The organism is Pseudomonas sp. P105 (assembly GCF_032614175.1).
Taxonomy (GTDB): Bacteria; Pseudomonadota; Gammaproteobacteria; order Pseudomonadales; family Pseudomonadaceae; genus Aquipseudomonas; species Aquipseudomonas rhizophila.
The window spans coordinates 3170081-3285423 of the sequence record NZ_CP126693.1; the positions used below are offsets into that span (position 1 = coordinate 3170081).

The 115343-nt window shown below is 61.7% G+C and carries 100 protein-coding genes and 1 pseudogene (2 of these 101 running past the window's edge); 50 read left to right on the forward strand and 51 right to left on the reverse strand.

Features of this window, described 5'->3' with window-relative positions; genetic code table 11:
• Together QOM08_RS14265 and QOM08_RS14270 are read left to right on the forward strand one after the other, a co-directional pair.
• Positions 1–43, forward strand: partial view of an NAD(P)/FAD-dependent oxidoreductase gene (locus QOM08_RS14265; protein ID WP_316911775.1) — the 3' portion only. The gene continues 1160 nt to the left of window position 1, outside the view; the window shows 43 of its 1203 coding nt (coding positions 1161–1203); its start codon lies off the left edge, out of view; it ends in the stop codon at positions 41–43.
• A gap of 210 nt (positions 44–253) precedes the next feature.
• Positions 254–1165: a LysR substrate-binding domain-containing protein gene (locus tag QOM08_RS14270; protein WP_107322443.1), complete on the forward strand. Its 912-nt coding sequence runs from the start codon at positions 254–256 to the stop codon at positions 1163–1165.
• Between the two features lie 27 nt (positions 1166–1192).
• Here QOM08_RS14270 and QOM08_RS14275 read toward each other — a convergent pair whose 3' ends face one another.
• The 8 genes from QOM08_RS14275 to QOM08_RS14310 form a co-directional block, all read right to left on the reverse strand.
• A complete protein-coding gene (locus QOM08_RS14275; RefSeq protein ID WP_188250830.1) occupies positions 1193–2233 on the reverse strand; it encodes an ABC transporter substrate-binding protein in 1041 nt (346 codons plus the stop codon).
• A 50-nt stretch (positions 2234–2283) separates the two neighbouring features.
• Positions 2284–3666 carry an aspartate aminotransferase family protein gene (locus tag QOM08_RS14280; protein ID WP_188250829.1) on the reverse strand — a complete coding sequence of 461 codons (1383 nt, stop codon included), beginning with the start codon at positions 3664–3666 and terminating at the stop codon, positions 2284–2286.
• Entirely contained in the window at positions 3663–5111 is a 1449-nt protein-coding gene (locus QOM08_RS14285) for an APC family permease (protein WP_188250828.1), read from the reverse strand. The genes QOM08_RS14280 and QOM08_RS14285 overlap by 4 nt, the downstream gene beginning before the upstream one ends.
• A 66-nt stretch (positions 5112–5177) precedes the next feature.
• Positions 5178–6671: an aldehyde dehydrogenase gene (locus QOM08_RS14290; RefSeq protein ID WP_188250827.1), complete on the reverse strand. Its 1494-nt coding sequence runs from the start codon at positions 6669–6671 to the stop codon at positions 5178–5180.
• A 15-nt stretch (positions 6672–6686) separates the two neighbouring features.
• Positions 6687–7856 (reverse strand): acetylornithine deacetylase, encoded by a 1170-nt coding sequence (argE, locus tag QOM08_RS14295; protein WP_188250826.1) that lies wholly within the window; start codon positions 7854–7856, stop codon positions 6687–6689.
• Positions 7849–8523, reverse strand: a complete 675-nt coding sequence (locus QOM08_RS14300; protein WP_188250825.1) for a DUF1028 domain-containing protein — start codon at positions 8521–8523, stop codon at positions 7849–7851. The genes argE and QOM08_RS14300 overlap by 8 nt, the downstream gene beginning before the upstream one ends.
• Positions 8524–8535: 12 nt before the next feature.
• Positions 8536–8946, reverse strand: a complete 411-nt coding sequence (locus QOM08_RS14305; protein WP_003201555.1) for a RidA family protein — start codon at positions 8944–8946, stop codon at positions 8536–8538.
• Positions 8946–10286 carry a flavin-containing monooxygenase gene (locus QOM08_RS14310; protein ID WP_188250824.1) on the reverse strand — a complete coding sequence of 447 codons (1341 nt, stop codon included), beginning with the start codon at positions 10284–10286 and terminating at the stop codon, positions 8946–8948. Before QOM08_RS14310 ends, QOM08_RS14305 begins: the two co-directional genes overlap by 1 nt.
• Positions 10287–10715: 429 nt before the next feature.
• Between QOM08_RS14310 and QOM08_RS14315 the strand changes: the two genes are divergently transcribed.
• The 6 genes from QOM08_RS14315 to QOM08_RS14340 are packed head-to-tail and all read left to right on the forward strand — an operon-like array spanning position 10716 to position 15681.
• The gene (locus tag QOM08_RS14315; protein ID WP_047229149.1) at positions 10716–11138 is read left to right on the forward strand and encodes a nuclear transport factor 2 family protein; all 423 of its coding nucleotides are present in this window, start codon (positions 10716–10718) and stop codon (positions 11136–11138) included.
• A complete protein-coding gene (locus QOM08_RS14320; protein WP_188250823.1) occupies positions 11135–11890 on the forward strand; it encodes an SDR family NAD(P)-dependent oxidoreductase in 756 nt (251 codons plus the stop codon). Before QOM08_RS14315 ends, QOM08_RS14320 begins: the two co-directional genes overlap by 4 nt.
• Positions 11891–11893: 3 nt before the next feature.
• Positions 11894–13141 (forward strand): NAD(P)/FAD-dependent oxidoreductase, encoded by a 1248-nt coding sequence (locus QOM08_RS14325; protein ID WP_188250822.1) that lies wholly within the window; start codon positions 11894–11896, stop codon positions 13139–13141.
• The gene (locus QOM08_RS14330) at positions 13138–13953 is read left to right on the forward strand and encodes a DUF1365 domain-containing protein (RefSeq protein WP_047229186.1); all 816 of its coding nucleotides are present in this window, start codon (positions 13138–13140) and stop codon (positions 13951–13953) included. Before QOM08_RS14325 ends, QOM08_RS14330 begins: the two co-directional genes overlap by 4 nt.
• On the forward strand, positions 13925–15193 hold the full coding sequence (locus QOM08_RS14335) for an SAM-dependent methyltransferase (RefSeq protein WP_047229152.1): 1269 nt from the start codon (positions 13925–13927) through the stop codon (positions 15191–15193). Before QOM08_RS14330 ends, QOM08_RS14335 begins: the two co-directional genes overlap by 29 nt.
• Complete coding sequence (locus QOM08_RS14340; protein WP_047229153.1) at positions 15193–15681, forward strand: DUF2878 domain-containing protein; 489 nt, start codon at positions 15193–15195, stop codon at positions 15679–15681. Before QOM08_RS14335 ends, QOM08_RS14340 begins: the two co-directional genes overlap by 1 nt.
• 28 nt (positions 15682–15709) lie before the next feature.
• Here the strand turns inward: QOM08_RS14340 and QOM08_RS14345 are convergent, their stop codons facing one another.
• The 3 genes from QOM08_RS14345 to QOM08_RS14355 are packed head-to-tail and all read right to left on the reverse strand — an operon-like array spanning position 15710 to position 17114.
• Positions 15710–16015, reverse strand: a complete 306-nt coding sequence (locus tag QOM08_RS14345) for a DUF6482 family protein (protein ID WP_047229154.1) — start codon at positions 16013–16015, stop codon at positions 15710–15712.
• Entirely contained in the window at positions 16012–16551 is a 540-nt protein-coding gene (locus tag QOM08_RS14350) for a DUF3833 domain-containing protein (RefSeq protein WP_316911776.1), read from the reverse strand. The genes QOM08_RS14345 and QOM08_RS14350 overlap by 4 nt, the downstream gene beginning before the upstream one ends.
• Complete coding sequence (locus tag QOM08_RS14355; RefSeq protein WP_047229156.1) at positions 16548–17114, reverse strand: chalcone isomerase family protein; 567 nt, start codon at positions 17112–17114, stop codon at positions 16548–16550. The genes QOM08_RS14350 and QOM08_RS14355 overlap by 4 nt, the downstream gene beginning before the upstream one ends.
• Before the next feature lie 221 nt (positions 17115–17335).
• Here QOM08_RS14355 and QOM08_RS14360 point away from each other — a divergent pair, with 221 nt between their 5' ends.
• The 3 genes from QOM08_RS14360 to QOM08_RS14370 all read left to right on the forward strand — a co-directional run bounded on the left by QOM08_RS14360 (position 17336) and on the right by QOM08_RS14370 (position 22987).
• A complete protein-coding gene (locus QOM08_RS14360; RefSeq protein WP_139050017.1) occupies positions 17336–18904 on the forward strand; it encodes a sensor domain-containing diguanylate cyclase in 1569 nt (522 codons plus the stop codon).
• Between the two features lie 117 nt (positions 18905–19021).
• On the forward strand, positions 19022–21022 hold the full coding sequence (locus QOM08_RS14365; protein ID WP_316911777.1) for a U32 family peptidase: 2001 nt from the start codon (positions 19022–19024) through the stop codon (positions 21020–21022).
• Between the two features lie 228 nt (positions 21023–21250).
• Entirely contained in the window at positions 21251–22987 is a 1737-nt protein-coding gene (locus QOM08_RS14370) for a dipeptidase (RefSeq protein WP_316911778.1), read from the forward strand.
• A gap of 128 nt (positions 22988–23115) precedes the next feature.
• On the opposite strand, the gene QOM08_RS14375 is transcribed toward QOM08_RS14370, so the two are convergent.
• Positions 23116–23343, reverse strand: coding sequence for a DUF3079 domain-containing protein (locus QOM08_RS14375; protein ID WP_076384533.1), 228 nt, complete (start codon positions 23341–23343; stop codon positions 23116–23118).
• Positions 23344–23544: 201 nt separating this feature from the next.
• On the opposite strand from QOM08_RS14375, the gene QOM08_RS14380 reads away from it, so the two are divergent.
• Genes QOM08_RS14380 through QOM08_RS14395 form a run of 4 tightly spaced genes read left to right on the forward strand, consistent with a single transcriptional unit; the run spans position 23545 to position 26648 of the window.
• A complete protein-coding gene (locus QOM08_RS14380; RefSeq protein WP_047229160.1) occupies positions 23545–24075 on the forward strand; it encodes an iron transporter in 531 nt (176 codons plus the stop codon).
• A 2-nt stretch (positions 24076–24077) separates the two neighbouring features.
• A complete protein-coding gene (locus QOM08_RS14385) occupies positions 24078–24428 on the forward strand; it encodes a cupredoxin domain-containing protein (RefSeq protein WP_047229161.1) in 351 nt (116 codons plus the stop codon).
• 22 nt (positions 24429–24450) lie between these two features.
• On the forward strand, positions 24451–25305 hold the full coding sequence (locus tag QOM08_RS14390) for an FTR1 family protein (protein ID WP_188250820.1): 855 nt from the start codon (positions 24451–24453) through the stop codon (positions 25303–25305).
• On the forward strand, positions 25293–26648 hold the full coding sequence (locus QOM08_RS14395; protein WP_274090103.1) for a 4Fe-4S binding protein: 1356 nt from the start codon (positions 25293–25295) through the stop codon (positions 26646–26648). Before QOM08_RS14390 ends, QOM08_RS14395 begins: the two co-directional genes overlap by 13 nt.
• A gap of 67 nt (positions 26649–26715) precedes the next feature.
• On the opposite strand, the gene QOM08_RS14400 is transcribed toward QOM08_RS14395, so the two are convergent.
• From QOM08_RS14400 to QOM08_RS14455, 12 genes and pseudogenes are all read right to left on the reverse strand, one after another.
• Positions 26716–28338: a methyl-accepting chemotaxis protein gene (locus QOM08_RS14400; protein WP_076384523.1), complete on the reverse strand. Its 1623-nt coding sequence runs from the start codon at positions 28336–28338 to the stop codon at positions 26716–26718.
• A gap of 123 nt (positions 28339–28461) precedes the next feature.
• Positions 28462–29157 carry an anaerobic ribonucleoside-triphosphate reductase activating protein gene (locus QOM08_RS14405; RefSeq protein ID WP_047229165.1) on the reverse strand — a complete coding sequence of 232 codons (696 nt, stop codon included), beginning with the start codon at positions 29155–29157 and terminating at the stop codon, positions 28462–28464.
• Positions 29154–29315, reverse strand: coding sequence for an anaerobic ribonucleoside-triphosphate reductase (nrdD, locus tag QOM08_RS14410; RefSeq protein ID WP_003182303.1), 162 nt, complete (start codon positions 29313–29315; stop codon positions 29154–29156). Before nrdD ends, QOM08_RS14405 begins: the two co-directional genes overlap by 4 nt.
• 31 nt (positions 29316–29346) lie before the next feature.
• Positions 29347–31361: pseudogene (locus tag QOM08_RS14415) on the reverse strand (ribonucleoside triphosphate reductase).
• A 270-nt stretch (positions 31362–31631) separates the two neighbouring features.
• Entirely contained in the window at positions 31632–32624 is a 993-nt protein-coding gene (gene moaA / locus QOM08_RS14420) for a GTP 3',8-cyclase MoaA (protein ID WP_047229167.1), read from the reverse strand.
• A 25-nt stretch (positions 32625–32649) separates the two neighbouring features.
• Positions 32650–33621: a peptidylprolyl isomerase gene (locus tag QOM08_RS14425; protein ID WP_047229168.1), complete on the reverse strand. Its 972-nt coding sequence runs from the start codon at positions 33619–33621 to the stop codon at positions 32650–32652.
• 10 nt (positions 33622–33631) lie between these two features.
• Positions 33632–34312, reverse strand: coding sequence for a respiratory nitrate reductase subunit gamma (gene narI / locus QOM08_RS14430; protein ID WP_047229169.1), 681 nt, complete (start codon positions 34310–34312; stop codon positions 33632–33634).
• Entirely contained in the window at positions 34305–35060 is a 756-nt protein-coding gene (gene narJ / locus QOM08_RS14435; RefSeq protein WP_047229170.1) for a nitrate reductase molybdenum cofactor assembly chaperone, read from the reverse strand. The genes narI and narJ overlap by 8 nt, the downstream gene beginning before the upstream one ends.
• Positions 35061–35062: 2 nt before the next feature.
• On the reverse strand, positions 35063–36601 hold the full coding sequence (gene narH, locus QOM08_RS14440) for a nitrate reductase subunit beta (protein WP_047229171.1): 1539 nt from the start codon (positions 36599–36601) through the stop codon (positions 35063–35065).
• Between the two features lies 1 nt (position 36602).
• Positions 36603–40376 carry a nitrate reductase subunit alpha gene (locus QOM08_RS14445; protein ID WP_076384513.1) on the reverse strand — a complete coding sequence of 1258 codons (3774 nt, stop codon included), beginning with the start codon at positions 40374–40376 and terminating at the stop codon, positions 36603–36605.
• A 64-nt stretch (positions 40377–40440) separates the two neighbouring features.
• Complete coding sequence (locus QOM08_RS14450; RefSeq protein ID WP_047229173.1) at positions 40441–41838, reverse strand: NarK family nitrate/nitrite MFS transporter; 1398 nt, start codon at positions 41836–41838, stop codon at positions 40441–40443.
• Positions 41816–43117, reverse strand: a complete 1302-nt coding sequence (locus tag QOM08_RS14455) for an MFS transporter (RefSeq protein WP_047229174.1) — start codon at positions 43115–43117, stop codon at positions 41816–41818. The genes QOM08_RS14450 and QOM08_RS14455 overlap by 23 nt, the downstream gene beginning before the upstream one ends.
• 311 nt (positions 43118–43428) lie before the next feature.
• Here QOM08_RS14455 and QOM08_RS14460 point away from each other — a divergent pair, with 311 nt between their 5' ends.
• From QOM08_RS14460 to QOM08_RS14470, 3 genes are all read left to right on the forward strand, one after another.
• A complete protein-coding gene (locus QOM08_RS14460; protein WP_047229175.1) occupies positions 43429–45228 on the forward strand; it encodes a HAMP domain-containing protein in 1800 nt (599 codons plus the stop codon).
• Positions 45225–45872 carry a two-component system response regulator NarL gene (gene narL, locus QOM08_RS14465; RefSeq protein ID WP_047229176.1) on the forward strand — a complete coding sequence of 216 codons (648 nt, stop codon included), beginning with the start codon at positions 45225–45227 and terminating at the stop codon, positions 45870–45872. The genes QOM08_RS14460 and narL overlap by 4 nt, the downstream gene beginning before the upstream one ends.
• Before the next feature lie 217 nt (positions 45873–46089).
• On the forward strand, positions 46090–46767 hold the full coding sequence (locus QOM08_RS14470) for a Crp/Fnr family transcriptional regulator (RefSeq protein ID WP_047225852.1): 678 nt from the start codon (positions 46090–46092) through the stop codon (positions 46765–46767).
• Positions 46768–46904: 137 nt separating this feature from the next.
• Here QOM08_RS14470 and QOM08_RS14475 read toward each other — a convergent pair whose 3' ends face one another.
• From QOM08_RS14475 to norR, 8 genes are all read right to left on the reverse strand, one after another.
• On the reverse strand, positions 46905–47294 hold the full coding sequence (locus tag QOM08_RS14475) for a putative zinc-binding protein (protein ID WP_076384509.1): 390 nt from the start codon (positions 47292–47294) through the stop codon (positions 46905–46907).
• Positions 47294–47764, reverse strand: coding sequence for an SCP2 domain-containing protein (locus tag QOM08_RS14480; RefSeq protein ID WP_047225850.1), 471 nt, complete (start codon positions 47762–47764; stop codon positions 47294–47296). The genes QOM08_RS14475 and QOM08_RS14480 overlap by 1 nt, the downstream gene beginning before the upstream one ends.
• The gene (locus QOM08_RS14485; protein WP_047225849.1) at positions 47758–48648 is read right to left on the reverse strand and encodes a U32 family peptidase; all 891 of its coding nucleotides are present in this window, start codon (positions 48646–48648) and stop codon (positions 47758–47760) included. Before QOM08_RS14485 ends, QOM08_RS14480 begins: the two co-directional genes overlap by 7 nt.
• A 10-nt stretch (positions 48649–48658) precedes the next feature.
• Positions 48659–49654, reverse strand: a complete 996-nt coding sequence (locus tag QOM08_RS14490; protein WP_047225848.1) for a peptidase U32 family protein — start codon at positions 49652–49654, stop codon at positions 48659–48661.
• Between the two features lie 81 nt (positions 49655–49735).
• A complete protein-coding gene (glp, locus tag QOM08_RS14495) occupies positions 49736–50983 on the reverse strand; it encodes a gephyrin-like molybdotransferase Glp (protein WP_047225847.1) in 1248 nt (415 codons plus the stop codon).
• A complete protein-coding gene (gene moaB / locus QOM08_RS14500) occupies positions 50980–51534 on the reverse strand; it encodes a molybdenum cofactor biosynthesis protein B (RefSeq protein WP_047225846.1) in 555 nt (184 codons plus the stop codon). Before moaB ends, glp begins: the two co-directional genes overlap by 4 nt.
• 89 nt (positions 51535–51623) lie before the next feature.
• The gene (gene pdxH / locus QOM08_RS14505) at positions 51624–52271 is read right to left on the reverse strand and encodes a pyridoxamine 5'-phosphate oxidase (protein ID WP_047225881.1); all 648 of its coding nucleotides are present in this window, start codon (positions 52269–52271) and stop codon (positions 51624–51626) included.
• A gap of 198 nt (positions 52272–52469) precedes the next feature.
• Positions 52470–54002 (reverse strand): nitric oxide reductase transcriptional regulator NorR, encoded by a 1533-nt coding sequence (gene norR / locus QOM08_RS14510; RefSeq protein WP_047225845.1) that lies wholly within the window; start codon positions 54000–54002, stop codon positions 52470–52472.
• Positions 54003–54161: 159 nt separating this feature from the next.
• Between norR and ytfE the strand changes: the two genes are divergently transcribed.
• On the forward strand, positions 54162–54836 hold the full coding sequence (ytfE, locus tag QOM08_RS14515) for an iron-sulfur cluster repair protein YtfE (RefSeq protein WP_047225844.1): 675 nt from the start codon (positions 54162–54164) through the stop codon (positions 54834–54836).
• A 140-nt stretch (positions 54837–54976) separates the two neighbouring features.
• On the opposite strand, the gene QOM08_RS14520 is transcribed toward ytfE, so the two are convergent.
• Together QOM08_RS14520 and QOM08_RS14525 are read right to left on the reverse strand one after the other, a co-directional pair.
• The gene (locus tag QOM08_RS14520; protein WP_047225843.1) at positions 54977–55417 is read right to left on the reverse strand and encodes a membrane protein; all 441 of its coding nucleotides are present in this window, start codon (positions 55415–55417) and stop codon (positions 54977–54979) included.
• Between the two features lie 13 nt (positions 55418–55430).
• Positions 55431–56621 carry an NnrS family protein gene (locus QOM08_RS14525; protein WP_047225842.1) on the reverse strand — a complete coding sequence of 397 codons (1191 nt, stop codon included), beginning with the start codon at positions 56619–56621 and terminating at the stop codon, positions 55431–55433.
• Positions 56622–57018: 397 nt separating this feature from the next.
• Between QOM08_RS14525 and QOM08_RS14530 the strand changes: the two genes are divergently transcribed.
• Genes QOM08_RS14530 through QOM08_RS14540 form a run of 3 tightly spaced genes read left to right on the forward strand, consistent with a single transcriptional unit; the run spans position 57019 to position 58080 of the window.
• A complete protein-coding gene (locus tag QOM08_RS14530; RefSeq protein ID WP_172833795.1) occupies positions 57019–57162 on the forward strand; it encodes a hypothetical protein in 144 nt (47 codons plus the stop codon).
• Positions 57163–57199: 37 nt separating this feature from the next.
• A complete protein-coding gene (locus QOM08_RS14535; protein WP_047225841.1) occupies positions 57200–57883 on the forward strand; it encodes a Crp/Fnr family transcriptional regulator in 684 nt (227 codons plus the stop codon).
• Entirely contained in the window at positions 57880–58080 is a 201-nt protein-coding gene (locus tag QOM08_RS14540; protein WP_047225840.1) for a hypothetical protein, read from the forward strand. Before QOM08_RS14535 ends, QOM08_RS14540 begins: the two co-directional genes overlap by 4 nt.
• Before the next feature lie 4 nt (positions 58081–58084).
• Here the strand turns inward: QOM08_RS14540 and QOM08_RS14545 are convergent, their stop codons facing one another.
• The 6 genes from QOM08_RS14545 to QOM08_RS14570 all read right to left on the reverse strand — a co-directional run bounded on the left by QOM08_RS14545 (position 58085) and on the right by QOM08_RS14570 (position 63866).
• The gene (locus QOM08_RS14545; protein ID WP_047225839.1) at positions 58085–59923 is read right to left on the reverse strand and encodes a nitric oxide reductase activation protein NorD; all 1839 of its coding nucleotides are present in this window, start codon (positions 59921–59923) and stop codon (positions 58085–58087) included.
• A 161-nt stretch (positions 59924–60084) separates the two neighbouring features.
• Positions 60085–61512, reverse strand: a complete 1428-nt coding sequence (locus QOM08_RS14550) for a cbb3-type cytochrome c oxidase subunit I (RefSeq protein WP_047225838.1) — start codon at positions 61510–61512, stop codon at positions 60085–60087.
• Between the two features lie 3 nt (positions 61513–61515).
• On the reverse strand, positions 61516–61956 hold the full coding sequence (locus QOM08_RS14555) for a c-type cytochrome (protein ID WP_047225837.1): 441 nt from the start codon (positions 61954–61956) through the stop codon (positions 61516–61518).
• 277 nt (positions 61957–62233) lie between these two features.
• Positions 62234–62479, reverse strand: a complete 246-nt coding sequence (locus QOM08_RS14560) for a cytochrome C oxidase subunit IV family protein (protein WP_188250818.1) — start codon at positions 62477–62479, stop codon at positions 62234–62236.
• 12 nt (positions 62480–62491) lie between these two features.
• Positions 62492–63079, reverse strand: coding sequence for a cytochrome c oxidase subunit 3 family protein (locus QOM08_RS14565; protein ID WP_076384506.1), 588 nt, complete (start codon positions 63077–63079; stop codon positions 62492–62494).
• Complete coding sequence (locus QOM08_RS14570; RefSeq protein ID WP_076384504.1) at positions 63063–63866, reverse strand: CbbQ/NirQ/NorQ/GpvN family protein; 804 nt, start codon at positions 63864–63866, stop codon at positions 63063–63065. Before QOM08_RS14570 ends, QOM08_RS14565 begins: the two co-directional genes overlap by 17 nt.
• A 309-nt stretch (positions 63867–64175) precedes the next feature.
• Here QOM08_RS14570 and nirS point away from each other — a divergent pair, with 309 nt between their 5' ends.
• From nirS to QOM08_RS14625, 11 genes are all read left to right on the forward strand, one after another.
• Positions 64176–65744, forward strand: coding sequence for a nitrite reductase (nirS, locus tag QOM08_RS14575; protein ID WP_223194336.1), 1569 nt, complete (start codon positions 64176–64178; stop codon positions 65742–65744).
• Between the two features lie 24 nt (positions 65745–65768).
• On the forward strand, positions 65769–66080 hold the full coding sequence (locus QOM08_RS14580) for a c-type cytochrome (RefSeq protein WP_047225832.1): 312 nt from the start codon (positions 65769–65771) through the stop codon (positions 66078–66080).
• 119 nt (positions 66081–66199) lie between these two features.
• Positions 66200–66529, forward strand: a complete 330-nt coding sequence (locus QOM08_RS14585; protein WP_188250817.1) for a c-type cytochrome — start codon at positions 66200–66202, stop codon at positions 66527–66529.
• Complete coding sequence (locus QOM08_RS14590) at positions 66526–67704, forward strand: cytochrome D1 domain-containing protein (RefSeq protein ID WP_188250816.1); 1179 nt, start codon at positions 66526–66528, stop codon at positions 67702–67704. Before QOM08_RS14585 ends, QOM08_RS14590 begins: the two co-directional genes overlap by 4 nt.
• A 2-nt stretch (positions 67705–67706) precedes the next feature.
• On the forward strand, positions 67707–68165 hold the full coding sequence (locus QOM08_RS14595; protein ID WP_160892319.1) for an Lrp/AsnC family transcriptional regulator: 459 nt from the start codon (positions 67707–67709) through the stop codon (positions 68163–68165).
• The gene (locus QOM08_RS14600) at positions 68162–68674 is read left to right on the forward strand and encodes an Lrp/AsnC family transcriptional regulator (protein ID WP_160892317.1); all 513 of its coding nucleotides are present in this window, start codon (positions 68162–68164) and stop codon (positions 68672–68674) included. The genes QOM08_RS14595 and QOM08_RS14600 overlap by 4 nt, the downstream gene beginning before the upstream one ends.
• Positions 68667–69110 carry an Lrp/AsnC family transcriptional regulator gene (locus QOM08_RS14605; protein ID WP_047225827.1) on the forward strand — a complete coding sequence of 148 codons (444 nt, stop codon included), beginning with the start codon at positions 68667–68669 and terminating at the stop codon, positions 69108–69110. The genes QOM08_RS14600 and QOM08_RS14605 overlap by 8 nt, the downstream gene beginning before the upstream one ends.
• Entirely contained in the window at positions 69085–69687 is a 603-nt protein-coding gene (locus QOM08_RS14610; protein WP_076384493.1) for an Lrp/AsnC family transcriptional regulator, read from the forward strand. Before QOM08_RS14605 ends, QOM08_RS14610 begins: the two co-directional genes overlap by 26 nt.
• A gap of 23 nt (positions 69688–69710) precedes the next feature.
• Positions 69711–70907 (forward strand): heme d1 biosynthesis radical SAM protein NirJ, encoded by a 1197-nt coding sequence (gene nirJ / locus QOM08_RS14615; RefSeq protein ID WP_076384491.1) that lies wholly within the window; start codon positions 69711–69713, stop codon positions 70905–70907.
• Between the two features lie 37 nt (positions 70908–70944).
• A complete protein-coding gene (gene cobA / locus QOM08_RS14620; protein ID WP_076384489.1) occupies positions 70945–71775 on the forward strand; it encodes a uroporphyrinogen-III C-methyltransferase in 831 nt (276 codons plus the stop codon).
• Positions 71772–73265 carry a nitrite reductase gene (locus tag QOM08_RS14625; protein ID WP_083714405.1) on the forward strand — a complete coding sequence of 498 codons (1494 nt, stop codon included), beginning with the start codon at positions 71772–71774 and terminating at the stop codon, positions 73263–73265. The genes cobA and QOM08_RS14625 overlap by 4 nt, the downstream gene beginning before the upstream one ends.
• Positions 73266–73315: 50 nt before the next feature.
• On the opposite strand, the gene QOM08_RS14630 is transcribed toward QOM08_RS14625, so the two are convergent.
• The 6 genes from QOM08_RS14630 to nosR are packed head-to-tail and all read right to left on the reverse strand — an operon-like array spanning position 73316 to position 81103.
• Complete coding sequence (locus QOM08_RS14630) at positions 73316–73843, reverse strand: nitrous oxide reductase accessory protein NosL (protein ID WP_047225823.1); 528 nt, start codon at positions 73841–73843, stop codon at positions 73316–73318.
• A 31-nt stretch (positions 73844–73874) separates the two neighbouring features.
• Positions 73875–74705 carry an ABC transporter permease gene (locus tag QOM08_RS14635; protein ID WP_076384487.1) on the reverse strand — a complete coding sequence of 277 codons (831 nt, stop codon included), beginning with the start codon at positions 74703–74705 and terminating at the stop codon, positions 73875–73877.
• Entirely contained in the window at positions 74702–75619 is a 918-nt protein-coding gene (locus QOM08_RS14640) for an ABC transporter ATP-binding protein (protein WP_047225821.1), read from the reverse strand. The genes QOM08_RS14635 and QOM08_RS14640 overlap by 4 nt, the downstream gene beginning before the upstream one ends.
• Positions 75616–76935 (reverse strand): nitrous oxide reductase family maturation protein NosD, encoded by a 1320-nt coding sequence (locus QOM08_RS14645; protein WP_188250814.1) that lies wholly within the window; start codon positions 76933–76935, stop codon positions 75616–75618. The genes QOM08_RS14640 and QOM08_RS14645 overlap by 4 nt, the downstream gene beginning before the upstream one ends.
• A gap of 26 nt (positions 76936–76961) precedes the next feature.
• Positions 76962–78881 carry a TAT-dependent nitrous-oxide reductase gene (gene nosZ / locus QOM08_RS14650; protein ID WP_316911779.1) on the reverse strand — a complete coding sequence of 640 codons (1920 nt, stop codon included), beginning with the start codon at positions 78879–78881 and terminating at the stop codon, positions 76962–76964.
• Between the two features lie 53 nt (positions 78882–78934).
• Positions 78935–81103, reverse strand: a complete 2169-nt coding sequence (gene nosR, locus QOM08_RS14655) for a transcriptional regulator NosR (protein ID WP_223194326.1) — start codon at positions 81101–81103, stop codon at positions 78935–78937.
• Between the two features lie 292 nt (positions 81104–81395).
• On the opposite strand from nosR, the gene QOM08_RS14660 reads away from it, so the two are divergent.
• The 5 genes from QOM08_RS14660 (at position 81396) to QOM08_RS14680 (ending at position 88733) form a co-directional block, all read left to right on the forward strand.
• A complete protein-coding gene (locus tag QOM08_RS14660) occupies positions 81396–82157 on the forward strand; it encodes an alpha/beta hydrolase (protein WP_316911780.1) in 762 nt (253 codons plus the stop codon).
• Positions 82158–82526: 369 nt separating this feature from the next.
• The gene (locus tag QOM08_RS14665; RefSeq protein WP_223194325.1) at positions 82527–84086 is read left to right on the forward strand and encodes a GMC family oxidoreductase; all 1560 of its coding nucleotides are present in this window, start codon (positions 82527–82529) and stop codon (positions 84084–84086) included.
• Between the two features lie 150 nt (positions 84087–84236).
• Positions 84237–84686, forward strand: coding sequence for a DoxX family protein (locus QOM08_RS14670; protein WP_173406915.1), 450 nt, complete (start codon positions 84237–84239; stop codon positions 84684–84686).
• A gap of 107 nt (positions 84687–84793) precedes the next feature.
• Positions 84794–85780 (forward strand): phosphoribosyltransferase, encoded by a 987-nt coding sequence (locus QOM08_RS14675; RefSeq protein WP_281459179.1) that lies wholly within the window; start codon positions 84794–84796, stop codon positions 85778–85780.
• Between the two features lie 295 nt (positions 85781–86075).
• Complete coding sequence (locus QOM08_RS14680; protein WP_188250812.1) at positions 86076–88733, forward strand: excinuclease ABC subunit UvrA; 2658 nt, start codon at positions 86076–86078, stop codon at positions 88731–88733.
• 75 nt (positions 88734–88808) lie between these two features.
• Here QOM08_RS14680 and hemN read toward each other — a convergent pair whose 3' ends face one another.
• From hemN to QOM08_RS14695, 3 genes are all read right to left on the reverse strand, one after another.
• A complete protein-coding gene (hemN, locus tag QOM08_RS14685; RefSeq protein WP_188250811.1) occupies positions 88809–90197 on the reverse strand; it encodes an oxygen-independent coproporphyrinogen III oxidase in 1389 nt (462 codons plus the stop codon).
• Positions 90194–91573, reverse strand: a complete 1380-nt coding sequence (locus QOM08_RS14690) for a coproporphyrinogen III oxidase (RefSeq protein ID WP_047225814.1) — start codon at positions 91571–91573, stop codon at positions 90194–90196. The genes hemN and QOM08_RS14690 overlap by 4 nt, the downstream gene beginning before the upstream one ends.
• Positions 91574–91669: 96 nt before the next feature.
• The gene (locus QOM08_RS14695) at positions 91670–92113 is read right to left on the reverse strand and encodes a CopD family copper resistance protein (RefSeq protein ID WP_047225813.1); all 444 of its coding nucleotides are present in this window, start codon (positions 92111–92113) and stop codon (positions 91670–91672) included.
• A 393-nt stretch (positions 92114–92506) separates the two neighbouring features.
• Here QOM08_RS14695 and QOM08_RS14700 point away from each other — a divergent pair, with 393 nt between their 5' ends.
• On the forward strand, positions 92507–98119 hold the full coding sequence (locus QOM08_RS14700) for a putative Ig domain-containing protein (protein WP_316911781.1): 5613 nt from the start codon (positions 92507–92509) through the stop codon (positions 98117–98119).
• A gap of 25 nt (positions 98120–98144) precedes the next feature.
• On the opposite strand, the gene QOM08_RS14705 is transcribed toward QOM08_RS14700, so the two are convergent.
• Positions 98145–98585, reverse strand: coding sequence for a carboxymuconolactone decarboxylase family protein (locus tag QOM08_RS14705; protein ID WP_076384471.1), 441 nt, complete (start codon positions 98583–98585; stop codon positions 98145–98147).
• A gap of 205 nt (positions 98586–98790) precedes the next feature.
• Between QOM08_RS14705 and QOM08_RS14710 the strand changes: the two genes are divergently transcribed.
• The 3 genes from QOM08_RS14710 to QOM08_RS14720 all read left to right on the forward strand — a co-directional run bounded on the left by QOM08_RS14710 (position 98791) and on the right by QOM08_RS14720 (position 101173).
• Complete coding sequence (locus tag QOM08_RS14710; protein ID WP_188250809.1) at positions 98791–100224, forward strand: PLP-dependent aminotransferase family protein; 1434 nt, start codon at positions 98791–98793, stop codon at positions 100222–100224.
• A gap of 123 nt (positions 100225–100347) precedes the next feature.
• Positions 100348–100629, forward strand: coding sequence for an antibiotic biosynthesis monooxygenase family protein (locus tag QOM08_RS14715; RefSeq protein ID WP_047225809.1), 282 nt, complete (start codon positions 100348–100350; stop codon positions 100627–100629).
• A 139-nt stretch (positions 100630–100768) separates the two neighbouring features.
• On the forward strand, positions 100769–101173 hold the full coding sequence (locus tag QOM08_RS14720; protein WP_047225808.1) for a cupin domain-containing protein: 405 nt from the start codon (positions 100769–100771) through the stop codon (positions 101171–101173).
• A gap of 191 nt (positions 101174–101364) precedes the next feature.
• Here the strand turns inward: QOM08_RS14720 and QOM08_RS14725 are convergent, their stop codons facing one another.
• Positions 101365–106233: an NAD-glutamate dehydrogenase gene (locus QOM08_RS14725; RefSeq protein WP_047225807.1), complete on the reverse strand. Its 4869-nt coding sequence runs from the start codon at positions 106231–106233 to the stop codon at positions 101365–101367.
• Between the two features lie 467 nt (positions 106234–106700).
• Between QOM08_RS14725 and QOM08_RS14730 the strand changes: the two genes are divergently transcribed.
• From QOM08_RS14730 to QOM08_RS14765, 8 genes are all read left to right on the forward strand, one after another.
• On the forward strand, positions 106701–107054 hold the full coding sequence (locus QOM08_RS14730; RefSeq protein WP_047225806.1) for a hypothetical protein: 354 nt from the start codon (positions 106701–106703) through the stop codon (positions 107052–107054).
• Between the two features lie 272 nt (positions 107055–107326).
• Positions 107327–108352 carry a LacI family DNA-binding transcriptional regulator gene (locus QOM08_RS14735; protein ID WP_047225805.1) on the forward strand — a complete coding sequence of 342 codons (1026 nt, stop codon included), beginning with the start codon at positions 107327–107329 and terminating at the stop codon, positions 108350–108352.
• A gap of 149 nt (positions 108353–108501) precedes the next feature.
• Positions 108502–109284: a TIM barrel protein gene (locus QOM08_RS14740; RefSeq protein ID WP_047225804.1), complete on the forward strand. Its 783-nt coding sequence runs from the start codon at positions 108502–108504 to the stop codon at positions 109282–109284.
• Entirely contained in the window at positions 109277–110287 is a 1011-nt protein-coding gene (locus QOM08_RS14745; protein ID WP_173406912.1) for a sugar kinase, read from the forward strand. Before QOM08_RS14740 ends, QOM08_RS14745 begins: the two co-directional genes overlap by 8 nt.
• 56 nt (positions 110288–110343) lie before the next feature.
• Positions 110344–111642 carry an MFS transporter gene (locus QOM08_RS14750; RefSeq protein WP_047225802.1) on the forward strand — a complete coding sequence of 433 codons (1299 nt, stop codon included), beginning with the start codon at positions 110344–110346 and terminating at the stop codon, positions 111640–111642.
• A gap of 12 nt (positions 111643–111654) precedes the next feature.
• A complete protein-coding gene (locus QOM08_RS14755; RefSeq protein WP_047225801.1) occupies positions 111655–112632 on the forward strand; it encodes a 2-hydroxyacid dehydrogenase in 978 nt (325 codons plus the stop codon).
• Between the two features lie 574 nt (positions 112633–113206).
• Positions 113207–114382 carry a YcaO-like family protein gene (locus QOM08_RS14760; RefSeq protein WP_223194324.1) on the forward strand — a complete coding sequence of 392 codons (1176 nt, stop codon included), beginning with the start codon at positions 113207–113209 and terminating at the stop codon, positions 114380–114382.
• 35 nt (positions 114383–114417) lie between these two features.
• Positions 114418–115343, forward strand: the 5' portion of a protein-coding gene (locus QOM08_RS14765; RefSeq protein ID WP_188250808.1) for an ATP-binding cassette domain-containing protein. Its footprint extends 808 nt past the window's final position; 926 of the gene's 1734 nt are visible here — the first part of the coding sequence; its start codon is at positions 114418–114420; its stop codon lies off the right edge, out of view.

Here is a 115343-nt window from a genome sequence, read left to right on the forward strand (position 1 = left end):
GACCGCCCTGGCCGCCGCCGACCCGTTGATCCCGGTGGCCTGAGTCCGTTTCCGACCCCGGCCAGTCCCTCCTTTCTGCGCCGGTCTTTCCCAGACGCCTGCCGATGATGCTTGGGCAGGCGTTTTTTTCAGGCGCTCATCCCCAAGCCAGCCTGAATATCGTCACTGCCCAGTAAAATCCGTCGCAATGCCCGCCCACTGCCCTCTGTGCACAAGGTAAGGTAGGCAAAAATCATCCGGATCGAGGTGTGCCGTGGCGTCCTATTCCTTGCGTCAGCTGAAGTACTTCGTCACCACCGTCGAATGTGGCAGCGTCGCCGAAGCCTCCCGCAAGCTGTACATCGCCCAGCCCTCGATTGCGACCGCCGTCAAAGGGCTGGAAGACAGTTTCGGCGTGCAGTTGCTCATCCGTCACCACGCCCAGGGTGTGTCGCTAACCCCCAGCGGCGCTCGCTTCTACCGCAAAGCCCAGGAGTTGCTGCGCATGGCGCGAGAGTTCGAGCAGAACGCACTGGCCGACAACGACGTGGTCAGCGGTCAGATCGACATTGGCTGTTTCGAGACTGTCGCGCCCCTGTACTTGCCACGATTGATCGCCGGTTTTCGCCAGCGTTACCCCGGCGTGGAGATCCGTCTACAGGACGGCGAGCAACAGGAACTGGTGCAAGGTTTGACGGGGGGCCGTTTTGATCTGGCGATTTTTTATGAGCACGACCTCGACGGCACCATCGAGACCGAGGCGCTGATGGCGCCGCAACGACCCTACGCGCTGCTGCCGGCGGAGCACCGCTTTGCCAGCCAGGCTCAGGTGTCCCTGCGCGATCTGGCGCTGGAGCCGATGATTCTGTTGGACGTGCAACCCAGCCGGACCTATTTCGTGAGCATATTCGAGGAGTTGGGCCTGACACCGAACATTGTTTTCAGCTCACCCTCGATCGAAATGGTGCGCGGCATGGTCGGGCAATCGTTCGGTTTTGCGCTGCTGGTAACCCGGCCACATTCCACCTGCACCTACGATGGGCAGCAAGTGGTGTGCGTCAACATCGCCGAGGACGTCACCGGTTCGGCCCTGGTGGCAGGATGGCTCAAGCGCGCGCACCTGACCAAACCTGCGCAGTTGTTCGTGGATTACTGCAAAGAACAGTTCAAACAATGGCTGGCCTGAGCCAGCCATTGATATGGAACGTTGTGACTAGCGAGCGGCCCAGGCGTTGAAGCGCTGCTCCAGTTCCTCACCATGGTCAACCCAGAACTCGGCATCCACGGCCCGGGCTTCGGCCAGGTTGGCCTCGGCGGTAGGCAACTGCTCCTGGACTGTTCCAGGCAACAACGCCAGCGCCTTGCGATGCACCGGCCCATAAGGGATGTTTTCCGAGAACACCTTCTGCGCCTGCGGCTGGCTGGCAAAGGCAATGAATTGCTCGGCCAGGACCTTGTTCGGCGTGCCCTTGACCACCGCCCAGTACTCCGGGTCATACAGACTTTGCGGCCAGACGATGCTCAGCTTCATGCCTTCCTTTTGCGCCGAAGCGATACGACCGTTGTAGGCAGCGCTCATCGCCACGTCCCCCGCCACCAGCCACTGCGCCGGTTGCGCACCGGCCTCCCACCACTGGATGTTCGACTTGATCTGGTCCAGCTTGGCGAACGCCCGCGACACGCCTTCGGGGGTGTTGAGCACCTTGTACAACTCCTGCGCCTCGACCCCGTCGGCCAGCAAGGCAATTTCCAGGGTGTACTTGGCCCCCTTGCGCAACCCGCGCTTGCCCGGGTATTCGGTGACGTTCCAGAAATCCGCCCAGGACTTGGGGGCCTTGGCCAACTTGCTCTGGTCATAGGCCAGGACCATCGACCAGACATACGTGGCCACGCCACATTCGGTGAGTGTTCCCGGCACAAAATTCGCCGGATCACCCAAGGCGCTCAGATCGAGTCTTTCGAACAGGCCCTCCTCACAACCGCGCAACAGCTCGGGGCTTTCGACTTCGACCACATCCCAACTGGTGTGGCCGGCCGCGACCATGGCCTTGATCTTCGATAACTCGCCATTGTATTCGCCGGCGACAATGCTTCCTGCACCGCTGGCGTTGAAGGGTTGGAAGTAGGCCTTGTCCTGGGCCTGCTTGGTGGCGCCACCAAAGGAGATCACGGTGAGGCTCTGTGGCGCGGCCAGGACGCTACTACTCAGCAGCACCAGGGCACACGCGATATTGCAACGCAAGGATCTGGACATGAAGCGGTTCCTCGAAAGGCCGGCTCGCCCGCACGAGCCGGCGACGGGACTCAGAGGCGACCGTAAGCGCGGGCGGTGCGATCTACAGCAATACGGGTCTTGTCGACCAGTTCGTTGATGTCGGCATGGCTGGCCACCAGCGCCGGGGCCATGATCATCCGGCCCAGGGTGGAGCGGATGATCAAACCTTCCTCAAAACCAAAAGTGCGGCATTGCCAGGCCATCTCGTTCTCATTGGCAAAGCGCTTGCGACTGTCCTTGTCCTCGGCCAGTTGCAGCGCCGCCACCATCCCGGCGCCCTGGATCTGGCCAATCAGCGGGTGACCCTCGAAGGCTTCCCGCAGGCAACGCTGCAAGTACGGCCCGGTGTCCTCCTTGACCTGAGTGACAATGCCTTCGTCGCGCAGCGCCTTGAGATTGGCAATCGCCACGGCTGCTGCCACCGGGTGCCCGGAGTAGGTCAGGCCATGGGCGAACACCCCGCCCTGCTCCACCAGCACCTCAGCCATGCGCTTGGAGAGAATCAGGCCGCCCATGGGGATGTAGCCGCTGGTCAGGCCCTTGGCGATGGACAGGGTGTCGGGTTCGAAACCGAAATATTCATGGGCGAACCACTCACCGGTACGGCCGAAACCGCCGATCACTTCGTCAGCGCACAACAGCACGTCGTACTGGCGGCAAATACGCTGGATTTCAGGCCAGTAACTCTCGGGCGGGAAGATCATGCCGCCGGCACCCTGGAAAGGTTCGGCCACGAACGCGGCGACATTGTCGGCGCCCAGTTCGAGAATCTTCTCCTCCAGTTGGCGCGCGGCGCGCAGGCCGAATTCTGCCGGCGTCAGGTCGCCTTCATGAGCAAACCAGTACGGTTCATCGATGTGCGCCACATCCGGGATCACCCCGCCCATTTCGTGCATGAACTTCATGCCTCCCAGGGCCGAGGCGCCCAGAGTCGAACCGTGGTAGCCATTCCAGCGGCCAATCATGATTTTCTTCTGTGGCTTGCCGAGGATCTGCCAGTAGCGACGCACCGTGCGAATCAGCACCTCGTTGGCCTCGGAGCCGGAGTTGGTGTAGATCGCGTGGCTGTAGTGCCCCGGCAGCAGGCTGAACAGCAGTTCCGACAGTTCCACCACCGCGGGATGGGTGGTGTGGAAGAACATGTTGTAGTACGGCAACTGCTCCAGCTGACGGCTCGCCGCGGCGGCCAGGTCCTGGCGCCCATAACCCAGGTTGGTGCACCACAGGCCCGACATACCATCCAGATAGCGCTTGCCGTCGTTGTCCCACAACGCCAGGCCTTCGCCGCGCACGATCACCCGGGGCCCTTCGGCATTGAGGGCCTTCTGATCGAGGAACGCATGGATATGGTGCGCCGCGTCCAGCGCCTGATACTCGCGGGTGCTGCGGGGTGGGTTCGATGGTGCGTTCATTGCAGGTCTCCTTGCTTGTTGATCTTGTCGGTATCGATGCCTTGGGCGGGTGCCAGCGGCTCAGGCTTGAACAGCGGTTTACCCATCACGCACTTGACCCACACCACCGCAATCAGCGAGACGATGCCCAGCACCGCACCGGCGCTGGTGAAGATCGGAACGGTCATTTCGGGGCTGGGGGAAACATGCCAGATGGCAAAGAGCATGCCGGCGATGCCGAACAACTGCGGCAAGGGGTAGAACGGGGTGCGGAATGGCCGGTGCACGTGCGGGTAACGCCGGCGCAAAGCGATCACGTTGATGTGGGTAATGATGTAAGCCAGCAACCAGGCCAACGCGGCAGCCAGCAGCAGAAGGTTGATCGCGTCGGAGTTGTCGTGCATCAGCAACAGCGGCAGGCCGGTGACCAGTGCCACGAACAGCACCGCCACCCATGGCGCCCCGCTGCGCTTGCCCTGCAACTTGAATACCCCGAACGCCTGGCCACTGCGGGCCATGCCCAGCAACATCCGCGGAATAGCTGCAAGGGAACTGTTGAGTGTGCTGCACGTAGCGGTAATGGCGGCAGTCACCAGGAACACCTGCCCCGCCTCGCCGAACACGGTGGTGGCGAACAGATAATGCGGCAGACCGTTACTGGCCAGCTCGGCCTGCGGAACGGTGAGCAAGGCCCCCAGGCAGTACAGGCAAATGATGACGAAGATCACGGTCAGACCGATCATCATCGATGCCGGGATATTACGCTCGGGGCGCCGCGTCTCCTCCACCAGCGGGCAGACGAACTCAGCCCCGACAAACCCCCACACGGCCAGTGCCGTCAGGGCAATCACCCCCAGCCCCATCGGGTTCCAGCCAGCAGTCGCCACCAGCGTCGATACGTTGCTGACGCCTTCGCTTGTCAGCGCGCCGAGGCCCATGACCAGCAGCATGACCGTCATCACCAGCGCCAACACGGTCTGCAGCCGCGAAAAAATATCGATGTTGAACAGATTGAGCACGGTGAACAGGCACAGCACGCCAAGGGCGACGCTCAGCGGTGGCATCGAATGCGGGTAGACCTTTTCGATGATGAACTCCATCAGCAACAACTCTGCCGACAGGGCAAACATCGCCACCACCACGTAGCCGGAGAAAGTCGCCAGAATCGCCGGGAACTGGCCGATGGCGACTTCGGTGTAACTGCTCAAGCTACCGGCGCGAGGAATCATCAGCGCCAATTCGGAAAACGAACAGGCGTAACTCAAGGCCAGCAGCCAGGCCAAGGCCAGCGGTATGATAAAACCCATGCCGGCGATCCCGGCGCCTTGCAGCATCAGCACCATGACGCCCTGGGAAACGACCAGGCCCACGGCCACCGCCAACAGGGCACTCAGGCCCAGGCGTCGACGCGGGCCACTGCGCGATGGGAGAGCGGTTTGTAACTGCACGCTTGAGGAACTGTCCATCGGTTGCTCCGTTTTCTTGTTTTAGGGAGAACAAATCGATTAAGGGGGAAGCCTGTGGAGCGGCCGTCAGCTACGCAGCTCAATCCACGTCGTCTTGAGTTGCGTGTACTTGTCGAACGAATGCAGTGACAGGTCGCGACCGAACCCCGACTGCTTGCCACCCCCAAAGGGCACCGTGACGTCCAGCGCATCCACGGTGTTCACCGAAACGGTGCCGGCGCTCAGTCGGCGCGCCACGCGATGGGCGCGGTTCAGGTCATCGGTCCATAGCGATGCCGCCAACCCATAGATATGTTCATTGGCCATGGCGATCGCTTGCTCCTCATCCTCGAATGCGCTGATCGCCAGCACTGGCCCGAACACCTCTTCGCGCGCCAGCTGCATCGCGGGGGTCACCTGGGTAAAAATCGTTGGCTCGATGAAGTTGCTGGAACCCTCGAAGTTCAGTTGGCGACCGCCGCAGACCAGCCGCGCGCCTTCGGCTTGAGCCTGTTCGATGTACCGCATGATTCGCGCGGTCTGGCGGGTGTCGACGATGGCTCCGGCGCGGCTTGATGGGTCAAGTGGATTGCCTGGCTGCCAGCGCTGTGCCTGGTCGATCAAGCGCTCGACGAATTCATCGTGGATCGAACGTTGCACAAGCAACCGTGAGTTGGCTGAGCACACCTCACCCTGGTTGAAGAAAATCCCGAATGCGGCCTTTTGCGCCGCCAGATCCAGGTCCTGGCAATCGGCGAACACCAGGTTCGGGCTCTTGCCACCGCACTCCAGCCAAACCTGCTTGAGGTTCGATTGCGCCGAGTACTGCATGAAGTACTTGCCTACCTCGGTAGAGCCGGTGAACACCAGTGCATCGACATCCGGGTGCAAACCCAGCGCCCGCCCCGCCTGCTCACCCAGGCCCGGCACGACGTTGAGCACCCCTGGCGGCAACCCTGCCTCCAGGGCCAGTTCGGCCAGGCGCAAGGCCGAAAACGGCGACTGCTCGGCGGGCTTGAGCACCACGCTGTTGCCCGCGGCCAGTGCCGGGGCGAGCTTCCAGGCGGCCATGTCCAGCGGAAAATTCCACGGCACCACCGCCGCAATCACACCCAGCGGCACCCGCGTGATGGTAGCCAGGACATTCGCCGCCGAAGGCGCGACCTGGTCGTAGAGTTTGTCGAGGCTTTCGCCGTACCAGGCGAACACGTGAGCTGCGCCGGGCACGTCGATATTCCAGGCATCCATGACCGGTTTGCCCATGCTCAGCGAGTCCAGCAGCGCCAGCTCCTCGCGGTGGGCCAACATCAATTGCGACAGACGCAGCAGCACCGCTTTGCGTTCGACCGGTGCCATGCGTGCCCACGGCCCCTGTTCGAAGGCTTTGCGGGCGCTGAGCACAGCAAGATCGACGTCTTGTTCACCGCAAGTCACCACGTTCGCCAACCGTTGTCCGGTGGCGGGGTTGATGACCTGCAACCGCGTGCCATCGACTGCCTCATGAGGCAAGCCGTCAATCAGGGCTTCATCCCTCAGGCGCAGTTGCGCGGCCCGGGTTTTCCAATCATTGAAATCGTTCACCGCAATTTCCTTGTCTCAGAAGTCGTTGGGTTCGCTGAGATGGCTCGCCAGGCGATCCATCAATCGGTCGCAGGCCGCCATCTGTTCAACGCTCACGTATTCATCGGCTTTGTGCCCCTGCTCCATGCTTCCGGGGCCGCAGACCACCGCTGGGATTCCGGCCTGATCAAACAGGCCGCCTTCGGTGCCGAAAGCCACGGTGTTGAAGGCATCACTGCCGCACAGCTCGGCCACCAGACGCGCGGCGGCGCTGTCAGGTCGGGTTGCCAGGCCCGGGTAGGCAGACAGTGGTTCAAACCGGATCGCGGTGTCGTCTTGCACGGCCCGCATCGCTGGCAGCAGCGCCTGCTCGGCGTAATCGCGCAATTGCTCGACGACGACTTCTGGGGCGAAATCCGGCAAGGCGCGCACTTCGAAATCGAAGCGGCAATCGGCCGGGACGATGTTCAACGCGGTACCGCCCTGGATCACGCCCACCTGCACCGTGGAGTACGCCGGATCGAAGCGCGCATCGTGCTGTGAAGGTTCGGCCAGATTCGCGCCGATCTCCCCCAACCGACTGATCAGGCGCGCTGCCTGTTCGATGGCGTTCACCCCGTAGGGCGCATAGGCCGAATGACAGGCCGCCCCTTTGACATGGCAACGCATCGCCAACTTGCCCTTGTGGCCCAACACCGGTTGGAGTTGGGTAGGCTCGCCGATCAGGCACAAGGCAGGCTGGGGAATGCGTTGCGCCAGCACTTGCAGCAGGCTGCGCACGCCCAGGCAACCGACCTCTTCGTCATAGGAGAACGCCAGATGCACGGGCCGGCGAAGCGGGCTGGCGAGGAACATCGGCACCGCCGCCAGCACTGAAGCCAAATAGCCTTTCATGTCGGCGGTGCCCCGGCCGTACAGCTTGCCGCCGGCCTCGCTCAGGCAAAACGGATCGACCGTCCAGTGCTGTCCGTCCACCGGCACTACATCGGTATGACCGGACAGCACGACCCCACCGGGCACCGCTGGGCCGATGCTCGCCAGCAGGTTGGCCTTGGTCCGCTCGGGGTTGTAGATCAGTTCGCAACTCACGCCCAGACCGTGGAGGTAGCCACGCACGAACTCGATCAGCGCCAGGTTCGACTCACGACTGACCGTGGCAAAGCCCACCAGGCTGGCGAGCAGTGCGCGGCTGCGCAGCTCACTCATCACCCGGCACTCCGTAGCTGGGGGCCAGGGTCGGATCGAGGGCGCGGGTCAGGTAGTCCTGCAGTTGCGGCTGATAGGCCAGCCACAGTTTTTCCAGCTCAGCAATGGGGTTTTCCTCGGCCCAGTCGACACGCAAATCGACGATCGGCCAGGTGAGTTCATCCACCACCGACAGCGCCGCAGAATGCACCGCTCCGGCTTCACCACCTGCGCTCTGCCCGGCCTGCAACGCACTCAACAGGCGCGCGGCAAGACAACCTTCGCTGTGCTCGAATGCGGCAACCATGGCGTCGATCACGCCCACACTGGCCAACAGATTGCCGGCCGCCACGCATTGCTCACCGGCCAGCGCGTGATGGGTGCCCAAGGCGTGGCTGCCGCTGAAAATCGCCGTGCGCCCGTGGGCATCCACCACCGCCACCTGGCGGTACTGGCTGTAACCATTGCGCGCCAGGGCGCGCTCGACAGCCTCTTGGGCGGCCAGGCCACCGGCCAGTTCGTCGAGGATCTGCGGACCCAGGGCCGGCAGCGTGATGTTCTGGCTCGACACCGCGCCGACACCGGCCCGTAACCAGGGGCAACGGGCGCCGACGGCAATGCTCGAGGAACTGATGGCGATGCCCAACTGGCCCGTCTCGGCGCAACGCCCGACAATGGAAAAAGTCATGCTCCACTCTCCTTATTCGGGGATCACTGCGATCACGTCGATTTCCATCAGCCATTGCGGTTGGCCGAGGGCGCTGACCACCAGTCCGGTTGAAATCGGGAACACCCCTTTGAGCCATTTGCCCACCTCCTGGTACACCGGCTCGCGATAGCGCGGGTCGATCAGGTAAGTGGTGGTCTTGACGATGTGGCTCAGGTCGCTGCCGGCCTCTTCCAGCAATTGCTTGACGTTGCGCATGGCCTGTTCAGCCTGGGCACGCGGATCGCCCAGACCTACCAACTGGCCGTTGAAATCAGTGCCAACCTGACCGCGCACGTAGACGGTGTTGCCGGCGCGCACGGCCTGGCACAAGTCGTTGTCCAGCGTCTGGTTGGGATAGGTGTCTTTGGTGTTGAACATGCGGATGCGAGTGTGGGTAGGCATCAACGGACTCCCATGAGGCTGGTTTTCGAACTGTTCGAATCGCTATCGAGCGCCGGGGCTTGAACGTCGTCGTTCTGGCGCTGCGAAGCGTCTCGATAGTTGAGATAGGTATGCTGTTTCACGATGTGGTCAGCGATATGCCGGGCGTCGTGCCACACGCCCCAGATGAACGCCGACCCGCGCCGTGACAGCCAGGGCAGGCCGACGAAATACACACCCGGTTCGCTGGAAACACCCCGCTGGTGCCGTGGCTTGCCGTTAGCGTCCAGCGCGTCGACCTTCAGCCAGCTGTAATCCACCGAGTAGCCAGTGGCCCAGATCACGGTGGTCACCCCAGCGTCCACCAGATCCAGTTCCAGGATCGGATGGGTCAGGCAGTGCGGGTCAGGCAACAGCCGGCGGGCTTCTGGCTCCGGCGGCAGGTCCAGGCCGTTGCGGGCAATGTAGGCATCGGCGGCATCCAGCAGCGCCAGGTAGTTTTCATCGCCACGGGCAATGTTTTCGGCAAGGTTGGGTTCAAACGTCACGACGCTACCGTTGAACGACTTCGTCAGGCCCACCAGGGTGATGCCCTCATGGGCCAGCCTGCGAAAGTCCACTGTATGGCCGCCGCGGGCACCGCTCACGGCGATGGTCACATGCTCCCTGCCCGGCTGGACGGCCTCCGCATCCCACTCGCCGAGCACACCCAGCCACCAGCAGAAATCCCGGTTGCGATAGGCCCGTGGCGGGCGATCATGGGCGCCCACCGAGAGGTAGACCTGCTTGCCAGCGCGCTGTAACTCATCGGCGATCTGTACCCCCGACGAGCCCGCCCCGACCACCAGTACAGCGCCCTCGGCCAGTTGCCGGGGATTGCGGTATTGGGCGGAGTGCATCTGGGTGACTTGCGCCATATCCGCGGCGATAGGTGGAATCACCGGCCGTTGAAAGGGCCCGGTGGCGACCACCACGTGGATGGCCTCGATCGGGCCCTCGCTGGTTTCAATGCTGAAGCCTGGGCGGCCGACATTACGCTGTACCTCCCTGACTTCCACACCGGTGCGGATCGGTGCGTTGATTGTATTGGCATAGGTTTGGAAGTAATCGGCCACTTGATCCTTGGTGGCGAAGGCATCAGGGTCGAGCCCCTGGAATTGCAGCCCCGGAAAGCGGTCATGCCAGGCCGGGCCGTTAGCCACCAGCGAATCCCAACGCGCGGTGCGCCAGGCCTCGGCAATGCGGTTGCGCTCCACCACAAGATGAGGCACTCCCTGGCGGCTCAAATGTTCACTCATGGCCACGCCGGCCTGGCCGGCGCCTATAACAAGCGTATCTGTCTGTAGGGTCTCAACGGGCATGTCTGTGCACTTCCGGCAGTGGGATGGTTCAGGCCGGCATGACGCCGCCTCGGGTTTGGATTTTTTGTAGTTCTGCGTTTGCGACGATCGACAAGAGGTGTCGAAGCGATTCTGTCGGCAGGCGGGAATTTGCGAAACGAGGGTTTTTATCGTTGCAGGCAAGGAAAAAACTGCTATATCGCCTACGCCCTGGACGATGCGTCTTTGCGCCAGGCCTGCGAAGCGATTCGTGTTTTCTGCAACGCACTTGACTGACATTCAGCCGTTGCACTGAACCAGCCGAGCCCGATCATGACCGGGCTCGTTCAGCAGCAAAGTTATACAAATTTACAAATACCTATACAAAACACTTTAAAACGTACAAGTCGTGCAGTAGGCTTCGAAAACTTGTACAGGAATAACTACCTGTACAATAATTCGGAGCCTGACATGTCTGCCTACCTCCAGCGTTTTGCCCGCGCCTTCGCCGAGCTGGACGCCAGTCACCTGGCCGAGCTCGATACCCTCTACAGCGCTGACATTAAGTTCCAGGACCCATTGCATCGGATCGAAGGCCTGCCTGCCCTGCGCAACTACTTCGCGCAGATGTATGCCAACGTCGATCAGGTGCGCTACGACTTTCATGGCTTTGATGAGGTCGGCCCCGGCGAGGGCTATCTACGCTGGACGCTGCATTACAGCCACCCACGTCTGGCCGGCGGCGCACTTATCTCCCTGCAAGGCTGCAGTTATTTGCGCTGGAACGAACGGGTCTACCTGCACCAGGACTTCTTCGACGCCGGTGCCCTGCTCTACGAGCACCTTCCACTGTTTGGCTCGGTGATCGGCTGGCTGAAGCGGAGGCTGGCATGAGTCGCATCTGGTTGACCGGCGCCAGTAGCGGTATCGGTGCAGCATTGGCCTCGCAGCTTCTTGAGCAAGGACACCGTCTGGCGCTGAGTGCGCGCCAGGTCGCCCCCCTTCAAGCGTTAGCGACTCGCTATGAGGATCAGGTCCTGGTGCTGCCGGGAGACCTGACCGATCCAGCGCAAGTGGCCGATATCTGCCGGACCATCGACGCTCGATGGGGGGCGCTGGACCTGGTGATTCTCAATGCCGGAACCTGCGAATACCTGGAGCCGGGGCACTTCGACACGCGACTGGTCGAACGGGTACTAACCACCAACCTACTGGGCACCAGCCACTGCCTGGAAGCCGCCCTGCCCTTGCTGCGCCGAGGCCAACGCCCGCATTTGGTGGGGGTGTGCAGCGCGGTGACCTGGCTGGCCTTGCCGCGTGCCGGCGCGTATGGCGCGTCCAAGGCGGCGTTGCGCTATTTGTTCGAATCGTTGCGCATCGATCTGGCCGCCGAGGGCATCGATGTCACCTTGGTAAGCCCCGGATTCGTCGACACTCCGCTGACCCGTCGCAATGACTTTCCGATGCCCATGCGCTGGTCGGCACAACGCGCGGCGCAGCATATCGCCCAGCGCCTGCCCGCGCGACCGCTGGACATCGCTTTCCCATGGTCCTTCACCTTCGTCCTGCGCCTGCTCGGACGCTTGCCCGCCCGTTGGCGCCTGGCCCTTGGCAGGCGCCTGGGACGCTCTTCCCAGGAGTCTTGAAACATGCGCATCGCAATCATTGGCAGCGGCATATCCGGGCTGACATGCGCGTACCTGCTGGCTCGCCAGCACCAGATCACCCTGTTCGAAGCCGACGACCGGATCGGCGGCCACACCCACACCGTGGACGTGGAATGGCAAGGCCAGCGTTATGGTGTAGACACCGGTTTCATTGTCTACAACGACTGGACCTATCCGAACTTCATCCGCTTGCTGGATCAGTTGGGCGTGACTTCCCGTGCCACTGAAATGAGCTTTTCGGTGCATGACCCGGCCACCGGCCAGGAGTACAAGGGGCATACCCTGCGCAGCCTTTTCGCCCGACGACGCAACCTGCTGTCGCCGAGCTTCTGGGGCATGTTGCAGGACATCCTCAGATTCAACCGGCAGGCCACGGCCGACTTGAAGGCGCAGCGCATCGACAGCACCACCCGGCTGGGCGATTACCTGCATGTCCACAATTATGGACAACGGTTCATCGACCACTACATCGTGCCCATGGGCTCGGCGATCTGGTCGATGTCACCTGCCAGAATGCTGGAGTTTCCGCTGCAGTTCTTCGTGCGCTTCTGCCATAACCACGGCCTGCTATCGGTCAACCGACGCCCACAATGGCGAGTGATCGAGGGCGGCTCGCGCGGTTATATCGACCCGTTATGCGCGCACTTTCGCCAGCATATCCGGCTCAACTGCCCGGTGCAGCGCGTGAGCCGCGACGCGACAGGGGTGAACATACTCAGCGCGGCGGGACTTGAGCGTTTCGACAAAGTGGTGTTTGCCTGCCACAGCGACCAGGCCCTGGCGCTGCTTGAAACGCCAAGCAAAGCAGAGCGTGAGGTGCTCGGTGCCCTGGCCTACGCCAGCAACGAAGTACTGCTGCATACCGACACCGGTGTCTTGCCGCAGCGCCGCCAGGCCTGGGCGAGTTGGAATTACCGACTGGGTGGTTCGGTGCGAGCGCCTGCTGCGCTGACCTACAACATGAACATCCTCCAGGGTCTGGACGCCCCGGTGACCTTCTGCGTGAGCCTCAATCAGAGTGACGTGGTGGATCCGGCCAAGGTCCTGGCTCGCTTCGAGTATGCGCATCCGCAATACAGCCTCGCCGGCGTCGTCGCCCAGGCTCGCCAGGGTGATCTGCAAGGGCGTCAGCACAGTTATTTCTGCGGCGCCTATTGGGCCAATGGTTTCCACGAAGACGGTGTGGTCAGTGGGCTGGATGTGGCCGGGCATTTTGGAGAATACCTTTGAATAGCAGCCTGTGCCGCGGCTGGATCGACCATCGCCGCTATTCACCCCGCGCCCATGGATTCCGATACCCCATCGGCATGCTTTATCTGGACCTCGCCGAACAAAGCCAGGTGCTGGGTCTGTCCCGCCTGCTGCGGGGGTGGCCCTTGGCACCGCTGTGCTGGCGCGAGCGCGATTACCTGCCCGCTCGCACACGTCTGGGCGTCCCCTTGGTCGACGCGGTGCGCGAATTGCTTGCCCAGGCCCTGGGCACCGCGCCCCAAGGCGCAATCCAGCTGCTGACCCAACCGCGCAGTTGGGGGCTGTCCTTCAATCCGGTGAGTTTCTATTTCTGCCACGAAACCGATGGGCGTCTGGCGGCCATTCTCTGTGAGGTCCGCAACACCCCATGGCGCGAGCGCTATCACTATGTGTTGCCGGTAAGCCCCGGTGAACCCCATGCGTTCCGGGTGGCCAAGGCGTTCCATGTATCACCGTTCCTGCCTCGGGACATGGACTACCGCATGCGCTTTCTGATCGCGGACTCACATATCCGGGTGCATATGGAGAACTGGCGCGATGGCAGCAAGGTGTTCGAGGCCGACCTTGCGCTCAAACGCCAACCTCTCGATGCCGCGGCTGTGCGTCGTCACTTCCTGGCCTTCCCGTGGATGAGCCTGCGCACCTTGAGCGCCATTTACTGGCAGGCCCTGCGCCTGCTCTTCAAACGCACGCCCCTGCACGACCATCAGGCCAGCCAAAACGGCCTGAGCGTCGGCGAAACCGCCCACAAGGACCCCGACCATGCCCGAACCCACCCTGAGCGTTACTAAGGCCGGCAGCTTTCGCCTGTTCAACGGCGGCGTCTTCAAGCAAGTCGCCCTCGGCCAATTACGACACCTGCGCCAAGGCCACTTGCGCCTGCTGCTCGATGGGGAATCGCTAAACTTCGGCGATCCGGCCAGTGCTCTGCAGGCCGAAGTCGAAATTCTTGACGACGCCGTCTGGGGCATGCTCGCCAGTAACGGTTCGATCGGCGCCGGTGAGGCCTATATCCAGGGGTACTGGCGCAGCAACGACCTGACGGCGGTGACCCGCGTGTTCGTCGCCAACCTGGACGTGCTCGATGCGATGGACAGTGGTCTGGCTCGCCTCGGCCGCCCGGTGCTGCGTTGGCTGCACTGGCTCAACCGTAACAGCCGGCGCGGCTCTCGGCGCAACATCATTGCCCATTACGACTTGGGCAATGACTTGTTCGAGCGTTTGCTCGATCCCACCATGATGTACTCGGCCGCCATGTTCGAAAGCCCCGAACAAAGCCTGGAAGAAGCCCAGCTCAACAAGCTCGAACGCATCTGTCGCAAGCTCGACCTGCGCCCCGGCGACCACCTACTGGAAATCGGCACCGGCTGGGGCAGCCTGGCGATTTATGCTGCCAGCCAATATGGCTGCAAGGTGACCACCACAACGTTGTCGCACGAGCAGTACGCCCATACCTGCCGGCGCGTCGAGGCACTGGGTCTGCAGCAGCGCATTGAGGTGCTGTGCAAGGACTATCGCGATCTGGAGGGGCGCTACGACAAGCTGGTCTCGATCGAAATGATCGAAGCTGTCGGTCATCGCTATTTACCCGAATACTTCCGACGCTGCTGCGCTCTGCTCAAGGATGACGGCCTGATGTTGCTGCAAGCCATCACCATTCGCGACCAGCGTTATGAGCAGGCACGCCGCTCGGTGGACTTCATCCAGCGGCATATTTTTCCCGGCGGCGCGCTGCCATCGTTGTCCGTTCTGCTAAACACCGCCAGCCGTCAAACACCGCTCAACCTGCTGCACCTGGAAGACTTCGGCGCGCACTACGCCCGCACGCTGAAGCACTGGCACGAGAACTTCCGGCAATCACGCCAAGCGCTGCTGGAGCTGGGTTACGACGAAACCTTCCAACGCCTGTGGGAGTTCTACCTGTGTTACTGCGAAGGCGGATTCCAGGAGCGTGCCATCGGCGTCGCGCAACTGCTCTTTGCCGCTCCCGGGGCGCGTCAGCTCTCTTTGCTGGAGCGGCGGGAGGCTTGATGAGTCGCGCGGGCCTGATCGTCAACGCACTCTGGGTCCAGTTGGGCTGGTGGGGTTGTGTACTGGGTGCGCAGAATGCCTGGTGGCTCCTGGCTGTGGCGGCAGGATTGCTGGCTCACCTGAGCTTCTGCCCACAGCCCCGGGCCGAGTTGCGTGCAGTGATGCGCGTGGGGTTGTGCGGCATGGTGCTGGACTGGAGCCTGGGTGTGCTGGGTCTGTTCGGATTCGCTCAGACCGCCCTGCCCCTCTGGCTTGCGCTGCTCTGGCTGGTGTTTGCCACAAGCTTGCGGCACAGCCTGGCCTGGGCCGTACAGCCTGTTTGGCGCGGTGCGTTGGTGGGCATGGTCGGCGGTCCGCTGGCCTATTGCGCAGGCGCTCCACTGGCCGGCGTTGCGCTGCCGCTTGGCATCGTGGGAACCGCTCTGGTGCTAGCGCCCTTGTGGGCGCTCTGGCTGCCGTTGGCGTTGCGCCTGGCTGATCCCCACTGAGGTCAGAACCCGCGCCAGGCGAACATTATTACCAAGGTTCATCCAGAAAAAGTGGCACACGCAAAGGCTCTATCGGCCCCTCGCGCTGGCCACACATTTCGTCGTGAACGACATGCTGTACCAACATGCAGGGTAACCGCGGCGCGTCACGCAGCAACTCACGCAAATGGGTGGTGGATCGCAAATGCAATGTTCGTCCGGAGTCGTCGAGCAACGTACGAAACCCGCGGTCCAGTCGCGCACGCAACACGTAGATACCGCCCTCCAGCGACCATAACTCCAGCTCGTGTACCCGGCCTTCGATGGCCAGCTCGATCAGGGTTTGCAGGTTCATGGCGCGCCCCCGCCCTGACGACGGAAAAACAGCGTGACCTGGCCCAACTCGACGCCAAACTTGCTCATGCTCGAGCGGTTGATCATCGTGTCTTCGTCCATCAAGTACATCCAGTCGTCAAAAGTCACTTCGTAAGTCGATCCGTCTACTGGCAGGTTCAATCGATAGCGCCAGCGCAGCGCGTTGCCGGCCACCTCTCCCCGCGCCTCGCCGATCACATCGTCGGCGCGACCGCGCCAGAGCCCCGGGCCATCGGGGGTCAGCGTCCATACGCGCCGTTGTCGGCTGCCATCACTGTAGAGAAAGCGCTCATCGAGAATCAGCTGTTCACCTTCACGGTGACTCAATATCTCAACCTCGAAACGCTTGATGACCTCGCCGGAACGTTTTTGATAGATGCCCCAGGCCTTGATTGGCTGACTGAAGAAGCGCACCAGATCCAGCTGCGGTTGCTGGTCGGCATAACGATCGACATTCACGTTCCCGCAACTGGTAAAACTCATCATTAAAAGCAGTCCAACCATTAGCCGAGTCATGGTGTTTGCCCCCCTACGCGCGCGTTATTGAGCCCCAGCAGCTGTTGCCGCAACTCCGGATGCCGGGTGCGGGGATCGAGCCAGATGGCGAAGAAACTTCGAGCGAACGATGAGTCGGCGACTTCATGGGTCAAGCGCCCGTCGACATAAAAGCGGCAACCCTTGCCGGGCAGGTAAAGCCCGGTGATTTGACTGCCTGGCCTGACGTCGACGAAGGACCGCCGCATGTCATCGCTCCAGCTGTCGAGCTGTACTGGGTCCAGGGATTTACCCGCGATTCGGCGCATCTCCTCGATGCTCGCTTGCACCAAGGTTTGCTTGCTGATCGTGCGGCGGTAATTCAGCTCAAGTGCCAGCGGCGTTTCCAGGCTGGGTTGCAAGGTCGCACTCCATAACCTGGCCTGGTAGAGATCGAACCCGTACCAGGAATAATCGGCTTGCCCCACCAGACGGGCGTCAGGCAGTACCGTGCGCCAGTCGCACAGAGCCTGGCTGGCGTAAAGCACCAAAACGCAGGCCATGAACCGGCTCAGGCTTTTCTTGAACGCAAACGACCTTGCCATTGAAAAAACATCACTGGATTGCCGAAGGTCGCTCAATAGTTGTACATGAAGTATGGTTTGTACAGCTTTTTTGAGTGGATTTGCGAGTTATGGCCTTTTATATCCACCCGTGCTTTGGCGATCTGTGCCTGCCTCGAATCCTTCAGCTAACGTCCTGTTATCGGATAAGGTAGCCTGCGCCCTAATAATGCGCAGTCGCGCTGCTGTAGAAGGAAATGTTAATGCTCGGACGTGAACGGCCGCAGCTAAAGAAAGAAAGTGCTGACGAATCCTTTCCCCCTCAGGTAGCGCGGGCCGGAGCTGCCCTGCGGCTCACCATCACTTTCATGCTGGTGGTGGTGATGGTGTTCCTGGCCGTTGAAGGCTGGAGAACATGGCGTGACTATCGCTCTGCCTTTGCCTCGGCCCGCGATTCGGTGACAAACCTGGCGCGAGCGACGGCCCAGCACGCCGAAGACACCATCCGGCAAGTGGACGTGGTGACCGCAGCACTCAGCGAGCGAGTGGAAGGCGATGGCCTGCAGAACATCGACATCCCGCGCATCCATAAACTGCTGGTGCAACAGTCGGCCATCATGCCGCAGTTGCACGGTTTGTTTATCTACGGCCCCGACGGGCAGTGGATAGTGACAGACAAGCAAACAACGCCAGACTCGGCGAACAATGCCGACCGCGACTACTTCCAGTATCACCGCACCCACGAGGACCGAAGCGTGCGGATCGGCGAAGTGATCAGGAGCCGATCCACCAATGACCTGATCATCCCCATCTCCCGCCGCTTGAACAATCCTGACGGCTCGTTCGCCGGTGTGTTGCTGGGAACGGTCAAGGTCAGCTATTTCGTGGACTACTACGGCGACTTCAAGATCGACGACAAGGGAGCCCTGGTCCTGGCCCTGCGAGATGGCACGATTCTGGTCCGGCGGCCCTTCGTCGCCTCGGTGGTCGGCAAGAGCCTGGTCAATAGCGTGATCTTCCGTGACCACTTGCCCAACTCCAATCAGGGCGTCGCCGAGGCCAGGGCCGTCGTCGACGGCACTGAACGCATTTATGGCTACCGAGCCTTGACCACTTATCCGCTGGTGGTCGAGGCCGGATTGTCTCGCGAATCGATCATCACCCCCTGGCGTCACGATCTGCTCAAGACCGGCTTCGTACTGATATTCCTGATCGTGATACTCGTCGGCTTCGGGCTGATCGTGTTGAGCCAGTTGCGCTACAGAATGACCATGGAGAAACAGATTCGCAGCGCCCACCAAACCATGCGGGACATGGCACTGACCGACAGCCTGACCGGTTTGGGCAACCGCAGACGGCTGGACATTGCATTGGCCGATGAGATTCGCCGGGCCAGGCGTCAGCACGCCTCCTTGGCCTTGATCATGCTTGATGTCGATTACTTCAAACGCTACAACGACAAATACGGCCATGCTGCCGGGGACGACTGTCTGCGCGCGATCGCGGGGGCGATCCAGCAAGCGATCAAACGGCCCGGCGACCTGGCGGTGCGCTACGGGGGTGAAGAATTCACCATTTTGCTGCCCGACACCCACAGCGCGGGGGCCGCCACGATCGCACAAGAGATTCTGGAGTCCATCAGGGCGCTGAACATCGAACACGGCGACCATCCCTTGGGCCTGGTCACCGCCAGCGCGGGCATCACCACCTGCCGGCCAAGCACCGAGGACGTGACCCCGGCCATGCTGATCAAGGCCGCTGATGCGTTCTTGTATCTGGCAAAAAACACCGGGAGAAACCGCTGGTGCAGCCCTGATGCTTCGCCGGGATGACCCACGGGGCGAAGCCGCATATCGGTCATATCGCGCAAATCCAAGTCCACAGGTGCCGGCCGGGCGCCTGGCGGCTACAATGCGCGCTTCGACCGTGATCAGCCTGACTAAAAACAAATGTCCTTGCCCAAACATCATCTGGAATTGCTCAGCCCCGCCCGCGACGTGACCATCGCCCGCGAGGCCATCCTGCATGGCGCTGACGCCGTGTACATCGGTGGCCCGAGTTTCGGCGCGCGTCACAACGCCTGTAACGAGGTGAGTGATATCGCCCGGTTGGTGGAGTTCGCCCATCGCTACCACGCCCGGGTGTTCACCACGATCAACACCATCCTGCATGACAACGAACTGGAGCCGGCCCGCCAGTTGATCCACCAGTTGTACGATGCGGGTGTCGATGCCTTGATCGTCCAGGATCTAGGGGTGATGGAACTGGACATCCCGCCGATCGAACTGCACGCCAGCACCCAGACCGACATCCGTACCCTGGCACGGGCAAAGTTCCTTGATCAGGCCGGTTTCTCCCAACTGGTACTGGCGCGGGAGTTGAACCTGCAGGAAATCCGCGCCATCGCCGACGAAACCGACGCGGCCATCGAGTTCTTTATCCACGGCGCGCTGTGCGTGGCGTTTTCCGGCCAATGCAATATCTCCCACGCCCAGAACGGCCGCAGCGCCAACCGTGGTGATTGCTCCCAGGCCTGTCGCCTGCCCTACACCCTCAAGGATGATCAGGGCCGGGTGGTTGCCTATGAGAAGCACCTGCTGTCGATGAAGGACAACAACCAGAGCGCCAACATCCGCGCCCTGGTCGAAGCCGGTGTGCGTTCGTTCAAGATCGAAGGACGCTACAAGGACATGGGCTATGTGAAGAACATCACCGCCTACTACCGCCAGCGCCTGGACGATGTCCTCGAAGACCGTCCGGACCTGGCCCGCGCCTCCAGCGGTCGCACCGCGCACTTCTTCCTGCCCGACCCGGAGAAGACGTTCCACCGCGGCAGCACCGACTACTTCGTCAGCGAGCGCAAGATCGACATCGGCGCCTTCGATTCCCCGACCTTTACCGGCGTGCCGGTGGGCGTGGTGGGGAAAGTCGGCAAGCGCGACCTGCAAGTCGTGACCTTTGATCCGCTGTCCAACGGCGATGGCCTCAACGTGCTGGTCAAGCGTGAAGTGGTGGGTTTTCGCGCCAACATCGCCGAGCCCAAGGGCGAATTCGAGGAAGACGGCCAGAAGCGTTACCGCTACCGCGTCGAGCCCAATGAAATGCCGGCAGGGTTGCACACATTACGCCCCAACCACCCGCTGAGTCGTAACCTGGACCACAACTGGCAGCAAGCGCTGCTCAAGACCTCCGCCGAGCGCCGGGTGGGCGTTGCCTGGGTCGCACGCCTGCGTGAAGAGCGCCTGGAGCTGACTGCTACCAGCGAGGAAGGCGTCAGCGCCAGCGTCAGCCTGGACGGGCCATTCGGCCTGGCGAACAAGCCGGAGCAGGCGCTGGAGCAACTGCACGACCTGCTCGGCCAACTGGGCACCACCGAGTACCACGCCACCGCCATCGAGCTGGATGCGCCCCAGGCGTATTTCATTCCCAACTCGCAGCTCAAGGCAGTGCGCCGCGAAGTCATCGAAGCCCTGACCACCGCCCGTGTCGAGGCCCATCCCCGAGGGGGGCGCAAGGCCGAGACCAATCCTCCGCCGGTGTACCCGGAGTCGCACCTGTCGTTCCTGGCCAACGTCTACAACCAGAAGGCCCGGGATTTTTATCATCGCCACGGTGTGAAACTGATCGATGCGGCGTTCGAAGCCCACGAAGAAACCGGTGAAGTGCCGGTGATGATCACCAAGCACTGTCTGCGTTTCTCGTTCAACCTCTGTCCCAAGCAGGCCAAGGGCGTCACCGGCGTGCGCACCAAGGTTGCGCCGATGCAGTTGATCCATGGTGACGAGGTGCTGACGCTGAAGTTCGACTGCAAACCCTGCGAGATGCATGTGGTCGGCAAGATCAAGGGGCACATCCTCGACCTGCCGCTGCCGGGCAGCAGCGCGGAGCCCATCGTCGGTCACATCAGCCCGGAAGACCTGCTCAAGACGATCCCTCGCGCGCCGCATTAAGCTATCGCGAGCAGGCTCGCTCCCACAGGGATTGCAAAGTGGACACAAGATCGTGTGACCACCCCTAATCCCTTGTGGGAGCGAGCCTGCTCGCGATAGCAATGGATCGGCATGCATTAATGTTGATTACAAAACTCCCGGCAGGTCCTTCTCGGTGCTAGGTTGTAAGTGAGTGTTCCATCAATCAGTCACTTCTTTCCCACCGTCTGCAAAGGAATGCCTCTACCAATGAACTTGTCCCTCAAGCACCTGGCCATGGCCACCCTGCTGTCCAGCCTCGCGTCGATCACCCCGCCCGCCTTGGCCAATATCACTGCGCAACAGAGTTCGGCCCTGGTCAAAACCCTCGCTGACACCTCCGTCACCGACTTCAGGCAGTTCCTGGGAAATGTGGCCAGGAGTGAGTTGGCCGAAACCGCCAAGCTCGGCCCGGCCATCAGCACGTTCCTCGACAACAAACCCCTTACGGCTGAGCAGCAGAACGAAATTCATCGTCTGCTCGGCCTCTATGCACGGGTGAAATACGGCAACGCCGCTACCGAAACCCTGCGCGAACTGGTGGCGATCCCGACCTTTCGCAAGGACGGTGTTGCCCAGCACGAGAACCCCGAGTTCCTCAAGATCGCGGACAAGATCAAGCGCCTTGCCCTAGCCTTCAACCTGGACTTTCGCAACATCGACAACCGCGTCTACGAGATTTCACTGCATGGCAGTGGCGACGAAGTCGTGGGCATTCACGCCCATGCCGACGTCGTGCCGGTGACCCCGGAAAACTGGGTATTGAAAGACGGCACTCGTCTGGATCCGTTCAAGGTCACCCTGGTGGGCGACCGCATGTACGGGCGGGGCACCGAAGATGATAAGAACGGCATTGTCGTGGCGCTGTACGCCATGAAGATCATCAAGGAAGAAAAGCTGCCGCTGGCGAGGAATTTCAAACTGCTGGTAGACACCACCGAGGAAACCACCGGCGACGCCATCCCCTATTACTTCGAGCGCAACCCAACCCCCAACTACAACCTGGCGCTGGATGGCGGCTACCCGGTGGTGATTGCCGAAAAAGGCTATGGCACCGTCATGGCCAACTTCGCCCGGCGTGCGGCCCAGGGCAAAGGCGCTGAGATCACGGCGATGACCGGTGGCCTGGCCACCAATCAGATTCCGTCCACATCGGTCGCTACCTTCGTGGGCGATCAGCCTGCTGAACTGGCCGCGACGCTGCAAAAAGCCGCTTCCGCGTATGCCAAGGGCAATGGCGGCGACTTCCAGGTGACCACCGCGGTCGTCGGTAAGGACGTCAAACTGACCTTCACAGGCGTCTCCGCCCATTCCTCAGAACCAGAGTCCGGGGTCAACCCGGTGGCGAGGATGCTGGACTTCATCAACAGCCTCGAGGGCAAGGTTGCGCTCAAGCACAACCACATCACCGATGCCGCCCGCTATGCCGCCGACAACTGGGGCCTGGACTACCTGGGAAGCAAACTGGGGATTGGCTTTTCCGACGCCTTCATGGGGCCGCTGACCGCTTCCCTGACGTATGTCGGCATGGATGACAAAGCCTTCAAGCTGGCCGTCAATCTGCGCGTGCCGGTGGGCAAGCCGACGGAAGCGATCAAGGCTGAAATCACCGACAAACTGGCCGCCTGGAGCAAGAAGACGGAGGTCGCCGTGGCGTTCGATTATTCAATCGATGAGCCGATGTATCGCAACCCGGACGGTGAATGGGTCAAGGCACTGTTGGCCGTGGCCAGCGAAAACCTCGGCATGGAGCACAAGTACGGCACCTCCGCTGGCGCCACTTCGGTTCATGACTTGCCCAACGGCGTGCAGTTCGGCCTGGCCATGCCCGACGTCAAGTACACCGGGCATAACGACAACGAGTTCAAGACGGTCGAGCAGTTTCTTCTGGACCTGCAGATCGTGACCGAGATGATGGGGCGGATCGGACAGTTGCCGAAGTTGTGATCCCCTGTCCGGGAAAATGGGCGTTAATGTGGCGAGGGGATTTATCCCCGCTCGGTTGCGCAGCGACCGCAAATCTTGGGGCCGCTACGCAGCCCAGCGGGGATAAATCCCCTCGCCACAGGTTCACTTCATTCCTTCGGGTGAGTGGCGCTTGGATCGATGACCTTGGCGCTAATGTCCACCAACTCCACCCCCCAATCACCATGCAGGTACCAATCCTCCCCGATCATTTCGGCCGGGTGCATGGTTCGATCCGCGCCGTTGCCACACGCCAGGGCACTGGCCGGGCAATAGCGGTCGCAGCCCCAGCAAATGCGCTCGGGATGTTTCGGACTGATTGGAAAAGGCTTTGCCATGACGCCCCCGTATAGCCGATGGGTGTGCCTGTACCCTAGCGTGTCAGGGCCGAAGTGCCCTTGATATCGATCAAGAACCACCGGCATGACGGTATCGGCGTTCCTGGCGGGTTAAATGCCCCGAAAATTGACAAGAATCATTATTATTCGCAGCAAAGCTTCCTAGACTCGGCCATCCCTTAGTCCTCAGGAAGTCTTCCCATGCGTACCCTCGCTCCGCTGTCTCTCGCCCTGCTGTTTCTCGCCCCTCTGTCCCAGGCCAAGGAATACCCCATTGGCGAACCGCAAATGTGCCCGGGCCTGGAGGTCGGCGCGGTGTACCTGCAACCGATCGAAATGGCCCCGGCCGGCATGATGCGCCCAACCGCCGAGTCTGACGTTCACCTGGAGGCCGATATCAGGGCCACGGCCGACAACCAGCAAGGTTTCCAGGAAGGCAGCTTCGTGCCCTACCTCAACGTGTCGTTCCAACTGAAAAAACAAGGCAACGACACCCCGCTCAAGGGCGACTTCCACGCCATGGTGGCCAATGACGGGCCGCACTATGGCGACAACGTCAAGCTGCTGGGCCCCGGCAAATACCAATTGACCTTCACTGTCCTGCCGCCCGGCGGCCATGGCTCCCTCGGCCGTCATACCGACAAGGAAACCGGCGTGGCACCGTGGTTCGAGCGCTGTGAACTGCATTACGAATTCGTCTACGCCGGGATTGGCAAAAAAGGCGGGTATTGAAGATGCGTCGTTCAACGAGCCGAACAGCGCGACAACTGGCCGGCTGGGTGCTGGCCGGCTTGCTGTTGCCTTCAGTCGCCCATGCCCAACTGCTTACTTACGAGTTGAGCATGCGCGACGGCCATTTCACCCCGCCGCTGCTGGAAGTACCGGCCGGGCAGCGCTTCAAGATCGTGCTGAAAAACGTCGGCCAGGGTCCGGCGGAATTCGAGAGCACGCCCCTGCGGGTGGAAAAGGTCCTGTCGCCCGGCGTTACCACGTTTGTCGTCATTCACCCGCTGCGCCCCGGGCACTATCCGTTTTTCGATGAATTCAACCCGCAACTGCCCGAGGGCGGCATCCTCGCCCAGTAGTCGGCGAACAGGAGGTGTTTGCATGACTCAATCAATGTTTATTGTCTGGCGCGAAAGCGTCGAGGCGCTGTTGGTAATCGGCATACTCCAGGCCTGGGTCAGCCGGCAGCAACAGGCCGGTCGCTTGTTGCAGTTCGTGTGGGCTGGCGTGGCGCTGGGTTTGCTGTTGTCGGGCATCTTGGCCGGTCTGATTCTGTTAGTCGGCGAAGCCATGAGCGGCGCGGCCAATGAATGGTTCCAGGCGGCGTTGGCGCTGGTCGCCAGTCTGCTGATCGTGCAAATGGTCGGTTGGATGCACCGAAACGCCGGGACGTTGAAACAGAATCTGACGCGTCACGCCGACCATCGTTTCAGCCGCCAAGGTGGATGGGGGCTGATGGTGTTGGCGCTGCTGGCCGTCAGCCGCGAAGGCAGTGAAACCGTGGTCTTCCTGTATGGCGCCGGGGCGCGTCTGCAAGGGGCGCCACTGGGCTTGTTCGCCGTGGGCGCGGTGGCCGGCCTGCTGCTGGCGCTGCTGACCATCGTCTTGCTGCACGGCAGTCGACGGTTCATCTCATGGCCGCGTTTCTTTGCCATCAGCGAAACCATTCTGTTGTTATTGGGGGCAGCGCTGCTGGTCAGCGGCATTGAGCGGATCAGCGGTCAGTTGCTGGCGATGGACTGGCCCGAAGTGGTCTACCAAGGCATCGGCGACGCGCTCTGGGACAGCAGCGCGATATTGGATGACGGCCATGGCCTGGGCGGTTTCCTGGCGGATTTCACCGGCTATCGAGCCAGTCCCAGTGCCATGACCTTGTTGGTGTGGCTCGGCTACTGGCTGGGGGTTGCCGGCTGGCTGCGGCCACGCAAAGCGCAAACGCTGCCATGTCCGACTTGAACCTCTGGCTGAAACGTCTGGGCGACGGCATGCGGCGCCACGGCGCAACCATTCGCGCCGTGCAATGGGCGGTGGTGCTGTTCTATGCGGTGCTGCTGGTGGTGCCGGCGCTGTTGCCATTGCCCAGCAGCCAGGCTCGGCTGTTGGACAACCTCACGCTGCTGGCGCAGTTTATGTTCTGGGGCATCTGGTGGCCTTTCGTGTTGCTGTCGATTGTGCTGTTCGGTCGACTCTGGTGTGGCGTGCTGTGTCCTGAAGGTGCCTTGAGTGAATGGGCCAGCCAGTATGGCAAAGGCCTGGGCGTGCCACGCGGGGTGCGCTGGGCCGGCTGGCCGACCCTGGCGTTCTGCCTGACCACGATCTATGGGCAGTTGATCAGCGTCTATGACTATGCCCAGGCGGCGCTGTTGATCCTGGGGGGCTCGACGGTCGCAGCGGTGATCGTTGGCCTGCTGTTCGCCCGAGGCAAGCGAGTGTGGTGCCGCTACCTGTGTCCAGTCAGTGGCGTCTTCGCCCTGCTTGCTCGCCTGGCACCGGTGCACTTCCAGGTGGACGAGCAACGCTGGCTGGAAAACCCCGCGCCGCGCCGACCGCCTCCCAACTGCGCGCCATTGCTGGACATTCGCCGGATGCGCGGTGCCGCCGATTGCCACGCCTGTGGTCGCTGCAGCGGCCAGCGCGATGCGGTACGCCTGATAGCCCGTTCCAGTAACGAGGAAATCCTTCACTCGAGCGCAACCACCCTTTCGCCCTGGGACGCGCGCTTGTTGTTGTTCGGCGTCATTGGCCTGGCCATGGGGGCTTTTCAGTGGACCGTCAGCCCCTGGTTCATTGCCATGAAGCAGAGCCTGGCCCAATGGCTGGTCGCCCATGAGCTGTTCTGGCCATTGCAAGACAACGCCCCTTGGTGGTTGCTGACCCACTATCCGCAGCTCAATGACAGCTTCAGTTGGCTCGATGGCTTTTGCATCGTCGCTTATCTGGGCATGAGTGCCTTGCTGTTGGGCACGTCGCTGCTGCTGTTGATGCGCCTGGCGGCAAGACTCTCGGGCGATCCTGCACAGTATTGGCCCTTGGCCATCACCCTGACGCCCCTCGGCGGTGCAGGGTTGTTCCTCGGCTTGTCGGCCACCACCGTCAAACTGCTGCGCTATGAAGGGTTGTTGCTCGACTGGGTACAACCGGCTCGGGCCGCGCTGCTGGTCGCGGCAATCGCCTGGAGTCTGTGGCTGGGCTACAAGCGCCTGGAACATGCAGCCCGCAGGCCCCTCGCAATGGCCTGCCTGGTATTAGCCAATGGCCTGGTGGGTTATGGCTGGTGGTTGCAGTTCTGGGGATGGTGAACACGCAGTGCAAGCGTTGCTCCCACGGTGGATTTGTGTGGTTCACAACAGCTGACGCGGGGCTGGCCTAGACCTTGAACCGCGCCACGGTCTCATGCAGTGAGCCGGCCATCTGCGCCAGGTCCTGACCGGCGGTATCAGTATGCCGGGCCCCGAGCAATACCTGTTCGGACAGGTTGCGAATACCCACCAGGTTACGGTCCACTTCTCGGGCTACCAGCGCCTGTTCTTCGGTGGCGCTGGCGATCATCAGATTGCGCTCGTTGATCTGCGAGATCGAACGGGCGATTTCATCCAGGGCATCGCCGGAGCGGCGGGCCACTTGCAAAGTGGTCTGCACCAGTTCGCTGTTGCTTTGCATGGCGGTCACGGCGTGCTCGCTGTCCTGGCGGATGTTGCCGATCATCTCCTCGATTTCCCGAGTCGAATCCTGGGTGCGATGGGCCAGTGCCCGGACTTCGTCGGCCACCACGGCAAAACCACGCCCGGCATCGCCAGCGCGGGCTGCTTCAATGGCGGCGTTCAAGGCCAGCAGATTGGTTTGATCGGCAATGCCGCGGATCACGTCCAGCACCGAACTGATGTGCTCGACCCTGCCTGCCAACTGCTGGATGCGTCCCGAGGAGTCCGTCACCCCCAGCGCCAATGCGCTGATCGAAGCAACGGTCTCCTGAACCTGCTCACGACCGCGCTGGGCGGTTTGCTCGGATATCCGCGAGGCTTCGCTGGTACTCACCGCATTGCGCGCCACTTCGTCCACCGCCGCCGTCATCTGGTTCACGGCCGCCGCGGCCTGTTCGATTTCCTGGCCTTGCAGTTCCAGGGTGCTGTTGGTCTGACTGCTCACCGCACTCAGCTCTTCGGAGGAACTGGCCACCCGATCCACCGAAGCCGCAATGTGCCGGACCATGCTGTTGAGGCTCTGCTGCATGTCATGCATGTTGCTCATTACGCTGTCGTTTGCACTCCCGGCGTCCAGCGGCACGCGGATCGTCAAGTCGCCTTGGGCAATCTGGCTCAGCACCCGCGCCGCATCATCGGGCTCGCCACCCAGCGGACGGGTCACGCTGCGGGTCACCAGGACCGCAACGGTACTGACCAGGGCCAGGCAGGCCAGCACCAGTGTCAGCATGTTGCGCCGCGCGTCGCTGTAGCGCGCCTGGGCCAGCTGTTCACGCTCGACAAACAACCGGCCCTGCATCGCCATCAGCCCTTCCAGGCTTTTGTAGACCTCAAGCTCGGCCGGCATCACGCCCTGCTTGAGTTGCGTCATCGCGTCGTCCGTGGCTCCCTGGCGAATCAACGCCTGCACCTGAACGAACGCGGCCACGTACGCCTCACGGTGCTTCTTCAGTGCCGCATACGCCGCTTTGCCTTCCGGCTGGTCGAACAGCGGCTCCAGCGTGGTAAAGGCCTGGGTAATACGTTGCCGGGTCATGTCGATCGATTGCTGGACCTGCGCGTTGTTCTTGTCGATCAACAGGTCCCGGGTGTTCCTGGCGTTATCGCGCACACCCGTGGCGATCACCATGATCGGGTCGATCTTCGGCCAATCCTGTCTGACGATTTGCACCGCCTGGTCGCGCAGCGTGGCCAGGTCGTTCAAGGCGTATAACGCCAGGGCGATCAACGCCAGTGGCGCGATGGCAAAACCGATCACGATACGGTGGGCAGTGGTGAGTCTGGTCATATCAAATGCTCCCTGTTCAACTACCTGCCGATTGGCAGCGCATTTGAAAACCATAAAAAAAGCCATAAAAAAGAGCGGCCCGGCGATCCCGAACCGCTGTCGGTCGTTCATCCCCGGGGACGGTCAACTGCGTAAAACGAACGAGGGAAACAACTCGCGCATGGCGGCCCACAACTCCGGCTGCAAGGCCTGTGCCGAAACACTGGAAAGATGGGGGTCGAGCATCCGGGCCGTGCGCACCAGTTGCACAGCGAAACGCGTGACGCCCTGCTCGCTCAGGCGGCGAGCCAGGGTCAACAACCGTTCGGGATCGAACAAATGCCAATGCACGGTGGTCCGGCATTCATAATCCACGCCGCTGGCCAGCAGATAGTCGAGGCTGCGCCAGTTGGCGGCACCGCTGCCATGAACCCGAGTCACGTCCAGGGCGTCTTCGGGCAAGGCCTTGATGTCGAAGCCAACCCAGTCGGCTTGCCCGACCACTTTGGCGAAGGCCGCCGGTTTGATGCCGGCGCTGTGCAGGCCGATGCGAAAACCCATCTGCCGCACTTGCTCCATGGCTGGCGCCAGGCCGTCCTGCAGGGTCGGCTCACCACCGCTGAACACCACGGCGTCAAGCAGATCCTGGCGACGTTGCAAAAATGCCAACACCCGACACCAATCCACCTCTTCGCTGCCGCGCGGCGGGATCAGTTGCGGGTTGTGGCAATAACGACAACGCCAGGCGCAGCCCTGGCAAAACAGTACGCAAGCCAGTTGGCCCGGATAATCGAGGGTGGTCAGGGGCACCATGCCCCCAACCCGTAGCGCTCGACTCATGGACGCCCGGCCGCGCTTTCAGTGAAGTGAACCCGTTCGCGATGCTCGGACTGTTTGCCTGGGTTGAAGGCCGCCACCGGACGGTGATAACCCATCACGCGGGTCCAGACTTCGCAACGTTGACGCTGTGCCTGCGGAAGAGATTGTGATGCGTTCATGGATGAAGCTCCTTGCGGTCGATGGATCGGATCAGTGAACGCTGCCTGCCAACTGCTGTTGCAACAGCAAGGCCTCGTCGCATTTGGGGCAAAACTCATGTTCGCCGGCCAGGTAGCCGTGGACCGGGCAGATGGAAAACGTCGGCGTGATGGTCAGGTACGGCAGCCGGAAGCGTCCCAGGGCCTTGCGCACCAGCTGCTTGCAGGCCTGTGTGGAGGAAATCTGCTCGGCCATGTACAGGTGCAGCACGGTGCCGCCGGTGTATTTGCATTGCAGTTCGTCTTGCAGCTCCAAGGCTTCGAACGGATCGTCGGTGAAGCCCACCGGCAACTGCGACGAGTTGGTGTAATACGGGGCGATCGGGCTGCCGGCCTGCAAGATATCGGGGTAACGCTTGAGGTCTTCCTTGGCGAAACGGTAGGTTGTGCCCTCGGCAGGGGTGGCTTCCAGGTTGTAGAGGTGGCCGGTTTCTTCCTGAAAGCGCAGCAGCGTGGCGCGCACGTGATCCAGCAGTTTCAGGGCGAATGCCCGGCCTTGCTCGGTATGCAGGCCTTGCTGGTCATCGGTGAAATTGCGCAGCATTTCGTGCAGGCCGTTCACGCCGATGGTGGAGAAGTGATTACGCAGGGTGCCCAGGTAGCGCTTGGTGTACGGGTACAGCCCGGCGTCCATGTGGTGCTGGATGACCTTGCGCTTGACCTCCAGGCTCTCCTTCGCCAGTTCCATCAGCGTATCGATGCGTGCAGCAATGCGCTGGTATCGCCTTTGTACAGGTAGCCCAGGCGTGCGCAGTTGATCGTCACCACACCTAGTGAGCCGGTTTGTTCCGCCGAGCCGAACAGGCCTCCTCCGCGCTTGAGCAACTCGCGCACATCCAGTTGCAGGCGGCAGCACATCGAGCGCACCTGGTTGGGTTGCATGTCCGAGTTGAGGAAGTTCTGGAAATACGGCAGACCGTAGCGGGCGGTCATCTCGAACAAGCGGTCGGCGTTCTCGCTGTCCCACGGGAAGTCATGGGTGATGTTGTAGGTCGGGATCGGGAAAGTGAACACCCGGCCCTTTGCATCACCGGCCTGCATCACCTCGATGTAGGCGCGATTGATCAATTCCATTTCCACTTGCAGATCACCGTAGGCGAACGGCATCTCCTCGCCACCGATCACCGGAATCTGTTCACGCAGATCCTCCGGGCAGACCCAGTCGAACGTAAGGTTGGTAAAAGGTGTTTGCGTACCCCAGCGTGACGGGACGTTGAGGTTGTAGATGAACTCCTGCAACGACTGGCGGACCTCGTCATAGCTGAGTCTGTCCTTGCGCACATACGGCGCCAGGTAGGTGTCGAACGAGCTGAACGCCTGGGCACCGGCCCATTCGTTTTGCAGCGTGCCGAGGAAATTCACCATCTGCCCCAAGGCGCTGCTCAAATGTTTGGGCGGCCCGGCCTCAACCCGTCCCGGCACCCCATTGAGGCCTTCGTGCAGCAGCGTGCGCAGCGACCAGCCGGCGCAGTAACCGGCGAGCATGTCCAGGTCGTGGATATGCAGGTCGGCCTCGCGGTGCGCTTGGCCGATGGCCTGGCTGTAGACCTCGTCGAGCCAATAGTTGGCGGTGACCTTGCCCGATACGTTGAGGATCAGCCCACCGAGGGAGTAACCCTGGTTGGCATTGGCCTGTACGCGCCAGTCTTCGCGGTCCAGGTATTCGTTCATCGAGGTGGCGACTTCCACCAGGGTGCGACGATCCCGGCGCAGGCGTCCATGTTGCTCGCGGTAGACGATATAGGCACGCATGGCCAGAAAGAAACCGGCGTCCATCAGTACTCGCTCGACACGGTCCTGGATCTGCTCGACGCTCAAGCGCGTCTGTCCTTCCAATCGCGTCAGCACCGCTTCCAGCAACCCTTCAGCCTCCCCCTCAGCGTATTCGCCGGTGGCCTTGCCGGCGGCGATCAGCGCCTGGCGGATCTTGTCCGCGTCGAAGGCAACCACACTGCCATCGCGCTTGTGCAAGCGGTTACAGCCTACTGAGATCAACGTGCTCTGCATTTTGGCTCCAGACACTACATATAGATAATTAACAATCTTCAAACACAATATGCAGTGGAGAGTACGACCAAAAGTGAGGGTTGCAATTGATCGATATCAAGAATCGAGGGTGGATCAGCCGCTTGAGATGTCGACCGGTATAACCCATCGCGAGCAGGCTCGCTCCCACATGGGTTTTCAGGTGTCTGCTCTTTCTGCGTACACCACAAATCCCTGTGGGAGCGAGCCTGCTCGCGATAACGGCGGTCCATTCAACATCTGCGCTGAGGCTCACCCACCACTCATGTTCATGAACCGCACAATCTGCACTTCCCCGCCAGGGTTGAAATCGTGACGCAGGGGTTTACCGCGCAGCGCCTGTTGTACCGCCTGGATCAGCGGTTGGTCGTCCAGCGGATAGCGCCGCAACAAACTGCGCAGGTCCAGAGAATCTTCCTGTCCCAGGCACAGCAGCAACCGCCCTTCAACGGTCATGCGCACCCGGTTGCAACTGGCGCAAAAGTTGTGGGTATTGGGGGAAATGAAACCGATCCGGGTCTGCGCGTGCTGCTCCAGGCGCACATAACGCGCCGGGCCGCCGCTGTTTTCGGTGCTGTCGAGCAAGCGGTGATGATTGGCAATGACTGCCCGCACCTCATCGCTGGAACAGAACGACTCGCCCCGGGCACGCCCGACCTCACCCAAGGGCATTTCCTCGATGAAGCTGATGTCGATGCGTTGCTCGATGGCGTACTGCACCAGCGCCGGGACTTCATCGAAGTTGCGCCCTTTCATCACCACGCAGTTGAGCTTGATCCGCTCGAACCCCGCGCTCTTCGCCGCTTCAATGCCCGCCAGCACCTGATCCAGATCGCCGTTGCGGGTGATCGCCCGAAAGCGCTCGCCATCCAGGCTGTCCAGGCTGATGTTCATGCGCTTGACTCCGGCATCGACCAGCGGCCGGGCCAGTCGCCCCAGCTGCGAACCGTTGCTGGTCATCACCAGTTCCCGTAGGCCGGGCAATGCCGCGATGTCGCGACACAACCCGACGATGCCCGGACGGATCAGCGGTTCGCCACCGGTCAGGCGGATTTTCTTGACCCCCAGCCCCACGAACAACCGCGCCAATCGGTGCAGTTCCTCCAGGGTCAACACCTGCTGGCGCGGCAGGAAGGTCATGTTTTTCGCCATGCAATACACGCAGCGAAAATCACAACGATCGGTCACCGACATCCGCAGATAGTCGATCTGGCGCCCAAATCCGTCCTGCAACACGGCGTTCATGTCTGTCCCCTGATTGAGCCGGTGCTCACTGCACCAGCGGCGAGTCGGCGCCCTGAAGATGAATGCCGCGAATGTCCGCCGCACCGATCAGGGTTTGCAGGTACTGCACCAGCGCCTTCTGCCACACGCCTTGTTGCAGCTGGGTGCGAATCGCCGTCGCCACCGCCTCATAAGGCAACGGTTGGCCTTCGACACGCTGATCGATGCTGATCACATGCCAGCCGTAGCGGCTTTCCAGCGGTTTGCCCACCAGGCCCGCCGGCAAGGCAAACAACTGGTGCTCCAGTTCGGGCACGGTCTGGCCCTTGCTGATCTGCCCCAGCGAGCCGCCCTGTGCCTTGGACGGGCAGGCCGAGTGGTTCAACGCCAGTTCGGCAAAGCTGCCGGGGAACTCGTCCAGGCGTTGCAGCAGGGTTTCGGCCTGGCCGTGAGCCTGGTCGCGCGCTTCGGCGTCGTCCGGTGCGCATTCGAGCAGAATGTGCCGCACCGCCAGCAAGGGGGCGCTGTGAAAGCGCGCCCGATTGCTTTCGTAGTAGCGCAGACAGGTCGCCTCATCACATTGCGGCACCTGCACCTCACGCTCGAGCAACAGCCGCGTGGCCGCCTCCTCTTCGTTTTCACCGGCGCCCACCTGCAACGCCAGCCCCAGCTCGGCGATGCGTTGCTGAAGCAACTCCCGGATCACCAACGCCCGGGCCGACTGGTAGACCGCATCCTCGCGGCTCTCAGCCGGGTGATACTGCAGCTCCTGGGCCATCGCCTGGGGGGTGATCGACACCCCGTTGACGCTGATGATCGGCCACTCCTGCTCACTGCTGGCAATCAATTGTGCCGGGGCTTCATCACCTGGCACCGGCCCGGCCTGGGCCGGTTCGAACTGCACCGCGCCCGCCGGCTCGATATCGCTGAGCGGCGGGGTCACTGGCGCTGCTTTCGCTGAAGAACCGCAGCCGCCGCTGCCCCCGTTACCGCCGCCACATCCGCATCCACTAGCCATGATCGTCTCCTTAGAACTTCTGCCGCACGATTTGATAACGACGCCCCAGGTACCAGACCGGCGCACTGACGATATGGACGAGACGGGTGAACGGGAACAGCACGAACAGGGTCAGGCCCAGTACCACATGAAGCTTGTAGACCAAGCCCACCGGCGCAATGGCCGCGGCCGCCTCCACCGGACGCAACAGCACAGTGTTCTGTGCCCAGTCGGCCAGCATCACCATCACCGAACCGTCCATATGGGCGGTGGACGCCACAATGGTCATCAAGCCCAGCACCAGTTGCACCAGCAGCACCACCAACACCAGGATGTCCGACGTGCTGGACGTGGCGCGCACTCGCGGGTCGCTCAGCCGCCGGTTGAGCAGCATCACCAGACCGATCAGACCCAGCACCCCAAAGAACCCGCCGGACACCATCGCCAGCAACTGTTTGTTCTCAGTGCTCAACACATGGTGATAGATCGCCGCCGGCGTCAGCAGGCCGACAAAGTGGCCGGCCAGGACGAACAACACACCGACATGGAACAGATTGCTCGCCACGCGCATGCCACGGTTGCTCAGCATCTGGCTGGAGCCGGCCTTCCAGGTGTACTGGGACAGGTCAAACCGCGCCCAACTGCCGATCAGGCAAATCGCCAAGGCGACATAGGGGTAGACCCCGAACATCAACAGATCCCATTTAGACATTGCCCACCTCCCCGGCGGGCGCAGCGGCCCGTCCTTCATGCTGAAAATCCACCCAATGCAACGGCACCGCGCTTTCGTCCCGGGCCTTGCCCGGCGCACTCGGCAGCGAACTGCAACGGTCCTGCTGCTCGGCCTTCATGAAATCCACCGCTTCCTCTTCCCAGATCCTGTCCAGGGCTTCGAGGGAGTCGTCGCGTGGCTCGGCCTTGACCTGCTCACGCAACTCGGCCACCGCCACCTGGGGCTCGGCCCCGGCGATTTGCAGCAAGGCCCGGAAACAACTGGCGTAGGCGCTCTCGCGCTCTTCCAGGCGCGCCGCCAGCAAGGCCAGCAGATGCGCCACATCGGCCAGTCCTTCGCGGGCCTCGATGTCTTCGCGGGTGGAGAGAAACTCCAGGTACAGCGGGATGTAATCGGGCAGTTCCTTCACGCCGATGGCAAAACCGGCCTCTTCGTACTGGGCCATCATGTCCACCATGGCCTGGCCCCGGTCGCGGGACTCGCCATGGACGTGTTCGAACAGCAGCAGCGACAGCGAGCGCCCACGGCCGAACAGCGCGCCGTAGTGCTCCTGGCCGTCCATCAGGTCCTGGCCACAGATCAGTTCCAGCAACTCGAACAGCGCAGCGCGCTGCTTCGGGCTGATTTCCCGTGCCTGCACAATCGCCTGCTCCAGCTCGTCGCGACCGGCCACCAGGGTTTCGGTCGGATAATCGAGCAGCAACGAAATCACCTTGAGAATGCGCATGTTCATTCCTCCCACAACTGCACGGTTTTGATGACGTCGCGGCGGTTGGCCTTCTTGGCGCCGAACATGTTGGTGTCGGTACTGCCGCTGCAACCGCTGCCGAAACTGAAACCACAACCGGAGCGTTCGGCGAACGCATCGCTCATGGCGTCTTCGCGGTGGGCGCTTGGTACGACAAAACGGTCTTCGTAGTTGGCGATGGCCAGATAGCGGTACATCTCTTCCACCTGGTTCACGCTCAGGCCGACATCGGCCAGCACTTGCAGGTCCTGCACGCCGTCCACCTGTTCGGAACGCTTGTAGGCACGCATCGCCAGCAGGCGCTTGAGGGCGCGCTTGACCGGTTTTTCATCGCCGGCGGTGAGCATGTTGGCCAGGTAGCGCAGCGGAATGCGCAGGCTGTCGACGTCCGGGATCACCCCGTTCATGCCCACGGTGCCGGCCGCCGCAGCGTTCTGGATCGGCGACAGTGGCGGCACGTACCAGACCATTGGCAAGGTGCGGTATTCCGGGTGCAACGGCAGCGCGAGTTTCCAGTCCACGGCCATTTTGTAGACCGGCGAGCGTTGCGCCGAGTCGATCACCGACTGCGGCACGCCGTCGGCCAGGGCCTGGCGAATCACCGCCGGGTCGTTCGGGTCGAGGAAGATCTCCAGTTGCTTCTCATACAGATCGTGCTCGTTGGCGGTGCTCGCCACTTCGCTGATGCGGTCGGCGTCGTACAGCAACACCCCGAGGTAGCGGATGCGGCCGACGCAGGTTTCAGCGCAAACCGTCGGCATCCCGGCTTCGATGCGCGGGTAGCAGAAAATACATTTCTCCGATTTGCCGCTCTTCCAGTTGAAATAGATTTTCTTGTACGGGCAGCCGCTGATGCACATGCGCCAGCCGCGGCATTTCTCCTGGTCAATCAGGACGATGCCGTCCTCCTCGCGCTTGTAGATCGCCCCGCTCGGGCAGGACGCCGCGCACGCCGGGTTCAGGCAGTGCTCGCACAGGCGCGGCAGGTACATCATGAAGGTGTTTTCGTACTCGCCGTAAATGTCCGCCTGGATCTGGTCGAAGTTCTTGTCCTTGCGCCGCTTGGCAAACTCGGTGCCCAGGATCTCCTCCCAGTTCGGGCCCCACTCGATTTTCTCCATGCGCTTGCCGGACACCAGCGAGCGCGGCCGTGCGGTGGGCTGATGCTCGCCCAAAGGCGCGGTGTGCAGGTGCTGGTAGTCGAAGTCGAACGGTTCGTAGTAATCGTCCAGGCTCGGCAAGTCCGGGTTGGCGAAGATGTTCGCCAGCACGCGGAACTTGCCGCCGATGCGTGGGTTGATCGAACCGTCGGCGTTACGGATCCAGCCGCCCTTCCACTTGTCCTGGTTTTCCCACTCTTTGGGGTAGCCGATGCCAGGCTTGGATTCGACGTTGTTGAACCAGGCGTATTCCATGCCTTCGCGGCTGGTCCAGACGTTCTTGCAGGTAATCGAGCAGGTGTGACAGCCGATGCATTTGTCCAGGTTCAGGACCATGCCGATTTGTGAGCGAATTTTCATCTCAGTTCTCCTCGATATCGGTTGGCAGTGGACGCGGCAGATCATCGCCACTGGAACCGTCGAGCCAATCGACCTTGGACATCTTGCGCACCACGACGAACTCGTCGCGGTTGCAACCGACCGTGCCGTAATAGTTGAAACCGTAGGCCTGTTGCGCGTAGCCACCGATCATATGAGTGGGCTTGAGCACCACGCGGGTCACCGAGTTGTGGTGGCCGCCACGGGTCTTGGTGGTTTCCGAGCCGGGCACGTTCACGATCCGTTCCTGGGCGTGGTACATCATCACCATGCCTTCCTTGACCCGCTGGCTGACCACCGCACGGGCGGTCAGCGCACCGTTGACGTTGAAGCATTCAATCCAGTCGTTGTCCTCGATACCGGCGCGCTTGGCGTCGATTTCCGAGAGCCAGACGATCGGCCCGCCGCGGCTCAAGGTGAGCATCAGCAAGTTGTCGCTGTAGGTGCTGTGGATGCCCCACTTCTGGTGCGGGGTGATCCAGTTCAGGACGATTTCGGTCTCGCCATTGCTGCGCTTGCCCTTGACGCCTTCGATGGTGCGGGTGTTGACCGGCGGCCGATAACTCATCAGTTGCTCGCCGAACGCCTGCATCCACGGGTGATCCTGGTAGAACTGCTGGCGGCCGGTGATGGTGCGCCATGGAATCGCTTCGTGAACGTTGGTGTAACCGGCGTTGTAGCTGACGTGATCGTCTTCCAGGCCAGACCAGGTCGGGCTGGAAATGATCTTGCGCGGCTGCGCCTGGATGTCGCGGAAGCGAATCGCCTCGTGGGCCTTGGACAGCGCCAGGTGGCTGTGATCGATGCCGGTGAATTTCGACAGGGCCGCCCAGGCCTTGACGGCCACCTGGCCGTTGGTTTCCGGGGCCAGGGACAGAATCACTTCGGCCGCGTCAATGGCGCTGTCGATCTTCGGCCGACCCTGGCTGATACCGGCGTCGACCTCATGGTGATTGAGCTCACCGAGGAATTTCACTTCATCGTCGGTGTTCCAGTTGATGCCCTTGCCGCCATTGCCGAGTTTCTCCAGCATCGGGCCCAGGGAGGTGAACTGCTTGTAGATGTTGGGGTAATCGCGCTCCACCACTTGCAGGTTCGGTGCGTTCTTGCCCGGTTGCGGCGCCACGCCGGCGCTTTTCCAGTCAGTGCCGCCAAACGGCTGGGCCAGTTCACCGACGCTGTCATGCATCAACGGCACGGTGACCAGGTCTTTCTCGACACCCAGGTGCCCGACCGACATGGCGGAGAACGCCTTGGCGATGCCCTTGTAGATTTCCCAGTCCGAACGCGACTCCCAGGCCGGGTCGATAGCCGCTGACAGCGGGTGAATGAACGGGTGCATGTCCGAGGTGTTCATGTCGTCTTTTTCGTACCAGGTCGCGGTCGGCAAGACGATGTCGGAATACACGCAGGTCGAGGACATGCGGAAGTCCAGGGTGGTCACCAGGTCCAGTTTGCCGATGGCACCGTTGTCGACCCATTCAGCCTCGGTCGGCTTGGATTCGCCACCAAAGCCGATGTCTTCGTTCATCACGCCGTTCTTGGTGCCCAGCAGGTACTTGAGCATGTACTCGTGGCCTTTGCCCGAGGACCCCAGCAGATTGGAACGCCAGATGAACATGTTGCGCGGGAAGTTTTCCGGGCTGTCGGGTTGTTCGCAGGCAAACCGCAGGCTGCCGTCCTGCCAGGACTTGACCACGTAGTCTTTCGGGTCCATGCCGGCGGCAGCAGCATCGCGGCAAATGTTCAGCGGGTTGGTGTTCAATTGTGGCGCGCTGGGCAACCAGCCGGCGCGTTCGGCGCGGATGTTGTAGTCCAGGGCATGCTCAGGGAACTGCGATTTATCCGCCAGAGGCGACAGCACGTCGTGCATGCTCATCTTCTCGTGGCGCCATTGCGAGCTGTGGCCGTAGAAGAAGCTGGTGCCGTTCATCTGCCGTGGCGGACGGTTCCAGTCCAGGCCGAAGGCCAGGGGCAGCCAGCCACATTGCGGACGGAGTTTTTCCTGGCCGACATAGTGGGCCCAACCGCCGCCGGTCTGGCCGACACAACCACACAGCATGAGCATGTTGATCAGCCCACGGTAGTTCATGTCCATGTGGTACCAGTGGTTCATCGCCGCGCCGACGATGATCATCGAACGGCCACGGGTCTTGTCGGCGTTGTCGGCGAATTCGCGGGCGATCTGGATCGCTTTCTCGCGGCTCACACCGGTGATCTGCTCCTGCCAGGCCGGGGTGCCGGGCACCGAGGCGTCGTCGTAGTCCTTGGCGACGTTGGCGCCGCCCAGGCCACGGTCGATGGCCAGGTTGGCCGCCGACAGGTCAAACACCGTGGCGACTTTCACCACGCTGCCGTCGGCCAGCACCACGTTGTGCACCGGCACCCGGCGGTACTGCACCGCGTCACCGGCCACATGCTGGAAGTACTCCTGGGCTTCACCGGCAAAATACGGGAAGGCCACTTCAGCCACGTCATCGCCAATCAGGCTGAGCTTGAGGTCGATCTCACGGCCCTCGCCGCCTTCACGGGCCAGGATGTTCCATTTGCCCTCTTCGCCCCAGCGATAGCCGATGGAGCCTTGGGGAGAAACCAGTTCACCGCTGGCATCCAGGGCGATGGTTTTCCACTCCGGGTTATTGTCCTGGCCGAGGTTGTTGGTCAGGTCGCTGGCGCGCAGGAAGCGATCAGGCTGGTAGCCGGAGCCCGGCGCCACGCCGAGCATCGGCTTGAGCATCACCAGCACCGGCAGGTCGGTGTAGCGCTTGGCGTACTCGGTGAAGTAGGCGCTGGGCTTGTCCAGGTGAAACTCTTTGAAGATCACATGGTTGAAAGCCTGGGCAAGTGCCGCGTCGGTGCCCTGCTTGGGGTTGAGCCACAGGTCGGTGAGCTTGGCGACTTCCGAATAGTCCGGGGTGATCGCCACGGTCTTGGTGCCCTTGTAACGCACCTCGGTGAAAAAGTGCGCGTCGGGGGTACGGGTCTGCGGGACGTTGGAGCCCCAGGCAATGATGTAGTTGGAGTTGTACCAGTCGGCCGATTCCGGCACGTCGGTCTGCTCGCCCCAGACCATCGGCGAGGCTGGCGGCAGGTCGCAGTACCAGTCGTAGAAGCTCAGGCACACGCCACCGATCAGCGACAGGTAACGCGAACCCGCGGCGTAGCTGACCATCGACATCGCCGGGATCGGCGAGAAGCCAACCACCCGATCCGGGCCGTATTGCTTGACGGTGTAGACGTTGGCGGCGGCGATGATCTCGTTGACTTCTTCCCAGTTGGAACGGATGAAACCACCCATGCCGCGCTTGCTTTTATACGAGTCGGCCTTGGCCTTGTTTTCGACAATGCTGGCCCACGCTTCCACGGGCGGCAGGGTCTGCCGGGCTTCGCGCCACAGCTTGAGCAATGGCTTGCGGATCTTCGGGTACTTGAGCCGGTTGGCGCTGTAGATGTACCAGCTGTAGCTGGCGCCACGAGGGCAGCCACGCGGCTCGTGGTTGGGCAGGTCGTTACGGGTGCGCGGGTAGTCGGTCTGCTGGGTTTCCCAGGTGATCAGGCCGTTCTTGACGTAGATTTTCCACGAGCACGAGCCGGTGCAGTTCACCCCATGGGTGGAGCGCACGATCTTGTCGTACTGCCAGCGGGAGCGGTAGACGTTCTCCCAGTCGCGGGACTCCTTGCGGGTCTCGCCGTGCCCCTCGGAAAACTCGCCTTGCTTGCGGTTGAAAAACCGCAGTTGATCCAGTAAATGACTCACAGTGTGTTCCTCTCAGGCTTGCTCCGCGGGGTCTGCGCCCCGCCCACGCAGGTTTAGGTTCGGCTTAGCACGGTGTTGCGGCGCCCTTGCGGGCATACCACCACCAGGTCACCACGATGCAGCTCAGGTAAAAGCCGACGAACATGTAGAAGGCCATCTCCGGGCCGCCGGTCAGGGCCATCGAAGTGCCGAATGATTTGGGGATGAAGAACGCGCCGAAGGCGCCCATGGCCGAGCTGAAACCCAGCACTGCGGCCGATTCCTTGCCGGCGTTCTTGAGCGCTTGTTCGCGTAGCTCGGGCTTTTGGCCGCGGCTGGCTTTTTCATGCAGGGTGCGGAAGATCACCGGGATCATGCGGAAGGTCGACCCGTTGCCCACGCCAGTGGTGACGAACAGCAACATGAACATCCCCAGGAAGCCGTAGAAGCTGCCGCCCTGGCCGCCTTGGGGCAGGAAATGAAGGACCCCGAACACCATCGCGATCATCAGCACGAAGTTCCACAACGTAACCTTCGCGCCGCCGAGCTTGTCCGCCAGCCAGCCACCCAGTGGCCGCACCAGGGCACCGACCAGCGGACCGAGGAAGGCGAACTTCAGGGCGATGACTTCCGGGAACGAGGTTTTGATCAGCAGCGGAAACGCGGCGGAGAAGCCGATGAACGAGCCGAAGGTCGCCAGGTACAACCAGCACATCAGCCAGTTGTGCTTGCGCTTGAAAATCACTGCCTGCTCACTGAACGAAGCGCGGGCGCTGGACAGGTCGTTCATGCCGAACCAGGCAATCACGGTCACGGCGAGGATGAACGGCACCCAGATAAAACCGGCGTTTTGCAGCCACAGCGAGCTGCCGTCAGCCAGTACCTGCGGCTGGCCGCCCATGAAGCCGAACACGCCGAAGGAAATCACCAGCGGCACGCTGAACTGCATCACCGACACGCCCAGGTTGCCCAGCCCGGCGTTCAGGCCCAGGGCTGTGCCCTGCTGGGACTTGGGGTAAAAGAAGCTGATGTTGGACATGCTCGAGGCGAAGTTACCGCCGCCAAAGCCGCAGAGCAGCGCAATCAGCACGAACACGCTGTAAGGCGTGGCCGGATCCTGCACGGCAAAGCCCATCCACAGCGCCGGCAACAGCAGCGACGCAGTGCTCAGGGCCGTCCAGCGACGACCGCCGAAGATCGGCACCATGAACGAATAGAAGATGCGCAAGGTCGCGCCGGACAGGCCCGGCAACGCCGCGAGCCAGAACAACTGGTCGGTGCTGAAACTGAAACCGATGGCGTTCAGGCGCACGATCACCGTGCTCCAGACCATCCACACCGCGAAGGCCAACAGCAGCGCCGGGATGGAAATCCACAGGTTACGCCGGGCAGTCTGTTTGCCACTCTTGCCCCAGAACGCGGGGTCTTCCGGACGCCAGTCATGAATGACCGGGCCCTTTTCAGGCGTTTGCAGAACGGACATGTTCTTCTCCTTGGGCAATGCTGGAAAACGGGGATTGGCTGGCCGGCGGCTGTTTACCCAGCAGCGGGCGCTTGCGAACTTCGCTGAAGTACATCCAGGTCAGGGAGACCCAGACCACGCCGTACATCAACATGAAGCAGGACGAGCGCACGCCGGTGAGGTCCACCAGGGCGCCGAACATGATCGGCAACACGAACCCGCCCAGGCCGCCGGCCAGGCCGACGATGCCGGACACCGCGCCCATGTTTTTCGGGTAGTCGTTGGCGATGTACTTGAAGACCGAGGCCTTGCCGAACGCGAAGGCGATGCCCATCACGAACAGCAGCACGGTGAACAGCGTGGCGTTGAGGCCGATGTGAAAATCCACCGTGCCGTTGACGGTCTGCACTTGCAGTTGGGTCTGTGGGTACGAGAGCAGGAACAGGCAGATCCAGCTGACCCACAACACCCACCAGGTCACGCTCTGGGCGCCCCAGCGGTCGGACATCCAGCCACCGACGGCCCGCAATACGCCACCGGGCAGGGAGAAGCAGGCCGCCAGCAGCGCCGCGCTTTGCAGGCTGAAGCCGTATTCCTGCACGTAGTACTTGGTCATCCACAGGGCCAGGGCTACATAGCCGCCGAACACGATCGAGTAGTACTGGCAGTAGCGCCACACCGCTGGTTCTTTCAGGGTTTTCAGTTGCTCGCGCAACGTGGCGCCGCCGGTGCCGCTGTGCTCCTTCTTCTCGGTTGTGAGAAACCAGAACAGCAGCGCGGTGATGAACAGAATGGCGCTGAACACCTTCGGCACCAGGTGCCAGGAACCGAAGGCGATCAAGGCAGGAGCGAGGAATTTGGTCAGCGCGGCGCCGGCGTTGCCCGCGCCGAACACACCCATGGCGAAGCCTTGATTCTGCTTGTCGAACCACTTGGCCACATAAGCGATGCCCACCGAGAACGATCCACCGGCCAGCCCGACAAACAGGCCCAGCACCAGGAACTGCCAGAAAGCCGTGGCCAGGGTGATCAGGTACAACGGCAGCACACAGGAGAGCATCAGCAGGAAGAACACGATGCGCCCGCCGAAGCGGTCGGTCAGCAGGCCCAGGGGCAAGCGCACCAGGGAACCGGTCAGCACCGGCGTGGCGGCCAGCAGACCGAATTGGGTTTCGTTGAGCGCCAGCATTTCCTTGATCGGAACACCGAGCACGGCAAACATCATCCAGACCATGAAGCACACGGTGAAGGCCAGGGTACTCATCCCCAGTACCAACCCTTGTTGCACTTGCGCTCGCATCTCGATGCACTCCCCGTCAGTTCGATGAGCGCAGCCTAGTGATGCCTACCCCGTAAAAACTTGACCTGGGTCAACGTGCGTCCCGGCGGTACTGGCCTATGCTGGGGCCGTCTACCTCTTAGGGGGTAGAGCCTGAAGTTGATAAGAACCTTTATTTATCAAGGCTTTGAACATTTCGGCCGTGGCTTTTATCGAAACGTAGCGGCCGACAACTCTTTAGAGGTAGTGCGCCCGGGATCGGCTGCTATACCCCCCCAACGCCAGGGCGTCCCCATGTTCGGTTTGCAGAATTTCCTCCAGGGCCAGTCTCGATGATGCGGTGGCTGCGCAGTTCCCTGCCCGCTCGCGCCGGGCTGGCGGTGATCCTGATCGCCATCCTCGCCCTGGCCAGTTCCTTGAGCGCAGGTCTGATTGCCTGGTTCAGCCAGGGCGACGCGGCCGCCATCAACACCGCCGGTTCCGTGCGTATGGAGACCTATCACCTGAGCTGGAAACTGGCAGCCGGGGCCAGCGACGATGTCCCGGCGATCATCGACAGCCTGCAACGACGTCTCGAAAGCCCGTCCTTGCGCGCCGTGCTGGAAGACGGACCGGCGACCTCCCTGCATCAGAGTTATCAGAGCCTCATGCAGCGTTGGAACCAGACCTTGCGCCCGGCCATCGAACGCGGCGATTCGGCGTTCTTCCAGGCCAGTGCCGCTTCCTTCGTTGCGCAACTGGACCAGTTCGTCACCCTGTTGCAACGCCAGAGCGAGCACAAGCAAGCCTGGCAACAGACGATCCAGGGCATGGCGCTGTTCACCACCATGATCATCCTGCTGATCGGTCTGTATGAATTGCAGTACGGTGTGGTCACGCCCTTGCAGGAACTGGTGGACGCCACCCAGCGCTTTCGCCGTGGCGAATTCCAGGTGCGGGTCAACCATCAGTCAGAGGATGAACTGGGCCAACTGGCGACCAGCTTCAACACCATGGCCGAGACCATCGAGCAATCCCATCGCACCCTGGAGAATCAGGTCCAGCAAAAGACCCTGAACCTGCAACAGGCCAATGCCGCCCTGGAGCTGCTGTACCAGAGCAGCCGCAGCCTGGCCACGCGGCAGGCCAATGCCGAAGGGCTGGATGAACTGATCAGCCGGTTCCAGCAGCGGCTGCCGGGCCTGCGCCTGTCGCTGTGTCTGCAAGGCCAGTTGCAGGCGCCCGCCCGGCAACTGCTGTCGCTGCATGGCGCCAACAGCCGCGAGGTCTGCGCCAGCAGCGATTGCGCCACCTGCCAGAAACACCACAGCGCCCGGCCGCAGACGTTCAGCATCAGTAACCAGGGCACGGAACTGGGTGAACTCAAGGCGCATTTTGTCGACGGTCACGCGGCGCAACCCTGGGAAACCGCACTGATCCAGGCCCTGGCAAACCTGATCGGCACCTCGCTGTCTCTCAAGCGCCAGCGCGAACAGGACCATCGCCTGCTGTTGCTCGATGAGCGCACGATCATCGCCCGCGAACTGCATGACTCCCTGGCCCAGGCCTTGTCGTACATGAAGCTGCAAGTCAGCCGCATGCAAACCCTGATGCGTCGCGGCGAACCGGTGCAAACCCTGGAAACCGTCACCGCCGAACTGCGCGAAGGCCTGAACAATGCCTACCGGCAGTTGCGCGAACTGCTCACCACGTTCCGCTTGCAGATCCACGACGACGGGCTGGTCCAGGAACTCAAGGACACCGCTGATGAATTCTCCCGCCGGGGCGATTTCCGGGTGCATCTGTTCGTCGACACCCTGGCCTTCGAGCTGTCGGCCAGTGAGCAGATTCATATCCTGCAGATCACCCGCGAGGCGCTCTCCAACTGCCTGCGCCACGCCCACGCAGAGAACGCCTGGCTCGAACTGCGCCAGGAAGGCGAAACCGTGCGACTGTCGGTCGAAGACGATGGCCGGGGCTTCAGTGGCGAAGTGGACCAGCGCGAACACCACGGCCTGAACATCATGAACGAACGGGCCCGCAGCTTGCGCGGCCAACTGCAAATTATCTCCCGAACGCCCCAGGGCACCCGTATCCAGGTGCATTTCCAACCGGAATTCCTGGGCCAACACAGCGAAGGTCTCGCAACATGAACGCCCCCCTGCGTCACACCCTCCTGCTGGTCGACGACCATCCAATGATGCGTCGAGGGATCCGCCAAATGCTCGAACTCGAAGACGACTTGCACATCGTCGGCGAAGCCAGCCACGGCGAAGAAGCCCTGACCCTGATCGAACCGCTCAAACCTGACCTGGTCCTGCTGGACAACAACATGCCGCAAATGAACGGCATCGAAACCCTGCGCCGGCTGCGGGCCATGCATTACACCGGCAAGGTATTGCTGTTCACCGTATCCGACGCCGAGGACGACATTCGCGATGCCCTGCGCCTGGATGCCAACGGTTACCTGCTCAAGGACATGGAGCCGGAGTTGCTGGTGCAGTACATCCGCGATGCCCTCAACGGCGCGCTGGTGATCAGCCCCGGCCTGACCCGCGTCATGGCCCAGGCCTTGCGCTCCCCTCCCCGCCAGGCCGACGTGGAACTGACCGAACGCGAACGCCAGGTACTCAAGACCATCGCCGGCGGCTGCAGCAACAAAGTCATCGGCCACAAGCTGGGCATCACCGAAGGCACGGTCAAGGTCCATGTGAAGAACCTGCTGCACAAACTGGGGTTGCGCTCACGGGTCGAAGCCGCCGTGTGGGCCATGGAGCATCTGCGCGGAGTGGGCTAGCCCGGCAAACCACACCTCCTGTGGGAGCAAAGCCTGCTCGCGATGACGGCGGCACATTCAACATCCCTGCAAGCTGACCCTCCGCTATCGCGAGCAGGCTCGCTCCCACAGGGTTTGTGTTTGAGCGGGGACGCACCTCCCTCTTCCGAGGTAGGCCTGCGGAGGCATAGGCCGGGGGCGCGTGGGGTTCTACCATGACGGCACGCGGAGGTACGCCATGCTGACTCATCCTTCCATCGTTTTACTGTTGCGTCGTCATCACCTGTTCAGCCAGTTACCGGAGCGGGTCTTCGAAGACGTGTGCAACCTGGCCGTGCTCAAACGCCTGGAGTGCAACAGCACGCTCATGCACCAGGGCGACCCGGCCAAGCGGTTTTTCCTGCTGGTCAGCGGTCAGATCAAGCTGTTCCGGGTCACCGGTGAAGGCCAGGAAAACCTGGTGGAAATCATCCAGCCCGGGCAGACCTTCGCCGAGGCTCTGCTGTTCAGCCAGGCCCGGTGCTACCCGGTCAGTGCGTCGGCGCTCAAGGACAGCGTACTGGTGAGTATCGAAGGCACTCATTACCGCAAGGCCCTGGAAGACCAGCCGAAGGTCTGCCTGGCGATCCTGGCGAGCATGAGTATCCATTTGCACCAGCGCCTCAAGGACATCGACAACCTGACCCTGGCCAGCGCCAGCCGGCGGGTCATCAACTTTCTGCTTCAGGAACGCGACCCGCGCGACGGCCAGGTGGTGCTACAGGTGTCCAAACGCCTGGTGGCCTCCAAGCTGGGAATCCAGCCAGAGACTTTTTCGCGCATTCTCCATCGCCTGGTAGACGGTGGCCTGATTGCCATGGAGCGGCGCAACATTCGCATCCTGGCCGAAGATGAGCTGGACGCTTACCAGCAATAACCCGCGCAGCCCCAATTCCCTTGTGGCGAGGGGATTTATCCCCGCTGGGGCGCGAAGCGGCCCCTATTCAAACTGTCTGACACAGCGCATTGGGACTGCTTCGCAGTCCAGCGGGGATAAATCCCCTCGCCACAGGCTCAGCCAGACTCACTATCTGCTGTGTCATTTTCAACGATCATCGGTATCAACCGCTCAAACAACGCGTCCCCCTCCTCTTGCGTGCAATCGACGCCGAAACGCTTGCGCCAGCCCAACTGGCTCAAAATCACATGCACATCCGCTTCCAGATCATGCTGCTGCAAACACGCCTGGACGCACTGCAACGGACAACCGTCCAGCGCGATGATCCGCCGCCCCGAGCGCGCTTTGTTGACCAGTGCCGGCACATGCCCGCCGACCCCGACGATGCAGGACATCTCGGCCAGGCCGGCGCGGTCCAGGCGCAGGGCGACGGTGTTGGCCAGTTGCGCCACGTTGGAACAACCGGAACAGGAGTACACCAGGGGCAGTGAGCCTGGAGCTTTCATCAGGCCGCCGCCAATCCCTTGCCCGCCCGTTCCAGATTGCGCCATAACCAGGGCGGCAAGACCTCCGGGTCGAGGCTGTCGATCAGGTTCTTCAGCGCCAGCCCCAATTCGGTGTCGCCCTCAATCACCAGGCGTCGCCGGAAGAACAACGTGTCGGGATCTTCCTGCCGACTGGCGAGCAAGAGAAATTCACGCCAGTTGCCGCTGATGCTGACCTGGGCTTCGGCTTGTTCGGCAATGCGCAGTCCATCCCGCGACAGCGTCAGGTACCAGCACAACTTCAGGTCCGGCACCCGCAGGCATAGCCAACGCCCGCGCAACACCTCGAACCCGCCATCGCGCAGCGGCTCGGCCAGGCAACGGTTGAGCGCCTGCTGCAACGCCAGGCGCTGTACGACAAACGGCACCTTGCCCACCAGCGGCAGCACCCGGTCAGCGCCTTTGAGCAACCATTTTTTTCGACTCAGCACAGGCCCGCCTCCTCAACTTTCAACATACCGGCATGACCGTGCCAATAGCCGTTGCAACCGGCCACAAACAGCGGTGGTGCCTCGCCCTGGCGAACGTTGTCGAAGGACCTGACCACCTCGGCCATGCCCTGGGCGCGCGGGCTCAGACGCAGCACGTCGGCGCCACTGGCCATCAGCGCGGGGTAATCGGCCAACAGATTGGTCACCTCACCGGACATCGTCTGAATGCCATTGAGGGTGAACAGTTGCTGGCCCTCCTGACTGCTCAACGCCAGGCCGTCGGGATAGTTGATGCAACAGAACTGACAGTCGTCCTTGGGCCGGTTTTCGGCCCGGGCGGTGAAGCAGCGTGCCGAATAAGCCAGGGGCAAGTGGCCGTAGGCAAAAATCTCCACCTCGGGGACCTCGCGTTCCATTTCCCGCACCTGCTCCAGCACATCGCCGATCAGCGCCGCCGAGCATTCCACAGGTGGTACCCAGCGAATCATGCCGCTGTCGAGCAATTGCCCCAGGGCATGGCCGTTGTACAGGTTCAACGCCGGGCCGCCCACGAAAGGCAACTTGCGTTCAGCGAGAAACTGCACCGCGCCCATGTCATTGGCTTCCACCAACAATTGGCCGTTGTCACACAGCCGACGCAAGGACGACAGCTCCGAGGCCGCTTCGATCAGCGTCAGGCTCGACAACACAATCTGTGCCTGGCTGCACGCTTGCAGTTCGCGCCCCAGGCCCAGCCATTGATCCAGGGAGAATGCCCGGCGCTTTGAGCACACGGTTTCCCCCAGGTAAATCACATCCAGCGGCAAGGCCGACATCTCGGCGTAGAAATTCCCCAGTTGCGCTTTGTCCCAGTAAAACAGGACCGGTCCCAGGCTGAGTTTCATCTGGCCTCCCTCATTGCCATGATCGATGGTAAGCGCCCAGGGTGGTCTGGCTGCCTTCCGACAAACCGGCCAACACCTGGCGCCATTCTTCCCGCACCCGGAATCGTTGCGGCGCAGCCCGGTGGGCATCCAGTGCGGCGCGCCAGACCCGGGTCACTTGTTCAACGTAGGCCGGGCTGCGCTGGCGGCCCTCGATCTTCACTGCCTCGACGCCGATGGCCGCCAGCTCCGGCAGCAGGTCCAGGGTGTCGAGGCTGGTGGGTTCTTCCAGGGCATGGAAGCGCTTGCCGCCGACCAGGAAGCGGCCCTTGCACAGGGTCGGGTAACCGGCCGGCTCGTCAGGGGTGTAGCGATCGATCAGCACCTCGCTCAAGCGTGCGCTCAGGCCGTCGGCGTCTTCGCTCCAGCGCACTGCCTTGGCCGGTGAGCACACGCCGCACAGGTTCGGCGACTCACCGGTGATGTAAGAGGACAAGTGACAACGGCCCTCGGCCATGATGCACAGGCTGCCGAAACCGAAGACTTCGATCGGCACTGGGCTCGCTGCTGCTACCTGCCGCACCTGGGCCAGGGACAGCACCCGTGGCAGCACCGCACGCCGAATGCCGTAGCGCTCGGCGTAAAAAGCCAGCGCCGCGGCATGGGTCGCCGAACCTTGTACCGAAAGATGCAGGGCCAGTTGTGGGTGGCGCTGGCTGGCGTAGCCGAGCACCCCGGGGTCGGCGGCGATCAGGGCGTCGACGCCCAGATCGGCGGCGCGATCCACCGCGCGCTGCCAACGCTCCCAGCCCTTGGGTTGTGGGTAGGTGTTGACCGCCACATAGAGTTTGCGTTGGTGCTGGCGGATGTGCGCGACCGCCGCGTCGAACTGTTTGTCGTCCATGTTCAGCCCGGCGAAATGCCGGGCGTTGGTGTCATCGCGAAAGCCGACATAGACGGCATCGGCGCCTTGGCGCACCGCCGCTTTGAGGGCAGGCAGATTCCCTGCCGGGCAAACCAGTTGCATGGGGCATCCTCATGAGAAAACTCGGAGCGCCGCCAGTCTAGTCAGCTCATCGGCGGCGACCTTGACGACAATCAATTGCCGTTAATGCATCAGGCTCGCGAACGGCAAGTACATCACCTTGTCGAGCATGCGCACGTGCGCCTGGCACTCGACCACGGCCAGACCGTCGGCCCAGCATGCGGCAGCCAACATGGCCGAACTTTGCTGGGGATGCAGCTCGACACACAGCGAACCATCGGCACCGGGGACCAGTTTCGCCCGCAGGTACTGCCGCCGCCGGTTGGGCTTTGGCCAGTCAAACCCGGCCGGCAACTGCAATGAGATAGGCAATACTTCGTCCATGCCTTGGGCCCGGAACAGGAACGGGCGCACGACAATCAATGCGGTAATCAGCGCCGCCGATGGGTTACCTGGCAAACCGATCCAGGGTTTGCCGGCGACTTCGCCAAAGGCCAGCGGTTTGCCCGGCTGGATTGCCAGGCGCCACAGGTCAACGCTGCCCAGCGCTTCGATGGCTTGTTTGAGGTGATCCTCCTCGCCCACCGAAACGCCGCCGGAGGTCAGCAGCACATCACACTCGGCCGCCGCCAGGCTCAAGGCCTGGCGACTGGCGAGCAGCTTGTCGGGCATGGCGCCGTAGTCATGCACCTCCATGCCCCAGCCGCGCAGCAGTGCCGCGAGGCTATGGCGATTGCTGTTGTAGATCTGCCCCGGCGCCAATGCTTCGCCCGGTTCGCGCAGTTCATCGCCGCTGCTGAGCAGACCGACCTGCAACGGCCGATAGACCTCCATTCGCGCAATCCCGGCACCGGCCAGCAACCCCAGCTCCTGGGCCCGCAAGCGCTTGCCGGCACGAAGCAACAGGTCTCCTCGGCGCACTTCCTCGCCTTCCTTGCGCACATGGTCGCCGTCATTGACCGGTGGCAACCAGACCCGCTCACCTGCTACCCGACAGCTTTCCTGGGGCACCACGGTGTCTGCCCCCGGCGGCAGCGGCGCGCCCGTGAAAATCCGTACGGCCTGCCCGGGCTGCAGCGGATTATTGGATGCCTGTCCGGCGGCAATGCGCCCGGCCAGGGTCAGATAACCTCCGGCGGCTGGCAGGTCAGCGGCCCGCAGGGCATAACCGTCCATGGCGCTGTTGTCCCACGCAGGCAAGTTCATGGGGCTGCGGATGTCTGTCGCCAGCACCCGGCCCAGGGCCTGGTCCAGCGCCACCCGTTGCACCGGAGGCGGCAGCGGTGCCTGATCCAGCAGGTAGCGGATGGCTTCATCCACCGGCATCAGCGCGCCGCTCTCACAGACGCTGCCACACGCGCCGCTGCTCATGAGCGCGTCCCGCAAGGCTCAACGACAACGCCGGGCTGCGGCTTGAGATGGGGAGTGAAGTTGCACGGGCCGGTGCGGCTGTCCAGTTGACCGACCAGGATCTGTTCCCAACCGGTGCGACACGCGCCCGGCGAACCCGGCAGGCAGCACACCAATACGCCGTTGCTCATACCCGCCAATGCCCGTGATTGCAGGCTGGACATGCCGATCTCTGCCAGTGACACCTGCCGGAACAGTTCGCCGAACCCGTCCACCTGCTTGTCCAGCAGCGGCAGCACCGCCTGGGGGGTGTTATCGCGGGGGGTAAAACCGGTGCCGCCGGTCATCAGCACCACTTGCACTTCAGGGGCGGCGATCCACTGCGAGACCTGGGCGCGGATCTGGTAGATATCGTCCTTCACCAGCCCACGGTCGATCAGCACATGCCCGGCGGTTTGCAGCAGATCGGCGAGGGTTTGCCCGGAGGTATCGGTTTCGAAGCTACGGGTATCGCTGATGGTCAGCACCGCAATATTCAGCGGTTGAAAGTGGCGTTGCGTCAGATGGGCCATGGTCAGCCGTCCTTTAAAAAAAAGATGGCCCAGCCTGAACCGCAATCGGGGCCGGGCCTATTCCCCGATAGAGGTACCTCCCTCGGCGTTTACGGTGCCAGTCGGCTACGCTGCCAGGCGCCTTCTTGCAGGCGGTAGTCGAGGCGATCGTGCAGACGGTCGGCGCGGCCTTGCCAGAACTCCAGCCGTTCAGGCCTCAGGCAGTAGCCGCCCCAGTGTTCGGGACGCGGCACTGGCTGATTGATAAACCGCCGTTCGGTCTGCGTCAGCAACGCCTCAAGGGCGGCCCGATCCTCCAGCTCACGGCTTTGCGGCGAGGCCCAGGCACCAAGACGACTGGCCAGGGGGCGGGAAATGAAATAGGCATCCGATAGCCCGGAATCGAGCTTGTGGACCTGCCCTTCAACCCGCACTTGCCGTTCCAGCCCCGGCCAGAAAAACGTCATGGCCGCCCACGGATTGATCGCCAGGTCCCGTCCCTTGCCACTGTCGTAGTTGCCGAAAAATGTGAAACCTTCATCGCTGAACCCCTTGAGCAGCAGCACCCGACAGTGCGGCCGGCCCTGCTCGTCCACGGTCGCCAGGGTCATGCTGTTGGCTTCCACCGGCGGGCTTTCGGTGTCGCGGGCTTGTTGCATCCATAATCCGAACAGAACCATCGGATCGTCCGGTGCCTGGGCTTCATCCAACCCGTCCAGGGTGTACTGACGACGCATTTTGGCCAGGGAAAGGGGCATGACGATGATCTCCACGATGGATTTGCTCCAGTGTGGGTTCTGTCGCGAGGGCAGGCCTTGATCGTTGTCAATGGCGGATCTTGTGTTGAACGTGCCGATGCCATCGCGAGCAGGCTCGCTCCCACATTGGGCCTATGGAGTTCCCTGTGGGAGCGAGCCTGCTCGCGATGAAGACGACTCGGTCTAATAGGTCGCCGGCTACTTGAGCCCCAACCGCCGCGCCAGTTTATGCAGGTTGCTCGGGTCGACCTCCAGCAGCCGCGCCGCACCGGCCCAGTTCTGCCCGCAATGCTCCAGGGCCTTGAGGATCGCCTGGCGCTGGCAAGTGTCGACAGCTTCATTCAGCGGCTGGAACGGTACATCGGCGACCTCTGGAGACTGTTCAAGTGTCGCGTGGGTCGTGGATCCGCTGGCACTGACGTCCAGGTCCAGCACCTGCGGCTCCAGGGTCATGATCAGGCTGCGACTGGCCCCGCGGCTGAGTTGCTTCAACGCCGCGCGACTGATCACGTGCTCCAGCTCCCGCACATTGCCCGGCCAGGAGTACGCCAGCAGCGCCTGTTCAGCGGCCGGTGACAGGCGCAAGCCGCGCAAGCCCAGGCGCGTGCGGTTCAACTCGAGGAAATGCCCGGCGAGCATCAGCACATCGCTACCGCGTTCGCGCAACGGCGGGATCGGCACCGGGTAGACTGAGAGCCGGTGATACAGGTCGGCGCGAAATAGCCCATCGCGAATGCTGTCCGGCAGGTGGCGGTTGGTGGCGGCGATGATCCGCACATCGACGTGCAGCGGCTTGTCAGCACCCAGGCGCTGGATCTCGCCGTTTTGCAGGGTGCGCAGCAACTTGGCCTGCACGCTCAACGGCAATTCACCCACCTCGTCGAGAAACAACGTGCCGCCATTGGCCGCGTCGAAACGCCCAGCGCGGTCAGTCGTAGCGCCGGAGAATGCCCCTTTGACGTGGCCGAACAGTTCGCTTTCGGCCAGGGACTCGGGCAAGGCTGCGCAATTGACCTGCACCAGCGGCTTGTGACTGCGCCGGGACAAGCGATGCAAACGACGCGCAAACAACTCCTTGCCGACACCGGTTTCTCCCAGCAGCAGCACCGGCAGTTCGGAGTCGGCCAATACGTCCAGCTCGTTGAGCAGTTGATCCAGCACCTCGCTGCGCCCAAGGATCTCGCCCTCCTCGGCCGGCCGACGGACATCCGGCAGATCACTGCGCGAGGCGCGCAGGCTGCGGTTTTCCTGCTCGAGCCGGGTCACCCGCACCGCCGCTTCGATCTGCAAGGTGCACCGTTTGAGTTCTTCCCTTGCGCGGCTGTCGAAGGTGCCAGCATGCAGCGCATCCAGGGTGATCGCGCCCCAGAGCCGCCCTTCCACGTACAGGCTCACGCCCATGCAGTCGTGCACCGGCAGCGGTTCGCCGACGTGGTTATCGAGCAAGCCGTCATAAGGGTCGGGCAAGCGGCTGTCGGGCTCAAACCAGGTAGGTTCGCGCGACGCCATGATCGCCGCCAGACGCGGATGCTGGGCGATCACGAACCGACGGCCGAGCGCTTCATGCACCAGGCCTACGGTGGCGACGGGCCTGAGGCTGTCATCGTCCAGGCGCAACAAGCCTACGGCGCCACTGTTGAAGTATTCGCGCAGGGTCTGTACCAGGCGTTGCAATCGAACGGCATTGGGCAACTCGACGATCAGGTCGGCGGCCAGGCTTTCACGCAGCATGGTAGTGATTACCCTCCAGGGTTCGTTTGACCCCTTGCAGCCAGGGTGAGAATCACCCTGGTAAATATTTATCCGTTAATTTTCAGGCAGTTAATTCTGGCACGTCGGCTGCAAAGTTCGCTCATCTGTCCCTCCCGGGATTCAACCCAAGGAAACATGATGAGCCTCGATCTGCTGGAACAAAGCCTCGGCCAATTGGCCTGCGACATTCCCGGTGCCACCCGTACCTTTCATCACTACAACCTCGACTTCTGTTGTGGCGGGCAAAAATCCTTGCGCGAAGCAGCGCTGGGCAAGGGCCTGAACCCACTGCTGATCGCCGATGCCCTGCGCACCCTGCAAGCCGCTGGGGAACTGGGTCATGACTGGCGCGACGAACCCCAGGCGCTGTTGATCGCCCACATCCTGGAACGCTACCACGCCCGTCACCGCGAACAGCTGCCGGAATTGATCCGTCTGGCCCGCCGCGTCGAGATGGTCCATGGCGCCCGGGCCAGTTGCCCCGTCGGCCTGGCCGATCACTTGCAGGACATGTATCAGGAACTCGAAGGCCACATGCTCAAGGAGGAGCAGGTGCTGTTCCCGATGCTGCAACAGGGCCTGGGTGATCGGGCCTCGGCCCCCATCCAGGTACTGCGCTACGAACACGACCAGCACGGTGAAGCGCTGGAAACTATGCTTGCCCTGACCGACCAGATCACCCCGCCGTCCGATGCCTGCAACACCTGGCGCGCCCTGTATCGCGGGCTGGTGGAGTTTCGTGACGACCTGATGCAGCACATCCATCTGGAAAACAATGTGTTGTTCGTCAATGCGATGAAACCCGTTCGCTGACTCTCAAACATTGCCCTTACCCCTGTGGGGAGCAAAGCTTGCTCGCGATAGCGCTGGATCAGTCAACATTGATACCGACTGACATTGCGCCATCACGAGCAAGCTTTGCTCCCACAGCCGTTTGTGGCTCTCATTCCTGCTCAAAACTGCCAATAGAACATCGCCTTGGCCAACACCACAATCAGCACCATGTGTCCCAGGATACTGCGACGCAGCCAGCAGGCGCGGTCCGGGGTCAGCCGCCCGCTCTTGAGCCAGTACGCCAGCCACAAATAATGGCCGATGATGCTCAAGGCCAGGAGGATCTTCAGGCTCAGCAACAGGCCGAAGCTGTTGCTCAACGGTTGGCTCAATGCACCGCGATGCTGCCAGGCCAGCGCGATGCCGGCGCTGTAAAGCACCAGCACCACCCCGTGCAACACCTGCCGCGAACGCTTGGCGATAGCCGGGTCGGCGGCGTCCTTGACGCCTTGGGCCAAAGGCCTGCGGGCGGCATGCCAGATAAAAACCTCGAAAAACAACGTGCCGATAAAAGCGATAGCCGCCAATAGATGAGTGACCAGCAAAACCCCATACATCATCGACCCCCTCGGCTCATCCTGGATGCCCATCCACGCGGGCCTGCAACAGCATCGGCCCATAACGCCAGGCGTAGAGTCCGAATGCCAGGGTCCAGCACAGCCCCGCCAGCCACAGCGCGGCCAACGGGAACAGCAGCACCAGCAGCACTCGGCTCAGGCATGCCAGGTTCAGCAGGACGAACGCCAGGGTCATGCCGGCCGGCGGTTCCAGGGCTCGCCCGGTATGGCCCAGGCTGACGCGGGCGATCATCGCCAGGATCAACCCGGCCATGGCGCCGATGGACAAGCTGTGCACCGCCAGGCTCGGGTTCAGCGCGACGCCGAAATGCCACAGCGCCATGCCCAGGCAAGCCAGCGCCAGCCAGGCGTAGGCCAGGTGCAGCGACCACAGCAGCGGCACCCGCCACAAATCCCGATCATGCCAACGCACCAGCCGCACCCCGTGCCCCACCGCCAGCGCGGCGAACAACAGGCCGACCCAGAGGCTGGTCGACAGCGCCGGGCCGAAGGCATACAGCAGCGCCACCAGTGCCGACCCCGCCAGTAACAGACGATCGAGCCACGGCCAGGGGGCAACGCCTTCTACCCGGCCCAGACCGCGCTGGGTGAAGAAAGGAATCACCCGCCCGCCGATCAGCCCCATCATCGCCGCCACCAGCCACAGGCCCGTGAGCACACTTTGGCGCTGCAAACCTTCGTCATGTTGCACCAGACCGTACACGGATAACCCATCAGCGGCGGCCAACAGCAGCAAGACCAACACAATCGGGTAATTGCGCTTCTGCCGTACGCGCCACAACGTAATGCCCATCAACGCCGCAACCGCCAGGGCGAAACCCAGCTCCAGCACCGTCAGCAATGGCCAGGGCGCATCTGCCAGCCAGGCCAGTCGCGCGCCCAGCCATAACAGCGCCAGCGCCGCCAGACGTTTGCCACTAAGCCCCGGAGTACCTGTCCAGGTCTGCACGGCCGTCAACAAGAACCCGGCGATGATTGCCAGGCCGAAGCCGAACAGCAGTTCATGACGGTGCCAGGCCAACCAGCCGCCGGCCGGTTGCCAGGCCGACAGCCTTCCAGTAAACGCCGCCAGCCACAACGGTATGGCCAACAATGCAAGCACACACCCGGCCAGGAAAAACGGCCGAAACGCCAGCCGCCACAACGGCAGGATGGCCATGGCCTTGCGACGGTCAAGCACTTGCATACACCACTCCTTTACCTCAGCGCGGGACGGGCCAGCGGTGAGGGGTCAACAATCAGGGTTCGAATGATCAGCTATCGGCACCGGCGGGCCTTGTCTCAGATCAAGCCAGCCTGCCTCACCCAGGTACTTGCAAGGGGCTTGCCGAAACTGTTCGAGGGTGCACCGCCCCACTCAATAAACCGTCTGTTTATCCCCTGAAGGGGCGAGCCTGCTGGCGATGAGGCCGGTCAGCTCGATATCTCCGCTGACTGATAAGCCGCCATCGTGAGCAGGCTCGCTCCCACAAATGGCCATCAACCGGGTAAATATAACCCTGTCATGGTGATTATCACCCTAACAGTACAGGGTCATTTATACCCATCTCACCGTACGGCCCCGCAAATCAACGGTTGCGGGCATGGCCCGTCTCTTGCTCTGGCAGGGCACAGACTTTTTTTTGCCGGGGTTATCCATGAAATACGTCGCGCTGCCACTCGCCTGGTTCGTCCTGCTCTCTTGCGTCGTGGGTCTGGCCAGCGGCCTGTCCCTGAGCCTCGTCTGAATCCGATTCATTTCCCTGCCATACAAGGACTCATGCCATGGTGCTTCACCGTGTTCATCACCAGATTCTGCGCAGTCATCACCTGTTCGAACCGTTGAACGAAGAACAGCTCGACGAACTGATGAGTACCAGCCAATTGCTGAATGTCGACAGGGGCGAACCGCTGTTCCGCCAAGGCGAACCGGCGCAGGCGTTTTACTTCGTGATCTCCGGCGCGGTGAAAATCTACCGGTTGACGCCGGACGGCCAGGAAAAAGTCTTCGAGGTGATCGGCGAGCGCCAGACCTTCGCTGAAGCCATGATGCTGATGGACACGCCGAACTACGTCGCTTGCGCAGAGGCCGTTGGGCCAACCCAGCTGTATCGCCTGTCCAATGCCACGTACATGCGTCTTTTGCAAAGTAACAGCCGGTTGACCTTCGCCCTGCTCGGCAAGCTCTGTGTGCGCCTGCACCAACGGGTCAACGAGATTGAAACCCTGTCGCTGAAAAACGCCACCCACCGCGTGGTGCGCTACCTGCTGACACAACTGGTGCGCTTGCAAACCGTGGACAGCCAGTTCGAGCTGCCCATGGCCAAGCAACTGATCGCCGGACACCTGTCGATCCAGCCAGAAACCTTCTCGCGGATCATCCGCCGGCTGATCGATGAAAAAATCATCACCCAGGACGGTCGCCAGATCGCCATTCTCGATCGCCTGCGCCTGGAACATTTCGAATGAGCGCACAACCCACCTGCCTGTATTGCCAACACACCAACCCCGCCAATCAAAGCGAATGTCGCCAGTGCGGCATGCCGCTGCCGGCCGAGGCGGCGCTGGCTGGCGAGCGTCGCCTGCGACGCTTCACCTGGTTCTGTATCGGTCTGACGATATTCTGCGTCGTCATGTTTTTCTGGTTACCCCGCGACATCGCCTGAACCCTCAATCCTGAGTCAACTGCCGGTACAACTGCGGCAAACGCAGCGGCAGTTGCTCCGGCTGACGGATCAAGGTGTAGCCGTTGGCGCCGAACATGTACGGCAGGTAATCCCCGGCTTCACGATCGATGGTGATGCAAAACGGCGTCAGCCCCTGGCGCCGAGCCTCCAGCACCGCCTGGCGGGTGTCCTCCACGCCATAGCGCCCTTCATAGAGATCCAGATCGTTGGGTTTGCCATCGCTCACCAGCAACAACAACTTGCGTCGCCGCTTGCACCCTTCCAGCCGTTGGGTGGCCTGGCGAATGGCGGCGCCCATGCGCGTGTAGTAACCGGGCCTGAGGCCCTGGATCCGACCGCGGGTGTGGTCGTCATAGCCTTGGTTGAACGCCTTGATCTCGTGCATCCGCACCTGTTGTCGGCGCAGTGAAGAGAACCCGTACAAGGCAAAATCATCCCCCAGCACCGACAGGGTTTCACCGAACAGCAGCAAGCTGTCGCGGATCACGTCGATCACCCGGTGTTCGTCGTTGAGGTGGGCATCGGTGGACATCGACAGATCGGCCAACAGCAGGCAAGCCAGGTCGCGGCGGGTCTGGCGTTGTTCCATGAACAAGCCGCGTTCGCTGCATTGGCCGTGCTGACGCTCGACGTGGAAGTCCAGCCAGGCTTGCAGGTCCAGCTCCGAACCCTGGGTTTGCTGGCGCAGCCATTGTCGATCGTTGCGCAGGTGCTCGAACTGGCGTCGCAAACGCTGGGCCGAGGCGCGCAGGCGGTTCGGCAGCGGCTGAGGTTCGCAGTCCCGGGGAGTGAAAGTCTGCACACTGACGAAATCATCCTGGAGGCGTTGCTTGCGGTAGTCCCATTCCGGCAACAGGATGCCCGCGCCCAGGGGAATGTCATCCACATCGGCCGGCGGCAAGTCCAGGTGCAACTTCAAACCGCCGCCCTTGCGCAAGCGGGTGCGCGACAGGGTCAATTGGTCCAGGTCCTCGGCGACGCGCGCCGCGTCCGGGTCTTCGCTGTCGTCCGCCCAGCGATCCAGGTCCACGTGCTCGGTCCAACTGAACAGGTTCTCCAGGCGCACGATCAGCAACCCACCGTCCCGGGTGGTGTCGTCGATGCGCTCGGCGCGCTTGCGACCGCCCTGCTGCTCACCCGGCGGCGTCGCCAGGTATTGCTCGGACTCCTCGAGGTTGGCCGCCTGGGGATTGCCTAGATGCTGGGGCGGATACAGCCACAGCGGCAGCGGCCAGGCGGCCCGCTCACTGCGCGGAAAATGCTCGACGCTGCCCGGTTCGCGCAAGGCCTGACACAGCGCGCGCTCCAGGGCCGCCTCGGCCGGGGGCAATGATTGTGGGTCGGGACGCAACGACAGATGCGCATCCACCAGCCGCCGATATCGGCCACGCAGCGCCGGGTAACGCCCCAGCAGTGCTTGGGTCCAGCGTTGGTTGTCACGTCCCCAATGTTTCATCGGCCCCGCTTGCGCGGCCAGCAACGCCAGCCAGCGGTACAGTTCTTCGTTCAACCCGGTATCGGGAAACGCCGCCAGGCTCGCCGGCAAACGCAGGTTGTCGCCATCGCACCAGGCCAATGGCACTTGCTTGCAGGTGCCGGCGATCTGCTGCAACAGGTTGCGGCGCAGCAGCAGGTCGCGGTCGCTGACCGCCTCCACACCCAGGTGAGAAGCACCACCGGTGGCGCGTAACAACACATGCAAAGCCCGTTGCCGGGGGATCAACTCCACCCGCGCTTCGGGAAAATCCACACTGGCGCGGCGGGTGATGAAACGGTGCCAGACGCTGCCGACCCACTCTTCCAGTTCAAGGGTGAATGCCATGGTTATTCTCCTATCGACGCGTTGCGGTGGAGGGACTGGCTCGCATCGCTTTTGTGGCGAGGGAGCTTGCTCCCGCTTGGGTGCGAAGCGCCCATCAAAAAGGGTCTGCTGCGCAGCCCAGCGGGAGCAAGCTCCCTCGCCACGGCCTCAGTGGTGGCCTTTCAAGACGGCACCACCGCCGCCGGAGCGCGCAAAGCGGCGCGGCCACGTTGGCGGAAGCTGAACAGGTAGCAGAGCAAACCAGCCAGGAACCCGACGCCGCTGACCAGACGCGCCCAGAACAGCGGCTTCAAATGGTCCATCGTCGCCATGAACGGCAAGGCACTGCCATCCGCCATCCAGCGTTGCAGCCACACCTGGACGACACCGGCTGCGGTGAGGAACAAGGTGATCATCACCATCGACAGCGTCATCAGCCAGAAGCCCCAGATCTCCAGGCGCTGCGAACGTTCATCCGCCGCTTCACCCAACCCGCGCAGACGCGGCATGGCGTAGCTGATCAGCGTCATGACGATCATCGCGTAGGCACCGTAGAAAGCCAGGTGACCGTGGGCCGCAGTCAGTTGCGAACCGTGGGTGTAGAAGTTCACCGGTGCCAAGGTGTGCAGGAACCCCCAGACGCCGGCGCCGAAGAACGCGGTGACCGTGGTGCCTTTGGCCCACAAGGTGGCGGCGCGGTTGGGGTGTTGCCGGCGACGGTTCTTCACCATGCTGAAGGCGAAGATCACCATCGCCAGGAACGGCAGCGGTTCCAGCGCGGAGAAGATCGATCCGACCCACAACCAGACCTCGGGTGCGCCGATCCAGAAGAAGTGGTGACCGGTGCCGATGATCCCGGTAATCAGGGCCATGGCGATGATCACGTAGAGCCACTTCTCGACCACTTCGCGGTCCACGCCAGTGACCTTGATCAGCACAAAGGCGAGCATCGAACCCATGATCAGTTCCCAGACGCCTTCAACCCAAAGATGCACCACCCACCACCAGTAATACTTGTCGCGGACGAGGTTTTCCGGGTTGTAGAAGGAGAACAGGAAGAACACCGCCAGGCCGATCAGGCCGGTCATCATCACCATGCTGACCGTGGTCTTGCGGCCCTTGAGCATGGTCATGCCGATGTTGTAGAGGAAACCCAGGCAGACCACCACGATGCCCATCTTGGTGATCGTCGGTTGCTCCAGGAACTCACGGCCCATGGTCGGCAGCAAATCGTTGCCGGTAACTTTCGCCAGCGTGGCATAGGGCACCGAGAGGTAGCCCAGGATCGTCAGTACCCCGGCGGCGGCGAACACCCAGAACAGCACGATCGCCAGCTTCGGACTGTGCAGCTCCCGATCGGCTTCCTCGGGTATCAGGTAGTACGCCGCGCCCATGAAGCCAAACAGCAGCCAGACGATCAGCAGGTTGGTGTGGACCATGCGGGCCACGTTGAAGGGAATCAGCGGGAACAGGAAGTCGCCGACCACGTATTGCAGCCCCATGATCAAACCGAACAGTACCTGCCCCAGGAACAACATCAGGGCAAACACGAAGTAAGGTTTGGCGACGGCCTGCGAGGCGAATTTCAGATGCGGATTAGCCATGCTCATCTCTCAGCCCTCCTTGTTTGGCGGCCAGCCATTGGTATTGATTTTCGAACTCCACTTGAGGAACTCGGCGATGTCGTCGACTTCCTGTTCGCTGAGGTTGAACTGCGGCATGGCGCGACGGCCGGGAACGTTCAGCGGCTGCATTTTCATCCAGGCCTGCAGGAACGGCGTGAAGGCTTCCTCGCCACCGCGCCGGTTGACCACATTGCCCAGCTCCGGCGCGAAATACGCGCCCTCGCCCAGCAGCGTATGGCAGCCGATGCAGTTGTTGCGCTCCCAGACGCCCTTGCCGCGTATCACCGATTCGCTCAATTGCGCCTGGTTGCTGCGTTCTGGAAAGGTCTGTTCCGAGTGGTAGGTCAGGGCCAGGAATATCAGGAAAAAGAACACGCTTCCCCCGAAATAAATATTCCTGGCCATGCCTTTGGTAAAGGTATCTGACATGGTCACTTCCTCATTGCTTGGCGTGTCCATTCTAGGAAGCGAGGGTCCAGAACCCGCTTGATGGCGATCAAGAATCTCCGATGGTTTTAGTGGGTTGTTCCAGTACAGCCAGGAAGGCAGATGAGCTGTTGTGGTGAGGGAGCTTGCTCCCGCTGGGTTGCGAAGCGACCCTAAAACCTGCTGACGCGGAGTGTCAGATGGATTGAGTTGTTGCTGTAGGGGCTGCTGCGCAGCCCAGCGGGAGCAAGCTCCCTCGCCACAGGGAGTACGTCGGGATTCAGAGCGCGAACGAGATCACAATCGCGAGCAGCGCCGCCCAGCTCAACACCAGCCAGCGCCACCATCGCGGCGCATGGCGCAGCTCCATGAAGCCGTCGGCGATCAACCAGGCCTTGGTCACCGCCACCGCGAGGATGGCGATGGACACCAGCCCGGTGGCAGCGACCTGGCCTAGGGCAACGGTGCCGATGCTCAGCACGGCCAGTGTCATCCAGCAGACGATCAAGACACGGGAAACCGACATGAGCACCTCCGCTCAACCGAGAATGTAGACAACCGGAAACAGCAACACCCAGACCAGGTCCACCATGTGCCAATACAGCACGCCGGATTCCAGCCCGCTGCACTGCTGCGCCCCGTAACGCCGCCGCCGGCAACCCTCGGCCAGCCAGGCAAGGATCACCATGCCCAGCAACACATGGAGAAAGTGAAACGCCGTGAGGATCCAGTACAAGGTGAAGAAGGTGTTGTGCTCCAGGCCGAGACCGTTGGCCAACAAGTGGGCGTACTCGATGAGCTTGAGCGCCACGTAGCCGCCGGCAACCAACAAGGCCAGCCACAACAGCAGCGCCGCCTGGCGTGGCCGGTCCTGTCGGACTTGCTCCTGGGCCAAGGCTGCGAACAACCCGGCGCTCAGCAGGCTGAGGGTCATCGCCAGGCCGGTGGAGCGATCCAGCAACTGCCGGCCTTCGCTGAACAACGGCGGGTTCAATGCCTGGGCGACGGCGAATGCCAGGATCAGCAAGGCAAACACCGTCAGTTCGGCGAGGATGAAAAACCACATTGCCAGATCCCCTGGCAATCGCCGGGTGGACAGCGCAGCGGCTTCAGCCGAAGTGGACATCGACCACATCCATCAATGCGGCAACGGTTTGCGGATCGTCGCTCAACGGCTCGGCCAGACAGGCCAGACAGGCTTGGCGCGGGTCCATGCCGGCTCCGATCATGCGCGCGGCGAAAATCAGCAGACGCGTGGAGGCCACCTCCTCCAGATCATGCTGATCTAGCCGACGCAGCGCCTGCCCCAACCGCACCACCTGGGCCGCCAGAGCCATATCCACTCCGGCCTCGCGGGCAACGATGCGCTCTTCATCGGCAACCGTGGGATAGCCAAAGCGCATCGCCACGAAACGCTGGCGGGTGCTGGGCTTCATGCCCTTGAGCAAGTTCTGGTAACCGGGGTTGTACGACACCACCAGCATGAACGACGGCGGTGCCTGGAGAACCTCGCCGGTGCGTTCCAGGTACAGCTGCCGGCGATCATCGGCCAAGGGATGCAACACCACTGCGGTGTCCTGGCGTGCCTCCACCACCTCGTCCAGATAACAGATGCCCCCCTCGCGCACCGCTCGGGTCAGAGGCCCATCCTGCCACCAAGTGCCCTGGGCGCCGATCAGGTGACGACCCACCAAGTCGGCTGCGCTCAGGTCATCGTGGCAGGCCACGGTGTACAGCGGCAATTTCAGACGGTGAGCCATGTGCTGGACAAAACGGGTCTTGCCGCAACCGGTGGGGCCTTTGACCAGCACCGGCATGCCGTGCCGCCAGGCCTGTTCGAACAACGCCAGCTCGTTGTCCTGGGGTTGGTAGAAAGGTTCGGCCGGGTGTTCAAGGGTGTGGATAGCGTTCATGGCATGACCTGATCAGATAACACGATTGCGAGCCACGCTACGGGCCCCTGCGACAACCTGGCAAGGGCTGTGGCCGGCAAACTTGATCGCCGTCAAGCGGGTAACCACCGGCCTGGGCATAGCCTTGCAGCGCACCAAGAATCTGCGCGCCGAACGTCAATTGCAGGGCCGCGCGGGTCATGCCTGAGGAGAAATGGAATGCTGATCAGCCACAAAAAATCGTGGGTCATGGGGGTCGGGGCGCTGTGTACGGCGCTGGCTGCACTCAATGCCTTCGCCAACCCACCCGCTGCGCCGCAAGACGCCCGCATGGTCAAGACCGAAGGCGCGCCGGACCTGAGCCAGGCCGACTTCGACGCGGCCAAGCAAATCTACTTCCAGCGCTGCGCCGGCTGCCACGGTGTGCTGCGCAAGGGCGCCACCGGTAAACCGCTGACACCCGACATCACCCAGGGCCGCGGCCAAGCCTACCTGGAGGCGCTGATTACCTACGGTTCAGCCGCCGGCATGCCCAACTGGGGCACCTCCAACGCCCTGACCAAAGACCAGATCACGGTAATGGCCAAGTTCATCCAACACACCCCGCCTACCCCACCGGAATGGGGCATGGCCGAAACCCTCAAGACCTGGAAGGTGCTGGTCAAACCCGAAGACCGGCCCACCCGGCAACTCAACTCACTCAACCTGCAGAACCTGTTTTCAGTCACCCTGCGCGATGACGGCAAGATTGCCCTGGTCGACGGCGACAGCAAAAAGATCGTCAAGCTGATCGACACCGGTTACGCGGTGCACATTTCGCGTATCTCGGCGTCCGGGCGTTACCTGCTGGTGATCGGCCGGGACGCCAAGATCGATATGATCGACCTGTGGCCGCAAGAGCCGACCAAGGTGGCCGAGATCAAAGTCGGGATCGAGGCCCGCTCGGTGGAAACCTCCAAGTTCAAGGGCTACGAAGACAAGTACACCATTGCCGGTTCCTATTGGCCGCCGCAGTTCACCATCATGGACGGCGAGACCCTGGAGCCCAGACAGATCGTCTCGACGCGCGGCATGACCGTCGATACCCAGCAATATCACCCCGAGCCGCGGGTGGCGGCGATCATCGCGTCACATGAGTGGCCGGAGTTCATCGTCAACGTCAAGGAAACCGGCAAGGTGATGCTGGTCAACTACCAGGACATCAAGAACCTCACCATCACCAGCATCGACGCCGCACCGTTCCTGCATGACGGTGGCTGGGACAGCAGCCATCGCTATTTCATGACGGCGGCGAACAACTCCAACCAGGTGGCAGTCATCGACTCCAAGGAGCGCAAGCTCACCGCCCTGGTGGATGTCGGTAAAACCCCGCACCCGGGACGCGGCGCCAACTTCAACCATCCGCTCTACGGCCCGGTCTGGGCTACCAGTCATCTGGGTGATGCCGGCGTCTCACTGATCGGCACCGACCCGGTCAAGCATCCGCAATATGCCTGGAAACAGGTGGGCTCGCTCCAGGGCCAGGGTGGCGGTTCGCTGTTCATCAAGACCCATCCCAAGTCCCGTCACCTGTACGTCGACACCACCCTGAGCCCCGACACCAAGCTCAGCCAATCAGTGGCGGTGTTCGACATCGACAAGCTCGACGCCGGCTACACCGTGCTGCCGATTGCCGAGTACGCCGGTATCAAGAAAGGTGCGATGCGCGTGGTGCAACCGGAATACAACAAGGCCGGCGATGAAGTCTGGTTCTCGGTCTGGAGCGGCCAGGAAGACGAGTCGGCGCTGGTGGTGATCGATGACAAGACCCTCAAGCTCAAGAGCGTGATCAAGGACAAACGCCTGATCACCCCAACCGGAAAATTCAACGTTTACAACACCCAACACGACATCTATTGAGCCCCATCAATAAGAGGAAAAACCATGAAGCCTATTCTGCTTGCCCTGACCTTGAGTGCCGCATTCAGCCTGCAACCGGCGCTGGCCCAGGACGGCCCGACACTGTTCAAGAGCAAACCCTGTGGCGCCTGCCACTCCATTGACACCAAGTTGGTAGGGCCGGCGCTCAAGGAGGTGGCGGCAAAAAATGCCGGCGTCGCCGGAGCACAAGAGCTGTTGGCCAAGCACATCAAGGAAGGCACGCAAGGAAACTGGGGACCAATGCCGATGCCGGCCAATCCGGTGACCGATGAAGAAGCCAAGATCCTCGCGGCGTGGGTCTTGACCCTTAAGTAACGTTGATCAAGAGCATCTCCCTGTGGCGAGGGGATCTATGGGGGAGCAAGCCTTGCTCCCACATAAATCCCCCACCACAGGGGCCGCGCTCGGCTTTATTTCTCAAACAGGAGTACGTCATGGACCGACACCGCTATGCAACCCGGATGACCACCCTCCTCTTCGTCTTCTGTACCCCGGTGCTGGCCGCTCCCGACCACCAGCGCCAGGCCCAACTGCAACACCTGCTGGTCCAGGACTGCGGCGCCTGTCACGGCCTGCACCTGACCGGAGGCCTCGGCCCACCTCTGACCCGTGATGCCCTGGCCGGAAAAACTCGCGACAGCCTCATCGCCACCGTCACCCAGGGACGGCCCGGCAGCGCCATGCCCGGTTGGGAGCCATTGCTCGGTCCCGACGATATTCGCTGGTTGGTGGACCGGCTCCTTCAAGGAACTCCCGCCCCATGATCCGATCTCTGCTGTCTCTCACCGCCTGCGTGCTGTTGCTCTCGGCTTGTGCCCAGCCACTGCTGCGCGGCACCGGCGACTTGGGCGTGGTGGTGGAGCGCGCCACCGGCAGCCTGCAAATCATCGAAAGTGCCACCCGCACCGCCCTCGCCCGCGTCGAAGGGCTGGGGGATCTGTCGCACGCCTCGGTGGTGTTTTCCCGCGACCAGCGTTATGCCTATGTATTTGGCCGCGATGGCGGCTTAAGCAAGGTCGACTTGCTGAGCGCACGCATCGACCGTCGCATCATTCAGGGCGGCAACAGCATCGGCGGCGCGATCAGCCAGGACGGCAAGCTGATCGCCGTCTCCAACTACGAGCCCGGCGGCGTCAAGGTATTCGACGCGCAGACACTGGAACCGGTCGCGGACATTCCAGCCACACCATTGCCCGACGGCCAAAAACGTTCGCGGGTGGTCGGCCTGGTGGACGCGCCGGGGCAGCGCTTCGTATTCAGCCTGTTCGACACCGGCGAAATCTGGACCGCCGACTTCAGCCAGGGCCAGACACCACGCATCGAACGCTTCACCGCCATCGGTCGGCAACCCTATGACGCACTGATTACGCCGGACGGGCGTTATTACATGGCCGGACTGTTTGGTGAGGACGGCATGGCGCAACTTGACCTCTGGCACCCGGAGCGCGGCGTGAAACGGGTGCTGGACCAGTACGGGCGCGGCGAGGCGCGGCTCCCGGTATACAAGATGCCCCACCTGGAAGGCTGGGCCCTGGCCGATCAACAGGCCTTTGTGCCGGCCGTCGGACACCATCAAGTGCTGGTGATGGACGCCCACAGCTGGCAACCGGTCGACGCCATCGCCGTGGCCGGCCAACCGGTGTTTGTCACCGCCCGTCCCGATGGCCGACAGCTGTGGGTCAACTTCGCCTACCCGGACAATGACCGGGTGCAGGTCATCGATACCCAAACTCACGCCATCATCGCCGACCTGCGACCAGGGCCTGGGGTGCTGCACATGGAATTCACCGCTCGGGGCGACCAGCTGTGGCTGTCCGCTCGCGATGGCGGTGAGGTGCAGGTCTGGGATCCGTATCGGCTCGAACGCCTGAGCAGCCTGCCTGCCCTGAGCCCCAGCGGCATCTTCTTCAGCAGCCGTGCGCACAAACCGGGGTACTGACCATGACACCAAGCCCACTCGCCCGTCGCCTGATCGATCAGTTCCAGCATGGCCTGCCGTTGTGCGCCGAACCCTATCGGGCAATGGCCGATGCCCTGGGTTGCAGCGAAGCCCAGGTGCTCGATTGTCTGCAGCACCTGCAACTGGCGGGCACCCTGTCACGGGTCGGCCCGGTGTTCGAACACAGCCGAGCCGGGGCCAGCACCCTCGCCGCCCTGGCGGTGCCCGTGGACCGATTGCACCAGGTCGCAGCGCGCGTCAGTCAGTACCCGGAAGTCAATCACAACTACGCACGGGAGCATCGCTACAACCTCTGGTTCGTGCTGACCGGGCCTGATCGTGCCCACCTGGACAACATTCTCCAGGAACTGGAAAACGACACCGGCCTCACGCCGCTGGACCTGCCCATGCTGACCGCTTTCCGCATCGACCTGGGCTTTGCCCTGGAGGCTATCCCATGAACACGACCCTGAGTGAGCAACAGTCACTGCAACTGCGCCGTCTGCTGGAGACCGGTCTGCCCCTGACATCACGGCCCTTCCAGGCCCTGGCCGAGCAGGTCGACGCCAGTGAACAACAGGTTCTCGACCAGGTGCGGCACTGGCAGGAACAGGGTCTGTTCCGCCGCGTCGGCCTGGTGGTCAATCACCGCGCATTGGGCTTTGCCGCCAACGCCATGCTGGTGCTGGACGTGCCAGATGCATTGGTCGATGAAGTCGGTCGCCGCCTTGGCCAGGCGCCGGGCATCAGCCTTTGCTATCAACGACCACGACGCTTGCCCCAGTGGCAATACAACCTGTTCTGCATGATCCACGGTCGCCAGCGCGACCGTGTCGAGGCCCAGGTCCAGGCACTGTTGGAGGAGCACTGGTTGAGTGATCTGCCGCACCAGTTGCTGTTCAGCACCCACCTGTTCAAGCAGTGTGGCGGACGCTACGCAATACCGGCCGGAGTGGCGATCGATGGATGACCTGGACCGACGCCTGATCAATCGTCTGCAACTGGGTTTGCCGCTGGTACGCCAGCCCTGGCAAGCCTTGGCTGATGAACTGGACAGCAGCAGTACCGAACTGCTCGACCGGCTGCACGAGTTGCTCAACGACGGCGTGCTTACCCGCTTCGGCCCGATGTTCGACATCGACCGCCTGGGCGGCGCGTTCACCCTGGCGGCGCTGGCGGTGCCCGAACCGCGTTTCGACACCATCGCCGAGCTGCTCGCGGCCATGCCAGAAGTGGCCCACAACTACCGTCGCGAGCACGCCTGGAACATGTGGTTCGTGCTTGCCTGCCCCAGTGAACAGGCGATCAGCGACACCTTGTTGCGTATCGAACGCCTGACCGGCCTGGAGCCGCTGAACCTGCCCAAGGAGGAGACCTACCATGTCGGCCTGTATTTCCCGGTCTGAGCCGTTGCCGCAGACGCTGCCTCGCCTGGATGAAACGCCACTGGCCATGCGGCTGGTGGAACTGACCCAGGACGGCCTGCCCTTGCTCGAAGATCCCTGGGCCTGGCTGGCCGAGCAACTGGGGCTGAGCGTGGAATCGACCCTCGACCTGCTCAAGCGTTTGCAGGCCGAAGGCGCGATCCGCCGCATCGCCGCGGTGCCCAATCACTATCGCCTGGGTTATCGCCACAACGGCATGACTGTCTGGGATGTCGCCGACGCAGATGTGCCGCGCCTGGGCGCGCTGCTGGGTGCACAGCCTTTTGTCAGCCACTGCTACCGCCGCCCGCGCCGGGCCGGTTGGCGCTACAACCTGTTTGCCATGGTCCATGGCCGCAGCCGCGAGGAAATCGACAGCTACCGCGAGCACCTGCGCTATCTGCTGGGTGAGGCCTGTAGCGCCGACGACATGCTGGTGAGCAGCCGCATCCTGAAAAAAACCGGCCTACGCCTGTCGCCGGTGGGAGCAAAGCTTGCTCGCGAAACAGCCGCCTCGGTTTCTGAGGGACCGCATCGGCTTCAGGGCGGGCAAACCTAGCCCCCACAAGGAAGGAGTGACTTATGTTGAGGATCAGCCATTACCTGCGTGCCCTGGCCGGTCAATGTCCCGCGCCGCGTGTTGCACCACCGGGCAGTACACGAGCGCCGGTGGTGATCTGGAATCTGCTCAGGCGCTGCAACCTGACTTGCAAACACTGCTACGCCACCTCGGCCGACAGCGTGTTTCGTGATGAGCTGGACACGGCCGCGGCGCTCAAGGTCATCGACGACCTGCATGACGCGGGCGTACGGGTATTGATCCTGTCCGGCGGCGAGCCGCTGCTGCGCGAGGATCTGTTCCAGCTCAGTGCCTATGCCCGGCGCAAGGGATTCTTCCTGGCGCTTTCCACCAACGGTACGCTGATCGACCCGAGCAACATCGAGCAGATCGAGGCGGCGAACTTCGATTATGTGGGCATCAGCATCGATGGCCTGGAAGCGACGCACGACGCCTTCCGCCAGCTCAAAGGCAGTTTCGCCAGTTCCATGGCGGCCATCAGGTTGTGTCGCGAACGCGGGATTCGGGTCGGATTGCGCACCACCCTGACCCAGCAGAACCACACCCAGTTACCGCGACTGCTGGATCTGATGAGCGAATACGACGTGCAGAAATTCTATCTGTCGCACCTCAACTACAGCGGTCGCGGCAAGCGCAGTCGTCAGCTCGACGCCCGGCAACAGATGAGCCGCGAGGCCATGCTCCTGATCTTCGAGCGGGCCTGGAGCGACATCCTGCACGGACGCGACACGGACTTCGTCAGCGGCAACAACGACGCCGATGCGGTGCTGTTGCTGCAATGGGTAGCCTCACGCCTGCCCCATCACTACGCCGAACTGGAACGCATGCTCAAGGCTTGGGGCGGTAACGCCTCGGGCAGCGGCATTGCCAATATCGACAACACCGGTGAGGTACACCCCGACACTTACTGGTGGCAGCACTCGGTGGGTAACGTGCGCCGGACGCCCTTTCGCACACTCTGGCTGGAACGTCCCGACGCTCTGCTGCAAAAACTGCGCGAGCATCCGCGCACCGTGGGTGGCCGCTGCGGACAGTGTCGTTGGCTGGCCATCTGCAACGGCAACACCCGCACGCGCGCCTGGGCCGACGGCGACCTGTGGGGCCAGGACCCCGGCTGCCACCTCAGCGATGACGAAATCGGCTTGCACACGCTTCCCAGCGCTTTGATTCCCAGCGTTGCACTGCCCTGCGCCCGATAACCCGACGGCGAACCTGATGATGAACCAAGGAAGTCCCATGTCTGCCTCTATCGTTCTGCCCGCTGCCCTGCAATCGTCCTTCAGACCGGGGGAAGTCGCGCTGGTCGGCGCCGGTCCCGGTGACCCTGGTTTGCTGACGTTACGCGCCTGGAGCCTGTTGATGCAGGCCGACGCGGTGATCTATGACCGCCTGATCAGTGCGCAACTGCTGGGTTTGATCCCGCTGACGTGCGCCCGGCATTACGTCGGCAAGGCCGCCGGCTGCCACAGCCTGCCCCAGGCCCAGATCAACCAATTGCTGGCCGACCTCGCGGACCAGGGCCAGCGGGTGGTCCGGCTCAAGGGCGGCGACCCGTTCATCTTCGGTCGCGGTGCCGAAGAGCTGGAATACTTGCTGGCCCGTGGTATCGATTGTCAGGTGGTGCCCGGTATCACTGCCGCATCCGGTTGCAGCGCCTACGCCGGCATTCCGCTGACCCATCGCGACCTGGTCAATTCCTGCCGTTTCATCACCGGCCACTTGCAGCGCGAAGGCGATTTGAACCTGCCGTGGCAAAGCCTGGCGGATGACAGCCAGACCCTGGTGTTCTACATGGGCTTGTCGAACCTGGGCAGCATTGCCGCACGGTTGATGGCCGCAGGCCTGGCCGCCGAGACTCCGGCGGCATTGATCAGCAACGGCACTCGTCCCGACCAGCAGGTGCTACGTGGCACCCTGCAACAACTGCCGGCCATGGCACGAGATTGCGTTGAAGGGCTGCCGACATTGACGGTGATCGGTAAGGTGGTCGGCTTGTTTGCCCAGCAGCCGATGCAGCATCCGGCGCGCGTTCATCCCAAACCCCAGCCTTTGAAGGTGGCGCTATGAAACGCATCGGGCTTGCGATGCTGTGGATCGGTACGAGCCATGGCGCCGTTACCACCGGTGCCGACCTGGAACAGGCCGAGCGCAATTACCAGCAGCTCTGCCAACAATGCCACGGCGTGAACCGCATCGGCGGCGCCGGGCCGGCGTTACTGCCCCAGAGCCTGGGCCGGATCAAGCCCGGCGAAATTCGCCAGGTGATCGAAAATGGCCGCCCCGCCAGTCAGATGGCGGCCTTCGGTACGCTGCTGGAGCCTGCACAAATCGACGCCCTGGCGCTTTATCTCCAGCGTCCGCCCAGCGTCGCGCCCAATTGGAATGAAGAGGATATTCGCCAAAGTCATCGGGTGCTGGTGGACGTCGCCACATTGCCCGACCAGCCGCAACACCGGGCCGACCCGCTGAACCTGTTCGTGGTGGTGGAAGCCGGCAATCATCACGTCGCGGTGGTCGACGGGGATCGGTTCGAGGTGCTCGCGCGCTTCGCCTCGCACTTTGCAGTGCATGGCGGACCGAAGTTTTCCCCGGACGGGCGTTTTGTCTACCTGGCGTCGCGCGATGGCTGGATCAGCCTGTATGACCTGCACAACCTCAAGCTGATCGCCGAAGTGCGGGCCGGGCTCAATACTCGCAACCTGGCGGTGAGCAAGGACGGTCGCTGGGTGCTGGTGGGCAACTCGCTGCCCGGCAATCTGGCGGTGCTGGATGCCCGGGACTTGTCCCTGGTCAAGACGATCGCGACGCTGGGCAGGGATGGCCAAGCTTCGCGGGTCAGCGCGGTCTATACCGCTGCGCCGCGCAACAGCTTCATCGTCGCACTGAAGGATGTGAACGAGGTTTGGGAACTGCCCACCGGTCCGAACCCGGACTTCGTGCCCAGGCGCATCGAGGTCCAGGATCATCTGGATGACTTTTCCTTCTCACCCGACTATCGCCAGTTGCTCGCCACCTCGCGCAAGGCCCAGGGTGGACAGGTGATCGACCTTGACAGTGGCCAGGTGGTCAGCGACATCAGCTTGCCGGGCATGCCGCACCTGGGCTCGGGCACCTATTGGAAGCGCGATGGCCGCTGGGTGTTCGCGACCCCCAACATCAGCAAAGGACTGGTGTCGGTGATCGACATCAACACCTGGAAAGTCATCAGGCAGATCCCTACCCTCGGGCCGGGTTTCTTCCTGCGCAGCCATGCCAACTCCCGCTATGCCTGGACCGACGTGTTCTTCGCCGCCGGCAACGATGCCATCCACCTGATCGACAAACAGACCCTGGAAATCGCCCACACCTTGCGCCCCATGCCCGGCAAAACCGCCGCCCACGTCGAATTTACCCACGACGGCCGCTACCTGCTGTTGAGCATCTGGGACACCGACGGCGCGCTGATCGTCTACGACAGCCACACCCTCAAGGAAATCAAGCGCCTGCCCATGAACAAACCTTCAGGCAAATACAACGTGGGCAACAAGATCGAATTTGCCGAAGGTACGTCTCACTGAACGGGCGATCAGGGCAAACCTGCTCACCTCAGCGGGAGCAGGTTGCTCGTTCAATGATTCATCGGCGACATAGCGGTGGCCTGTCCCAGCAGCTTCTGGTCGATGTCTTGCAGACGCAGCACCTGGCCGCCGGTCTCGCGGGCGAGTTTTTCCGCCGCCTGGGCGTCGGCGAACGTGGCCAGGACGACGCCCATGGCGCCCTTGAGCTTGGAGCCGACGACGAAATAGGCGGTCCGGGCATCGATCAGGTGCTCATCATCCGGGGTGTTCCAGTGGCTGCGCCCCATGTCGTGGACGTACAACTGGACGTCGGCCCGATGGTTCTCCGGCTGCAGCCACCAGCTGAGCATCTCGGCCGGCGAGCAGAACTTCTTCACGCCGCTGGCGGTCGCTGCGGCGCCCTTGGGTCCGGGAAAATCCGTGATGACCATGCCGCAGACATGGCACTCGTCACTGGGATGGAACGCCAGCGCCGCCTTTGAGGCCGGTGTCGACTCAGGCTTGCCGCATGCCACCAGCACCAGGCACACCAACACTCCGGCCAGGACTCGGCCCGTCCTCGAATACACCCTGTTCATCGTTACATGCTCCCTCTATCAAGATCAGAAATCACGGACACCGACGGTTGAACAATCGATAGGCCAGCCACAACGGCACAGCCATCCACAACCACAGGCACAGCCAGAGCCAAGGCCCGGGCACCGGCAGGTCGCTGCCCAAGGTCAGCACTGCCGCGCCGCTGGAACCGGCGTCGAACCCCGACAGGTTGATCAGCCGATACACATCGGTGGGGTTGAACAGCAACAGCCACGGCAGCAGGTCCGGACTGAACCTGCCCTCGCTCAGCACCAGCAGTGCCAGCAACGCCAGGTCAAACACCAGCACGAAGAAAAACCACACCCCCAGCGCCAGCCCGGCGGCGGTGGATTTCTCCGCCGACAGGCTGCTCAGCACATAGGCCAGCCCCAAAAAAACCCAACCCAACAGCGTGCTGGAGACGATGAAGCGGCCAAAGGCCCAGAGCAGCAGGCTCAGCTCGATATCGTCCACCAGCAGGGCTATGGCGAACATCGCGCAACCAAAGCCGATCAGGGTCGCCAGCGCCAGGATCAGGCCGTGACCGACAAACTTGCCCAGCAGCAACTGCCCGCGCCCCAACGGATACGTCAGCAACAGCAGCAAGGTGCCGCTCTCGTCCTCGCCGACGATCGCGTCATAGGCCAGCAACAAGGCGATCAACGGCATCAGGAACGTTGCCAGGCTGGCCAGGCTCGCCACCGTTGCCGGCACCGAGGTAAACCCCAACTGGCCGGACGCCGCCGCGCCAAGCCAGGCGATGCCGATGGCCAGCACGGCGAACAACAGACTGATCGCCAACAACCAGCGGTTGCGCAAGCCGTCACTGAATTCCTTGCGGGCCATGTTCCAGATCGGGTTCATGAGCCGGCCTCCTCGGTCGCCGCGCGAACCATGTAATGACGGTACAAATCTTCCAGGGACGGCGGTTTGATCTCGACATCCGTCGGGTCATCCTGGGCCAGTAACTGGCGCAGCAACTTGAGTTTGCTGCCATCCGGCGCGGACACCTGCAGCCCTTGCGCGCCCCACCCTTGGGTGAGGTGTCCTTCGCTGCGCCAATGCTGGCGAAGCCAATCGGCCCGCGACAGGCCCGAGGCGCGGATCAGCGTCGGCAGCCCCGCGTCCTCGCGCAACCGGTCCAGGCTGCCCAGGGCCAACAGACGACCTTGGGTGAGAATCGCGGCGCGGTTGATGTGAGCTTCCACGCCAGGCAAGACGTGCGAACAAAGAATGATGCTGGTGCCCTGCCAGCGCAGCCGATCGAGCAGTTGATAGAGGTCCTGGGTGGCGATGGGGTCCAGGCCGACGGTGGGTTCGTCCAGCAATAGCAGTCGCGGCTGGCCGAGCAAGGCCTGAGCCAGCCCGAGGCGCTGGCGCATGCCCTTGGAGTACGTGCGCACACGCCGCCGGGCCGCTTGCGCCAGCCCGACCTCCTCCAGCAAGCGCTCGACCTGTTCTGGCGCCGCGCCCTTGAGCCGGGCGAAATGGCGCAAGGTTTCCAGCCCGCTCAACTGCGGATAGAACATCACGTTCTCCGGCAGGTAACCGAGCATTCTGCGCACGCCCGGATCACTCGGCTCGCGGCCAAATACCCGCACCTGACCCTCACTGGCGCGCAGCAGACCGAGTATCAGTTTCATGGTCGTGGTCTTGCCCGCACCGTTGTGCCCGAACAGCCCGAGCACTTCGCCCTGGGCCAGGTTCAGGTTCAGCCCGCGCAGCACAGTGGCATTGCCGTAGCGCTGACTGACGCCTTCGATCTCGACGACGTTCAAGACGCGTCCTCCTGAGCACTGTTGCGTGGCGGGGGCTGGAGCGGCGCGTGCATCAATGGATGGCTGTCCATCACCCCGGGGGATTTCATGACCGGGAACGCCCGCTGTACCCAGCGCAGCAGCTCGATACCCGGACTGTTCATCAACAGCCGTACCTGGGGGTACAGCCACAGCAGGCGATCGACGTTGTCGTTGGGTTCATAGGCCACGTCCCCCAGTCCGTCGCCGTTGCGATCCCAACCCAGGTAATCACTCCAGTAATTGCCGCGCCCGTCCACCGACCACTCCTGCAACCGCGTGGCCACGTACTTGACCTGGCGCTGGTTGCCGGCGAACACGTTGCCGGCGATGCGGTTGTCCTCCGAACCGGCGGTCAGGTGGATGCCCACCGCGCTGCGCTCGAAATGATTGCCTTCGATGCGGTTGAACAATGAGTTGTAAATGAACAGGGCCTTGCCCTCGGCACCGGTGATCATGGTGTCGCCGGTGGACCCGTCGCGAACATCGGTGACCACGTTGTCGCGCAGGGTGGAATAGGTGATGTAGTTCATCAGGATCCCGTAGTTCTGGTCCTGTTCGGAGCGGTTGCCGATGACCATCAGTTGACGGCTTTGCATCAAGGCATAACCGGTGCGGGTGCGCCGGGTGACGTTGCCCAACAGACGGTTATCGTTGGCGAACATGTAATGCACGCCGTAGCGCAGGTCCTCGAGGATGTTGCCCTCGAGCAGGTTGCCGTTGGAGGTGTCGATATAGATGCCGTCGCGAGTTTCGCGTACGTGGTTGCCGATGACCCGGGCACCGTGTACCGCGTACAAGTGAATGCCGTTCCCCCGGTCCTGGGAGCGCAGCCCGGGATCGCCCTGGATGCGGTTGTCGATCAGGCTGACATCCCGCGCGCCATCGACCCAGATACCGAAACCCTGGCCCTGCATGCGGTTGGCACGGACCATCGCCCCCTGGGCGACAGGCTGGATGAACACCGCGGCATTCATGGCCGTGAGGTCGTGGCCCCAGTCCAGGAAGGTACAGCCCTGGACCTGGACGTTCGGGGCGCGAATGATCAACCCATTGCCCTCACCCTGCCCCTGGAATACCGCATCCGGCGCGCACGTGAGGGTCATGGGTTGGTCGATGCTGAACGAGCCGCGGTATTGGCCCGCAGGCAGGCGCCATTGCCGTTCACCGTCGGCCTGCAATGGCAAGTCGGTGATCGGCTGCGGCGCGGCAAGCGCGCCGCCCGACAGTAGCAGGAGCACCAGGGCAATGACCGGTGCGCGAGCGTAGCCCGCAGGCTGTTGCTGGTTACCGGTCATTGAACCCGTCTCCTCGTTGAACCTGCTCAGGCCTTTTCAACCAGCATGCGCCCGACCATTTCCATGTGCAGGGCGTGGCAGAACCAGCTGCAGTAGTACCAATGCAAACCGGCCTTGTCGGCGATGAAGGTGATGGACGAGGTCTGTTGCGGGCTGATCTCCATGCTCACGCCGTGGTTGGTCATGACAAAGCCGTGGGAGACGTCTTCGATCTGGTCGATGTTGGTGATCGTCACCGTCACCTCGTTGCCTTGCTTGACGGTGAACTCCGTCAGGCCATAGGCCGGCGCCATCGAAGTCATGTAGACCCGCACCTTGTTACCGTCACGGATGACCTTGTTGTCGGTCTCTAAGTTGATGCCATCCTTCTTGGCCAAGGCCACGGTTTCAGCGAAGAACGGATCGGTGCGGCTCCAGATCTTCTGGGTCTTGATCTGGTCACGCCGGGCAAGGATGCAGTCATGGGGTTCGGCAAAGGCCGGGCCATCGTGTACCAGCTTCATCTCTTCGCCGGAAATGTCGATCAACTGGTCGTTTTCCGGGTGCAGCGGACCGGTGGGCAGGAAGCGGTCCTTGGAGAACTTGCACAAGACCACCAGCCATTTGCCGTCCGCCTCGCTGGTTTCGGTCAGGGACGCGTGGTTGTGGCCGGGTTGGTACTGCACATCGAGCTTTTGCTTGATGTAGTTGACCTTCTCGCCCTTGTAGGCACGGATGGCCTCGTCCATGTTCCACTTCACCACCTGACTGTCGATGAACAAGGTGGTGTAGGCATTGCCGCGCCCGTCGAAGGTGGTATGCAACGGCCCCAGGCCCAGTTCCGGCTCAGCGACGATCACCTCGCGCGGGTCTTTGTAGCGGTCGTCGAATAGATCATCCAGCCGGTCGATGGCGATCATCGAGACGGTGGGCGACAGCTTGCCGTTGGCGATGAAGTATTTGCCGTCGGACGAGGTATTGAGCCCGTGGGGATTCTTCGGCACCGGGATGTAGCGGGTGAACGCGCTGTCCTTGCCATCGGTTTTACGACCATCGACCACCGGCACCTTGGAGCCGTCCAGAGTGATGAACTTGCCGGCCTTGATCGCCGCTTCGATGCGCGGGATGTTGAATACCACCACCCAGTCACGCTCGTTGCGCATCATGCCGCCCAGGTCGTAGGCCTTCTCGGAGTTGTAGCAGGTGCTAGCGGCGTACTTGCCGGTGTAGTCGGCGTCGGAGTTGTCCAGGTTGCCGTCGACGATCACCTGGAAGGCCATTTCCATTTTTTCGGCGTCGATGGCGTTGAACATCGTGTAGCTGTTCTTGTCTTGCAGGTCGAACGTGCGACCGTCATTGGGGTGCGGGATGACGAATTCGGCGTTGGCGAACACGTACTTGGTGTACGGCACCTTTTGCAGGCGCAGGCCATGGATCGCCTGGACGTTGGGCACGGTGAGAATCTTGTCGCACTTCATGATATCCAGGCGAATGCGCGCGACCCGGGAATTGGCCTTATCGTTGATGAACAGGTATTTGCCGTCGTATTTGCCATCGGTCATGGAGATGTGTGGGTGATGGCAGTCGCCGTTCTGGTACTTGGCGCTGTCACCCAGGATGCGCTTGCTTTCGTTGGTCAGCCCCCAACCGGTGGCCGAGTCGACGTTGAACACCGGAATACGCATCAGCTCGCGCATGGACGGTACGCCCAACACCCTCACCTCGCCCTGATGACCACCGCTCCAGAAACCGTAATAGTCGTCCAGCTCGCCGGGGCCGACGTGGACTTTGGACTTGGCTTCCTTGGCCGCCGCAGCCCAGGACTCACGGGTGAACACCGCGCCACCCAGCGCCGTGGCGCCGGCCAGCACGGCGCCGGTCACCGCACTGGTCCCTAAAAATCCTCGACGGCTGACGCCCCTGGGTTCTTCGATCGCGCCGCTGGTTTCGGTTTTTTTATCGCTCATGCTGTGTGCTCCATGAAGAATGAAAGGGTCAAGGGACAGGACATTCGGGGGTTTCAAGGCGCCGGGTTCACCTGCACCACGGGAATCAGTTGCGTCTCGGTCGCGCTCGCCTTGCTGCGCTTCTTGCGCTTGTTGATCAGCGGCGGGCATTTGTTTTCGTTGTGCCAGGTCATCTGGCAATCGAGGCAGTAGTGACATTCGTTGGCGTTGATCCGGCCGTCGGGATGAATCGCCTGGATCTCGCATTCCTTGGCGCACAGCTGGCAGGGGTTGCCACATTCCTTGCGGCGCTTGAGCCAGTCGAACAGCCGCAGCCGGGTCGGCATCGCCAGGGCGGCCCCCAACGGGCAGATGTAGCGGCAATAGACTTTGCGGGTGAACAGGTTGACCACCAGCAGACCCAGCGCATACGCCACGAACCACCACTGACGGTCGAACCTGAGGGTGATGGCGGTCTTGAAGGGCTCCACTTCGGCCAACCGTTCGGCGCTGGACATCGACTCCAGCGAGACGCCGAACAGCACCAGCAAAATGATGTATTTGATTGCCCAGAGTCGCTCGTGGACGGCGAACGGCAGCTCGTACTGCGGCACTTTCAACTTGCGCGCCAGCTCGTTGAGCAACTCTTGCAACGCACCGAACGGACACAGCCACCCGCAAAACACCCCGCGCCCCCACAACAGAATGCTGGCGGCGGTGAACACCCAAAGGATGAAAATCAGCGGATCGGTGAGGAACAGTTCCCAGCGAAAGCCTTCGAACAGGGCATGAACGAAGGTCAGCACATTGACCACCGACAGCTGGGCCAATGCATAACCACCGAGAAACACCACGGTGAACATCAGGTAGCCACGGCGGACCCAGTGCAACAGCTTCGGGCGCCGGGCCAGCGCATCCTGCAGGAACAGGATCGCCGTGAGCACCAGCAGGGCCACGCCCAGTACGCTGATCTCGAGGCTTTTCTGGTACCAGAGGGTCAACCACATCGGTCGGCTGGCTTCTTCGGCAGCTGCCAGTTGTTCAGCCGTTGGCAATGGCCTTTCCAGATAGGGCTCGGGCAATTGATAAGCCAGTTCAAAGCTGCTGAAGATGCCACTGACAGGTCCGGTCTGACGACGCACCAGCAGCTCCAGGCTCCAGGGCGAACCCGGGTCGAAACGGTGGGAGGCGCGGACGATGAAAATCGCCATTTCGTCGAACTCCGGCATGTCCGTCGGCGCCACGTCGTCCAGACGCTGGAAGTCCAGGTCGCGAAAGCTGATGGCGTCGCCGAACTGACGCACCTGTACCCGATCGAAAATGCCGCCGCGCACATACCCCGAGCCCTTGAAGGAATAGCGACCGCTGCCCATCACGGCGATGGCCTGCTCGCCGGGTTTGAGTTCGGCCATCAACGTGCGGTATTGCGCCTCGCCCAGCAGGTTGCGACCGATGGTGGGCGGGTTCAGGTGGGTGACATACAGGTCGATGAAGGTGTCGTCTGCTTGCTCGGCGCTGGCGGCTTCAACACCCTCGGCCTCGGTCCCCTTGAAGGAAGCATCGGCCTGGCCGCGCGTCAGGTGCAGGCGACGCACCGCGCCGTTGCCGGTCAAGGTTTTCCAGTCGGCGGGTTCGTAGAGGTCATCGCGCACGCGTGCCGGCGCCACCGCCAACCCCGCGTCCCCCTTGACCAGCTCCAGGGAAACCGCGACATCGTGAGCGGCGCGCATGATGACTTCATTGACCACCATCGCCGTCACGGTGGCGCCGGCAATTGCATCCACTGTCACCGCGTTGGGGTCGCTGGAATGCCCCACCACCACCCGTTGATTGACCTTGATGCCGCTGTAGCGGGCACTGAACGCGTGGAGTTTTTCTTCGGCAATGCCGATCAGCAGGATCGGTTCGTGGTGCTCAAGCACAAAAGCATCGAGGATCACACCGGCCGGATCGAGGATCACCTGGACGTTGATGGGCTTGCCTGAATAAGCGGGAATGTCCACCACATCCAAGCTCTGGAACACATAGCCGACGACCTTGCCGGCAGCGGACAGTTTGCGAACCTTGAAGGGGCCGTCGGGCTCGGAGATCGAATCGACCGGGCTCAGGACCTGGTGGATGCGCTGTTGCTGGATATCACCGTAGTCCTTGGCCTGGGCGAGGCTTGCGATCAACAGCAGGAGAACGAGCAGCCCATGGAGCCAGAAGCGGGATGGGTGCAGCATCACAAAGGGAGGGGTCATGGACGCCAGGGCTTAAGGACAGGATCTTGGCGATCATGGTAGGACCCTCTCCCCTGCGCGGCCCTTGATTGAAATCAAGTTGAGGAAATGAACTCCTCCGAGTGCCGGGCTCGACGCAATCAGGCGGCTGGTCCAAGTGAGCCACCGGTCCCCGCGCAGCCGCGCCACCTGCCGACATGTCGTTTCCTCCGGGCATTCGATTGAACATTATTCACGGCCTCGGATAAATGACCGATACCTCAGCCGCCGAGTATTGCTGAAACTGCGCTCACCCCATACAGGAGATCGCATCATGTTCAAACCCAAGGCCCTTGCCCTCACACTCGCCATGACCTGTTCATTGTTCGGCGGCGCGGTCCATGCCGCGGCGCAGCAACCTTCTGTCGTCATCGTCCATGGCGCTTTCGCCGACGGATCCGATTGGGGCAAGGTCGTCCCGCTGCTGCAGGCGGAAGGCATCAAGGTCACCGTGGTACAAAACCCGCTGACCTCGCTGGCTGACGATGTCGCCGCCACGCAACGTGTGCTGAACAACCAGGAGAACGATGTCGTATTGGTCGGCCACTCCTGGGGCGGTACCGTCATCAGCGAGGCTGGCACCGACAAGAAAGTACGCAGCCTGGTGTACGTCGCCGCGTTCGCTCCGGATGCCGGTCAAGCCAGTAAAAACCTGGGCAAGGACTACCCTGCTCCGTCCGGCGTGAAAGACATCGCCGCCGACAAAAACGGTTTCTTGTACATGACCGCCGAGGGCATGGCCACCGGTTTTGCCCAGGATCTTTCCGCAGAGCAAACCGCGGTAATGGCCGCGACGCAAGGGCCGATCCGCGCCTCGGCATTCGATGACAAAACCAGCGCCGCCGCCTGGAAAGGCAAGCCATCCTGGTACGTCGTGGCCAAGGAAGACCGGATGATCCAGCCTGATCTGCAGCGAGCTTTCGCCAAGAAGATCGGTGCCAAGGTCACCGAAATCGACGCCAGCCACGTGCCGCAACAGTCACGCCCGGCAGATGTTGCAAAAGTCATCATCCAGGCTGTTCAGAAGAGCCAATAATTTCAGGCCTCTTCTGCGCCGGGATCGAGGGAAGTGCTGCGTCAGGATGGATTGCAACCGGTCTCAGGACAGGTTGGCGGAAGCTCGGACGCAACGCACTTCCCTCGCAGCAGTCATCACATCTGGCGAGATTGAGCTTCGCCTCCTGCTACCCAGCCGCCGGCAAACATCCGTTGGAACCTTTTGCCCCCCTGCCGTCACTCATTGCCCAGCAAACAAAACGGCAGTCGATTGACCCGTCATCGTGCCCGGCTTCCCCTATCAATACCCTAGCGAGATTCACCGCATGTTCTCCCCAGCAATGATTTTGCACCTCGATCTACGCTTGAACCTGGCGAGCGATACCACCCCGACCAAGGAACCTCGCTCATGCCTATGAATTGCGCACGGAATAAACACCATTTCGATTTCATCGTCTGTGGCGCGGGAACCGCCGGCTCCGTCGTGGCCGGACGACTGGCCGAGAATCCCGAGGTGGAAGTGTTGCTCATCGAGGCGGGAGGCAGCGATGACCACCCCCACGTGCTGGAACCGGGGAATTGGCCGCTGAACCTGGGCACCGAGCGCGACTGGAACTTCGTGGGCGCCGCGAACCCTCATCTCAACGACCGGAAAATCCCATTGAATATGGGCCGCGGCTTGGGGGGCGGGTCCAGCGTCAATGTCATGCTGTGGGCCCGCGGCCATAAAAACGACTGGGAAGACTTCGCCGCACTCAGTGGCGACCCGGCGTGGAACTACGCGTCGGTCCTGAAAATTTATCAACGCGTGGAAGACTATCAGGGCACCTGCGATCCGGTGCGTCGCGGCAAGGGCGGACCGGTTCATGTCGCGCCTGTGCGAGACGCCCAACCGATTGCCAACGCCATGATCAGTGCGGCTGCCGGCATGGGTATACCGGCTTTCGAGAACCCGAACGGCGCCATGATGGAAGGCCGCGGAGGTGCAGCCTTGAACGACCTCATCGTCAAGGACGGCCGGCGTAATTCCATTTACCGCGCCTACGTCGCTCCACGCTGTGGTCAGCCCAACCTCACGGTCCTGACTGATACGCTTGTCAGTCGCGTGCTCTTCAGGGACCAACGCGCCATCGGCGTACAAACCATAAAAGATGGGCAGATCGAGTGCTTTTACGCCGATCACGAAGTCATTCTTTCGTTGGGGGCGGTCAACACCCCCAAGGTCCTGATGCAATCAGGCGTGGGGCCGGAGGAGGAACTGCAGCGCCATGGTATTCCGCTCGTCCAGCATCTCCCCGGCGTTGGCGCCAATCATCAGGACCACGTGTCCTTTGCCGTTATTTTCGAATACGCGGCTCCACAGCCGGTGGGTTACGGCGGCTCGGAGGCGACGCTCTACTGGAGCAGCGAAAGCGCTTTGCATCTCCCCGATATGTTCCACTGCCAAGTTGAATTTCCAGTGCCCAGCGCAGAGAACGCCTCACTCGGCGTTCCCGCACATGGCTGGACAATGTTCGCTGGCCTTGCCCATCCGGAAAGTCGCGGCCGGGTCAAGCTCAGCGGCCCGAATGTGACCGATGCCCCCATCATTGAACCCAACACGCTGTCGCATCCGACCGACCGGCGCAACGCGCTGGAAAACATCCGATTTGTCCAGGAACTGGGCGCGCAGGCGCCCTTCAAGGGCTTGGTCAAACGTGAAAGCCTGCCTGGAAAACTCAACACCCAATCGCTCGAACATTACGCTCGCAACGCTGCCGTTACTTACTGGCACCAATGCGGTACGGCAAAAATGGGCCAGGACGCGATGTCCGTGGTCGATGGTCAACTGCGAGTCTATGGAGTCCAGGGCCTGCGCATTGCCGATGCCTCCATCATGCCGCATGTCACGAGCGGCAATACGATGGCTCCGTGCGTCGTGATCGGTGAGCGGGCCGTGGAGGCTATATGGACCACTTACGAGCTTTGAGCGTCAGCAGGCGCCGGTGACTGTGTTCGAGCCGGCCACTCGCCGAGGGCTGCGCCGAACCCTGCGGGAGAACCGGGCCTTGCTTGAATTAACGCGTGTGCGTCAACCCACCCAATGAGTTTTACCACGGTCATAATCATGATTTCAGATATGCAGAAAAAAACCAGCGTCGCGCACTGGACGGGCAGAGTCCTGGGCGCTCTGGTGGTGTTGGCATTACTTGCCGACGCCGGTGTGAATATTTTCGCGCCCCAAGTCCTCGCAAAAAACATGGAGCTGACCGGATTCCCCGATCACCTCTCCTCTGTCATTGGCAGCATAATCCTGGTTTGCACCGTGCTCTACATGATTCCGAGAACCGCCGTGTTGGGCGCAATACTGGTGACAGGATTCCTGGGTGGTGCCATTTGCACCCATTTGCGCCTGGGTGAATTGGGCTCCGCCTCGCAGATCATCAGTGGGATGTTGGGCATTGCGGCCTGGGCTTCGCTTTACCTGCGCAGCGATGCCGTCCGTTCTCTGCTGCCGTTGGTTGAAAGCAAAGGGCGAGTATCGCGATCTGTCCTTCAGACTTTCCTTAATAGACGCCGACGGTGGTGAGTCAAACGACTGGACATCGAACCCTGTGCCAACCCCATAGCCCTGTGACGGCTCCGTAGGGCCATCAAGCACCCACCGAACACTCGCTTTCATCACCGGATAAAACAGTGTCTGTCCAGAAATCGCACGTGCTCAAACCCGTGCTGCCTATCTCGTATGAGCAGATGGATCGCTTGGTCGCGTCGATACAGCCTACGCTTCTCGAAGAAGCGTTCAGTAGCATCATCGGTATATTGCGAGGTGGAGGCCCCTTAGCGCTGATGGTCTCGCATGCCACGGGCGTTGAACCGGCCTTTTTGCGCTATTACCGGGTCGATCGGAGCGTGATTTGGGACTCGTCGATCCCCCTTCCTCCTCCAGGCAGCAAGGTGTTGCTCTGTGAAGACATCGCTGGCACCGGGCACACCCTGAAGGACTGCCTGGCATTCTTGCAGCGCAGGGGATTGATCGTGAGGGTTTTCACTGTCGGCTTTGACGACCTAAGCGGTATACGCCCCGATTACGGGCTGGACGGGCGAGGGTATTTCTTGCAGTTCCCTTGGGAGCGCCAAGCCCTTACCTGCGCCTATCGCGATCGCTGGATCGACACCGGTGGCGGGCGTACCGGCAGGATGGCCCATGACCATGATTACGACGTGTACGCCATCGACCTCGACGGAATACTGCTTCCAGATATCCCGCTCCAACGTTATGCGGCGGACTTGAGTGCGGCGCTTGGCGAACGCGACCGCCTCGAGCCCTTCAAGCAGCTGCCACCTCTGGGGCGGGTGAAGGCGATTATCACCGGGCGCCCGGAGATGGATCGCGTTCGTACTCAAGCCTGGCTAAGCCAGCACGGCCATGGCGGGACACCGCTGATCATGAGAGATACCCGCTCGTGCAACGACAGCCCAGAACAGGTTGCCCTCTACAAAGCCCGGGCATGCGTACAATTGGGGTGCACGCACTTCGTTGAAAGCGACCCGACACAAGCGATCCTGATCGCGCAGCAAGCGCCTTTGCTGCGGGTCATCTGGTGGGATGCCGGGTGCGGCCGGGGAAGATTGATCGGCGCGGCAGATTGGAAACACGGTACGCCTGGGGCGCCATCCTGAACGCGAAAATGGCGAACACGCCGCTGGTTATCACTGCGGGCCACGCTGGTTATCATCCACAGCAGCGCAACAAACAGAGCAGTGAACAGCTTTGATCGAGGCATCCGGGGTCCGTTTCCATGACAATTGCGAAGCTTTTCTCATCTCTTCGCTTCGGAGAAAATTTTTATTGCACGAGAATCGACGAACCCGGTCGCATAAATATCAGTGCTGTGACTCAGGTTCCACTCTCAGAGTGACGCCGTTTCGCCAGAAAGCCTCCACGCGTTGAACAGACGCAAACAAGGAACGCTCCATGCCCCCACGCTCCGGTCCCGCCTCCGCTTCGCCATTGCCTGAAGACACCGGTTTCGTCCGGGTGCGTGGCGCCCGCGAGCACAACCTCAAGAATGTCGACGTCGACATCCCTCGCGATGCCCTGGTGGTATTCACTGGCGTGTCGGGGTCGGGCAAGTCGTCGCTGGCCTTTTCCACGCTTTATGCCGAAGCCCAGCGCCGTTATTTCGAGTCAGTCGCGCCTTATGCCCGGCGCCTGATCGACCAGGTGGGCGTGCCGGACGTGGACAGTATCGAAGGTCTGCCGCCAGCGGTGGCCTTGCAACAGCAGCGCGGCACGCCCAGCGCGCGATCCTCGGTGGGCAGCGTCACCACCTTGTCGAGCCTGATCCGCATGCTCTACTCCCGAGCGGGTAGCTACCCGGCCGACCAACCGATGCTGTACGCCGAGGATTTCTCGCCCAACACGCCTCAGGGGGCCTGCCAGCAGTGCCACGGCCTGGGCCGGGTCTATGAAGTGACCGAAGCGTCCATGGTGCCGGACCCTTCGTTGACCATCCGCGAACGCGCCGTGGCGGCCTGGCCCATGGCCTGGCAGGGCCAGAACCTGCGAGACATCCTGGTAACCCTGGGTTATGACGTCGACGTTCCTTGGCGCGACCTGCCCAAAAAGCAGCGTGACTGGATTCTCTTCACCGAAGAAACCCCCACTGTCCCGGTGTACGCCGGGCTCACCCCGGCCCAGACCCGCGCAGCCCTCAAGCGCAAACTCGAGCCCAGCTATCAAGGCACGTTCAGCGGCGCCCGACGCTACCTGCTGCACACGTTCATGCACTCCCAAAGCGCCCAGATGCGCAAACGCGTGGCGCAATACATGCGCGCCAGCCCTTGCCCGGTGTGCGAAGGTAAACGCCTCAAGCGCCAGGCACTGACGGTGACCTTTGCCGGCCTGGACATCGCCGAACTGTCCCACCTGCCGTTGCTGGAACTGGCCGAGGTGCTCAAGGGCGTTGCCGCCCCCGATTATCTGGCACAAGCCGAGGAACCGGGAACAACCCTCACCCACCAGCAAACCCGCGAGGCCCGCGAGCAACGCGCCGCCCGGGGTGAAAATCCCCACGCCGGTGGGCCTGATGCACGCCACACCCACAATCTGTCCCTGGAAAAACGCCTGGCCGCCCAACGCATCGCCGCTGAATTGCTGGAGCGCATCGTCACCTTGATCGACCTGGGCCTCGGCTACCTGGCCCTGGAGCGCAGCACACCGACGCTGTCTTCCGGCGAGCTGCAACGCCTGCGCCTGGCAACCCAGCTCAACTCCCAGCTGTTCGGCGTGATCTATGTGCTGGATGAACCCTCCGCCGGCCTGCACCCGGCCGACAGCGAAGCGCTGTTCCAAGCCCTGCAACGCCTCAAGGCCTCGGGTAATTCGGTGTTTGTGGTCGAACACGACCTGGACACCATGCGCCGCGCCGACTGGCTCATCGACGTCGGCCCCGACGCGGGGGAACAAGGCGGAAAAATCCTCTACAGCGGTCCACCCGCGGGCCTGCGGCAGGTGCCGGAGTCACGCACCCGCGCCTACCTGTTTGCCCAGAACAGCGCTGCGGGGCGTACGCCTCGAACACCCAAGGATTGGCTACGCCTGGAAGGCATCACCCGCAACAATCTGGATAACCTCAGCGCCGCCTTTCCCTTGGGTTGCTTCAGCGCCGTGACCGGCATTTCCGGCTCGGGTAAATCCAGCCTCGTCAGCCAGGCCCTGCTGGACCTGGTGGGTGGCCATCTGGGCCAGGCCAGCCACAACGCCGAAGCCGACGAACAAAGCCTGGAAGATGAACCGCTGCAAACCAGCGGTGGCCACGTCACCGCCGGACTCGAGTCGGTCAAGCGGCTGGTCCAGGTGGACCAGAAACCCATCGGCCGCACCCCGCGCTCCAACCTCGCTACCTACACCGGGCTGTTCGATCACGTACGTAAATTGTTCGCCGCCACGCCTCAGGCGCAGGAACTGGGTTTCGATGCGGGACAGTTCTCCTTCAATGTCGCCAAAGGCCGTTGCGAAACCTGCGAGGGCGAGGGTTTCGTCAGCGTCGAGCTGTTGTTCATGCCCAGCGTGTATGCACCCTGCCCCACGTGCCACGGGGATCGCTACAACCCCCAGACCCTTGAAGTGAACTGGCAGGGGCTGAATATCGCTCAGGTGTTGCAACTGACCGTGAACCAGGCGCTTGAGGTGTTTGCCGAGCAGGCGTCGGCGAAGCGCTCACTGCAAGTGCTGCAGGATATCGGGCTGGGTTATCTGCGCCTGGGCCAACCGGCCACGGAACTGTCCGGCGGCGAGGCCCAGCGCATCAAACTGGCCACCGAGCTGCAACGCAAAGCCCGGGGCGCCACTTTGTACGTGCTGGATGAGCCAACCAACGGCTTACATCCCCAGGACGTGGATCGCTTGCTGGTGCAATTAAATCGCCTGGTGGATGAAGGCCACAGCGTGGTTGTGGTGGAGCATGATATGCGCGTGGTGGCGCAGAGTGATTGGGTCATCGACATCGGCCCGGGCGCTGGGAGCCAGGGCGGGAAAGTCGTGGTATGCGGGGCTCCGGCGAAGGTCGCGAAATGCCAGGAAAGTCGAACGGCGGCCTTTCTGGGCAGGGTGCTGCAGCCTGGAGGTTGAAGGGCAACCTGCCTGGCGCACGGCCTGTGGCGAGGGGGTTATCCCCGCTGGCTGCGCAGCCAGCGGGAGCGCTCGTCAAACCGTACGCGAATACTGGACCGTCTGGTCCACGCCCAGGTACGCGTCGAAAGCCATGGCCACGTTGCGCATCATCAATTGCCCCTGGGGCAGCAGCACCAGCGAGTCGGGGTGGATCTCCAGCAGTCCGTCGCGCACCAGTTCCTCAAGCCGGACCAGGGCATCGGCAAAGTACTCGTTGAAACCCACACCGTGACTGATCTGGATCCGGGTGAAATCGATCCGTCCATGGCACATCAATTCGCTGATGACCTCGCGGCGCAACCGGTCATCGTCGCTCAGGCGATAGCCACGCTGCACTGGCAGCAGGCCTTGATCCAGGCGAGCGTAGTACTGGGAAAGCTCCTTGACGTTCTGACCATAGCTGTCACCGACCTTACCGATCGAAGACACACCCAGGCCGATCAAATCGCAATCGGCATGGGTGGAATACCCCTGGAAGTTGCGTTGCAGCGTGCCCTGGACCCGAGCGCGCACCAACTCGTCGTCCGGCAAGGCGAAATGGTCCATGCCGATGTAGACATAACCGGCTTCGGTCAGACGATTGATGGTCAGTTCCAGCAACTCCAGCTTGCGCTCCGGCGGCGGCATGTCTTCGGGTCGGATCATCCGTTGCGCCCGCACCCGTTGCGGCAGATGCGCATAGCTGTAGGCGGCGATCCGGTCAGGACGCAGGGCGATGATCTTGCTCAGGGTCACATCGAAACTGGCGATGGTTTGCAGCGGCAAGCCGTAGATCAGATCGACACTGACGGACTTGAAACGCGCCAGCCGGGCCGCCTCCACCAACTCGACGACCTGGGCCTCGCTCTGCACCCGATTGACCGCGGCTTGCACCTGGGCATCGAAATCCTGGACGCCGAAGCTCAGGCGATTGAACCCCAGCTGGCGCAACCCCTGGATCTGTTGCGCATCGATGGTCCGCGGATCAACCTCGATGGAAAACTCATGGGCGTCACTGTCGTCCATGTCGAACGCCTGGTGCAGGCACTCCATCAGATCGGCCAGTTGCTCATGGGTCAGATAGGTCGGCGTGCCACCGCCCAGGTGCAGTTGCGTCAGTTTGCGCGAACGGTCGAACAACGCCGCCTGCAGGCCGATCTCACGCTTGAGGTAAGTCAGGTATTCAGCGGCGCGATGAGTCTTGCGAGTAATGATTTTGTTGCACGCGCAGTAGTAGCAAAGGCTCTGGCAGAACGGAATATGGATGTAGACCGACAAGGGTTTGGGCACCGGGGCCTGGTTGCTCAGCTCGGCGGCCTGGCGGTACTCATCCATGGCAAAGGCCTGATGGAACTGCGGGGCCGTCGGATAGGAGGTGTAGCGCGGCCCCGGACGGTCGTACTTCTCGACCAGGGCGCGATTGAAAGCGGATACAGCATTCATGATGGGGTCAACCTGTCAAAGGGGCCGGTCAAAGTGCCTGCGTCGTCGGGAACTGGATCGAACAGATTGCAGATCGCATCCACACTCAGGCGCCCGGCGGGCAAGATGCCAATAAAACGGCTGGTCAATTCGATCAAACCCTGGCTGCGCAATACCTCCAGCTGCGGCCAGATGGACGCGAAATAATCGCGCAACACCACGCCGAAACGCGCTTCCATGGCCGGGATATCCAGCTCCAGGTCGCAGGCAAGTTGCTCGGTCACTGCGGCCCTGAGCAGGTCCTGCGCTTCACAGCGCCAGCCGCGACACACAGGCAACTGCCCGGCGTCCAGCTGCTGGCAGTACTCCAGCAGGTCATCGGTGTTCTGCACGTACAAGTGTTCGATCTGGGTGATGGCCGACAGGCCGAAACCCAAGTGGTCACAGCAACCGCGCCGAGTGAAACCCTGGCAATTGCGGTGCAGGCGCCCGTGCTCTTGGGCGACGGCCAGGTCATCGTCCGCCCTGACGAACTGCCCCAACCCGATGTAGTGATACCCCGCCCCGGTCAGTTGCTCGCAGCAGATTTGGCGCATGGTGTCTGTATCGGCCTGGCTGCTGAAGGCATCCGCCGCTTGGTGTTTTTTCGAACGATAACGATACGGCGCATGGGCGTAGTCGAACACATGCAGCCGGTCGGGCTCCAGTTCGATCAGCGTGGCCAGTTTGCGCGCGAAGCTGTGGGGCGTTTGCCAGGCATGGCCATAACCGAGATCGATGTTGATGGAACGGAAACCGAAGGTTCGCGCGGCATCGATCAGCGAATGAATCGGTGCCGGGTTCTGATAGCAATCCACGGACAAATCGCTGTCCAGGCCAATGTCTGGCACGCCGATGCTGACGTGGGTGAACCCTTGGTCGCGAATCAGCCCCATGGTGGACCAGTCGGTGTGATGCAGGTCGACCTCGATGCTGTGTTCGGCGCTGTCGTATTCACAGAACTCGAAACGTTTGCGCAGGTCATCCATCAGCCGCTGCAAATGGGCGATCACCGGCGTACCGCCAGTCAGGCAGAACGCCTCGACCCGACGCCCTGCGCCCAAGTGACAACCGACCAGTCCGATTTCATAGGTCAGGTGTTGCAGATAGCCCTCGATCTCGCCACACCGGCACACGCTCGCCAGGGGCGAACACGATGACAAACGCAAGCGCGAAGGCAGATGCACCGCCAGGGACAGCGGCCGCCGTTTATGGCGGCTGTCGCGCAACTCCCGAAGCAGATCGAGCGAGCCAACCCCCGTATGGAATTTGCGCGTACCGACCGGGCAATCGACATCAGCCACCGCCGGGGTACGGCGCGGGGCTCGATCGCCGGGGGTGTGGAACAGGTCGAACATGACAATCTCCGAATGGCTGCGCAGGCACAGTGTCGGACTTGTCCCGATGGGTCGCCTTGACCTGTATCAAGCGCCCTGCATACGCCCCGCAACCGCTCACCAGGTCAGGTAAAACATCCCCTTGGCCAACAGCACGATTGCCAGCAGATGAATGAACACGCTGGTATGGATGATCTGCACGTAACGGGCGTTCATGCGGGCGCTTCTGAACAGCCACATGGCCCAGAGGAAATGCCCGAGTACGCTGCCCGCCAAGGCTATTTTCAGGCCCAGCAGCAACCCGAAAGAAGACTCCCATGGCGCGGAAAGCGTCGGCCAGTACCGCAGCCAGACCATGGCAGCGCCGGCACCGAACAGCGTCAGCAACACCCAGGGCATCAACTGCCGGGCACGCCGGCTGATGCCCTGTTCCAGCAGCACCATGACTTTGGCGGGCAGCTGTTTGCGGATGCTCTCCAGGAACAGCACCTCGAAGAACACCGTGCCAATGAAAACCAGCGCGGCAAACAGGTGCAATGTCAGGAATAGCGGATAGCTCATGGGCTCCTCGGTCGCCCCTGAATCATCGGGCGATGGTTTAGTCGAGGTTATCCCGCGGCTTCGGATTGGGGGTTGATGCCAATCAAGGAAATCCGATACCGCACCTGTGGGAGCGAGCCTGCTCGCGATAGCGTCGGTTCGGCTTGCATCCCATCGACTGACACACCGCTATCGCGAGCAGGCTCGCTCCCACAAGGGTTGTGCAACCCAAAAAACGTCAACAGAACGTTATCTGTTGCTGAAGTCGTTCCGACCGTTGATCAGCCCGTTCGTTTTTTTGACGCTCAGCCGATATGCGGTCACAACTTTTGCGCTCCTGCGGGTCATAACACGGTGGCCGCCGATGGAATATTGGCTTCTACCGTGGTTCCAGCCCGATACGGAGATAAGCTCATGATTTTCAACGTACAAAATTTTGGCGCCAAAGGAGATGGCATCACCGACGACACGGCGGCAATACAAAGTGCCATTGATGCGGCGGCTGCCGCAGGCGGCGGGCAGGTGTACATGCCGACCGGGACTTACATCGTTTCGGCCGGCGAGGAACCCTCCGACGGTTGCCTGATGCTCAAGAGCAACGTCTATTTGTACGGCGACGGCATGGGCGAAACCACCGTCAAGGTGGCCGACGGCTCCGACACCAAGATCACCGGCATCATCCGCTCGGCCTACGGTGAAGAAACCCACGATTTCGGCGTCAGCCATCTCACCATCGACGGCAATCGCGACAACACCACAGGCAAGATCGACGGCTGGTTCAACGGCTACATTCCCGGCGAAGAAGGCTACGACTCCAACGTCACCCTCGACAGCGTCGAGATCAAGGATTGCTCCGGGTACGGCTTCGACCCCCACGAGCAGACCGTCAACATGGTCATCAAGAACAGCGTGTCCCACGGCAACGGCCTGGACGGTTTTGTTGCTGACTTCCTCAGTGACAGCACCTTTGAAAACAACGTCGCCTACGACAATGACCGCCATGGTTTCAACGTTGTCACCAGCACCCACGACTTCACCCTCACCAATAACGTTGCCTACAACAACGGCGGCAACGGTATCGTGGTGCAGCGCGGCAGCGAGGACATCCCCTCCCCCAGCAACATCACCATCACCGGCGGCGAGGTGTATGGCAACGGCGGCGAAGGCGTACTGATCAAGCTGTCCAGCGACGTCACCGTCAGCGGCGTCGACATCCACGACAACGCCAGCGCCGGGATCCGCATCTACGGCAGCAACCACGTTGAAGTCATCGACAACACCCTCAACAACAACTCCCTGGGCAATCCGGTACCGGAAATCATCATCCAGTCCTACGACGACACCCTGGGCGTGTCCGGTCGCTACTTCAACGGCAGCGACAACCTGATCCAGGGCAACATCATCAGCGGCAGCGACCTGTCGACCTACGGCGTTGCCGAACGCAACGAAGACGGCACCGACCGCAATGCGATCATCGCCAACACCATCAGTCACACCAGTAAGGGCGCGACGCTGGTCTATGGCGACGGCAGCTATGTCAGCGCCACGGTACCGGTGACCACCGTGCAAGGTACCGCCGGCAACGACACCTTGCTGGGCAGCGCCGCCAACGAGATTTTCTACGGCGGTGCCGGCAATGACACCATCAATGGCGGCGCGGGTGACGACATCCTGGTGGGTGGCGCGGGCATCGACAGACTGACTGGCGGCACCGGCGCCGATACGTTCCGCTTCGCCAGCCAGTCCGACAGTTACCGCAACGCCACCACCAGCTTCGACGACACCATCACTGATTTCGACGTTACCCAGGACAAGATCGACCTCGCGGGCCTGGGCTTCACCGGCCTGGGCAATGGCCGTGGCGGCACATTGCAGATCAGCTACAGCGCCAGCAGCGACCGCACCTACATCAAGGATTACGATGCCGACGCCAGCGGCAATCGCTTCGAGCTGATTCTGTCGGGCAACCTGACCAGTACCCTGACCGCCAGCAACTTCATCTTCAATCGGGTGGTCACCGGCACCAGTGGCAGTGACTCGCTGATCGGCAGTGACTCGGCCGACACCCTGCTGGGTCTGGCGGGCAACGACAGCCTCAGTGGTGGCGCGGGCGACGACAAGCTCGACGGCGGTGCCGGCATGGACACCCTCACCGGTGGCACCGGGGCCGATACCTTTGTGTTTTCCAACCGTCTGGACAGCTACCGCAACTACAACACCGGCGGCGTCAACCTGGGCGATGTGATCACCGATTTCGATGTCAGCGCCGACAAGATCGATCTGTCGGCCATGGGCTTCACCGGCCTTGGCGACGGCAAAAACGACACCGTGTACGTGGTACTCAACAGCGCCGGGACCAAGACCTACATCAAATCCCTGACCGCCGACGCCAATGGCAACCGCTTCGAAGTGGCGCTGGAGGGCAACTACCTCGACACATTGACCGGCGCCAATTTTGTCTTCGCCACCGCCTCGCCCACCAATCAGGCACCGGTGTTGGCCACGCCGTTGCTGGATCAGAATGCGACCGAAAACACTCCGTTCAGCTACGTGGTGCCGGCCACCAGTTTTACCGACCCGGACAACGACAGCCTCAGCTATACCGCCACCCTCGCCAACGGCAGCGCCCTGCCCGGCTGGCTGGTGTTCGATGCCGCCAGCCGCACATTCAGCGGCACGCCAAGCGATACAGCATCAGGCACGTATTCCATACAGGTCACGGCGACCGACGGCAGCAACGCCACCGTCAGCGACAGCTTCACCCTGGCGGTGCAGGACGTGCCCGCCGCGCCCATCGTGATCAATGGCACGCCGAACAACGACACGTTGACCGGTACCGCGGCCAACGAACAACTGTATGGCGGCGCCGGTAACGACACCCTCAATGGCGGGGCTGGCAACGACATTCTGGTGGGCGGCACTGGCGTGGACAAACTCACCGGCGGCGCGGGTGCCGACGTGTTTCGCTATACCTCCAAACTCGACAGCTACCGCACCAGTTCCACCAGCGCCAGTGACCAGATCCTCGATTTCGACGTGGCCGCCGACAAGATCGATGTATCGGCCCTCGGCTATACCGGTCTGGGCAATGGCCAGGGCGGCACGCTGCTGGTGACCTATAGCAGCTCGACCAACCGCACCTACCTCAAAGACCTCACGGTCGATGCCAACGGCAACCGTTTCGAAGTGTCGCTGGCGGGTAACCTGGTCAGCAGCCTGACCGCCAGTCATTTCGTCTTCGCCGACGAGAACACCCCCAGCAATGTGGCGCCCGTGGTGGTTATCCCCCTGCTCGACCAGAACGCTACCGAAAGTACGCCGTTCACCTACACCGTGACCTCCGACAGCTTCAGCGACGCCAATCAGGATGTGCTGACCTACACCGCCACCTTGGCCGATGGCAGTGCCCTGCCCGCCTGGCTGAGCTTCAATGCCAGCAATCTGACTTTCGCTGGCACACCCACCAGCACGGCAGCAGGCAACTACAACGTACTGGTCAAGGCCACCGATCCGTCAGGTGCCTCGGTGAGCGACAGCTTCGCCCTGGCAGTGGCCGATGCGCCGGCCAATACCATCACCGGAACCAACAACGCCGAATCCCTCACTGGCACCGCGGGCGCGGACTTGATCCTCGGCCTGGGCGGCAACGACACGATCAGGGCCGGCACTGGCGCGGACATTGTCGATGGTGGCGCCGGTCGCGACGCGTTGTACGGTGGCGACGGTGCCGACACCTTCCGCTACACCAACGTGCTCGACAGCTACCGCGACTACGACACCGGCGGGGTCACGGCCACGGACACGATCTATGACTTCACCGTGGGCGTCGACAAGATCGACGTCTCCGGCCTGGGCTATCTCGGCCTCGGCAATGGCAGCAACGGCACGCTGTACATGACCCTCAACTCGGCCGGCGACAAGACCTATGTCAAATCCAGCGAAGCGGATGCCGACGGCAATCGCTTCGAAATCGCCCTCAGCGGTAACTACCTCAACACCCTGACCGCCGATGACTTCGTGTTCGGCGAGCGCGCCCAGCAGGACATCCTCTACCTGCCAACCCTCGGCCAGTCCAATGCGCGCCTGCTGCGCATGACTGAGGACGATGATCAGTCCGGTACGTCGATGCTGGTCAATGACCTGAACAAGTACACCTCTTATGACGTACGCAGTCAGTTCGAGGATGCCGACGGCAATGGCATCGACATCGCGGTGGGTGGCAGTACGGTCAATGGCCTGTCGACCCTGGGCGCCGAGGAGCTCAAGTTGTGCTGGTGGCTGACCGACACCAACCAACCGGGGCCTGCGCTGTTGCGCGCCGTGGCGTTGTTGCAGGATCAGCTTGCCGAACTCAGGGCCATCGACAACGTCACCATGGGCATTGTTTGGGGCCAAGGCGAGGAAGCGGCCCAGGAAATCGCCCGCGCCTCCGACAAGGAAGCTGCGGCGGCGGCCTACAAGACCGCAACGCTGGCCGTGTTTGATTACCTGCACGCCCAGTTCGGCAGTTTCAACGTGTACCTGATGGAGACCGGGCACTACCAACAGGACGCGGCGCGTGCCCGTGGCTATTCGGAAGAAAAGATCGCCGACATTGTCGAAGGTGTCGGTTATGTCCGCGCCACCCAGGAGGCCATCGCCGCCGAGCGCGCGGACGTGAAACTGGCCGTGGACTACACCGATCTGCCCTTGCGCTACGAAGTCGACCCACTGGTGTATCCCGACGACGTCTGGCACTTGCACGAGGAATCGGCGGAAATCGTCGGCCAGCGCCTGGCCGATTACATCGCCGATGACCTGGGTTTCCAGGGCAATCCTGATGACAACAACAGCGTGCAGGACATATTCGACGATGCCCAGAACGAAGGCGGGATGATTTCCGGTACCGACCAGGCAGATACGCTGGTGGGCAGCTCGGGCAACGACACCCTGGACGGAGACCTGGGCGCCGACAGCTTGACCGGCGGCGACGGCAACGACATCTATGTGGTCGACAACGCGTTCGACAGCGTGGTGGAAAGCAACACCTCGACCGCACAGATCGACACGGTGCAGGCCTCGGTCAGTTGGACGTTGGGCGATAACCTGGAGAATCTGGTGCTCACCGGCGTATCGGACATCAACGGCACCGGCAATGAACGGCGCAATTTCATCACCGGTAACGCCGCCAACAACGTGCTTGATGGCGCCGCCGGGGCCGACAGCATGAGCGGGGGCGATGGCAACGACACTTACTATGTCGACAACACCGGCGATACCGTGATCGAGACCAACAGCAACCCGGTGTCTGGCGGGATCGACAGCGTGCACAGCAGCTTGACGGCCTATACCCTCAACAACAACGTCGAAAACCTGTACATCGATACCCCCGACGCCGCCAATGGCACCGGTAATGCGTTGGACAACATACTGTTTGCCGGGGCCGGCAACAACGTGCTGGACGGCCGTGATGGAAATGACACGGTCTCGTTCGAACGGGCCATGGCCGGTGTCACGGCCACCCTGTCCACCTCCGCGCAACAGAACACCGTGGGTTCGGGCCTTGACACCTTCAAGTATGTCGAGAACCTGACCGGCAGTGCCTACGCCGACAACCTGACGGGTAACAGCGGCGCCAACGTGCTCAACGGTGGGGCGGGCAACGATACGCTGGTGGGTGGCTCGGGCGATGACCGGTTGATCGGCGGCGCAGGCACTGACAGCCTGAGCGGCGGTACGGGTGCAGACACATATGCATTCGAAGCACTGTCGGACATGGGCATCGGGGCGCTACGCGATGTCATCAGCGGCTTCAAGAGCACCGAGTTCGACCAACTGGACTTCACCGGGTTGGACGCCAATCCGCTGACCGCCGAGATCGACACCTTCACGTTCATTGGCAGCAATGCCTTTAGCGCCGATGCCACCGGTCAACTGCGCTTTGCCGATGGCATCCTCTACGGCAGTGTAAATGCCGACGCCAGCGCCGAGTTCGAATTCGAACTGGTGGGGGTCAAGGAGCTGCATGCCAGCGACTTCACGGCCTGACGGGAGCAGGCAGATCGATCAACCATCAGGAACCGGGGCTCTGGCGGAAACTCACCGCCAGCCGGTTCCAGCTGTTGATGGTGCTGATCGCCAGCGTGAGGTCGACCAGTTCCTCCTCGCTGAACACGGCGCGGGCCTGGGCAAAGACCTCATCCGGCACCTGGCTTTCGGCCAACAGCGTTACCGCCTCGGTCCAAGCCAGGGCGGCGCGTTCGCGGGGGGTGAAAAAGCCACTGTCGCGCCACACCGCCACGGCGAACAGGCGCCGCTCGCTCTCACCCAGGCGACGCGCATCCACAGAATGCATGTCGGTGCAAAACGCACAGCCGTTAAGCTGCGAGGCACGGATCTTGATCAGATGCAGCAATCCCGGCTCTATACTCAGGCGACTGCTTAGCGCCTCAAGGCCAATCATGGCTTTCATCGCCCCTGGGGACGCACTGTAGTAATCCAGACGCTGGCTCATGGCGCAATTCCGTGCTGATCGGTATCTCCACGGTAGGCCGTGAGCACGCTGCGCGACAGATCCAATGTGTCGAAAAAAACCGGACCAGTTCATAGCAGACCAATCAGCGCGATTTTCTCCACGCAACTTCTATGCATACGCACAATGCGGTTAATCTTGCGCCTTTGCGGGCTAGCGCCACACAATCGCCCAGGAGCGCGCGGGTATGGAACTTCATGTTGTCATCAACGGCCGCAAAGACCTGGCGGGCCAGTTGTATCAACAACTGCGCAGTGCCATCGAAAGTGGTCGCCTGGCCGCCGGCACGCAACTGCCGCCCAGCCGCTTGCTCGCTGAACAACTGGGCGTCTCACGCAAGACCGTGTCCGACACCTACGCCCAACTGACCTACGAAAACTTTCTCACCGGCATCATTGGCAAGGGCACCTATGTCAATGCGCGCCCGGCCCCAATCGTGCGCAAACAAAGCCACCGCGAGCTGGCCGGCGCCGATGTCGTCGAGACCTGGCGCAACATGCCGGACCTGATGCGCCATCCCCCCCTTGAAGGTGCGCTGCGTTATGACTTCATCGGCGGCGCCACCGGCAAAGGGCAGTTTCCCCTGGACGACTGGCGACGTTGTACCGCCCACGCCTTGCGCCAGATCGCCAGCGCCAAGGGCTTCTACAGTCAGCCCGAGGGTTTGCCGGCGCTGCGCAATGCCATTGCCCGGCATATTGCGTTTTCCCGCGGGGTCAATTGTCAGGACGATGACGTAGTGGTGTGCAACGGTGCACAACAGGCCCTGGATCTGATCTCGCGGGTCTTGACCCGGTCGGGCAGTCTGGTGGCCATGGAGGACCCGGGCTATCCGCCGGCACGCCTGCTGTTTGGCTCCCACGGCGCCACGGTGGTCGGGATACCGGTAGATGACCAGGGCATGCGGGTAGACCTCATTCCCGACGGCACAAGCCTGATTTATGTGACGCCGTCCCACCAGTTTCCTTTGGGTATGCCCATGAGCCAGGCCCGCCGCGAGGCCTTGCTGGCGCGGGCCTACGAGTTGGGGGCAATCATCATCGAGGATGATTACGACAGCGAATTTCGTTACGAAGGCCGGCCGGCCGACTCACTGCAAAGCATGGACGACCGCGGGATCGTGGCCTACGTCGGCACCTTCTCGAAAACGCTGTTGCCGGAGCTGCGCCTCGGTTACGCGATCCTGCCACCGGCGATCCTCGAAGCGGTGATCCTGGCCAAGCGCCTCACCGATCAACACACCTCCACCCTGCCCCAGTGGGCACTGGCCAAGTTCATCGCCGAAGGCTGCCTGCTCAAGCACATCCGCCGCTGCCACACGCTGTATGCCGGCCGCCGCGAGCGAATCCTGGCGCGCATGGCTGGGGACCTGTCGCCCTGGTTCGAGGCGGTTCCCACCACCGCAGGCTTCCACCTGGCCGTGCTGTGCAAGGTGCCCATCGACCTGGCGCTGGTGATCGAACTGGCGAAAAAAGCCGAAGTCGGGCTGTACCGCCTCGATGGCTTTTTCAACGACGCCCCGGTGCGGCCGGGTCTGTTCTTCGGTTTTGGCGCCATCGAAATTCTCGACATCGACACCGCGCTGGACCGTTTGCGGGACATTTTGCAGCAGGTCGCCTGAGCCATTGGACTGGACATTTATCCGCCCATTGGCTGTTTTAGCCTCGTAAATACAGGCCTATCCTGCAGGGGTCTCGTTGATTGTCGAGCCAATCCCGTCCGACTTGATTCAGGAGCCAGAGCCATGACTCGCCAGGTGATCAATACCGTACAGGTCCAAGCCGCCGCCGGGCGCTCGGAAGAACTGGGCCGCCAGTTGCAGCAAATCGTCGAAACCCTGCGTGCACAACCGGGGTGCGATGCCTACATGGTCGACCGTTGCCCGGACGACGGTGACCGCTGGACCGTCAGCGCCCGCTGGCAATCGGAAGCGGCGATGCAAGCCCATTTCAACTGCCCTGAAGTGCAAGGGTTCATCGGCCTGATCGACAACCGTCTGGCTCGAAGCGTGGACTTCAACCGCTGACCTTTGTCTTGGGGTGGATCGCGGCATTGGTCTACCCGCCTTCCGAAAGATTGGACGTTTGTTTGCCCCTCCGTGGGGCTTAGGGTGAATCCATCGCTGCCACAGCGCGAACTCACTCAAACCCACGAAGGTCATTGCCATGAAAACCCTCTGCCTGATCGCCACCCTCAGCCTGCTGCCTCTGGCCCCGGTCTATGCCCACGAAACCGCACCCTCGGAAAAGGTCAACGTGCTGCAGGAGAAGATGCTGAAGAACCTGCCTGGTAAAAAAGCCATGATGCTGACCGTCGACTACGCCCCCGGCCAGTCGTCCGTCGCCCACAAACATGAAGGAACGGCCATGGCCTATGTGCTGGAAGGCGCCATCACCTCCCAGGTCAAAGGCGAGCCGGCGACCACCTACAAGGCCGGGGAGTTCTGGTACGAAGCCGCGGGTTCCGAGCATCTGGTTTCGAAAAACGCCAGCTCGACCGAGCCGGCGAAACTTTTGGTGTTCATGGTGATGGGCAAGGATGAGGCGGTGTTGATTCCGCTGAAGAACTAACACCTTTGAGCCCCCTGTGGGAGCGAGCCTGCTCGCGATAGCTGGGTGTCAGTCAACATCAATGTCGCGGGTCAAACGCCATCGCGAGCAGGCTCGCTCCCACAGGGGCTCTGCGCTCCAACCAATCGCGTATTACAAACGCAAAAAAGCCCCGCATCTCTCAATGCGGGGCTTTTTCATTCAACGCCGGATCAGTTGGCCGGCAGGACCGGTTGACCACTCAACGCCAGGTCCAGCAGTTCGCGGTTGGCGACCGCGTACATGGCGTAGTCCGTGCCACTGGCGGCACGGATGTCCACCAGCATGGCGCGCCAGCGCTCGACCATGTCGTGATGCTGCTCCAGCCACAGCGCCAGGCGTGTTTCCACCTCCTGGGTGCCGTCGCCCTGCTGCAGGACCGAAATGGTGATCGCCCGTTGCTGCCAGTCGACGTCATCGCGGAACGCTTCACGGGCCAGGGCCTGCCAGTTGTTTTCCACCGGCAGCGCGCTGATCTGTTGCAAGTACCAGGTGATGTCCAGGGCACTGCCCACGGCGAAGTAGGCCTTGGCCACATCGGCGGCGTTCTGGCCAGTGACATCGGACGCTTCGATGATCGGCAGCAAGGTGTACAGGTGCGTAGTGCCTGCAACCATGCGCGCCAGCAGTTCCGGCACGCCGGCTGCTACGTAGGCCTGGTAGCGGGTCTGCCAGCCTTCGCGGGTCGGGCCTTCCAGCAGTTCGTCGAGCTTGAGGCCCAGCGCCGCCAGGTGCGGACCGAAGTGAGCAACGTCACGGGCAGCGTTCTGCTCGTTGCGGCGGCTGCGCAGGAACCAGCGCGTCGCACGACGACCCAGGCGCATCAGCTCGTCCATCAGCTCCAGTTGCACGTCAGCCGACACCTGGTGATCCAGGGCTTCAATCTGACGGAACCAGTGCGGGAGATGGAAGATGTCCCGCACGATCACGTAAGCGCCAGCCACGTTCGCCGGGCTCATGCCGGTGGACTCTTTGAGCCGTTGAACGAAGGTGATGCCCATGTGGTTGACCAGGTCGTTGGCGATCTGGGTGCTGACGATCTCGCGCTTGAGGCGATGGCGACGCATGGCTTCGGAGAACTTGCTCACCAGTGTCGGCGGGAACGCGGTCTCCATGTCACGGGTCAGGTAGTCGTCATCCGGCACCTGGGAGTTGAGCAGCGCTTCCTTGAGGTCGATCTTGCTGTAGGAGATCAGCACCGACAGTTCGGCACGGGTCAGGCCTTGGCCCGCCGCAACGCGTTCAGCCAGTTGCTCTTCGGCCGGCAGGAACTCGATGGCGCGATCCAGCTTGCCTCGTGCCTCCAGATCGTTCATCAGGCGCTTGTATTCGGCAATGCGCACGAATGCGCGGCGTGCCGCCAGGGACAGGGCCTGGGTCTGCTTGTAGTTGTTGCCCAACACCAGGCCACCGACTTCGTCGGTCATGCTGCCAAGCAACTGGTTACGTTGCTTCTCGGTCATGTCGCCGGCCTGCACCACTTCGTTGAGCAGGATCTTGATGTTCACTTCGTGGTCGGAGCAGTCCACACCACCGGCGTTGTCGATGAAGTCGGTGTTGGTGGCACCGCCATGCAGGCCGAACTCGACACGACCCAGTTGAGTCATGCCCAGGTTGCCACCCTCGCCCACCACTTTGCAGCGCAGTTCGTTGCCGTTCACGCGCAGCGCATCGTTGGCCTTGTCGCCCACATCGGCGTGGCTTTCGCTGCTGGCCTTGACGTAAGTGCCGATACCACCGTTCCACAACAGATCCACCGGCGCCTTGAGCAAGGCGTTGAGCAGCTCGGTTGGGGTCAGTTTGTCGGCCTTGATGTCGAAGCGTTCTTTCATCTGTGGCGAGATGGCGATGCTCTTGGCGCTACGCGAGAAGATACCGCCGCCTTCGGACATGATGCTGGTGTCGTAGTCGGTCCAGGCCGAACGCGGCAGGTCGAACAGACGCTTGCGCTCGGCGAAGCTGCTGGCAGGCTCCGGGTTCGGGTCGATGAAGATGTGCAGGTGGTTGAAGGCTGCCACCAGTTGCAACTTGTCAGACATCAACAGACCGTTACCGAACACGTCGCCGGCCATGTCGCCAACGCCCACCACGGTGATGCTGTCTTCCTGGACATTGATACCGCGCTCACGGAAGTGACGCTGTACGCCGACCCACGCGCCCTTGGCGGTAATGCCCATTTTCTTGTGGTCGTAGCCGGCAGAACCGCCGGAAGCGAACGCATCGCCGAGCCAGAAGCCGTAGTCGATGGCGATGCCGTTGGCGATGTCGGAGAAGGTTGCAGTGCCTTTGTCCGCAGCCACTACCAGGTACGGGTCATCGTCGTCATGACGCACGACATTGGTAGGCGGAACCAGTGCGCCTTCCTTGAGGTTGTCGGTGATGTCCAACAGACCGGAGATGAAGATGCGGTAGCACGCTACGCCTTCGGCGGCGATCTCGTCCCGGCCACCGCCCAGCGGCAGGCGTCGCGGCAGGAAACCACCTTTGGCGCCGACTGGCACGATCACCGAGTTCTTCACTTGCTGGGCCTTGACCAGACCCAGCACTTCGGTGCGGTAGTCTTCTTCACGGTCGGACCAGCGCAGGCCACCGCGAGCAACGTTACCGAAGCGCAGGTGCACGCCTTCGACCCGAGGCGAATACACGAAGATCTCGAACTTGGGCACCGGTTTCGGCAGTTCCGGGATCAGGTGCGGGTTGAACTTGAAGCTGAAGTAGGACTTGTTCTGGCCGTTGGCGTCGGTCTGGTAGAAGTTGGTCCGCAGGGTGGCCTTGATCAGGTCCAGGTAGCGACGCAGGATGCGGTCTTCGTTGAGCACCTGAACGTCGTCCAGTGCCGTGAGGATCGCCTGTTCCAGACGCAACTGCTTGTCTTCCAGGTCGTCGCCGCTGAGTTTGCGCGCCAGGTAGAAGCGGGTCTTGAACAACCGGGTCAGTTCACGAGCGATGTCGGTGTGGTTGTTCAGGGTACTGGCGATGTAACCCAGGTCGAAGCCCAGGCGGATCTGCTTCAGGTAACGGGCGTAGGCACGCAGCAGCGCCACGTCGCGCCATGGCAGGCCGGCGGTCAGCACCAGGCGGTTGAATGCATCGTTCTCGGCATCGCCACGCACGATGTGGACGAAGGCGTCCTGCAAGGTGTCGTTGAGCTGTTGGATGTCCAGGTCCAGGCCTTCGGCGGCGGTGAACGCGAAATCATGAATCCAGAACTCGCGGCCATTGGTGTGGCGCAGGCGGTACGGGAACTCGCCCAGCACGCGCAGGCCGAGGTTTTCCAGGATCGGCAGGACGTCGGACAGCGCCAGCGGCGTGTCGGCGTGATACAGCTTGCAGTGCAGCTCGCGCTGGCCGGACACCTGGCCCAGCGGCTGGTAGAAGCTCATGACCAGCGGATTTTTTTCGTTCAGGCTCAGCAGGTGCTGCATGTCGACCACGGCCGAGTGCGCGGCAAAACGCTCGCGGTAGCCGGCCGGGAAGCCTTTCGGGAAATCGGACAGCACGTTGGTGCCATGGGCTTCGCCGAAGCTTTCGATCACCAGACTGGCGTAGTCGTCCTTCCAGCTGCGGCAGGCCTGCACCACTTCCTTTTCCAGCAAGACCGGGTCGATGTCGAGACGGTTCTTCGGGTCTACCCGCAGGATCAGCTGTACACGGGCCAGCACGGATTCGGAGAAGAAGGTCCAGAACTCGCAGTCCGAGGCTTTCAGACGCTCCATCAGCACTTGCTGGATCTTCTGGCGCACTTCGGTGGAATAGATGTCGCGCGGCACGTAGGCCAGGCAGTAGCAGAAACGGCCATACGGGTCTTTGCGCAGGAATACGCGGATCTTGTTGCGTTCCTGGATCTGCACGATGGACATCACGGTGCTGAACAGCTCGTCCACCGGGGTCTGGAACAGATCGTCGCGGGGCAGCACTTCGACCACCTGGGCCAGTTCCTTGCCCAGGTGCGCCTTGGCCTGGAAGCCCGAGCGACGTTCGATTTCCTCGACCTTGCGACGGATGTAAGGGATGACGCGCACGCTTTCGCCATACACCGACGAGGTGTACAGGCCCATGAAGCGGCATTCCTTGATGACCTTGCCATCGGCGTCGATCTCACGGATCGATACGTAGTCCGGGTAAGCCGGACGGTGTACACGGCTCGGGTGTGCGGCCTTGGCGAACGACAGCGGGGTCGGTTCACGCAGGTAATTGACGGCGTAGTCTTCAATGCGCAGGTCATCGACCGTGAGGCCGGCACGCAACAGTTTGGTCAGGCCGAGGAACGAATCGGCGTCGTATTCGATATGGCCGCCATCAGGGTCATCACGAACCACGAACTCTTCATAGCCAAGGAAGGTGAAGTGGTTACCCACCAGCCATTCCAGGAAACTCTTGATTTCACCTTTTTCGTCGGCATCGATGGCATAGGCGCTGTTGTCCAGGCTGGACAGAATATCCTGGACCTTGGCTTTCATCGGTTCGAAATCAGCCACCGCCACGCGCACTTCGCCCAGCACCTGCTCAAGTTCCTTGCTCAGGACGTTGAGTTCGGCGGCGTTGGCGCAGCGGTCGATTTCAAGATACATCAGGGATTCTTGGAGAATGCCATCGCCCTGGGTGCCTTTGGGCAGGATCTCCAGCAACTCGCCCTTGTTGCCGCGACGCACGCTCAACACAGTGGTTTGCAGAGTATGGATGCTGTAACCGCGACGGTTCAGTTCGGTGCGGACCGAATCCACCAGAAATGGCAGGTCGTGGTGCAACACTTCCACTGCCGTATGGGTCGACTGCCAACCGTGGCGTTCGTAATCCGGGTTGTAGACGCGGACCTGCGGCTGCGCATGATCGAAGCGCTCAAGCAGGCGCCAGGCAGACAGGGTGCAGCCGGCGAGGTCGGACAACCGGCGCTGGGTAAGTTCATCGAGGGAAATGATGCCGAAGAATTGTTCAGCGAACAGCGCCACTTGTGGCAGTGCCTGTTCACTGATGTGCTGCGCCAGTGCCGCTTGCAGTTGGTGCTGGAAGTCGGCTTTGCTGGCTGCGGTGAAGAACGCCATCTGTGGTACTCCGCTTGGGCTTGTTATTGATGGAAGCGTCGCGTGCAGCCCTTTTTCAGGGCTGTCGGCCATCCTGTTCCTGATTCTCGGGCAGAGGAAACAGGACGACAGGTGGGTGAAGCTGGACAAGACCGGCAGGTCACATCCTTTTCCATGTAATTTCCATGTAATGGACACCTGCAAAAAGCCCTCGTGGTGCCCTTTGCAGGTGTACATCCGCCGTGCAGCTTAACGAGTGCGACAATGTGCCTGCTTGCAGCGCTGCGACATATTCGGTCAACGGCAAGCTAAACAGCCGGTTTGCATCGAACAACCGTAGCAGCCCGGCGAGCAAAACGGCACCTGGCGCTGTGAAATTGCGCGCATATTCTGCGTGTGACTGCAGTAATCCAGCAGAAAGTCGTTCGGGCTGGCAAAATTCACTTTATTTGCGCCCAGCAAGGCTCATCGAGCCAGGAGCCACCACCATGCAAATGAGCACCGCCCTTCTGATCGCCAACCCGTGCGACGAGGAAGAAGACAACATGGCCATGCTGTGCTGCCACAGCACCCAGGGCGAAATGTTCCTGATGACCCGCTACCCCGACGAAGACGAACTGGAAATCGCCCTGGAGGGTGAGCCTTCGACACTGGAAGGCGTCAAAGTGACCCTCAGCCCGACCCTGCTGAAAATCGAAATTGCCGCGTCGGACGCCGATGTGCTGAACGGGGATGATGTGCTGGAGATTACCCACGACACCGATGCGGCGGATTTGGCGGAGGTGGAATTGACGTTGCAGAACATCCTCAAGGGGACGGGCACTTATATCAGCCAGCTCTGAACCTGAAGCGCGACTGACTCCCTGCGACGAGTATGCTTGCTCGCCACAAGGAACTTGGAGGCACCCCGCCTAACTTATTCCTGCGCCGGCACAAGATTGCCGTCCGCGTCATGGACCAGATACTCGTCAGGAACGATACCTGCGCTTTCCTGGGCTGAGGTAAACCACCGTCGGTCGTTCTTATGTCGCGTCGCTCTTGACGACCCGCTGGGTTCTGAGGTCTTCTGAAACCGGTTTCAAAGCCACTAACAAAAATAAGCAGGTTTCAATTGATGAACCCCTTCTCCGCCGCCCAGCGCAGCCGCGTGACCATGCTTGATGTCGCCGAACGCGCCGGGGTCTCCAAGGCCAGCGTCTCGCGCTTCATTGGCGAGGATCGCGCCCTGCTTTCCGAGGCCATCGCTCAACGCATCGAGCAAGCGATCAGCGAACTGGGCTACCGTCCAAATCAGATGGCCCGCGGCCTCAAGCGCGGACGCACACGCCTGATCGGCATGCTGGTGGCCGATATCCGCAACCCTTATTCAATTGCCGTGATGCACGGCGTGGAAACAGCCTGCCGTCGCCACGGCTACAGCCTGGTGGTGTGTAACACCGACCGCGACGATGAGCAGGAACGCCAGCATCTGGCCTTGTTGCGCGCCTATAACATCGAAGGGCTGATTGTTAACACCCTCGGCCACCACCGTGATGAATTGTTGGAACTGCGCAGTGAAATGCCCCTGGTGCTGGTCGATCGCAAGGTCGATCGACTGGAAAGCGACCTGGTGGGCCTGGACAATCCGGCGGCCGTCGAGATGGCGCTCGATCATCTCGAACAGCGGGGCTACCGCGATCTGTTGCTGGTGACCGAACCATTCGACGGCACCAGCTCGCGGATCGAACGGGTCGAGAGTTTCAAGGCCGGCATTCAACGGCGGCCTGCCCTGGCCGGCACCGTTGTGGAAACCTGTGATCAGTTGACCACGCGCATCAAGAACTTTCTTGCCCCGCCGGGACATAGCCCCAAAGCATTGTTCTGCGCCAATGGCATTGCCGCCCTGGCCGCCACGACGGTGCTGCGCGAACTGGGTTGCCACTTGTTCGACGATGTAGGCCTGATCGCCCTCGATGATCTGGATTGGTACCCGCTGGTGGGCAGCGGCATAACCGCCCTGGCCCAACCGACGGCCGAGATCGGCGCCAGCGCGTTCGAATGTTTGCTCAAGCGCTTGCGTGGCGATAACGGGCCGGTGCGAACCCTGGATTTTGCGGCGCGGTTGATCGAGCGTGGGTCCACGCGGGGAAATGGTCGGTGATGAAGCCCTACCGCGAGCAGGCTCGCTCCCACACTGGATCTGCATCGCACTGGAGTCCCCTGTGGGAGCGAGCCTGCTCGCGATAGGGCCCTCTCAAGCACAACCTTTTTTTGCACAAAACTGAAACCGGTTTCAGAGGTATAAAAACAATGCACAACCCACCCGTCTCCATCAGCCTTTCCAGCTACGGTGCCGATCTGGTACGGCAACAGGGCCAAGGCAGTTTCATCGATCTGCTGGCTGCCGCTGGCGCTTCACGGATCGAATGGCGCGAAGAACTGCTCACCACTGAACAGCCCGCTAAACTGGCCGCCAGTGCCTTGGCCAAAGGACTGCAAAGTATTTTTTCCTCCCCACTTGAACTGTGGCTCGCCGGCCAGCCCAAGCCCAATCCCGCCCTGTCACTTGCCTTGCGACGTGCCGAGGCGTTTGGCTCGGCATGGCTGAAAGTCTCTCTCGGCTATTTCACCGACTCCCATGATCTGCCAGCCCTGGCGGATGCGCTGGCCGCCAGCCCGGTGCGATTGCTAGTGGAAAACGACCAGACCCTGCAAGGCGGGCGGATCGAACCATTACAGCGTTTTTTTGCTGCGACAGAGGAGCAAGCGCTGCCCATCGGTATGACCTTCGACATTGGCAACTGGCAATGGCAGGACCAATCGGCCGCTGTGGCCGCCCGACAGCTTGGGCGGTATGTGGCTTATGTGCATTGCAAGTCCGTGGCCCGGCGCGCCGACGGCAAACTGGTCGCGGTGCCTCCGGCGATGACAGACCTGCATCTGTGGGAACAACTGTTCAAACACATGCCCGCTGGTGTAATGCGCGCCGCCGAATATCCGCTGCAAGACGATGACTTGCTGCAGTTGACTGCGGGACATGTCGCCACCCTTGCCCGCCTAGGCCAATCATGCCGGGAGCCAGCCCATGCCTGAGTTCGATGTGTTGTCTTTCGGCGAAACCATGGCGATGCTGGTGGCCGACCAGCGCGGTGACCTGGCCAATGTCGAGCAGTTCCACAAGCGCGTCGCCGGGGCCGACAGTAACGTGGCCATCGGTCTGTCGCGACTGGGCTTCAAAGTGGCGTGGCTGAGCCGGGTGGGTGCTGACTCTCTAGGACGCTTCGTGGTGCAGACGCTGGAAAACGAAGGCCTGGATTGTCGCCACGTGACGGTCGATCCAGCCCACCCCACCGGGTTCCAGTTCAAATCCCGTAGCGACGATGGCAGCGACCCACAAGTCGAATATTTCCGTCGCGGCTCGGCGGCCAGTCATCTGTCGATCGACACCATCGCCCCCTCGCAGCTCGAAGCCCGCCACTTGCACGCCACCGGCATCGTCCCGGCCTTGTCGGTCACGGCCCGTGAGATGTCCTCTGAATTAATGATGCGGATGCGCGAGGCCGGCCGCAGCCTGTCCTTCGATCCCAACCTGCGGCCGAGCCTGTGGGCTAGCGAGTCGATGATGATTCACGAAATCAATCGCCACGCCGCCCTCGCCCACTGGGTCATGCCGGGGCTCGGCGAAGGTCGCTTGCTGACTGGTTTCGACGACCCGGCCGACATCGCCGCGTTCTATCTGGACCTGGGTGCCGAAATCGTCGTGATCAAGCTCGGCGCGGATGGCGCCTATTTCCGCACTCAGCTAGGCCAGGGCGTAGTTGCCGGCGTGCCGGTGGCCCAGGTGGTGGACACCGTGGGCGCCGGCGATGGCTTCGCGGTCGGCCTGATCAGTGCGTTACTCGAAGGCCGCGCCATCACCGAAGCCGTACAGCGCGCCAACTGGATTGGTAGCCGCGCAGTGCAGAGCCGTGGAGACATGGAGGGATTGCCGACGCGCATTGAGTTACTGGCTGAATTTAATGATGCCAATCGCCAGCAGGCTCGCTCCCACAGGGTCGACGCATCCTCATGCGGGAGCGAGCCTGCTCGCGATTAGAACCACCACAAAACACACCTGCTGCAACAAAAACAACAAGCTCAGGAGTCAACGACATGCAAACGCTCAACCTCGCCACCCGCCGCTGGTGGTACATCATGCCCATCGTCTTCATCACCTACAGCCTGGCTTACCTGGACCGGGCCAACTACGGCTTCGCCGCCGCCTCGGGCATGGCCGAGGATCTGATGATCACCCCGGGGCTGTCCTCATTGCTGGGCGCACTGTTTTTCCTTGGTTACTTTTTCTTCCAGGTACCGGGGGCGATCTACGCGCAGAGACACAGTGTGAAGAAGCTGATTTTTGTCAGCCTGATCCTCTGGGGCTCGCTGGCGACCCTGACGGGCGTGGTCTCCAATGCTTACTGGCTAATCGTGATCCGCTTCATGCTCGGCGTGGTCGAAGCTGCGGTGATGCCGGCCATGCTGGTGTATCTCTGCCACTGGTTCACCCGGGCCGAACGCTCACGTGCCAACACCTTCCTGATCCTTGGTAACCCGGTCACCATGCTGTGGATGTCCGTGGTGTCCGGCTATCTGGTGCAACAATTCGACTGGCGCTGGATGTTCATCATCGAAGGTCTGCCGGCGGTGCTCTGGGCCTTTATCTGGTGGCGCCTGGCTGATGATCGTCCGTCCCAGGCCAAGTGGCTCAGCAACCAGGAAAAACAAGACCTGGAAAGCGCACTGGCGGCTGAACAGGTCGGTATCAAGGCCGTGAAAAACTATGCCGAAGCCTTCCGCTCACCCAAAGTCATCATCCTGGCACTGCAATTTTTCTGCTGGAGCATTGGGGTCTACGGGTTCGTGCTGTGGCTGCCGTCAATCCTCAAGGCTGGCCTGCAAATGAGCATTGTCGAGGCCGGTTGGCTGTCGTCGTTGCCATACCTGGCGGCAGTAGTCGCCATGCTGGTCGTGTCCTGGGCGTCGGACAAGGCGCAGAAGCGCAAACGTTTCGTCTGGCCGCCGCTGCTGATCGCGTCCGTAGCGTTTTACGCCTCCTATTTGCTGGGGCCTGAGCATTTCTGGTGGTCCTACAGTTTGTTGGTGGTTGCCGGGGCTTGCATGTACGCGCCGTACGGGCCGTTTTTTGCCATCGTTCCAGAGATCCTGCCGGCCAACGTCGCCGGCGGTGCCATGGCACTGATCAACAGCATGGGCGCGTTGGGTTCGTTCGGCGGCTCGTACCTGGTGGGCTATCTCAACGGCACCACCGGCTCTCCCGGTATGTCCTTTCTACTAATGAGTGGCGCCTTGCTGTTGTCGGTGGTACTGACCCTGGCCCTCAAGCCCGGCGCCAGCGACCGCGCCGTGTCTCAAACCGCGACGCCACACCCGGCGTCCGCACAGTCCTGAATCGAGCCCTCCATGAAAAAGCACGTAGTGTTGTACAAAGCGCTCTCGGCGCAACTGATGGACCGTCTGCAAGCTCAGGCCCAGGTCACCCTCATCGAGCACCTCGATGCGCCAGGCCTGGCCCAATTGCGCGACGCCTTGCCTGGCGCCCATGGCCTGTTGGGGGCCAGCCTGAAACTGGATGCGCCACTACTGGACTCAGCGCCGAACCTGCAAGCCATCGCCAGCGTCTCGGTGGGGGTCGACAACTACGACATCGACTATCTGACCGAACGCCGCATCCTGCTCACCAATACCCCGGACGTGCTGACCGAAACCACCGCGGACACCGGTTTTGCACTGATCCTGGCAACGGCTCGGCGCGTGGTGGAGTTGGCCAACCTGATCCGCTCAGGCCAGTGGCAACAGAGCATCGGCTCCAAACATTTCGGCACCGATGTCCATGGCAAGACCCTCGGCATAATAGGCATGGGCCGCATCGGCGAAGCCTTGGCCCAGCGCGGGCATTTCGGTTTCGGCATGCCGGTGCTCTACCACAGCCATTCGCCCAAGCCCGCGGTCGAGCAACGTTTCGGGGCCCGTTATTGCAACCTCGAGACGCTGTTGCGACAGGCGGATTTCATTTGTCTGACTTTGCCTCTGACGGCAGAAACCCAAGGGCTGATCGGTGCACAAGCGTTCGCGCAGATGCGTCCCGAAAGCATCTTCATCAATATCTCCCGAGGCAAGGTGGTGGACGAAGCCGCTCTGATCGACGCCCTGCGCAACGGACAGATCCGTGGCGCGGGGCTGGATGTGTTCGAGCGCGAACCCCTGAGTGCGGACTCACCGTTATTACAAATGGATAACGTAGTGGCAACGCCGCACATGGGTTCGGCCACCCACGAGACACGGGAGGCAATGGCGCGCTGTGCGGTGGATAATCTCCTGATGGCGTTGGCGGGAGAGCGACCGGTGAATCTGGTGAATCCGGAGGCGTGGGAGGGTTGATTCGTTCGTCCACGAGAATGAAGCCAAGCGCAGCTTTTTGGCGAGGGAATCTCTCCCCTCGCCACCGGTTCTGCCAGTACTGGATAGCCGACTGGCAACACCCCTCCTTTGAATCTTGCTCAATTACTCTAGCGGCACTTCATCCCGGGATGAATAAACCACTCAACCCATTGAGTAGATAGCCCAGAAAAGCAAACTTCAACAAAAAACCACCTTCCCTCAGGCACGTCCTACCGATCGCCAAGAACAGGCCTACACCAGCATCGGAAGTTGCATCCTAGCCCATCCAAAAGCCCAGTGTTATTAATTATGCACTTGCACAAAAACGCGCAAGTTAGGTGATCGCTAAGCGACACTGAATAATCAATAAAGGAGTATATGACATGGGTAGGAAGCGTTCTGAAATCAACACCTTTGATGTTCTGCCGCAGGCAATGGGCTTTTCCAAAGGGCTTCTGACAACCGAAGCCAACTTTTTTGCATCTCTGATCAACTGAAATCATTGATCGATTAAGTGCCTGTGAACAGGCGCCGAAAGGTTTCCACCTTTCGGCGCCTAAACCTAGAGGTTTCTATGCCAGAACGCGAACTAACATCTACCGAAGCTCTATTCAATATCATGTCCACCCTGCACACGCTCGGTTTTAGAGCCGAGGCCCGCTATACGACACCCTCCAGGCTAGTGGCAACGGCGGAGCTTTTTGATAGTGACAATCATTTTATTGAGTCAGGTGCGGGTAAAGGGCCGGACGCACTTATAGGTGCGCTGGCAGAAACCATCGAGCATGCCAGCTCTTTTCTAGCCCCTAATCATGAGTCGACATGGCACAGCACCGACAGTATTGCCAGTCAGAAAGCAGCTAAATACGACGGTTTCTTCACCCGCCTGCCATACAGCGACGAACCAATAGACTGCTTCACTCTCACATCGCTGGATAAAAAAGAACACCTGATTGCTCCAAGCGCTCTACTCTGCCCTGCTGCTGCCCGAAGCAACTCCAACGACACGCGTTCTACCATGCAATTCTTGGCACGTTACTCATCCAACTCAGGCATTGCTTTTGGCTGCACCGAAAATGAAGCTTTATTGCATGGCATTCAGGAAATAATCGAACGACATGTCTTATCTCTTTTTTTCATGGCGATATGCGGAATCGGCCCCAAGATGGACCTATACAAACCGTCGACGAGCTTGCTTAACAAGGCGCTCCTCAACGACCCTTCCGCCTTAGAACCCGCCAATAAACTGCAGATCATCATTATCAAAGATGTCTTATCTGTTTACTTTGCCGTTGCCTTTCCCAAAGCCGGCCCTGGAGACCAGCCTCTCTCAGCTATTGGCTCAGGCTGTTCGATGGACATTTGCACCGCCATTCAGAGAGCGGTGACTGAACAACTCCAATCCGAGAGTCTATATGATGTCTTTGAAGATTCCATGGACAGAAAAACTGTCAAGTTATTGTCGCACTCAAAAATCCTTAAAAATTTAATCGACTTGGCACCTGTTAGGGACCTGAACCTTCCTGAGCTTGAATGCCCACCACACGACTACAATGAAACTGTCCCGACACAATTAGACACGCTGCACAAAGCCACATCGAAGTCCGACAAAAAAATATTCTATAGAACTGTAGCGCGCTTCCCAAACAACAGCATCGTTACCCAGGCTTACATCCCTGGACTTGAACGCTTCAACATCATTAGAAATGGGCAACTCGTTGTACCTCAGCATGTATTACTCAGCAGTTGAAACCAGCCACCCATAAAACAATAACGGACGGTCGTATGCATCCTATGCAAACGCTCATTAGAACTGCCTGCAAAAAACATACGACTCTTCTGGCATCCACCATTGCAACAATCCTGGTGCTCAAGCTCATCGCACTCGCCCCACCTTTGCTCCTGGGGGCAATCGTCGACACCCTGTACGGCGAGAAACATGCAACCGTCAACCTAATGCTCACTCTTACGGCAGGCCTTGTGCTCGCTGGGTGCGTGCAGGCAATTATCAGCCCGCTACAGATCCATTTCCTATCCAAGCTTGTCCAGCAAATTATCATGGCCGCATCTATTGAATGGCTGGCAAACCTTATGCGCAAGGAATTTGCCCGGTTCAATTCATGGCGAATCGGTCACTTCATAAAGTCGGTGGAGCGTGGAATTACCGCTCACGAACAACTATTGACGTTTTTTGTTACCGTCGGACTGCCGCTGTGCCTGGAGTTCTTGATCGTTGGCGGCGCTTTTTTTTACATGGGTGGCATTGAAGTTTTTGTGAGCATGACGGGTCTAGGATTTATCTACCTGATTGTCAGCCACAAAATTATCAGATGGCGCAGGAAGCACATTGACGCTGTCAACGAGCAGGAAGATGAATTGAGCGCCCACCTATACAACACGCTCAATGCAGGCAAAGCAATAAAGCTGGAAAACGCCGAGTCAACCGCCACACAGCCGTTGAATGAGGCCTTCAAATGCTATGCCAATACTGCGGTGACCGCGGCAACCTCGGGTGGTTTCTTGAGCGCTGCCAAGATTCTGTTCGTCAGCCTCTCCACGGGCGGATTACTGGGATGGGGGGTTGTTGATCAACTGTCGAACCAGCCCAGTATCAGTGTCGGACAACTGGTGGCCATTTTTTCCATCGCCGGCAGTTACTTACTCAATATCGCCGCGTTAACGGAGGGCTATCGTGTGCTGGATCAGTTTCT

Bases quoted from the DNA above. Each gene is read 5' to 3' on its own strand.
- QOM08_RS14275 (WP_188250830.1), bottom strand. From the start codon at position 2,233: ATGTCCAGATCCTTGCGTTGCAATATCGCGTGTGCCCTGGTGCTGCTG.
- QOM08_RS14280 (WP_188250829.1), bottom strand. From the start codon at position 3,666: ATGAACGCACCATCGAACCCACCCCGCAGCACCCGCGAGTATCAGGCG.
- QOM08_RS14285 (WP_188250828.1), bottom strand. From the start codon at position 5,111: ATGGACAGTTCCTCAAGCGTGCAGTTACAAACCGCTCTCCCATCGCGC.
- argE (WP_188250826.1), bottom strand. From the start codon at position 7,856: ATGAGTGAGCTGCGCAGCCGCGCACTGCTCGCCAGCCTGGTGGGCTTT.
- QOM08_RS14300 (WP_188250825.1), bottom strand. From the start codon at position 8,523: ATGACTTTTTCCATTGTCGGGCGTTGCGCCGAGACGGGCCAGTTGGGC.
- QOM08_RS14305 (WP_003201555.1), bottom strand. From the start codon at position 8,946: ATGCCTACCCACACTCGCATCCGCATGTTCAACACCAAAGACACCTAT.
- QOM08_RS14310 (WP_188250824.1), bottom strand. From the start codon at position 10,286: ATGCCCGTTGAGACCCTACAGACAGATACGCTTGTTATAGGCGCCGGC.
- QOM08_RS14315 (WP_047229149.1), top strand. From the start codon at position 10,716: ATGTCTGCCTACCTCCAGCGTTTTGCCCGCGCCTTCGCCGAGCTGGAC.
- QOM08_RS14320 (WP_188250823.1), top strand. From the start codon at position 11,135: ATGAGTCGCATCTGGTTGACCGGCGCCAGTAGCGGTATCGGTGCAGCA.
- QOM08_RS14325 (WP_188250822.1), top strand. From the start codon at position 11,894: ATGCGCATCGCAATCATTGGCAGCGGCATATCCGGGCTGACATGCGCG.
- QOM08_RS14335 (WP_047229152.1), top strand. From the start codon at position 13,925: ATGCCCGAACCCACCCTGAGCGTTACTAAGGCCGGCAGCTTTCGCCTG.
- QOM08_RS14340 (WP_047229153.1), top strand. From the start codon at position 15,193: ATGAGTCGCGCGGGCCTGATCGTCAACGCACTCTGGGTCCAGTTGGGC.
- QOM08_RS14345 (WP_047229154.1), bottom strand. From the start codon at position 16,015: ATGAACCTGCAAACCCTGATCGAGCTGGCCATCGAAGGCCGGGTACAC.
- QOM08_RS14350 (WP_316911776.1), bottom strand. From the start codon at position 16,551: ATGACTCGGCTAATGGTTGGACTGCTTTTAATGATGAGTTTTACCAGT.
- QOM08_RS14355 (WP_047229156.1), bottom strand. From the start codon at position 17,114: ATGGCAAGGTCGTTTGCGTTCAAGAAAAGCCTGAGCCGGTTCATGGCC.
- QOM08_RS14360 (WP_139050017.1), top strand. From the start codon at position 17,336: ATGCTCGGACGTGAACGGCCGCAGCTAAAGAAAGAAAGTGCTGACGAA.
- QOM08_RS14365 (WP_316911777.1), top strand. From the start codon at position 19,022: ATGTCCTTGCCCAAACATCATCTGGAATTGCTCAGCCCCGCCCGCGAC.
- QOM08_RS14370 (WP_316911778.1), top strand. From the start codon at position 21,251: ATGAACTTGTCCCTCAAGCACCTGGCCATGGCCACCCTGCTGTCCAGC.
- QOM08_RS14375 (WP_076384533.1), bottom strand. From the start codon at position 23,343: ATGGCAAAGCCTTTTCCAATCAGTCCGAAACATCCCGAGCGCATTTGC.
- QOM08_RS14380 (WP_047229160.1), top strand. From the start codon at position 23,545: ATGCGTACCCTCGCTCCGCTGTCTCTCGCCCTGCTGTTTCTCGCCCCT.
- QOM08_RS14385 (WP_047229161.1), top strand. From the start codon at position 24,078: ATGCGTCGTTCAACGAGCCGAACAGCGCGACAACTGGCCGGCTGGGTG.
- QOM08_RS14390 (WP_188250820.1), top strand. From the start codon at position 24,451: ATGACTCAATCAATGTTTATTGTCTGGCGCGAAAGCGTCGAGGCGCTG.
- QOM08_RS14395 (WP_274090103.1), top strand. From the start codon at position 25,293: ATGTCCGACTTGAACCTCTGGCTGAAACGTCTGGGCGACGGCATGCGG.
- QOM08_RS14400 (WP_076384523.1), bottom strand. From the start codon at position 28,338: ATGACCAGACTCACCACTGCCCACCGTATCGTGATCGGTTTTGCCATC.
- QOM08_RS14405 (WP_047229165.1), bottom strand. From the start codon at position 29,157: ATGAGTCGAGCGCTACGGGTTGGGGGCATGGTGCCCCTGACCACCCTC.
- nrdD (WP_003182303.1), bottom strand. From the start codon at position 29,315: ATGAACGCATCACAATCTCTTCCGCAGGCACAGCGTCAACGTTGCGAA.
- moaA (WP_047229167.1), bottom strand. From the start codon at position 32,624: ATGAACGCCGTGTTGCAGGACGGATTTGGGCGCCAGATCGACTATCTG.
- QOM08_RS14425 (WP_047229168.1), bottom strand. From the start codon at position 33,621: ATGGCTAGTGGATGCGGATGTGGCGGCGGTAACGGGGGCAGCGGCGGC.
- narI (WP_047229169.1), bottom strand. From the start codon at position 34,312: ATGTCTAAATGGGATCTGTTGATGTTCGGGGTCTACCCCTATGTCGCC.
- narJ (WP_047229170.1), bottom strand. From the start codon at position 35,060: ATGCGCATTCTCAAGGTGATTTCGTTGCTGCTCGATTATCCGACCGAA.
- narH (WP_047229171.1), bottom strand. From the start codon at position 36,601: ATGAAAATTCGCTCACAAATCGGCATGGTCCTGAACCTGGACAAATGC.
- QOM08_RS14450 (WP_047229173.1), bottom strand. From the start codon at position 41,838: ATGTCCGTTCTGCAAACGCCTGAAAAGGGCCCGGTCATTCATGACTGG.
- QOM08_RS14455 (WP_047229174.1), bottom strand. From the start codon at position 43,117: ATGCGAGCGCAAGTGCAACAAGGGTTGGTACTGGGGATGAGTACCCTG.
- QOM08_RS14460 (WP_047229175.1), top strand. From the start codon at position 43,429: ATGATGCGGTGGCTGCGCAGTTCCCTGCCCGCTCGCGCCGGGCTGGCG.
- narL (WP_047229176.1), top strand. From the start codon at position 45,225: ATGAACGCCCCCCTGCGTCACACCCTCCTGCTGGTCGACGACCATCCA.
- QOM08_RS14470 (WP_047225852.1), top strand. From the start codon at position 46,090: ATGCTGACTCATCCTTCCATCGTTTTACTGTTGCGTCGTCATCACCTG.
- QOM08_RS14475 (WP_076384509.1), bottom strand. From the start codon at position 47,294: ATGAAAGCTCCAGGCTCACTGCCCCTGGTGTACTCCTGTTCCGGTTGT.
- QOM08_RS14485 (WP_047225849.1), bottom strand. From the start codon at position 48,648: ATGAAACTCAGCCTGGGACCGGTCCTGTTTTACTGGGACAAAGCGCAA.
- QOM08_RS14490 (WP_047225848.1), bottom strand. From the start codon at position 49,654: ATGCAACTGGTTTGCCCGGCAGGGAATCTGCCTGCCCTCAAAGCGGCG.
- glp (WP_047225847.1), bottom strand. From the start codon at position 50,983: ATGAGCAGCGGCGCGTGTGGCAGCGTCTGTGAGAGCGGCGCGCTGATG.
- moaB (WP_047225846.1), bottom strand. From the start codon at position 51,534: ATGGCCCATCTGACGCAACGCCACTTTCAACCGCTGAATATTGCGGTG.
- pdxH (WP_047225881.1), bottom strand. From the start codon at position 52,271: ATGCCCCTTTCCCTGGCCAAAATGCGTCGTCAGTACACCCTGGACGGG.
- norR (WP_047225845.1), bottom strand. From the start codon at position 54,002: ATGCTGCGTGAAAGCCTGGCCGCCGACCTGATCGTCGAGTTGCCCAAT.
- ytfE (WP_047225844.1), top strand. From the start codon at position 54,162: ATGAGCCTCGATCTGCTGGAACAAAGCCTCGGCCAATTGGCCTGCGAC.
- QOM08_RS14520 (WP_047225843.1), bottom strand. From the start codon at position 55,417: ATGATGTATGGGGTTTTGCTGGTCACTCATCTATTGGCGGCTATCGCT.
- QOM08_RS14525 (WP_047225842.1), bottom strand. From the start codon at position 56,621: ATGCAAGTGCTTGACCGTCGCAAGGCCATGGCCATCCTGCCGTTGTGG.
- QOM08_RS14530 (WP_172833795.1), top strand. From the start codon at position 57,019: ATGGCCCGTCTCTTGCTCTGGCAGGGCACAGACTTTTTTTTGCCGGGG.
- QOM08_RS14535 (WP_047225841.1), top strand. From the start codon at position 57,200: ATGGTGCTTCACCGTGTTCATCACCAGATTCTGCGCAGTCATCACCTG.
- QOM08_RS14540 (WP_047225840.1), top strand. From the start codon at position 57,880: ATGAGCGCACAACCCACCTGCCTGTATTGCCAACACACCAACCCCGCC.
- QOM08_RS14545 (WP_047225839.1), bottom strand. From the start codon at position 59,923: ATGGCATTCACCCTTGAACTGGAAGAGTGGGTCGGCAGCGTCTGGCAC.
- QOM08_RS14550 (WP_047225838.1), bottom strand. From the start codon at position 61,512: ATGAGCATGGCTAATCCGCATCTGAAATTCGCCTCGCAGGCCGTCGCC.
- QOM08_RS14555 (WP_047225837.1), bottom strand. From the start codon at position 61,956: ATGTCAGATACCTTTACCAAAGGCATGGCCAGGAATATTTATTTCGGG.
- QOM08_RS14560 (WP_188250818.1), bottom strand. From the start codon at position 62,479: ATGTCGGTTTCCCGTGTCTTGATCGTCTGCTGGATGACACTGGCCGTG.
- QOM08_RS14565 (WP_076384506.1), bottom strand. From the start codon at position 63,079: ATGTCCACTTCGGCTGAAGCCGCTGCGCTGTCCACCCGGCGATTGCCA.
- QOM08_RS14570 (WP_076384504.1), bottom strand. From the start codon at position 63,866: ATGAACGCTATCCACACCCTTGAACACCCGGCCGAACCTTTCTACCAA.
- nirS (WP_223194336.1), top strand. From the start codon at position 64,176: ATGGTCAAGACCGAAGGCGCGCCGGACCTGAGCCAGGCCGACTTCGAC.
- QOM08_RS14580 (WP_047225832.1), top strand. From the start codon at position 65,769: ATGAAGCCTATTCTGCTTGCCCTGACCTTGAGTGCCGCATTCAGCCTG.
- QOM08_RS14585 (WP_188250817.1), top strand. From the start codon at position 66,200: ATGGACCGACACCGCTATGCAACCCGGATGACCACCCTCCTCTTCGTC.
- QOM08_RS14590 (WP_188250816.1), top strand. From the start codon at position 66,526: ATGATCCGATCTCTGCTGTCTCTCACCGCCTGCGTGCTGTTGCTCTCG.
- QOM08_RS14595 (WP_160892319.1), top strand. From the start codon at position 67,707: ATGACACCAAGCCCACTCGCCCGTCGCCTGATCGATCAGTTCCAGCAT.
- QOM08_RS14600 (WP_160892317.1), top strand. From the start codon at position 68,162: ATGAACACGACCCTGAGTGAGCAACAGTCACTGCAACTGCGCCGTCTG.
- QOM08_RS14605 (WP_047225827.1), top strand. From the start codon at position 68,667: ATGGATGACCTGGACCGACGCCTGATCAATCGTCTGCAACTGGGTTTG.
- QOM08_RS14610 (WP_076384493.1), top strand. From the start codon at position 69,085: ATGTCGGCCTGTATTTCCCGGTCTGAGCCGTTGCCGCAGACGCTGCCT.
- nirJ (WP_076384491.1), top strand. From the start codon at position 69,711: ATGTTGAGGATCAGCCATTACCTGCGTGCCCTGGCCGGTCAATGTCCC.
- cobA (WP_076384489.1), top strand. From the start codon at position 70,945: ATGTCTGCCTCTATCGTTCTGCCCGCTGCCCTGCAATCGTCCTTCAGA.
- QOM08_RS14625 (WP_083714405.1), top strand. From the start codon at position 71,772: ATGAAACGCATCGGGCTTGCGATGCTGTGGATCGGTACGAGCCATGGC.
- QOM08_RS14630 (WP_047225823.1), bottom strand. From the start codon at position 73,843: ATGAACAGGGTGTATTCGAGGACGGGCCGAGTCCTGGCCGGAGTGTTG.
- QOM08_RS14635 (WP_076384487.1), bottom strand. From the start codon at position 74,705: ATGAACCCGATCTGGAACATGGCCCGCAAGGAATTCAGTGACGGCTTG.
- QOM08_RS14645 (WP_188250814.1), bottom strand. From the start codon at position 76,935: ATGACCGGTAACCAGCAACAGCCTGCGGGCTACGCTCGCGCACCGGTC.
- nosZ (WP_316911779.1), bottom strand. From the start codon at position 78,881: ATGAGCGATAAAAAAACCGAAACCAGCGGCGCGATCGAAGAACCCAGG.
- nosR (WP_223194326.1), bottom strand. From the start codon at position 81,103: ATGACCCCTCCCTTTGTGATGCTGCACCCATCCCGCTTCTGGCTCCAT.
- QOM08_RS14660 (WP_316911780.1), top strand. From the start codon at position 81,396: ATGTTCAAACCCAAGGCCCTTGCCCTCACACTCGCCATGACCTGTTCA.
- QOM08_RS14665 (WP_223194325.1), top strand. From the start codon at position 82,527: ATGCCTATGAATTGCGCACGGAATAAACACCATTTCGATTTCATCGTC.
- QOM08_RS14670 (WP_173406915.1), top strand. From the start codon at position 84,237: ATGCAGAAAAAAACCAGCGTCGCGCACTGGACGGGCAGAGTCCTGGGC.
- QOM08_RS14680 (WP_188250812.1), top strand. From the start codon at position 86,076: ATGCCCCCACGCTCCGGTCCCGCCTCCGCTTCGCCATTGCCTGAAGAC.
- hemN (WP_188250811.1), bottom strand. From the start codon at position 90,197: ATGAATGCTGTATCCGCTTTCAATCGCGCCCTGGTCGAGAAGTACGAC.
- QOM08_RS14690 (WP_047225814.1), bottom strand. From the start codon at position 91,573: ATGTTCGACCTGTTCCACACCCCCGGCGATCGAGCCCCGCGCCGTACC.
- QOM08_RS14695 (WP_047225813.1), bottom strand. From the start codon at position 92,113: ATGAGCTATCCGCTATTCCTGACATTGCACCTGTTTGCCGCGCTGGTT.
- QOM08_RS14700 (WP_316911781.1), top strand. From the start codon at position 92,507: ATGATTTTCAACGTACAAAATTTTGGCGCCAAAGGAGATGGCATCACC.
- QOM08_RS14705 (WP_076384471.1), bottom strand. From the start codon at position 98,585: ATGAGCCAGCGTCTGGATTACTACAGTGCGTCCCCAGGGGCGATGAAA.
- QOM08_RS14710 (WP_188250809.1), top strand. From the start codon at position 98,791: ATGGAACTTCATGTTGTCATCAACGGCCGCAAAGACCTGGCGGGCCAG.
- QOM08_RS14715 (WP_047225809.1), top strand. From the start codon at position 100,348: ATGACTCGCCAGGTGATCAATACCGTACAGGTCCAAGCCGCCGCCGGG.
- QOM08_RS14720 (WP_047225808.1), top strand. From the start codon at position 100,769: ATGAAAACCCTCTGCCTGATCGCCACCCTCAGCCTGCTGCCTCTGGCC.
- QOM08_RS14725 (WP_047225807.1), bottom strand. From the start codon at position 106,233: ATGGCGTTCTTCACCGCAGCCAGCAAAGCCGACTTCCAGCACCAACTG.
- QOM08_RS14730 (WP_047225806.1), top strand. From the start codon at position 106,701: ATGCAAATGAGCACCGCCCTTCTGATCGCCAACCCGTGCGACGAGGAA.
- QOM08_RS14735 (WP_047225805.1), top strand. From the start codon at position 107,327: ATGAACCCCTTCTCCGCCGCCCAGCGCAGCCGCGTGACCATGCTTGAT.
- QOM08_RS14740 (WP_047225804.1), top strand. From the start codon at position 108,502: ATGCACAACCCACCCGTCTCCATCAGCCTTTCCAGCTACGGTGCCGAT.
- QOM08_RS14745 (WP_173406912.1), top strand. From the start codon at position 109,277: ATGCCTGAGTTCGATGTGTTGTCTTTCGGCGAAACCATGGCGATGCTG.
- QOM08_RS14750 (WP_047225802.1), top strand. From the start codon at position 110,344: ATGCAAACGCTCAACCTCGCCACCCGCCGCTGGTGGTACATCATGCCC.
- QOM08_RS14755 (WP_047225801.1), top strand. From the start codon at position 111,655: ATGAAAAAGCACGTAGTGTTGTACAAAGCGCTCTCGGCGCAACTGATG.
- QOM08_RS14760 (WP_223194324.1), top strand. From the start codon at position 113,207: ATGCCAGAACGCGAACTAACATCTACCGAAGCTCTATTCAATATCATG.